The organism is Bradyrhizobium sp. SRL28 (assembly GCF_018596315.1).
GTDB lineage: Bacteria > Pseudomonadota > Alphaproteobacteria > Rhizobiales > Xanthobacteraceae > Bradyrhizobium.
The window spans coordinates 1-114,942 of sequence record NZ_JAHEAG010000002.1 but is presented as its reverse complement, the minus strand read 5'-3'; the positions used below and the strand labels follow the sequence as shown (position 1 = coordinate 114,942).

103 protein-coding genes and 4 pseudogenes (1 of these 107 only partly in view) are annotated in these 114,942 nt (G+C 62.3%); 54 read left to right on the top strand and 53 right to left on the bottom strand.

Annotated features, from left to right (window positions below; genetic code table 11):
* On the bottom strand, positions 1-586 hold the 5' end (the start) of the coding sequence (gcl, locus tag KIP88_RS04905) for a glyoxylate carboligase (RefSeq protein ID WP_214486739.1). Its footprint begins 1,214 nt before the window's first position; 586 of the gene's 1,800 nt are visible here — the first part of the coding sequence; the start codon lies at positions 584-586; its stop codon lies off the left edge, out of view.
* A 461-nt stretch (positions 587-1,047) separates the two neighbouring features.
* Here gcl and KIP88_RS04900 point away from each other — a divergent pair, with 461 nt between their 5' ends.
* A complete protein-coding gene (locus KIP88_RS04900; protein WP_214486738.1) occupies positions 1,048-1,476 on the top strand; it encodes a universal stress protein in 429 nt (142 codons plus the stop codon).
* 163 nt (positions 1,477-1,639) lie between these two features.
* On the opposite strand, the gene KIP88_RS04895 is transcribed toward KIP88_RS04900, so the two are convergent.
* Complete coding sequence (locus tag KIP88_RS04895) at positions 1,640-1,903, bottom strand: hypothetical protein (protein ID WP_214486737.1); 264 nt, start codon at positions 1,901-1,903, stop codon at positions 1,640-1,642.
* A 238-nt stretch (positions 1,904-2,141) separates the two neighbouring features.
* Between KIP88_RS04895 and KIP88_RS04890 the strand changes: the two genes are divergently transcribed.
* The gene (locus KIP88_RS04890) at positions 2,142-2,555 is read left to right on the top strand and encodes a hypothetical protein (RefSeq protein ID WP_214486736.1); all 414 of its coding nucleotides are present in this window, start codon (positions 2,142-2,144) and stop codon (positions 2,553-2,555) included.
* Positions 2,556-2,625: 70 nt separating this feature from the next.
* On the opposite strand, the gene KIP88_RS04885 is transcribed toward KIP88_RS04890, so the two are convergent.
* A complete protein-coding gene (locus KIP88_RS04885; protein ID WP_214486735.1) occupies positions 2,626-2,760 on the bottom strand; it encodes a LuxR C-terminal-related transcriptional regulator in 135 nt (44 codons plus the stop codon).
* 74 nt (positions 2,761-2,834) lie between these two features.
* On the bottom strand, positions 2,835-3,053 hold the full coding sequence (locus tag KIP88_RS04880; RefSeq protein ID WP_214486734.1) for a hypothetical protein: 219 nt from the start codon (positions 3,051-3,053) through the stop codon (positions 2,835-2,837).
* Positions 3,054-3,262: 209 nt separating this feature from the next.
* Here KIP88_RS04880 and KIP88_RS04875 point away from each other — a divergent pair, with 209 nt between their 5' ends.
* The gene (locus KIP88_RS04875; RefSeq protein WP_308163232.1) at positions 3,263-4,294 is read left to right on the top strand and encodes an N-acetylmuramoyl-L-alanine amidase; all 1,032 of its coding nucleotides are present in this window, start codon (positions 3,263-3,265) and stop codon (positions 4,292-4,294) included.
* A 47-nt stretch (positions 4,295-4,341) separates the two neighbouring features.
* Here the strand turns inward: KIP88_RS04875 and KIP88_RS04870 are convergent, their stop codons facing one another.
* The 4 genes from KIP88_RS04870 to KIP88_RS04855 form a co-directional block, all read right to left on the bottom strand.
* Complete coding sequence (locus tag KIP88_RS04870) at positions 4,342-5,454, bottom strand: hypothetical protein (RefSeq protein WP_214486733.1); 1,113 nt, start codon at positions 5,452-5,454, stop codon at positions 4,342-4,344.
* Between the two features lie 35 nt (positions 5,455-5,489).
* On the bottom strand, positions 5,490-6,551 hold the full coding sequence (locus KIP88_RS04865; RefSeq protein WP_214486732.1) for a ketopantoate reductase family protein: 1,062 nt from the start codon (positions 6,549-6,551) through the stop codon (positions 5,490-5,492).
* 177 nt (positions 6,552-6,728) lie between these two features.
* Positions 6,729-7,496, bottom strand: a complete 768-nt coding sequence (locus KIP88_RS04860) for an NYN domain-containing protein (RefSeq protein WP_214486731.1) — start codon at positions 7,494-7,496, stop codon at positions 6,729-6,731.
* A 196-nt stretch (positions 7,497-7,692) separates the two neighbouring features.
* Positions 7,693-9,885 carry an ATP-binding protein gene (locus KIP88_RS04855; RefSeq protein ID WP_214486730.1) on the bottom strand — a complete coding sequence of 731 codons (2,193 nt, stop codon included), beginning with the start codon at positions 9,883-9,885 and terminating at the stop codon, positions 7,693-7,695.
* Between the two features lie 232 nt (positions 9,886-10,117).
* Between KIP88_RS04855 and KIP88_RS04850 the strand changes: the two genes are divergently transcribed.
* The 3 genes from KIP88_RS04850 (at position 10,118) to tenA (ending at position 13,993) form a co-directional block, all read left to right on the top strand.
* Positions 10,118-11,506 carry an ABC transporter substrate-binding protein gene (locus KIP88_RS04850; protein WP_214486729.1) on the top strand — a complete coding sequence of 463 codons (1,389 nt, stop codon included), beginning with the start codon at positions 10,118-10,120 and terminating at the stop codon, positions 11,504-11,506.
* A 278-nt stretch (positions 11,507-11,784) separates the two neighbouring features.
* The gene (locus tag KIP88_RS04845) at positions 11,785-13,218 is read left to right on the top strand and encodes an APC family permease (protein WP_214486728.1); all 1,434 of its coding nucleotides are present in this window, start codon (positions 11,785-11,787) and stop codon (positions 13,216-13,218) included.
* 106 nt (positions 13,219-13,324) lie between these two features.
* Positions 13,325-13,993: a thiaminase II gene (gene tenA, locus KIP88_RS04840; protein ID WP_214486727.1), complete on the top strand. Its 669-nt coding sequence runs from the start codon at positions 13,325-13,327 to the stop codon at positions 13,991-13,993.
* A 130-nt stretch (positions 13,994-14,123) separates the two neighbouring features.
* Here the strand turns inward: tenA and KIP88_RS04835 are convergent, their stop codons facing one another.
* From KIP88_RS04835 to KIP88_RS04825, 3 genes are read right to left on the bottom strand one after another with little or no spacing between them, the layout of a single operon-like run.
* The gene (locus KIP88_RS04835) at positions 14,124-15,146 is read right to left on the bottom strand and encodes a HupE/UreJ family protein (protein WP_214486726.1); all 1,023 of its coding nucleotides are present in this window, start codon (positions 15,144-15,146) and stop codon (positions 14,124-14,126) included.
* A complete protein-coding gene (locus tag KIP88_RS04830; protein ID WP_249790533.1) occupies positions 15,143-16,009 on the bottom strand; it encodes a peptidyl-prolyl cis-trans isomerase in 867 nt (288 codons plus the stop codon). The genes KIP88_RS04835 and KIP88_RS04830 overlap by 4 nt, the downstream gene beginning before the upstream one ends.
* Positions 16,006-17,955, bottom strand: coding sequence for a DUF3604 domain-containing protein (locus KIP88_RS04825; protein ID WP_214486725.1), 1,950 nt, complete (start codon positions 17,953-17,955; stop codon positions 16,006-16,008). The genes KIP88_RS04830 and KIP88_RS04825 overlap by 4 nt, the downstream gene beginning before the upstream one ends.
* Positions 17,956-18,314: 359 nt before the next feature.
* On the opposite strand from KIP88_RS04825, the gene KIP88_RS46320 reads away from it, so the two are divergent.
* Entirely contained in the window at positions 18,315-18,572 is a 258-nt protein-coding gene (locus tag KIP88_RS46320) for a hypothetical protein (protein ID WP_249790532.1), read from the top strand.
* Positions 18,573-18,617: 45 nt separating this feature from the next.
* Here KIP88_RS46320 and KIP88_RS46315 read toward each other — a convergent pair.
* A pseudogene (locus KIP88_RS46315) lies at positions 18,618-18,758 on the bottom strand (IclR family transcriptional regulator); the annotation flags it as partial.
* A 436-nt stretch (positions 18,759-19,194) separates the two neighbouring features.
* Between KIP88_RS46315 and KIP88_RS04820 the strand changes: the two are divergent.
* From KIP88_RS04820 to KIP88_RS48450, 3 genes and pseudogenes are all read left to right on the top strand, one after another.
* Entirely contained in the window at positions 19,195-20,289 is a 1,095-nt protein-coding gene (locus KIP88_RS04820; RefSeq protein ID WP_214486724.1) for a helix-turn-helix transcriptional regulator, read from the top strand.
* Between the two features lie 612 nt (positions 20,290-20,901).
* A pseudogene (locus tag KIP88_RS48455) lies at positions 20,902-21,012 on the top strand (PEPxxWA-CTERM sorting domain-containing protein); the annotation flags it as partial.
* Positions 21,013-21,534: 522 nt separating this feature from the next.
* Positions 21,535-21,645 (top strand): annotated as a pseudogene (locus tag KIP88_RS48450) (PEPxxWA-CTERM sorting domain-containing protein); the annotation flags it as partial.
* 142 nt (positions 21,646-21,787) lie between these two features.
* Here the strand turns inward: KIP88_RS48450 and KIP88_RS04805 are convergent.
* Together KIP88_RS04805 and KIP88_RS04800 are read right to left on the bottom strand one after the other, a co-directional pair.
* The gene (locus tag KIP88_RS04805; RefSeq protein WP_214486721.1) at positions 21,788-22,636 is read right to left on the bottom strand and encodes an IclR family transcriptional regulator; all 849 of its coding nucleotides are present in this window, start codon (positions 22,634-22,636) and stop codon (positions 21,788-21,790) included.
* A 121-nt stretch (positions 22,637-22,757) separates the two neighbouring features.
* Positions 22,758-24,923: an acetate--CoA ligase family protein gene (locus KIP88_RS04800; protein ID WP_214486720.1), complete on the bottom strand. Its 2,166-nt coding sequence runs from the start codon at positions 24,921-24,923 to the stop codon at positions 22,758-22,760.
* A gap of 217 nt (positions 24,924-25,140) precedes the next feature.
* Here KIP88_RS04800 and KIP88_RS04795 point away from each other — a divergent pair, with 217 nt between their 5' ends.
* The 10 genes from KIP88_RS04795 to KIP88_RS04750 all read left to right on the top strand — a co-directional run bounded on the left by KIP88_RS04795 (position 25,141) and on the right by KIP88_RS04750 (position 36,688).
* Entirely contained in the window at positions 25,141-25,836 is a 696-nt protein-coding gene (locus KIP88_RS04795) for a GntR family transcriptional regulator (RefSeq protein WP_249790581.1), read from the top strand.
* A gap of 65 nt (positions 25,837-25,901) precedes the next feature.
* Positions 25,902-27,632, top strand: a complete 1,731-nt coding sequence (gene oxc / locus KIP88_RS04790; protein ID WP_214486718.1) for an oxalyl-CoA decarboxylase — start codon at positions 25,902-25,904, stop codon at positions 27,630-27,632.
* A gap of 159 nt (positions 27,633-27,791) precedes the next feature.
* The gene (gene frc / locus KIP88_RS04785) at positions 27,792-29,069 is read left to right on the top strand and encodes a formyl-CoA transferase (protein ID WP_214486717.1); all 1,278 of its coding nucleotides are present in this window, start codon (positions 27,792-27,794) and stop codon (positions 29,067-29,069) included.
* A 202-nt stretch (positions 29,070-29,271) separates the two neighbouring features.
* On the top strand, positions 29,272-29,409 hold the full coding sequence (locus KIP88_RS04780; protein WP_214486716.1) for a hypothetical protein: 138 nt from the start codon (positions 29,272-29,274) through the stop codon (positions 29,407-29,409).
* A 522-nt stretch (positions 29,410-29,931) separates the two neighbouring features.
* Positions 29,932-30,945, top strand: a complete 1,014-nt coding sequence (locus KIP88_RS04775; protein ID WP_214486715.1) for a tripartite tricarboxylate transporter substrate binding protein — start codon at positions 29,932-29,934, stop codon at positions 30,943-30,945.
* Positions 30,946-31,028: 83 nt separating this feature from the next.
* Positions 31,029-31,526: a tripartite tricarboxylate transporter TctB family protein gene (locus tag KIP88_RS04770; protein WP_214486714.1), complete on the top strand. Its 498-nt coding sequence runs from the start codon at positions 31,029-31,031 to the stop codon at positions 31,524-31,526.
* 26 nt (positions 31,527-31,552) lie between these two features.
* Positions 31,553-33,052: a tripartite tricarboxylate transporter permease gene (locus tag KIP88_RS04765; RefSeq protein ID WP_214486713.1), complete on the top strand. Its 1,500-nt coding sequence runs from the start codon at positions 31,553-31,555 to the stop codon at positions 33,050-33,052.
* 388 nt (positions 33,053-33,440) lie between these two features.
* Positions 33,441-34,736 (top strand): oxalate/formate MFS antiporter, encoded by a 1,296-nt coding sequence (oxlT, locus tag KIP88_RS04760; RefSeq protein ID WP_214486712.1) that lies wholly within the window; start codon positions 33,441-33,443, stop codon positions 34,734-34,736.
* Positions 34,737-35,009: 273 nt separating this feature from the next.
* The gene (locus KIP88_RS04755) at positions 35,010-35,441 is read left to right on the top strand and encodes a CBS domain-containing protein (RefSeq protein ID WP_214486711.1); all 432 of its coding nucleotides are present in this window, start codon (positions 35,010-35,012) and stop codon (positions 35,439-35,441) included.
* A gap of 158 nt (positions 35,442-35,599) precedes the next feature.
* Positions 35,600-36,688, top strand: a complete 1,089-nt coding sequence (locus KIP88_RS04750; RefSeq protein WP_214486710.1) for a ketopantoate reductase family protein — start codon at positions 35,600-35,602, stop codon at positions 36,686-36,688.
* A 437-nt stretch (positions 36,689-37,125) separates the two neighbouring features.
* Here KIP88_RS04750 and KIP88_RS04745 read toward each other — a convergent pair whose 3' ends face one another.
* Entirely contained in the window at positions 37,126-37,581 is a 456-nt protein-coding gene (locus tag KIP88_RS04745; RefSeq protein ID WP_214486709.1) for a VOC family protein, read from the bottom strand.
* Between the two features lie 356 nt (positions 37,582-37,937).
* On the opposite strand from KIP88_RS04745, the gene KIP88_RS04740 reads away from it, so the two are divergent.
* From KIP88_RS04740 to KIP88_RS04725, 4 genes are all read left to right on the top strand, one after another.
* Positions 37,938-38,156, top strand: coding sequence for a 4-fold beta flower protein (locus KIP88_RS04740; protein ID WP_214486708.1), 219 nt, complete (start codon positions 37,938-37,940; stop codon positions 38,154-38,156).
* 156 nt (positions 38,157-38,312) lie between these two features.
* Positions 38,313-38,498: a hypothetical protein gene (locus tag KIP88_RS04735; RefSeq protein ID WP_214487328.1), complete on the top strand. Its 186-nt coding sequence runs from the start codon at positions 38,313-38,315 to the stop codon at positions 38,496-38,498.
* 418 nt (positions 38,499-38,916) lie between these two features.
* Positions 38,917-40,062 carry a fructose-1,6-bisphosphatase gene (locus tag KIP88_RS04730; protein WP_214486707.1) on the top strand — a complete coding sequence of 382 codons (1,146 nt, stop codon included), beginning with the start codon at positions 38,917-38,919 and terminating at the stop codon, positions 40,060-40,062.
* Positions 40,063-40,083: 21 nt separating this feature from the next.
* Entirely contained in the window at positions 40,084-41,271 is a 1,188-nt protein-coding gene (locus tag KIP88_RS04725) for a 6-phosphofructokinase (RefSeq protein WP_214486706.1), read from the top strand.
* Here the strand turns inward: KIP88_RS04725 and KIP88_RS04720 are convergent.
* Together KIP88_RS04720 and KIP88_RS04715 are read right to left on the bottom strand one after the other, a co-directional pair.
* Positions 41,223-42,863, bottom strand: coding sequence for an SGNH family hydrolase (locus KIP88_RS04720; RefSeq protein ID WP_214486705.1), 1,641 nt, complete (start codon positions 42,861-42,863; stop codon positions 41,223-41,225). The genes KIP88_RS04725 and KIP88_RS04720 overlap by 49 nt on opposite strands.
* A gap of 262 nt (positions 42,864-43,125) precedes the next feature.
* On the bottom strand, positions 43,126-43,806 hold the full coding sequence (locus tag KIP88_RS04715; protein ID WP_214486704.1) for an MBL fold metallo-hydrolase: 681 nt from the start codon (positions 43,804-43,806) through the stop codon (positions 43,126-43,128).
* Here KIP88_RS04715 and KIP88_RS04710 point away from each other — a divergent pair.
* The 4 genes from KIP88_RS04710 (at position 43,783) to KIP88_RS04695 (ending at position 47,377) form a co-directional block, all read left to right on the top strand.
* On the top strand, positions 43,783-44,121 hold the full coding sequence (locus KIP88_RS04710) for a hypothetical protein (RefSeq protein ID WP_214486703.1): 339 nt from the start codon (positions 43,783-43,785) through the stop codon (positions 44,119-44,121). The genes KIP88_RS04715 and KIP88_RS04710 overlap by 24 nt on opposite strands.
* A gap of 375 nt (positions 44,122-44,496) precedes the next feature.
* Positions 44,497-45,489, top strand: a complete 993-nt coding sequence (locus tag KIP88_RS04705; RefSeq protein WP_214486702.1) for a nitronate monooxygenase family protein — start codon at positions 44,497-44,499, stop codon at positions 45,487-45,489.
* A 73-nt stretch (positions 45,490-45,562) separates the two neighbouring features.
* Positions 45,563-46,531: a zinc-binding dehydrogenase gene (locus KIP88_RS04700; RefSeq protein ID WP_214486701.1), complete on the top strand. Its 969-nt coding sequence runs from the start codon at positions 45,563-45,565 to the stop codon at positions 46,529-46,531.
* A gap of 3 nt (positions 46,532-46,534) precedes the next feature.
* On the top strand, positions 46,535-47,377 hold the full coding sequence (locus KIP88_RS04695; protein WP_214486700.1) for an SMP-30/gluconolactonase/LRE family protein: 843 nt from the start codon (positions 46,535-46,537) through the stop codon (positions 47,375-47,377).
* A gap of 114 nt (positions 47,378-47,491) precedes the next feature.
* On the opposite strand, the gene KIP88_RS04690 is transcribed toward KIP88_RS04695, so the two are convergent.
* From KIP88_RS04690 to KIP88_RS04670, 5 genes are all read right to left on the bottom strand, one after another.
* Entirely contained in the window at positions 47,492-47,761 is a 270-nt protein-coding gene (locus tag KIP88_RS04690) for a hypothetical protein (protein ID WP_214486699.1), read from the bottom strand.
* Positions 47,758-49,341 (bottom strand): PepSY domain-containing protein, encoded by a 1,584-nt coding sequence (locus tag KIP88_RS04685; protein WP_214486698.1) that lies wholly within the window; start codon positions 49,339-49,341, stop codon positions 47,758-47,760. Before KIP88_RS04685 ends, KIP88_RS04690 begins: the two co-directional genes overlap by 4 nt.
* A gap of 27 nt (positions 49,342-49,368) precedes the next feature.
* Complete coding sequence (locus KIP88_RS04680) at positions 49,369-49,671, bottom strand: hypothetical protein (protein ID WP_214486697.1); 303 nt, start codon at positions 49,669-49,671, stop codon at positions 49,369-49,371.
* 1,039 nt (positions 49,672-50,710) lie between these two features.
* Complete coding sequence (locus KIP88_RS04675; RefSeq protein WP_214486696.1) at positions 50,711-51,709, bottom strand: aldo/keto reductase; 999 nt, start codon at positions 51,707-51,709, stop codon at positions 50,711-50,713.
* A 177-nt stretch (positions 51,710-51,886) separates the two neighbouring features.
* On the bottom strand, positions 51,887-52,123 hold the full coding sequence (locus tag KIP88_RS04670; RefSeq protein ID WP_214486695.1) for a hypothetical protein: 237 nt from the start codon (positions 52,121-52,123) through the stop codon (positions 51,887-51,889).
* 609 nt (positions 52,124-52,732) lie between these two features.
* On the opposite strand from KIP88_RS04670, the gene KIP88_RS04665 reads away from it, so the two are divergent.
* The 3 genes from KIP88_RS04665 to KIP88_RS04655 all read left to right on the top strand — a co-directional run bounded on the left by KIP88_RS04665 (position 52,733) and on the right by KIP88_RS04655 (position 55,689).
* Entirely contained in the window at positions 52,733-53,602 is an 870-nt protein-coding gene (locus KIP88_RS04665) for a DUF4118 domain-containing protein (RefSeq protein ID WP_214486694.1), read from the top strand.
* Between the two features lie 141 nt (positions 53,603-53,743).
* On the top strand, positions 53,744-54,709 hold the full coding sequence (gene corA / locus KIP88_RS04660; RefSeq protein WP_214486693.1) for a magnesium/cobalt transporter CorA: 966 nt from the start codon (positions 53,744-53,746) through the stop codon (positions 54,707-54,709).
* Between the two features lie 218 nt (positions 54,710-54,927).
* The gene (locus tag KIP88_RS04655) at positions 54,928-55,689 is read left to right on the top strand and encodes a pentapeptide repeat-containing protein (RefSeq protein ID WP_214486692.1); all 762 of its coding nucleotides are present in this window, start codon (positions 54,928-54,930) and stop codon (positions 55,687-55,689) included.
* 151 nt (positions 55,690-55,840) lie between these two features.
* Here the strand turns inward: KIP88_RS04655 and KIP88_RS04650 are convergent, their stop codons facing one another.
* Positions 55,841-57,307 carry a hypothetical protein gene (locus tag KIP88_RS04650; protein ID WP_214486691.1) on the bottom strand — a complete coding sequence of 489 codons (1,467 nt, stop codon included), beginning with the start codon at positions 57,305-57,307 and terminating at the stop codon, positions 55,841-55,843.
* 763 nt (positions 57,308-58,070) lie between these two features.
* On the bottom strand, positions 58,071-58,235 hold the full coding sequence (locus KIP88_RS04645; RefSeq protein ID WP_214487327.1) for a hypothetical protein: 165 nt from the start codon (positions 58,233-58,235) through the stop codon (positions 58,071-58,073).
* Positions 58,236-58,395: 160 nt separating this feature from the next.
* Between KIP88_RS04645 and KIP88_RS04640 the strand changes: the two genes are divergently transcribed.
* A complete protein-coding gene (locus tag KIP88_RS04640; RefSeq protein ID WP_214486690.1) occupies positions 58,396-59,772 on the top strand; it encodes a cation-efflux pump in 1,377 nt (458 codons plus the stop codon).
* 191 nt (positions 59,773-59,963) lie between these two features.
* A complete protein-coding gene (locus tag KIP88_RS04635; protein WP_214486689.1) occupies positions 59,964-62,267 on the top strand; it encodes a PAS domain-containing sensor histidine kinase in 2,304 nt (767 codons plus the stop codon).
* Positions 62,268-62,276: 9 nt separating this feature from the next.
* Here KIP88_RS04635 and KIP88_RS04630 read toward each other — a convergent pair whose 3' ends face one another.
* The 6 genes from KIP88_RS04630 to KIP88_RS04605 all read right to left on the bottom strand — a co-directional run bounded on the left by KIP88_RS04630 (position 62,277) and on the right by KIP88_RS04605 (position 68,231).
* Complete coding sequence (locus KIP88_RS04630; RefSeq protein WP_214486688.1) at positions 62,277-63,062, bottom strand: ABC transporter permease; 786 nt, start codon at positions 63,060-63,062, stop codon at positions 62,277-62,279.
* Entirely contained in the window at positions 63,059-63,871 is an 813-nt protein-coding gene (locus tag KIP88_RS04625; protein WP_214487276.1) for an ABC transporter permease, read from the bottom strand. Before KIP88_RS04625 ends, KIP88_RS04630 begins: the two co-directional genes overlap by 4 nt.
* A 78-nt stretch (positions 63,872-63,949) precedes the next feature.
* Positions 63,950-65,008: an ABC transporter substrate-binding protein gene (locus KIP88_RS04620; protein WP_214487275.1), complete on the bottom strand. Its 1,059-nt coding sequence runs from the start codon at positions 65,006-65,008 to the stop codon at positions 63,950-63,952.
* A 39-nt stretch (positions 65,009-65,047) separates the two neighbouring features.
* Positions 65,048-66,355, bottom strand: a complete 1,308-nt coding sequence (locus tag KIP88_RS04615) for an FAD-binding oxidoreductase (RefSeq protein WP_214486687.1) — start codon at positions 66,353-66,355, stop codon at positions 65,048-65,050.
* An 18-nt stretch (positions 66,356-66,373) separates the two neighbouring features.
* Complete coding sequence (locus KIP88_RS04610; RefSeq protein WP_214486686.1) at positions 66,374-67,072, bottom strand: HAD family hydrolase; 699 nt, start codon at positions 67,070-67,072, stop codon at positions 66,374-66,376.
* Between the two features lie 52 nt (positions 67,073-67,124).
* Positions 67,125-68,231, bottom strand: a complete 1,107-nt coding sequence (locus tag KIP88_RS04605; protein ID WP_214486685.1) for an ABC transporter ATP-binding protein — start codon at positions 68,229-68,231, stop codon at positions 67,125-67,127.
* Between the two features lie 251 nt (positions 68,232-68,482).
* Here KIP88_RS04605 and KIP88_RS04600 point away from each other — a divergent pair, with 251 nt between their 5' ends.
* Entirely contained in the window at positions 68,483-69,430 is a 948-nt protein-coding gene (locus KIP88_RS04600; RefSeq protein WP_214486684.1) for a LysR family transcriptional regulator, read from the top strand.
* Between the two features lie 106 nt (positions 69,431-69,536).
* Here KIP88_RS04600 and KIP88_RS04595 read toward each other — a convergent pair whose 3' ends face one another.
* The 3 genes from KIP88_RS04595 to KIP88_RS04585 form a co-directional block, all read right to left on the bottom strand.
* The gene (locus KIP88_RS04595; protein WP_214486683.1) at positions 69,537-70,427 is read right to left on the bottom strand and encodes a LysR family transcriptional regulator; all 891 of its coding nucleotides are present in this window, start codon (positions 70,425-70,427) and stop codon (positions 69,537-69,539) included.
* A 409-nt stretch (positions 70,428-70,836) separates the two neighbouring features.
* Positions 70,837-72,654 carry an adenylate/guanylate cyclase domain-containing protein gene (locus tag KIP88_RS04590; RefSeq protein ID WP_308163225.1) on the bottom strand — a complete coding sequence of 606 codons (1,818 nt, stop codon included), beginning with the start codon at positions 72,652-72,654 and terminating at the stop codon, positions 70,837-70,839.
* 52 nt (positions 72,655-72,706) lie between these two features.
* A complete protein-coding gene (locus KIP88_RS04585; RefSeq protein WP_214487273.1) occupies positions 72,707-73,678 on the bottom strand; it encodes an ABC transporter substrate-binding protein in 972 nt (323 codons plus the stop codon).
* A 278-nt stretch (positions 73,679-73,956) separates the two neighbouring features.
* Between KIP88_RS04585 and KIP88_RS04580 the strand changes: the two genes are divergently transcribed.
* The gene (locus KIP88_RS04580) at positions 73,957-74,805 is read left to right on the top strand and encodes a metal-dependent phosphohydrolase (protein WP_214486682.1); all 849 of its coding nucleotides are present in this window, start codon (positions 73,957-73,959) and stop codon (positions 74,803-74,805) included.
* A gap of 20 nt (positions 74,806-74,825) precedes the next feature.
* Here the strand turns inward: KIP88_RS04580 and KIP88_RS04575 are convergent, their stop codons facing one another.
* Together KIP88_RS04575 and KIP88_RS48445 are read right to left on the bottom strand one after the other, a co-directional pair.
* Entirely contained in the window at positions 74,826-76,004 is a 1,179-nt protein-coding gene (locus KIP88_RS04575; RefSeq protein ID WP_249790530.1) for a hypothetical protein, read from the bottom strand.
* 237 nt (positions 76,005-76,241) lie between these two features.
* Positions 76,242-76,358, bottom strand: a pseudogene (locus KIP88_RS48445) (transcriptional regulator); the annotation flags it as partial.
* 288 nt (positions 76,359-76,646) lie between these two features.
* Between KIP88_RS48445 and KIP88_RS04570 the strand changes: the two are divergent.
* The 7 genes from KIP88_RS04570 to KIP88_RS04540 all read left to right on the top strand — a co-directional run bounded on the left by KIP88_RS04570 (position 76,647) and on the right by KIP88_RS04540 (position 84,007).
* Entirely contained in the window at positions 76,647-76,970 is a 324-nt protein-coding gene (locus KIP88_RS04570; RefSeq protein ID WP_214486680.1) for a hypothetical protein, read from the top strand.
* Positions 76,971-77,030: 60 nt separating this feature from the next.
* Positions 77,031-77,813, top strand: coding sequence for a methanethiol S-methyltransferase (gene mddA / locus KIP88_RS04565; protein WP_249790528.1), 783 nt, complete (start codon positions 77,031-77,033; stop codon positions 77,811-77,813).
* A gap of 239 nt (positions 77,814-78,052) precedes the next feature.
* Entirely contained in the window at positions 78,053-78,529 is a 477-nt protein-coding gene (locus tag KIP88_RS04560; RefSeq protein WP_214486679.1) for a formate dehydrogenase subunit gamma, read from the top strand.
* The gene (locus KIP88_RS04555; RefSeq protein WP_214486678.1) at positions 78,526-80,082 is read left to right on the top strand and encodes an NADH-quinone oxidoreductase subunit NuoF; all 1,557 of its coding nucleotides are present in this window, start codon (positions 78,526-78,528) and stop codon (positions 80,080-80,082) included. Before KIP88_RS04560 ends, KIP88_RS04555 begins: the two co-directional genes overlap by 4 nt.
* A 10-nt stretch (positions 80,083-80,092) precedes the next feature.
* Complete coding sequence (gene fdhF, locus KIP88_RS04550) at positions 80,093-82,966, top strand: formate dehydrogenase subunit alpha (protein WP_214486677.1); 2,874 nt, start codon at positions 80,093-80,095, stop codon at positions 82,964-82,966.
* Positions 82,967-82,968: 2 nt separating this feature from the next.
* Positions 82,969-83,805: a formate dehydrogenase accessory sulfurtransferase FdhD gene (gene fdhD, locus KIP88_RS04545; RefSeq protein ID WP_214487271.1), complete on the top strand. Its 837-nt coding sequence runs from the start codon at positions 82,969-82,971 to the stop codon at positions 83,803-83,805.
* Positions 83,795-84,007: a formate dehydrogenase subunit delta gene (locus KIP88_RS04540; protein ID WP_214486676.1), complete on the top strand. Its 213-nt coding sequence runs from the start codon at positions 83,795-83,797 to the stop codon at positions 84,005-84,007. Before fdhD ends, KIP88_RS04540 begins: the two co-directional genes overlap by 11 nt.
* A 42-nt stretch (positions 84,008-84,049) precedes the next feature.
* Here KIP88_RS04540 and KIP88_RS46305 read toward each other — a convergent pair whose 3' ends face one another.
* Entirely contained in the window at positions 84,050-84,175 is a 126-nt protein-coding gene (locus KIP88_RS46305; RefSeq protein WP_374226426.1) for a hypothetical protein, read from the bottom strand.
* 289 nt (positions 84,176-84,464) lie between these two features.
* On the opposite strand from KIP88_RS46305, the gene KIP88_RS04535 reads away from it, so the two are divergent.
* On the top strand, positions 84,465-84,830 hold the full coding sequence (locus KIP88_RS04535) for a hypothetical protein (RefSeq protein ID WP_214486675.1): 366 nt from the start codon (positions 84,465-84,467) through the stop codon (positions 84,828-84,830).
* 237 nt (positions 84,831-85,067) lie between these two features.
* Here KIP88_RS04535 and KIP88_RS04530 read toward each other — a convergent pair whose 3' ends face one another.
* Positions 85,068-85,844 carry a DUF4394 domain-containing protein gene (locus KIP88_RS04530; RefSeq protein ID WP_214486674.1) on the bottom strand — a complete coding sequence of 259 codons (777 nt, stop codon included), beginning with the start codon at positions 85,842-85,844 and terminating at the stop codon, positions 85,068-85,070.
* A gap of 153 nt (positions 85,845-85,997) precedes the next feature.
* Here KIP88_RS04530 and KIP88_RS04525 point away from each other — a divergent pair, with 153 nt between their 5' ends.
* On the top strand, positions 85,998-86,576 hold the full coding sequence (locus tag KIP88_RS04525) for a sigma-70 family RNA polymerase sigma factor (protein WP_214486673.1): 579 nt from the start codon (positions 85,998-86,000) through the stop codon (positions 86,574-86,576).
* Positions 86,573-87,325, top strand: a complete 753-nt coding sequence (locus tag KIP88_RS04520) for an anti-sigma factor domain-containing protein (RefSeq protein WP_214486672.1) — start codon at positions 86,573-86,575, stop codon at positions 87,323-87,325. Before KIP88_RS04525 ends, KIP88_RS04520 begins: the two co-directional genes overlap by 4 nt.
* A 153-nt stretch (positions 87,326-87,478) precedes the next feature.
* Here the strand turns inward: KIP88_RS04520 and KIP88_RS04515 are convergent, their stop codons facing one another.
* The 5 genes from KIP88_RS04515 to KIP88_RS04495 form a co-directional block, all read right to left on the bottom strand.
* On the bottom strand, positions 87,479-90,415 hold the full coding sequence (locus KIP88_RS04515) for a bifunctional [glutamine synthetase] adenylyltransferase/[glutamine synthetase]-adenylyl-L-tyrosine phosphorylase (RefSeq protein WP_214486671.1): 2,937 nt from the start codon (positions 90,413-90,415) through the stop codon (positions 87,479-87,481).
* Positions 90,412-91,878: a HAMP domain-containing sensor histidine kinase gene (locus tag KIP88_RS04510; protein ID WP_214486670.1), complete on the bottom strand. Its 1,467-nt coding sequence runs from the start codon at positions 91,876-91,878 to the stop codon at positions 90,412-90,414. Before KIP88_RS04510 ends, KIP88_RS04515 begins: the two co-directional genes overlap by 4 nt.
* Positions 91,862-92,542, bottom strand: a complete 681-nt coding sequence (locus KIP88_RS04505) for a response regulator transcription factor (RefSeq protein WP_214487270.1) — start codon at positions 92,540-92,542, stop codon at positions 91,862-91,864. The genes KIP88_RS04510 and KIP88_RS04505 overlap by 17 nt, the downstream gene beginning before the upstream one ends.
* Before the next feature lie 374 nt (positions 92,543-92,916).
* The gene (locus tag KIP88_RS04500) at positions 92,917-94,515 is read right to left on the bottom strand and encodes a Do family serine endopeptidase (protein ID WP_214486669.1); all 1,599 of its coding nucleotides are present in this window, start codon (positions 94,513-94,515) and stop codon (positions 92,917-92,919) included.
* Between the two features lie 163 nt (positions 94,516-94,678).
* The gene (locus KIP88_RS04495; RefSeq protein ID WP_214486668.1) at positions 94,679-95,557 is read right to left on the bottom strand and encodes a LysR substrate-binding domain-containing protein; all 879 of its coding nucleotides are present in this window, start codon (positions 95,555-95,557) and stop codon (positions 94,679-94,681) included.
* Between the two features lie 112 nt (positions 95,558-95,669).
* Between KIP88_RS04495 and KIP88_RS04490 the strand changes: the two genes are divergently transcribed.
* The 3 genes from KIP88_RS04490 to KIP88_RS04480 all read left to right on the top strand — a co-directional run bounded on the left by KIP88_RS04490 (position 95,670) and on the right by KIP88_RS04480 (position 97,471).
* Positions 95,670-96,407: a TSUP family transporter gene (locus KIP88_RS04490; protein WP_214486667.1), complete on the top strand. Its 738-nt coding sequence runs from the start codon at positions 95,670-95,672 to the stop codon at positions 96,405-96,407.
* A gap of 95 nt (positions 96,408-96,502) precedes the next feature.
* Complete coding sequence (locus tag KIP88_RS04485; RefSeq protein ID WP_214486666.1) at positions 96,503-96,943, top strand: hypothetical protein; 441 nt, start codon at positions 96,503-96,505, stop codon at positions 96,941-96,943.
* A gap of 12 nt (positions 96,944-96,955) precedes the next feature.
* Entirely contained in the window at positions 96,956-97,471 is a 516-nt protein-coding gene (locus tag KIP88_RS04480) for an MAPEG family protein (RefSeq protein ID WP_214486665.1), read from the top strand.
* Between the two features lie 43 nt (positions 97,472-97,514).
* Here KIP88_RS04480 and KIP88_RS04475 read toward each other — a convergent pair whose 3' ends face one another.
* From KIP88_RS04475 to ccmI, 5 genes are all read right to left on the bottom strand, one after another.
* Entirely contained in the window at positions 97,515-98,036 is a 522-nt protein-coding gene (locus KIP88_RS04475; protein WP_214486664.1) for a DUF1993 family protein, read from the bottom strand.
* Between the two features lie 80 nt (positions 98,037-98,116).
* Positions 98,117-98,614: a cytochrome c-type biogenesis protein gene (locus KIP88_RS04470; RefSeq protein WP_214486663.1), complete on the bottom strand. Its 498-nt coding sequence runs from the start codon at positions 98,612-98,614 to the stop codon at positions 98,117-98,119.
* Positions 98,615-98,618: 4 nt separating this feature from the next.
* On the bottom strand, positions 98,619-100,613 hold the full coding sequence (locus KIP88_RS04465) for a heme lyase CcmF/NrfE family subunit (protein WP_214486662.1): 1,995 nt from the start codon (positions 100,611-100,613) through the stop codon (positions 98,619-98,621).
* The gene (gene ccmE / locus KIP88_RS04460) at positions 100,610-101,101 is read right to left on the bottom strand and encodes a cytochrome c maturation protein CcmE (RefSeq protein WP_214486661.1); all 492 of its coding nucleotides are present in this window, start codon (positions 101,099-101,101) and stop codon (positions 100,610-100,612) included. The genes KIP88_RS04465 and ccmE overlap by 4 nt, the downstream gene beginning before the upstream one ends.
* A 41-nt stretch (positions 101,102-101,142) precedes the next feature.
* Positions 101,143-102,246 (bottom strand): c-type cytochrome biogenesis protein CcmI, encoded by a 1,104-nt coding sequence (gene ccmI / locus KIP88_RS04455; protein WP_214486660.1) that lies wholly within the window; start codon positions 102,244-102,246, stop codon positions 101,143-101,145.
* 293 nt (positions 102,247-102,539) lie between these two features.
* Between ccmI and exbB the strand changes: the two genes are divergently transcribed.
* From exbB to KIP88_RS04440, 3 genes are read left to right on the top strand one after another with little or no spacing between them, the layout of a single operon-like run.
* A complete protein-coding gene (exbB, locus tag KIP88_RS04450; RefSeq protein ID WP_249790527.1) occupies positions 102,540-103,364 on the top strand; it encodes a tonB-system energizer ExbB in 825 nt (274 codons plus the stop codon).
* 5 nt (positions 103,365-103,369) lie between these two features.
* The gene (gene exbD, locus KIP88_RS04445) at positions 103,370-103,795 is read left to right on the top strand and encodes a TonB system transport protein ExbD (RefSeq protein ID WP_214486658.1); all 426 of its coding nucleotides are present in this window, start codon (positions 103,370-103,372) and stop codon (positions 103,793-103,795) included.
* On the top strand, positions 103,792-104,547 hold the full coding sequence (locus tag KIP88_RS04440) for an energy transducer TonB (protein WP_214486657.1): 756 nt from the start codon (positions 103,792-103,794) through the stop codon (positions 104,545-104,547). The genes exbD and KIP88_RS04440 overlap by 4 nt, the downstream gene beginning before the upstream one ends.
* A 57-nt stretch (positions 104,548-104,604) precedes the next feature.
* Here KIP88_RS04440 and KIP88_RS04435 read toward each other — a convergent pair whose 3' ends face one another.
* A complete protein-coding gene (locus tag KIP88_RS04435; RefSeq protein ID WP_214486656.1) occupies positions 104,605-107,514 on the bottom strand; it encodes a TonB-dependent receptor domain-containing protein in 2,910 nt (969 codons plus the stop codon).
* A gap of 485 nt (positions 107,515-107,999) precedes the next feature.
* Between KIP88_RS04435 and mntR the strand changes: the two genes are divergently transcribed.
* Positions 108,000-108,473, top strand: coding sequence for a manganese-binding transcriptional regulator MntR (mntR, locus tag KIP88_RS04430; protein WP_283848492.1), 474 nt, complete (start codon positions 108,000-108,002; stop codon positions 108,471-108,473).
* A gap of 20 nt (positions 108,474-108,493) precedes the next feature.
* On the opposite strand, the gene KIP88_RS04425 is transcribed toward mntR, so the two are convergent.
* From KIP88_RS04425 to KIP88_RS04410, 4 genes are all read right to left on the bottom strand, one after another.
* Complete coding sequence (locus KIP88_RS04425) at positions 108,494-109,900, bottom strand: hypothetical protein (protein WP_214486655.1); 1,407 nt, start codon at positions 109,898-109,900, stop codon at positions 108,494-108,496.
* Positions 109,901-110,046: 146 nt separating this feature from the next.
* Positions 110,047-111,420 carry a sensor histidine kinase gene (locus KIP88_RS04420; RefSeq protein ID WP_214486654.1) on the bottom strand — a complete coding sequence of 458 codons (1,374 nt, stop codon included), beginning with the start codon at positions 111,418-111,420 and terminating at the stop codon, positions 110,047-110,049.
* 98 nt (positions 111,421-111,518) lie between these two features.
* Entirely contained in the window at positions 111,519-112,190 is a 672-nt protein-coding gene (locus KIP88_RS04415) for a response regulator transcription factor (protein ID WP_214486653.1), read from the bottom strand.
* Positions 112,191-112,450: 260 nt separating this feature from the next.
* Positions 112,451-112,603 (bottom strand): hypothetical protein, encoded by a 153-nt coding sequence (locus tag KIP88_RS04410; protein ID WP_214486652.1) that lies wholly within the window; start codon positions 112,601-112,603, stop codon positions 112,451-112,453.
* Between the two features lie 263 nt (positions 112,604-112,866).
* Between KIP88_RS04410 and KIP88_RS04405 the strand changes: the two genes are divergently transcribed.
* Positions 112,867-113,829 (top strand): Ku protein, encoded by a 963-nt coding sequence (locus KIP88_RS04405; protein ID WP_214486651.1) that lies wholly within the window; start codon positions 112,867-112,869, stop codon positions 113,827-113,829.
* A gap of 33 nt (positions 113,830-113,862) precedes the next feature.
* Positions 113,863-114,099: a hypothetical protein gene (locus KIP88_RS04400; protein ID WP_214486650.1), complete on the top strand. Its 237-nt coding sequence runs from the start codon at positions 113,863-113,865 to the stop codon at positions 114,097-114,099.
* A 227-nt stretch (positions 114,100-114,326) separates the two neighbouring features.
* On the opposite strand, the gene KIP88_RS04395 is transcribed toward KIP88_RS04400, so the two are convergent.
* Positions 114,327-114,491, bottom strand: a complete 165-nt coding sequence (locus KIP88_RS04395) for a Flp family type IVb pilin (protein WP_214486649.1) — start codon at positions 114,489-114,491, stop codon at positions 114,327-114,329.
* Positions 114,492-114,942 lie beyond the last annotated feature (451 nt).

Sequence of the window (114,942 nt, the reverse complement as noted above, 5' to 3'; positions counted from 1 at the left end):
CCTTCTCGATCTGCTTGCGGGTAGCCGCAGGCTTGTAGACCGGCAGCGGCTCATAGGTCTCGTCGTCGAATTCGATTTCCGCAAGCTGCACGTCGAGCGGCAGGTCGATCAGCACAGGTCCGGGCCGCCCGGAGCGCATGATGTGGAACGCCTGGCTGAACACGCGCGGCACCAGCGCCGGCTCGCGCACCGTGACCGCCCATTTCGTCACGGGTTTTGCGATCGACTCGATATCGATGGCCTGAAAGTCTTCCTTGTAGAGGCGCGCGCGCGGCGCCTGCCCGGTGATGCACAGGATCGGGATCGAATCCGCGATCGCCGAATAGAGCCCCGTGATCATGTCGGTGCCGGCCGGCCCCGATGTGCCGATGCAGACGCCGATATTGCCGGCCTTGGCGCGAGTGTAACCCTCAGCCATGTGGGAGGCGCCCTCGACATGCCGCGCCAGGATGTGGCCGATCGAGCCGCGCTTCTTCAGCGCGGAGTAAAGCGGGTTGATCGCCGCTCCGGGAACACCGAAGGCGATGGTGACGCCTTCCTTTTCCAGGATCCGTACGGCCGCATCGATCGCTCGCATCTTCGCCATGTCGCGCCTCGCTATGTTTGCTCGACACGATGATCACGGGAACGACAGACGATCTCAACGAAGCTTAATTTGTTTCCCGCGATGTGGAACGGTCGGTGAAAAACGAAGGCGAATCAGATGGTTGGAGCGGCTGCACATTGAAATGCCTGCTGCAAGTGAAGGTCTTTCGCGAAAGCGGGTATAGGCCCTGTCGACCGCTGCCGGGCGGTGACGAGATCCGACAACGACTGACGCGAGTTGGAACGTTGGGACGATCATAACTGCGTTGGCGATGTCCGCTTTAACGCGCCTTGCGGTTTCAAATTCGACATCGCACGGGGGCCGAGAAGGCGCCAATTGCGGACATCTGGATTGCGGCACGATGGGCCGATAGATTGATTTATCTCAAGACTATATCCGAAACGCGCGCCCAGCTTACATTCGGAAGGCAGCGATATGTCCAGACAATCGGGAGGTGAAGCATGTACCGGCATATTCTCATTCCGACAGATGGGTCGGAGCTGGCGGAGCATGGGGTGGCGCATGGGTTGGCGCTGGCGAAATCCCTTGGCGCCAAGACATCTGTAATCTTCGTTGTGGAACCGTTTTCAGAAATGACGGGGCGGTTTCTTGAAACCGTCGCAACATATGCTGAGCTGCGCAAGGAACAGGCCGCGAGCGTGCTGGCTCGCGCGGCAAATGCGGCCAAGGAGGCTGGTGTTTCCTGCGAGACGGTTCAAGTGGAGAACGCGCAACCCCATCAAGCCATCATCGCAGCAGCCGAGGACAAAGGCTGCGATCTAATTGTTATGTCATCGCATGGGCGCAGCGGACTTTCCATGCTTCTGATCGGCAGTGTGACAAACAAGGTGCTGACGCTCGCGAAAACCCCCGTACTGGTTTGTCACTGAATGTGCAGACCGCTCGATGGATCAAGTAAGCGCGCCGGGAGATGGAGATAATGTCCGGTTGAGAGCATTCGCGTCATTTTGACCGGCTGCCCGTGACATCCGGCTTCCCCAGGAAGTGGACATCATCACGGCCGGTCGGCAGGCCTTGACGAAGATGCAGGCTTCATTTCGGAAGGCATTCCACATTATAGGCAATGATAATCTGCGCCGGGTCAGCTTTGCCGATGGTCTTCAGGTCTTCTAGGCCACTTCTCAGCTTATCGCCGGCATCCCTTAAACTTCCTTCAAGCGCCGACTTGGCCACCCTGCATCGTTCTTCGCTCGAGAACTCCTGAAACACCACGGTCGGAAGGAGCCTCCATTCGGCCCTGTCGTTGGTGGCGGCCGGGCTGACTGAGTAGGAGAAGACGTACATGAGGACCCACATTGGCCTGCTCCACTGTGATGCGACGACTTGCGCGGAGCGTCGCAGACTTCCGAGCAACCCGGCCGTTCTTGATCGTGGGGATCGAGACCGGGCCTCCGAGGGGCGGTGCGCGGGGGCGAGGTGACGCGCCGCGATTTCAGTTGGTGTCCAGACTGCCGCGAGTAACGTTGATCTACGTCAACGTTGCCTGCCTGGGAGGCAGCACTCTCGCTCGCTCACGAACCCCGGGAGAGGTATGATGCTCAAATACATTCTCGCTGGTCTATCAGCATTTGTTCTGCTCACTGCAACTCTCATCCCCGATGATGCGTATGCGCGCCGTGGCGGAGGTGGCGGCTTCCGTGGCGGTGGAGGTGGCTTTCACGGCGGTGGCATGCGTGCCGGTGGCTTCCACGGCGGTGGGATGTACGCCGGACGCATTGCGCGGCCCTCACATCCGATAGCAGGTCGCCCCATAGCCGGGCGTCCGGGCCGTCCGATAGCGGGTCGCCCCGGTTATGGTGGCGGCTATTATCGACCGGGTTGGGGCTATGGTGCTGCCGCAGTGGGCGCTGCCGCTGCGTATGGGGCCTATGGCTACTACGGCAACAACTATAACTGCTATTACGACAGCTACGGCCAGTATATCTGTCCGCAGCAGTACCAGTATTGATGCGGCCGAGGATCAGGGCGGCGGTTTGTGGCCGCCGTCCTCCCTATGCTTCGGCCAAGGAGCGAACTCGTCAGCGGCCTTCGCCAATTTCAGTGCCGCCGATTTCCCGCCCGATTTTGTTGTCCGATTTACCCTGAGCGAACCGACGCAGCAGTTGCTTTTCGCGGGGGCTGAGCCAGAACGCTTGTGTGGCTACGCTCTTCATTCCTGATACCGTGCCAACGACAGCCCGCCCTTGGGCCGGCTCCGAGAGTGGTTTCGGGCTGCCATGAGGCTGCCTTATCGTAGGCCAATTCGGGCCACGGCCATCTTCGCGATTTCTCGCGGCTCGCTAATGCCTGTCGCGCCGACCTCGATAACCTTGCGAGCGACCATATCGCAAAACGGGTCGTTACGATCAACCACCCCAAGCAAGCTTAGAGCGTGGTTGAAAGCGTTGTTCAAAAGTTCGATTTCTTCCGGCGTGCGCTTGTCTTTCAATAACCGATTGATTGGCATTGTCCCGCCCTCAGCCGACGCAAACAAAACCAGACCCTTCTTATAGCATTGGACCTCTGTTCACGGTCGGAGAACTACGGAAGGAAACCTGACCTTTCGCGGCCTCCTGTCGCAGCCAGCACCTTGACCGTGCGTCATGGCCCTTGCGCCGCCCCCTTCCGGTATCGCGGTCTGAGCTGCTACAATGGGCCTTCGGGAGGGGGGCGAGCATGAAGCGCCGCGGGTTCATTTGTGTTCTCGGTCGTGTCGCTTCGGGATTTTGGCCCCGCCGCCGCACCATCGTCGTCGCGATGGCTGCAATAGTGCTTCTGCCGGTCGAGGCCAGCGATGCCGGCTGGCTGTCCGATGTCTTCAAAAGCTCTTCAAAGCAAGCCAAATCGCCAAAACAAGCCAAAAAACACGGCAAGCCATCAAAGCACGTCGCTTCGCCCAAGCCGGCCACTTTGGCGAAGCGTGCCGCCTCGCCAAAGCGGCACACCGTAAAGCTTGCCGCCCTGGGGCCGGTCGACTTGAGCCCTGCCGCTTTGAAACCGGTCGCGCCCCGTTGCAATCCCGCGAAGTTCCGGATCGTTCTGGACGTGGGACATACCGCCGTATCGGAAGGCGCGATCAGCGCCCGCAAAGTCTCCGAGTTCGTCTTCAATCTGCGCCTTGCGAAGCGGATCGAAGAGAAGTTGAAGGCCGAAGGCTTTGCTGAGACCAAATTGCTCCTGACCGAGGGCAAGGCCAGGCGCAGCCTCTTCAAACGCGTCGCTGCCGCCAACAATCTGCCCGCGGATCTCCTCCTGTCGATCCACCATGACTCCGTGCCCAACAAATTCCTCGAGGACTGGGAATTCGAGGGAAAGAAAAGCCATTTCAGCGACCGCTTCAGCGGATATTCCGTCTTCGTCTCCCGCAGCAATCCGGACTTCAGGACGAGCCTTTCATTCGCCGAATTGATCGCCAAGGAAATGAAGGCCCAGGGCCTCGATTATGCCAGGCAATATTCGCAAGCAATCATGGGCCGGCACCAGCGTCCGCTGCTGAACAAGGAGACCGGCGTCTATCGCTACGATGAGCTCATCGTGCTGAGAAAGACGCAGATGGCTGCCGTCCTGCTAGAGGCGGGCTCGATCATCAACCGCGACGAAGAACTCAAGATGAGTTCGCCTGAGCACCGGGACATCATCAGCAGCGGCGTCACGGCGGCGGTGAAGGAATTCTGTGAGCCTCGATGGGGCATCCTCGGTCCGCTCTGATAGCGGAATGGCCGCCCCACCCCGTATCCGCTTCCGGCCTGCCGGCTTCAGCCCTTTGACTGCTTCTTGATCTCGTCGAACTTGGAAAGCGCTCGTTCAAACTTGTCGTTGAAGAGCCACATCGCATCGAGAATTTCGCGGAAGGTTGCAGATGTTTTGGCCCGGTCGGCTTGTCCGAAGGTGAAAACGCTGTTGTTTCGCAGGTATCCCATGATCGTCGGGTCGGAAATTCTGTAGTTGAGCAGGTTGCTTGACTTGAGTGCAGACTTCGTCGGACTCGGAATAATCTGGATCAGTTCAAACAGCTTCATCTGATCGATCGGATCTGGCAGCGTTTTCACGATCGACGGTACTTGCGGGAAAATGTCCGCATGTGCGTTCATCAGACCATCCCGCACGGCGGTCCAGTGGTTGTACCGGTGATCCAGATTGCCGGCCCGCGCCTCTTCCTTGTCGTCGCGAATGTTCAGTGCAGGATCAAAGGCTGCTATCGACTTTTTTATCGCTGCCCATTTCCTTCGTCCATTTTGATCTTCGGGGACGCCCGTTTGCAAACTGCCCTTATACTTGTTCGAGCGCGCATTCCCGATGTTTTGATTGCCATTCGTCTCCGCAAAGAACAGCCCCAGGCTGATGCGGCCTGCTGCTTCGGCATTGGTCGCATCAAGGCCCCTGGCTCGCGCAATGGCAGTACCCAGATCGACAACGTCCTTGAATGGCGCATCTGATTTTTGCGCGTTGGCGGGCGGCGCTTGCATCAGGTCGAAAAGTCTCCTGTACTCATCGAGCAGCGGCTCATTGCGCGCCTCAAAATACGCCGGAGGGATCCCGTATTTGTTGGGCCCGCCTATTCTGGACGGAAGCGCGTCTGTCAGATCCTTGTAGGCGCTCATCATGTTGTTGCGTGCAAGGTAGAGTGCCTGCCCCGGCAGGTTCGGTAGCGGTTGGTTCGAATTGATCTGCGCGCGCCGCTGGCTCAGGATCGACTCAAAATTTCCTCGCGAATTATTGTATGTATTGAGCGCATCCGATTGTTTTTTCGTGAGTCCCGCCGGCTCGCCCATTGCAGGCGACATGAAGCTGAGACTGCCGATGACGGCAGCGACGAGTCCAAGAGCAAGCGCTGCCTTGGGCGCACCAGTATAGTTTCTTATCCCCATGGCGATTTCCTATGCCCGCATGGACGCGAAGCCGCTCAGTTCAGCCGCAGTTCCGTAATGTGCCGCGGATCCGGACTCAGCTCGCCGCGCTCCACGCGCTTGACGATATCCGTCAGCGCGGCATTTGCGGCGCAGGGAATGCCGAGCTTCTCGCCCTCGCGCACCACAAAGCCGTTGAGGAATTCGATCTCCGTGCGCCGGCCCTTCTGCATGTCCTGCCCCATCGAGGGGCGCTGCTGCGAGGAGGTACGCTTGCCGTCCTTGAAACGCTGCTCGTCGCAGACCCGCATCGCCACCTCGTCGCCTTCGCCAGCGCGCGCGATCGTGTCAGGCGGCAGATGCAGGATCTCTTCCAGTTGATAGCCCTGCGCCTGCCCGACGCGGATCGCCTCGCTGCCGAGCCTTGTGGAGAAACGGCGAAGCGGCTCGCTTTGCAGGATTTCCGCGCCCGGCAGACCGGTGCAGGCGGAGAGCCCGTTGCCCATGACGTTGGCGACCAGTTTCGACCAGCGCTCGCCCCAGAGATTGTCCGTCACCTTGGCGCTGTCGGAGTAGCCGACCAGGCGACAAACCTCTTCCGCCCGCGGCGTGATGCGGCCGTGCACTTCGCCGGCGCGAAATACCGTGTGCGCCGCCCCGCCCTTGCCGGCGCCGCGGTGGATGTGGCCGGGCTCCGGCAGATTCACCGTGATGCTGCTGGCAATGCAGCCCAGCGTCTTGCCCCAGCCGACAATGCCGGCAATCGTCTCCTCGTTCATGCAGTTCTGCAGTGACACGACATAGCCGTCCGCCGCCAGATATTGCTGGATCAGCATGGTGGCCCACGCCGTATCGTAGGATTTCATGCAGACGAAGGCGATTTCGACCGGCTTCTCCTTGGCGAGCCGCTGCGCATCCGTGACGTGGAGCGCCCGCACGGGAACCGAGAATTCTGCGACGTCCATGGCGTGGGTGACGCGCAGCCCGTGCTTGCGCATATGCTCGACATGCTCGGGCCAGGGATCGATGAAGGTGACATCCTCGCCCGCCTGCACCATGTGGGCGCCGGCGTACCCGCCGACGGCGCCCGCTCCGACGATCGCGATCTTCCGGCCCATGCTTCCCCCTACATTTTCTCGCGGTGGAGACACAACTGCGTCCGCTCATCCGTTGGCAATCACTCTAGCGGATCGGGGCTTCCCGCCAACCGGTCGCTTTGTACCAAAAGCGGGCCTGTGCCATGCCGTTAATCATGGGCTGCTCGTGTTTGCGCCCTTCTCGCAGCCTTCGGTCACTCACACCGCGGGTTTTCGAGCGGTTCGCGCCTTCGGAGGCGATCCGGCAGCGGACTTCAACCGAATTCGCATGGACCCGCCCTTGGGCTGATCGATCTCGAAAGCGTTTGTCTTTCGTACGAGGTCGCTCAGCTTGCGGGAGCCGAAGGTCCTCGAATCGAAATCGGGGGCGAGGTTCGTAAGCCCTTTTCCAACTTCCCCAAGAGCTACCCAGCCGTCTTCGCTTTCCATCTGGGCGATGACCTTCTTGATGATGGGCGTGGCTGCATCAAGCGGCTGGAGCGGCTGTGACCTCGAGGCGGCATCCTGAACGTTCGCCGTGCCGCCAAGCAGGTTCTCGGTATAGACGAATCTTCGGCAGGCCTGCCGGAAGCTTTCCGGCGTCTTCTGTTCGCCGAATCCGAACACATCAACGCCGTGCTCCCGGATGCGGGCGGCAAGACGCGTAAAATCGCTGTCTGACGACACCAGGCAGAATCCGTCGAAACGGCCGCTGTGAAGCAGATCCATTGCGTCGATGACCAGGGTGATGTCGGACGCATTCTTTCCAGTCGTATAGGCGAACTGCTGCTGGGGTATGATGGCGTGTTTCGACAGAATATCGGCCCAGCCCCTGGACCGGGCATTGGAGAAGTCGCCGTAGATGCGGCGAACGCTCGCCTCACCGATCTTGGCAATCTCCTCGAACAGGCCATCCGCAATCTTTGCGGACGCATTGTCAGCATCAATCAAAACAGCGAGACGGGGCGAGCGGGTTTCAGACGGCATGACTTTTCCCAAACAGTAAACGATCCCGGAAGACAGCGATGGCCCCCGGGCGGTTCTCAAGTAGACTTATATTCATTCAGAGGGCAACGACCGAGCGCAAACCCGGTTCAGCCCGGCTTCACCCCGCCGAGCGCGGCCGTCAGCTCCGCCGCTACTTCCCGCACGGTCTGACCAGGCACAGGCAGGCGTTCATCCGTCATGCGGCTGGATTGGGCTGCTGCCGGGCCGGCATGCTCTCGTCTCGTTCCAGCGGCAGGGTAAACTGAAAGACGGCGCCCCCAGATTCATTCGCGCTCGCCCACATCCGTCCCCCGTGAGCCTCGACCATCGACCGGCAGATCGCGAGGCCCATGCCCATGCCCTTGGGCTTGGTCGTGTAGAAGGCCGTGAAAACGCGCTCCACATCTGCCGGCTCCAGGCCCGGGCCGGAATCGCGAACCGTGACAAGCACGCTGCCGGCGGCCTCCGTCTCGGTGCTGATCCGTAGCTCGCGCGTCCCCTCGTCGAGGTCGCCCATGGCTTCGATGGCATTGAGGACCAGGTTCAGGATTACCTGCTGGAGTTGGGTGCGATCGCCATCCACCCCAGGCAATCCGGGCGCGAGCTCGGTCCGCAGCAGGATGCCATGCTTGAACACTTCGCTTCGGGTCAGTGCGATCATTTCGAGGATGGCTTCGTTGAGGTCAAACCGATCCTTCCGCGGCGGCACCTTGTTGATGAGCGCGCGGATGCCGCTAATGACGTTGCCGGCCCGCTTGCCGTCCTCGACGATACGGCTGAGGGAGGCGCGAACCTCGTCGAGATCGGGCGGTTCGGCGCGCAACCAGCGCAGGGCGGCCTGCGCGTTGGTAACCGTCGCGGCAATCGGCTGGTTGACCTCATGGGCGATCGAGGCCGACAGCTCCCCCATCGTGGTGACGCGATTGGCGTGCGCAAGTTCCGCCTGCATAGCGCGCAAGGCTTCCTCGGCCCGCCTGCGTTCGGTGATGTGCCGCCCGACGCCGCGGTAGCCGACGAAGCGCCCCGTCTCGTCAAACACCGGTAGCCCGGAGACGGACACGTAACGCTTGCTACCGTCGGGGGCAGTCCGTGCGAGTTCAAAATCACGGAACGGCAGGTGGGCATCGAGCATCTCGCGGTGCTTGCGCCAGGCCTCTGCGTCGGGCTCCAGGTAAGGCACTTCCCAGCGCGTCTTCCCAAGCTCGGAGCCCGGCTCCGGCGCGTCGGTAAGGCTCTCCGCGAACTCCTGGTGAATAAAGCGATGCTGCGCGTCGGTCTCCCAGTACACGTCGAAAGAGAAGTGCACGAGGGTGCGAAAGCGCTCCTCGCTCTGCCGCAGCGCCTCCACCGCCCGCTTGCGCTCGGTCAAATCGAGGACAAAGCCAACACCTTGACTTGTACCTTCCTCGAACATCGCCCCGCCGATCAGCACCGGCACGCGGCTTCCGTCTTTGCGCAAGTACTCCTTCTCGAACGGCTGGGCGGTCCCGATCCGCTTGAGGTCTGCCACTGTACGCGCGTCGCGGTCGCGCCATTCCGGCGGCGTCAGCGTTGTCCGGTGCAGACGACCCGCGGTGAGATCGTCCCGGTCGTATCCCACCATGCGGAGAAACTCGTCATTGGCCTCAAGAATGCGCCCCTCGACTTCCCAGATGATGATGCCGACGATGTTGGCGTCGACCAGGCGCCGGATCTTCTTGTCGCGCGCCAGGAGATCGCCGTGGAGCGCGACGTTCTCCGCGATCGCCTTACGCCGCCGGATCGCTTCGCGCCGTGCGAGTGCCAACGCCACCACTGCCAGGACTGCGACAATGACGACTGCCGTCGCGATCAGCCACGCCTTGCGATGTTCGAGTGCCGCGGCGCGCCTCTCCTGATCCACCAGCAGGAAGCGCTCGTGGTCCACCATCTGGTCGATCTGCGATCTTATCTCGTCCAGGCTGCGGATCAGCGCCAGCGCTGCCGGCCCGGAGCTGGTTTGGGCAGTTTTGACGATGTCATCGATCTCGCGCAGCTTTGCTGCGACGGTCAGCGCCAGATGTCCCGCACGATGGTTCTGCAATGGATCGCTCGCTACCAGCGCCTGGAGCGCCTGCGCGTCCCGCCGCACGCTTTCGTCGGAGACGCCGTAGGCCTTGAGATATGAGGGGTCGAGAGTCAGCAGATAGCCGCGCCTTTGGGCCTCCACGTCGGCGATGATCGTTTTCAGCCGATCCAGCGTCTCGAGCACCTGGCGGCTGCGCTCGTGCGCAAGATTTTCCGCTTGCCGCTCCTGCCAATATCGGAAGCCGAGAAACCCGGTCGCGACAACCACAGTTAGAAGCATTGCGACCACCAGCGCCAGCGGACGCACAAACCACCGAGAGGACTGGCTCAAAGTGACTGACATGGGCCCAAGTCTTGTCTTCCCAGGTCTTCGATGCTCGCGTGAGCGATTGTTTTCTGATGCCGACGCAGAGCATTGCTAGTATAATGAAAATATGGCCACGGTCTCGCGTGGGTGAGACGGGAACCGGCACGCTCTACCGCGCAGATTACACGCAAGGGGCAAGAACGTCACGGGTAAGGCCCCGCCCGCGCGTTGTGAAGGCCAAGGCCGGTCCGCCGGCAGGAGCAACCACATGGCTCCAGATCAAAAGTTGCAGAATGAAAATTCGCCGAGCAGTCCAGGGTCGGCCGACCGGCGCAGCTTCGTCAAGGGATTGGGCGCGGCGGGGGTGGCCTTGCCGGCCCTTGCCATGCTGCCGCGGTGGGGTTTCGCAGAGGATGTCGCCGCTTATGCCAAGGCTGCGATAGACTGGAAACAATTTGCGGGGCAGACGATCACGCTCGCGGGCGCGATCCATCCCTGGTCGAACGCGATCACTCCGCTTTTGTGGGATTTCACCAAGCTCACGGGCATCAGCGTCGTTACCGACTTCCGATTGGAGACCACCTTCCTGGGCGCGCTGCCGATCCAGCTCAACCGTGGCGGCGGTACACCCGACGTCTTCATGTACACGACCTATGGCCAAGGCATCTCGAACGGATGGCTCGAGCCGCTGAACGCCCATTATTCCGACAAGTCACTGACCGATCTCGGCTGGTATGACGAGGGCGACCTGCTCAGGACTGCCCGAGCCTTCCCGGTGTGGCAGGGCGGCGAACGCTACGCCATGCCGATCACTTCCGAGGCGGTGACCTTGTTCATCAACGGCGATGCGCTAGCAGCCAAGAATCTGCCCGTTCCCCAGACTTTCGACGAGTTGCTTGTTACCGCAAACGCGGTCAAGACCAATGAGATGTCCGGTATCGCCATGCGGGCTCAGGCCGGCGGCAATTCGTCCGTGCCGGCCATGAGCTTCCTGTTCTCCTATGGCGGGGACATGGTCAAGGACAACAAGGCCGCTTTCGCGAGCCCGGAGGCCATCGCGGCCATCGAGATGTTCGGTCGACTGCTCAGCCAAGCCGGATCTCGCGGTGTGAGCGGCTACGAATGGTACCATGTGCTGGACGACTTCCTTCAGCGCAAGACGGCGATGGCGATCGACAGCAGCAATTTCGCTACCGACATCTCCAATCCGGCAAAAAGCCACGTTGCCGGGCAGTCCGTGTTTGCCGCCTTTCCACATGTCCCCGGTCGCACGTCCGTGCCCTTCATGTCGCACTGGCAGGCGTGCATCAATTCCAGGTCGCGACACAAGCGGGCGGCTTTCCTGTTTCTGCTGTGGGCAACGAGCAAGCCGACCTCGATGCGGACCGCCGCGGCGGGGCTGGCGACGACACGCGTGTCGGCCTGGGAGAGCGAGGGCTTCAAGAAGGCGTTCGGCGCCCAAGCCGCTGAGGCGGCGCTGACCAACCTGCAGAATGCCGACGTCGACCGCGCCAAGGCGATCCTTTTCCATCCGCTCTCGAGACCCATCCTGGACGCCTTCATGATCGGCGTGAATGAAGTCGTCTCCGGAGCGAATCCCGCGAAGATTGCGATGACCAACGCCGCCGCGAAGGCCAATGCGGCGATCCGCGGATAGCGAGCGTTGCTGCAGCGCAGTGCGGCGCGACGTTTGGCTGCATGATCGAACTTGAACGTTGTCGAAGTCCGAACGGGCTTCCCGGCTCCACTCAGGAAGATTTCCCGCAGACATCACGTCGCCCGGCGCGGCCGTCAGTTCGGCCGCCACATCGCGCACGGTATGGCCCGGTGCGGGCAAGCGACCGACGGTGAGGCAGCTGGTATGGATGGCTATTGCAGCAAACCTGTGATTGCCGATACACTGCACGCGTTACCGAGAGCGAATAAGGACGTGCAATGACCGATGTCCCTGTCAACGCCGGTACTCAAGCAAGCGGTGCTCAAGCAAGCGGCGCCGAACCAAGTCTTCACAGGGTCATGGGCCCGTGGTTGCTCCTGCTGTTCATCGTCGGCGACATTCTCGGCACCGGGATCTATGCGCTCACTGGCCAGGTTGCGAAGCAGGTGGGAGGCGTCGTATGGCTGCCGTTCGTGGTCGCTTTTGTGGTCGCACTTGTGACCGCGTTCAGCTATCTCGAGCTGGTCACGAAATATCCGAAAGCTGCGGGCGCTGCCCTTTATACGCATAAAGCTTTCGGCATCCATTTCATCACGTTCATCGTTGCGTTTGCAGTGATGTGCTCAGGCATTACCTCGGCATCGACGGCTTCCCGGGCATTCGCTGCCAACATGTCGAATGCGATGGGGCTCAACCTATCGGGCTTTGCAATCACCGTTACCGGTCTCGCTTTCATGGCAATCGTTGCTGCGGTCAATTTCCGCGGCGTCGGCGAAAGCGTGAAGGCCAACGTCGTCCTCACCTGCGTCGAACTGACAGGACTGCTGATTATTATCGTGATCGGCCTCTGGGCGATCGGGTTGGGCCAGGGCGATGTCTCGCGAGTCATTCAGTTTCGTACCAGCCCGGACGGCGGCATGTTCTGGCCGGTGATTGCCGCAACCACGCTCGCGTTCTTTGCCATGGTAGGCTTCGAGGATTCGGTCAACATGGCCGAGGAATGCAAGGATCCAACCCGTCACTTTCCAAAGGTGTTGCTTACCGGCCTTGTGATTACCGGTCTCATCTATGTTCTTGTCTCGATTTCGGCGATCACGCTGGTGGCGCCGGAGCAACTGGGCGAAGGCGAGACACCCCTTCTGAAAGTGGTCCAGCAAGGCGCGCCCAATTTTCCACTTTGGATCTTCGGCTTCATCACCATGTTTGCCGTGGCCAACAGCGCCCTCATCAATATGCTCATGGCCAGCCGCCTTGTGTACGGCATGAGCCGCGAGCACGTGCTTCCGCCGGCCCTCGGCAAAGTACACCAGACGCGGCGGACGCCTTATGTCGCCATCGGCTTCACGACCTTGCTGGCGTTTGCCCTGATCACGTTTGTTGGCGAGGTGCCGGCGCTCGGAGGCACCACCGCGCTTCTTTTGCTATGCGTTTTCACGGTGGTGAATATTGCGGTCCTGGTGCTTCGGCGCGATCCTGTGGATCACCAGCACTTCCGCACGCCGACTATTCTGCCGATCCTGGGCGCCGTGTTCTGTGCCTTCCTCACGGGTCCCTGGACCGGCCGAGCCGTTGTTCAGTATCACGTCGCCGGTGTCCTGCTCGGGATTGGCATCGTTCTTTGGCTCGTGACGATCATGGTCAACCGGCGGACCGGGGTGAAGCGAGCCGAGCCAGACATTGAACATTTAGGTCGTGGCGGACCCGTCAACTAGGCGACGCAAGAGGCCCATTCGCGGGAGTTCGGCAGAAAGCGCTTCAACCTGACTGGGTGGCGTGCCAAAGATGCTCCCTGAGAAAGCCACCCTTGCGAAAGAGTTCATGAATTTCTTCGAGCGACTGAAGACAGCGGCATCCGCCGAATGGCGCCTCTACACCGAGCACCCCTTCACGGAAGGGTTAGCAGACGGTTCGCTCGCAGAAGCAGCGTTTCGTCACTACCTCGTTCAGGACTACCTGTTCCTCATCGAGTTTGCCCGCGCCTACGCCCTCTCCGTCTACAAGTCGCCCACGCTCGCCGACATGCGCGAGGCGGCTGGCGGCCTCTCGGCCATTCTCGACGTCGAGATGAACCTGCATGTCAAGCTCTGCGCCGGCTGGGGCCTGTCGGCCTCCGATCTTGAACAAGCCGCCCCGGCGGTCGAGATGCTGGCCTATACGCGCTACGTGCTCGACGCCGGCATGCGCGGTGATCTCCTGGCGCTCAAGGTGGCGCTCGCGCCTTGCGTGATCGGCTACGCGGAGATCGCGACGCGGCTCGCCGCGCGGCCCGATGCGCTCGCCGCAACCAACCCGTATCGCGTCTGGATCGCCGAGTATTCCGGAGGCCCTTATCAGGAGGTCGCGGCGAAAGCGCGGGAGCACCTGGAAGCCCTTGCCGATCGCTACGCCACGCCAGCGCGCGAGGCAGAGCTGGTCGCGATCTTCAAGGAAGCCACCCGGCTCGAAGCCGACTTCTGGGAAATGGGCTGGCGCGCGGGCAAGCGTTGAACGGTCACTGGCCGCGTACCGGGTCGGAAAGCTCGCCGTCGCCAGCATCGCCCGATGAAATAACCGTTTCGCTCCCGAGCCGCATGGAGAAGCCAGGACGGCAAGCAGGCGGTCCCCGCAGCGCGATTTGTTATACGAAAAAGGCGGTCGTTCGCTCAACCAGCCAGTAAGCCGCCACGATGCCTATGGCGTAGCCCACCGTCACATCGAGCCGGTCAAGTGCTCGCTGTAAGGGCGCAGGCTCCAACAGTCGGGACCCGGCGTAGCGAAGTAACGATATCGCCGACAACACTGCGGCGACAAAGACGAGCTGCCCGACCTCCACCCCAATATTGAAAAACAGCAGCGCAACGGGGATCGCATGTTGAGGTAATCCCACCTCCGTCAGCGCTCCGGCGAAGCCGAAACCGTGTAAGAGCCCAAAGCTGAAGGCGACCAGCCATGGCATACGCGCCGTCAGGCTTGGCTTTCCGCGCCGTGCGTTCAAAATCTCGACCGAAACAAGCACAATGCTAAGCGCGATGGTTGCTTCAAGAGGCGGACCCGGCACGTTCACGAAACCGAGCGTCGCCGCGGCAAGGGTAATGCTGTGCGCGATAGTAAATGCCGTCACAGTAAGGGCGACGCGGGCCCAGCCTCGAACGAGGATCACCAGCGCCAGCACAAAGAGCAGGTGATCGAAGCCGAAAAGGATGTGTTCGACGCCAAGGCGTAGATAAGTTGCAGCGACCTCGCCCGCGCCCGGCGTGGCCTGAACAATGAACGTCGTCTTCGTCGGAGACAGCCGCTCGGTCTGTACTGCCCCGGCAAGGCTTTCGATCCGAACCAGTACATCAGTCAATGTGGCCGACAGGCCCTCAATCGATACCGCCTGCCCGGCGAGCCCTCCATCCCGCCGAATGCTGCGGCGTTCGACATAGGCACCCTCGCCAAATGACGCCCACGGCGGCGTCACATCCTGGGCGCCTTCGGGCAGTTTGACGTAGATCGCGAGCCGCAAGTCCTCCCCACGCGCGGGAATCTTGAAAAGCAGATTATAGGCGTCGGGGCTGGTCTGGCGTATTTCAAGATAGCCCGGCCGAAGTTCATCCGAGAACGCGGGTTGCGCCAGCAGCAGTGCGACAACAGCAAAGAATGAGCGGAAACGATTCATCGGCTGCTTTCGGCCGACGCCGCCTTGGCCGCAGGCGCCTCCACAACGATTTCGTAGCGCTCCCGCAGCGACGCATAAAGCTTCTGTTCCGCCTCAAGGCGCCGCGCGTTCGCCCACTCCCGGCGGACGGCTGGCCTGATATCATCAAGCGGCGGCAGGCCGCCCGGCACCCGTTCGCTGATAAAAACGAAATGCTGCCCAAAGCCCGAAGCAACCGGTCCCTGCCAGCGGCCCTCCTCCATCGCGAGTATCCGTTTGGCGAACCTTTCACCAAACTGGTTCATTACCTTTGTGGCCGAGACGCCACGAAACTCCTCGCCAAGCAGGAAGGGATCGCCGAGTGCCGTCGCATCCACAGTCACGTCGGCGCGAGCCAGGATACTCGCAACCTGTTTGCTATCGCTGTCGATGGTATTTTGGCGCCGCGTCGCACTCAGGAAGACGTGACGGAATGTGAGTTGGTCCTCGGCCCTGAAGCGCTCGGGATTGGCTGCGAGATAGGCCGCAAGCTGCTCATCATTCGGCTCCGGTGCGGACATGTCCTCGGCGAGAAATTCCATCTTCTGCCGGACGCGGCGTCGAATGACGGCGTCGTCGCGGTCCAGTCCGGCCGCCCTGCCCTCGCGGTAGAAGACCTCGTCGCGGATGTAATCCTCAATCAGGTCCCGCAGTTCCTGCTCGCTCGGCGGCCGTCGCCACGTCCGCACAAATCCGTCGCCGAGGTTGGCGATCCGCGAGGCGGAAACAACGATCTTCTCGGGCGCCTCCGCGCTTTGCTTGCCGACCAAGCCGTAAAGCCCGAACAGCATGGCGCCTAGGGCGAGAAACTGAAGTAATGGCTCTCTCAGCAGCCGAGAAATCAAGGCGTGTACCATATCGGCGAGGTGTAAGCGCGTTCGGTGGTCGTCATCATAACTTCAGCCGGCATCTTGATGCCAAAGTATTTTGCGTCATAGGCCGTCCAGCGCGGCGTCGGAATTTCGATCACGCGCACATAGTAGAAGGCGCGCAACGCCGGATCGAAGTCGGGATCTTTCCACACCGTGATCATCTCACCCGCGCCGATCGTGTTGGTCCATGTCGCGTTGGCGACATCGACCGTGCTCCCGACCGCCGCTCTACTGCGGCCGTCGGCATCGATCTTGCGGCCTCCGGATACCGCGACGTCATAAATTCGCTCCTGCATCTGGCCATCTTTGCCGACCCAGCCCTTGATGACCTGGATGCGGTCCAGATTTGCGCCAATCGGATCCTTCAAGGCGGCGACAAGGAATGAAGGCGACTTTCCGGTTGGCGCGCTGTTCAAGTCTCCGCCCATCGGCACGCCCTTGGTGTAGCCAACTCGCGCCGGCATGCGGCTGTTGGCGTCGGCCGCCTCGAAATCCCAGCCGCCGAAGAAGCGAACCGCCATGCGCGGTCCGGTAGTGGCGTAGGTCTCGCGCCGCTTCATGGCGTCGAAGATCGCTTCGCGGGTATTTTCCGTGGCCCATACCGCAGCATAGCCGGACGCCGTCGTCTCCCAGCCCATGATGACGGCCTTGTCGGTCTTGACGAAGGGATGCATCGCGCGATCGGCGCTTGGTTCGGACGAAGATGTCTTGCCGAAGAAATTGTCCTCCTCGACCGCCGCCAGCCCGGTATGCGCATCGGTGCTACCGACCAGGCCGAACTTGTAGGGATTTACGCCGAGTTCGGCTTCCATCTTGAGACCGTTCTTGAATGCCGAACGGACGTACTCGAATTCAAGCATCTCAGGTTTCTTCACCTCTGTCAGATCGAGGTTGCCCTTGTCCCAGCGTTCGAAATTGGCGAACTCGTCATTGGGCGAAAGAAATGGATGGGTCTCGCCATCGCCTTTGATTTGTGTGGCTTCATAGAGCGGCTCCCAACGCGTGCGGTTCTCTGCGTATTCGCGGTCGATCCGCTTGCCATTGAACGACTCGATGATGGGAAACATCCGGCCGTTGCTCAGATTGCCATTGTGTGCCAGCGCAAGAATCTCCGCGCCGGTTTTTTCCTCAACTATCGCCATCCATTTCCACAGATCTCGGGGATTTGGGCTGCCCAACGGCGGCAGCGTGGTGAAAGGTTCGACGAGACCAGCCTTGGCTCCGTTGTCGCGCCAAATGACATTGCGATGAAGGTTGTTGCCGCCGGCATTCGAGGTCCACTCATAGCCGATGAAGGCAGTGAAGCGGCCAGGTTCATTGGCTTCTTCGGCGGCCTTGATCGTTTCGCGCCAGGCGCTGCGATAGGCCGGCGTCCCCGGCGTCGGGAAGCCCTTGGGCATTTGCCCCTTGCCGAAGCTGGTAATGATATCGATAGCTGCCTCTGCACCCTTGCCGGAATTGATCTCGTCGTACCATTTCCGGCCCTGCGGCGTCGCAAGCAAGCCAGCATCGCCCCCGATCAGTTGCGGGAAAAAGCCCATGCCGTCCGAATGATCCGTTACCACCATGAAATCGAGCGGTCGCGACAATTTCGCGCGCTGTCCGCTGGACGCGATCACCTCCTCGCCCTTGGCAAAGCGATAAGCGTCCTTTGGGCCGAGCCGAGCGCCGAACGCGCCGGCGTCCATCGAGTAAGAGGTGTGCGTGTGCGTGTCGCCGAAGTACGGCCGTGTCGGAAAGTTGCGCCCCGCATATGGCGAGTAAGGCGGCTTGGTGGGGAACGCCTTGTCGGCCGTCTCCTTATCGAGCGTGCCTATGTCCGTGGTTAAATCTTCCGCGGCGACACTCGTGGCAAACAAGGCCGCGGCGCAAACGCCAGCCAGCGCGGTCCCTGAGATGGCGGACAAACGCAACATCATCAGCGCCCCCACGATCTCGATGAATTATCTCGTCAGGGACATCCGATCGGCGCATCATCTGGTCAAAGCTGTCGGAGTCAGTGATGTCCTCAACAATTTTCACCTAACGCGATGGTAGGCTTTCTCCAAACCGCTTGGAAGCCCGCGATGCCAAATCAGATAGGGCAGCCACGCTGCCGCTTATTCGCTGCGGCGATTCCTCCAGGTTAGTTTCTCATAACCCTTCGCGCGTATAGCGCGTATAGACTGTAGTTTCGGCGAAGGTGCGAAGTTGCGCCCTGTCGGGATTTGCGGATGCAGGCCGCAAAAAATGGAGGCCATCCATGAAACGGACGACGAGATATCTCGGAGGACGCCAAATGAAGCTTTCGATCACGTTGTCGGCGCTGCTGACAGCTGGGTTCGTGGCCGCAAGCACTGAACAGGCCAGTGCCGTCGTTTACTGCCAATACGTTTCGTATCCTGCCGGGTGCGTCGTAAGGCCCGGCGTGGTGCTGCGGCCGCGGCCCGTCGCGCGAGCCGTGGTAACCCCCGGCGTCGGCGCCGTAGGTGTTGGAGTGCGGCGTGGAGTACCGATGAATCGTGGCGGTCCCGTCAATCGAGTCGGCAGGCGCTGACAGCGCTCACCATTCGAGTACAGCGAAGATCTGAGCCGACGCTCTTCATGTGAGCGGTTTCGCCTCGGGCATCACGCCACCGAGCGCGACCGTCAGCTCGGCCGCGACGTCGCGCACGGTCTGGCCGAGCACGGCCAGCCGCTCGTCGGTCAGGCCGCTGGTCAGGCCGGAAGCGGAGATTTCAGCAGCCGACCTTGACCGTGCGGCAGCCGGAATGGCGGATTACGACTTCGGCTTCAATCCGCCCACGGTCCTGCTAAGAATTCAACGCGGGCCACCAATATGATGATTTTATAGGCGCAAAGCATTGATTTGTACTGATCCAGGCATTGCCTCGTCAGGCGACTGCGTCGAAGATGCGTACAATATCGACCTCAACTCCGGAACGCGCATCGTCACAGGACAAATCACAACCGATGGTCACGGCGGCATTTTGGGAAGCTGCAATTTTTTGGTGACCGACGGCGGCGACTTTCAGACATTTATTTAAGGGAGCACCCGGTGGCTCCAACTCAAATTTCGAGTCAACGGCAGCGACCTCACTCCTATTTCAACGGCTTCACCCGATCCAAGCGAAGAGTTTCACATCACCATTTCGGCGAGCGAACTTCCATGAGGGACAATGGCAGACGACCACGAGCTAATAGACCTGATCTACGAAGCTGCCATCATTCCCGAAAACTGGCCAAGCATTCTCGAGAGAATATCGGCAATAGCGGGGTGCTATGGCGGCACCCTGTTTTCGATGGATGCGCAGCAAGAAGTCAGACACATCGTGACCGAACAATACAGAGATGTGATGCACATCTTCGTAAGGGACGGTTGGACCAAGCAAAACATCCGGGCGGAACGGCTCGCAAAAATCAAGTATCCGGGCTTTGTCACGGATTGCGACGTGATCTCCGTCGAAGAAATGGACGCCCACCCTTTCTATACAGAGCTTCTGCGACCAAATGGCGGAGGCTGGGCGATCGGCACCATCATTCCGGTGCCTAGCGGTGACCTCCTGGTGTTCAATCTGGAACGTCGCTACGCGAAAGGACCGATAGAGAAAGAACTCTGCGGCCGGCTCGATCCTCTTCGCCCCCATCTAGCTCGCGCCGGCCTGATGTCCTCTCGATTGCGCATGGAGCGCGCCCGCTCAATGGTCGAGACGCTCAAACAGATCGGCCTGCCCGCAGCCGCGCTTCGGAAAAATGGCCAAGTGCTCGCAATGAACGATTTGCTCCAATTGCTCGGAGAGCAAATCACGACCGGAGCATTCGACGAAATATCCATCAAGAATTCCGCTTCCGACGTTTTGATGAAACAGTCACTCGTCCGGCTTGCAGAGACGCGAGACAATTCCGAAGTAAAATCTATCCCCATTCCGGCAATACTTGATCAACCGGCGCTGATTGCACATTTGATCCCCATCAAAGGTGCCGCCCATGACATCTTTTCACGAGCATTCACGATCCTCGTTATTACCCCGTTGCATGCGCCGACGGCGCCAACCGAGGACGTCTTGAATGGGCTATTCGACCTCAGTCCGGCCGAAGTGAAAGTGGCTCAGGGAATTATATCGGGAAAGACCATCGATGATGTGGCTGCTGAACTGAAGCTCTCGCGGGAGACGATACGCAATCAACTCAAGTCCGTTTTTGCCAAGACAGGCACTGGCCGCCAGGCTCAATTGGTGGGGCTTCTGGCGGCTACAAGATTTCCGGGAAAATAGCCGTCGCCGACTGACTAAATCGAGGCCGATAGCCCGTTTGGGTCAAGACCTGTCGCCTGGCCTGCGGCATCATCGTCAAACGGTTCAGTGTTTAATTGCAACTGTTTGGGGTACGAAATGAATTTCAAATCTGTTGGATTTCTTGCGTTGGCGTTGGTTTCATTTGCCGCCTGTAGCGATGACGCCTCGGCTAACATCACTTACGATCTTAGCCTTGGTCCCACGGCTGTCGGCACAATAACCACCGACGGGCAAATTGGCGTTCTACAAACCAGCAACATCATCGACTTCAACATCACGGTTACTAGCCCCACCTCTGTATCAGATACCATTCTGGGTCCCCTGAGCGGGGCCAATTACGTTCAATTCGGAACGGATGGGGCGGCGCTTTCAACAGCTTTCACCGCGACTTTGACGAGCCTGTTCTTTGACTTCAGTGCGACCACCAACACTCCCTACCTCATATTTCAGGGCAACAGCTTTCTGTGCTTTAACGGCGCGCCAGGTAATTGCTCCGGGAACCCATCGGCTCTTACGATCTCGGTGCTCGGAGGTGGCGGTTCGACCTCACTGATAATGAACGGAAACGTTGAGATAGCGACTGTAGCCGTGGCGGGCGCAGTCCCCGAGCCGTCCACCTGGGCCATGATGATCCTCGGCTTTGCTGGCGTTGGTTTCATGGCCTATCGCCGGAAGTCGAAGCCCGCGTTGATGGCCGCCTGATTTACCTTGATCGGGTTTGGATTGAGAAGCCGCGTTCAAATCATTGATAATAGCGTTTTCGTCGAGTCGGCCAAATTGGGTGGGGATCATATGAAGCACAAATCGGTTGCTGCGATACTTACTTTGGCACTTTCATTTATTTTATCTAACTTCACCACGGCGAGAGCGTCGAATTTGGACGTCAGCTACACTATCTCCGGTTCGTCTGGTAATTGGGTTTATGATTTTACAGTCACAAACAACATTCCCAATACGAACCCAGGATATGATTTTGTATATTATTTTGGCGTTGGAGTGTCGCCCAGTGGCTTTTTTGATTCAGCTCCAGTGGGCTGGTCTCCATGTTGTTTTATCGGAAACAACGCGGTCCTTAGTAACTTGTCTACTCCAACCAACCTCGCGCCGGGACAGACCCTAAGTGGTTTCGATTTCCTTGATACATCCGTGACAGCACAAACTAGCTTGGGTTGGGTTGCCGGTGTGGGTACGTCGGCGTTCTCTAGTTATCAACTCAGCGGGATCGCTTCGGCCGTTCCCGAACCCGCCACATGGGCCATGATGATCCTCGGCTTTGCTGGTGTTGGGTTCATGGCCTATCGCCGGAAGTCGAAGCCAGCCTTGATGGCCGCCTGAGCCAAGCGTGCCGAATTAGAGAGCCGCCTTTGGGCGGCTTTCTTTGCAGTTGGCGCCCACCATAGCTGGCCCAGCTAAACGCGAAGCATGAGTCCGCGCCCTCGGCCAGCATGCGGCCCGCAATGACAACCGAATACTCCGCTCAGGAAGATTTCGCCGCAGGCATCACGCCGCCGAGCGCGACCGTCAGCTCGGCCGCGACGTCGCGCACGATTTTTCCGATCTCGGGCACACGGTCCTCGGTGACGCGCGAGGTCATGCCAGAGACGGAAATTGCCGCCAGCGGCTCGCTGCAGTCGCTGTAGACGACGGCGGCAACGCAGCGCAGCCCCATGCGCGCCTCCTCATCGTCGACCGCATAGCCCTGGCGTCGGATCACCTCGAGCTCCCGGAACAGCTCGCCCGGCCGCACGATCGACTTCTCCGTCAGACGCGGCATGCCCTGGCGGCGGATGATGGCGTTGACGTCAGCATCGGAGTAGGTGGCGAGCACGGCCTTGCCGACGCCGGAAGCTACCATGGCGACGCGGCCACCGACCTTGGTCAGCGAGCGCATGATCTCGCGGCTTTCCATGCGGGTCAGGACGATGATGGATTCGTCATCGACCACGGCGAGATTGGCAGTTTCACGGGTCAGATCCCGCAGCTTGCGCAAATACGGCATCGCCTGCGCCGTAAAATTGCGGCGGCGGGTGAAGGTGGCGCCGACCGCAAAGCTCTGCGCGCCGACATGCCATTTCGATTCGGTGCGGTCGAACTGGACGAAGCGGCGTTTCTCCAGCGTCGCCAGCAGGCGGTGCACGGTCGAGGTCGAGAGCCCGGTGCGGACGGCGAGATCGGTCAGCCGATAGCCTTCGTCGTCTTCGGCCAGCACTTCGATGATGGAGAGCGCGCGGTCGACCGACTGGACGCCGCCATCCCTGGCATCGGAATCATTGTCGGCGCCGGATTTCGGCTCGACCGGTTTACGCCGGATCACGTTTCGCTTCATCGCGACCTGCCTCTATCGGGTATCAGACCGTGAGCCGCTGAATTCCTGGCAATTTCGCTTCTTGTCGAGCGTCAAAAGAAAATGCCGCCTCGGCGAACCGAAGCGGCATGGGTCGTTCAGCTCAGAGCAGGCCCGCGCCGCGCGCCCACTTGTACTTGGCGCCCAGCACCTCGACCGGCAGTTCGGTCGAATAGGCATAGGCCGGGATGCCGTTCTGGTAGAGATATTCGGCGGCTTCCTCGACCTCGACGTCGCCGGCGAGCGAGGCGACGATCGGCTTCACGAAGCCCTTCGCCTCCATCTCCTTCTTCACCTCGACCATGTTGCGGGCGAACACCATCGGCGGCGTCACGATCGTGTGCCAGTAGCCGAGGATCAGCGAATGAATCCGCTCGTCCGACAGGCCAAGCTTGACCGTGTTGACATAGGTGATCGGCGGCTCGCCGCCGGTGATATCAACCGGATTTCCGGCCGCGCCGAACGGCGGAATGAACTTGCGGAACGCGGCGTCGAGGTCCGGCGGCATCGTCATCAGCGACAGGCCGTTATCCACAACCGAGTCCGAGAGCAACACGCCGGAGCCGCCCGCGCCTGTGATGATCAGGATGTTCTCACCCTTCGGCGTCGGCAGCACCGGCACGCCGCGCGCGAATTCGAGCAATTGCCGCAAGCTGCGGGCGCGGATCACGCCGGACTGGGCGAACACGTCCTCGTAGATCTTGTCGTTGCCGGCAAGCGCGCCGGTATGCGACGAGGCAGCCTTGGCGCCCGCGGAAGTGCGGCCCGCCTTCAGCACCACCACCGGCTTCTTCTTGGAGACGCGCTTGGCGGCCTCCGCGAAGGCACGGCCGTCTTTCAGGTCTTCGCAGTGCTGCGCGATGATCGCGGTGTTCGGGTCCTGCTCGAAGAAGGCGAGCAGATCGTCTTCGTCGATGTCGGACTTGTTGCCGAGGCCGACGATCGCGGAGACGCCCATCTTGGCGGAGCGCGAGAAGCCGATGATCGCCATGCCGATGCCGCCGGACTGCGACGACAGCGCCGCCGAACCCTTGACGTCATAGGCGGTGCAGAACGTGGCGCAGAGATTGGCCGGCGTATAATAGAAGCCGTAGATGTTCGGCCCCATCAGGCGGATGTTGTACTTCTTGCCGACCTCGACGATTTCTGCCTGCAATTCGGGGGCGCCCGCTTCGGCAAAGCCCGACGGAATCAGAACGGCGCCTGGAATTTTCTTCTCGCCGCATTCGGCCAGTGCGCCTGCGACGAACTTCGCGGGGATCGCAAACACCGCCGTGTCGATCACGCCGGGCACGTCCTTGACGCTCTTGTAGGCCTTGTAGCCCAGGATCTCGGCGGCCTTCGGGTGGATCGGATAGATCTCGCCTTTATAGCCGCCATTTATCAGGTTCTTCATCACGGAGTTGCCGATCTTGCCGTCCTCGGCGGAGGCGCCGATCACGGCCACACCCACCGGCTGCATGATGCGGTTCATCGCGGCAACGATTTCTTCGGTCGGGCGCGGCGCCGGGCGCGGCTTGTAATCGAAGTCGACGACGATGCGCACGTCGGCGGCGATCGCGTCCTTCTTGGTGGCGAATACGGGATTGAGGTCGAGTTCGACGATTTCGGGGAAGTCGCTGACGAGCTGCGACACTTTGACAATGATGTCGGCGAGCGCCTCGCGAGAGACCGGATCGCCGCCGCGCACGCCCTTCAGCATGTCATGGGCCTGGATGCCGTCGAGCATCGACAGCGCGTCGTCCTTGGTCGCGGGCGCCAGGCGGAAAGTGATGTCCTTGAGAATCTCGACCAGCACGCCGCCGAGGCCGAACGCCACCAGCTTGCCGAACGAGCCGTCGGTGATGGAGCCGACGATGACCTCGGTGCCGCCGGCCAGCATCTGCTGGACCTGGATGCCCTCGATCTTGGCGTCAGCCTTATACTTCTTGGCGTTGGCGAGGATGGTCTCGTAGGTCTTTTCCGCATCAGCCGCGGTCTTGACGCCGACCACGACGCCGCCGGCTTCGGTCTTGTGGAGAATGTCCGGCGAGACGATCTTCATCACAACTGGGAAGCCCATGCCCGTTGCGAGCTTGGCCGCCTCGGCGGCGGACTTCGCCACACCTTCTTGGGGAACCGGGATGCCGTAGGCGTCGCAAACCACCTTGCCTTCCGGCGCGGTGAGGCTGGTGCGCTTTTCAGCCTTCACCGTATTGAGCACCTGGCGGACAGCCTCTTTGGCGCTGGGCTCGACGATCTTGCGGGCCGCATCTGCAGAATTTGACATTGGCTTCCTCCTGGGGCTAATTTTATGGCATTTGGTATGCCAGAGATCAGATTGTCAAGTCAAAGTATCGCGCAGAAACATCGAAAACATAGGCATCTTGACATTCTGGTATTTGGTATGCCAAAAATATTCGAGCATTTCTTCTGCTAAGAAGACGTCTCCAACAGGGAGGAGACGAGTCGTGCCCGAACGAAAACAAACCAAGGCGCCGCCTGTCATGGCTGAGGCAGATATTGCAATCGTCCGGATTGCACCCGAGACGAGCTTCAAGAACAAGGCCTACGAGGCCTTGAAGGAAGCTATTCTCAAGATGGACATCTATGCGACGCCCGAGCAGGTGATGCTCGACGAGCGCGCGCTGTCCGAACGCCTCGGCGTCAGCCGCACCCCTATTCGCGAAGCCATCGCGATGCTGGAACAGGACGGCTTCGTCAAAACCGTGCCGCGCCGCGGCATCGTGGTGGTCCGCCGCACCAAGCTCGAGATCGTCGACATGATCCGCGCCTGGGCCGCGCTCGAAAGCATGGCCGCACGCCTGATCACGACCACCGCGCGCAAGAAGGACATCACGGCGCTGCGTGATTTCTTCAAGGATTTTGGCAAGGATCGCCTGCCGCAGGATCATGTCGAGGAATACTCCAAGGCCAATATCGCGTTCCATCAGGCGCTGATCTCGCTGTCCGAGTCGCCCGTGCTGGTGGATATGACCAACGACATCCTGCTGCATGTGCGCGGCTACCGGCAATTGACCATCGGACGGAAGGACCGCACCGCGACCTCCCTGCCCGAGCATCTGGCGATCATCGAGGCGCTGGAAGCACGCGACACCGAACTCGCCGAGAAACGTGCGCGCGACCACACGCTGGGCCTTGCCGCCTACGTCGAAGCGCACGGACAGGAACTGTTTAACTAGACGTACCTTCGCACCAGAAGACGACGAAAAATCGTCCGAACCAGAACGATCAGGGAGATGAGCCCATGCTGAATACCGCGACCAAGTCCGAAGCACCGGGCACCGAGCAAGAGCTGACGGATGGCTTCCATCTCGTCATCGACGCACTCAAGCTCAACGGCATCAACACCATCTATGGTGTGCCGGGCATCCCGATCACGGATCTTGGACGCATGATGCAGGCCGAGGGCATTCGCGTGCTCTCGTTCCGCCACGAGCAGAATGCCGGCTACGCCGCTTCCATTGCCGGCTACCTGACCAAGAAACCGGGCGTCTGCCTCACCGTTTCGGCGCCCGGCTTTCTCAACGGCCTCACGGCGCTGGCCCACGCCACCACCAACTGCTTCCCGATGATCCTGATTTCGGGCTCCTCCGAGCGCGAGATCGTCGACCTGCAGCAGGGCGACTATGAGGAGATGGACCAGCTTGCGATCGCCAAGCCGCTCTGCAAGGCGGCCTTCCGCGTCCTGCACGCCGCCGACATCGGCATCGGCCTGGCGCGCGCGATCCGTGCCGCCGTCTCGGGCCGCCCGGGCGGCGTTTATCTCGACCTGCCGGCAAAACTTTTCGGCCAGGTGATGGACGCGGCTGCCGGCGCGAAGTCGCTGGTGAAGGTGATCGACGCAGCGCCCGCCCAGATCCCTGCCCCGTCAGCCGTCAAACGCGCGCTCGACGTGCTCAAGGGTGCGAAACGCCCCCTCATCATTCTCGGCAAGGGTGCGGCCTATGCGCAGGCCGACGACGAGATCCGCGCCTTCGTGGAAAAGACCGGCGCACCGTTCCTGCAGATGAGCATGGCCAAGGGCCTGCTGCCCGACACGCATGCGCAATCGGCGGGAGCTGCGCGCTCCACCGTGCTGAAGGACGCCGACGTCGTCATGCTGATCGGCGCCCGCCTCAACTGGCTGCTGTCGCACGGCAAGGGCAAGACCTGGGGCGACGCCCCGAAGAAATTCATCCAGATCGACATCGAGCCGAAGGAAATGGATTCCAACGTCGAGATCGTGGCTCCCGTGGTCGGCGATATCGGCTCCTGCGTCTCCGCGCTGCTCGAGGGCATGGGCGGCAGCTGGTCCGCCGCGCCGGCCGACTGGGTCAATACCGTCAACAAGAAGCGTGACGACAACGTCGCCAAGATGGCGCCGAAGCTGATGAGCAACGCCTCGCCGATGGATTATCACGGCGCGCTCGGCGCACTGCGCACCATCATCAAGGAGCGCCCCGACGCCATCCTCGTCAACGAAGGCGCCAACACGCTCGACCTCGCCCGCGGCGTCATCGACATGTACAAGCCGCGCAAGCGCCTCGACGTCGGCACCTGGGGCGTGATGGGCATCGGCATGGGCTATTCGATCGCGGCCGCCGTCGAAACCGGCAAGCCGGTGCTCGCGATCGAGGGTGACTCGGCCTTCGGTTTCTCCGGCATGGAGATCGAGACCATCTGCCGCTACCAGCTTCCGATCTGCATCGTCATCTTCAACAATGACGGCATCTATCGCGGCACCGACGTCAATGCGGGCGGTTCGGACCCGGCGACGACGGTATTCGTCAAGGGCTCGCGCTACGACAAGATGATGGAAGCCTTCGGCGGCGTCGGCATCAACGCCACCTCGCCCGACGAGCTGAAGCGCGCCGTCAACGCCGCGATGGATTCCGGCAAGCCGACGCTCATCAATGCCGTGATCGATCCGGCGGCCGGCTCCGAGAGCGGCCGCATCGGCAACCTCAATCCGCAAAGCGTTTTGAAGAAGAAGTGAACATATCAACCCATCGGCGTCATTCCCCGCGCAGGCGGGGAATCCAGTAACCGCCGAACTATCGTGTGACGAAGGCTGTGCCCGACTGAACCGACGGTGATTACTGGATGCCCGCCTTCGCGGGCATGACGGCAACAGATAGTAAGAGGAGAGAACCATATGTCTAAGGCGCTCAAGGGCGTTCGCATTCTCGATTTCACCCACGTTCAGTCGGGCCCGACCTGCACGCAATTGCTGGCCTGGTTCGGCGCCGACGTGATCAAGGTCGAGCGCCCCGGCGTCGGCGACATCACGCGTGGCCAGCTGCAGGACATTCCCAATGTGGACAGCCTGTATTTCACCATGCTCAACCACAACAAGCGCTCGATCACGCTCGACACCAAGAACCCCAAGGGCAAGGAAGTCCTGACCGCGCTGATCAAGACCTGCGACGTGCTGGTCGAAAACTTCGGCCCCGGCGTGCTCGACCGCATGGGCTTCCCCTGGGAGAAGATCCACGCCATCAACCCGAAGATGATCGTGGCCTCGATCAAGGGTTTTGGCCCGGGGCCTTACGAAGACTGCAAGGTCTATGAGAACGTCGCCCAGTGCACCGGCGGCGCGGCCTCCACCACCGGCTTCCGCGACGGCCTGCCGCTCGTCACCGGCGCACAGATCGGCGACAGCGGCACCGGGTTGCATCTCGCGCTCGGCATCGTCACCGCGCTCTTCCAGCGCACCATGACCGGCCAGGGCCAGAAGGTCACCGCCGCGATGCAGGACGGAGTTCTGAACCTCGCGCGCGTCAAACTGCGCGACCAGCAGCGCCTCGCCCATGGTCCGCTCAGGGAATACAGCCAGTTCGGCGAAGGCATTCCGTTCGGCGATGCCGTGCCGCGTGCCGGCAACGATTCCGGCGGCGGTCAGCCCGGCCGCATCCTCAAGTGCAAGGGCTGGGAGACCGATCCCAACGCCTACATCTACTTCATCACCCAGGCGCCGGTGTGGGAGAAGATCTGCGACGTCATCGGCGAGCCCACCTGGAAGACCGATTCGAACTACGCCAAGCCGGCGGCCCGCCTGCCGCGGCTCAACGAGATCTTCGCCCGCATCGAACAGTGGACGATGACCAAGACAAAATTCGAGGCGATGGAAATCCTCAACAAGGACGACATCCCCTGCGGCCCGATCCTGTCGATGAAGGAGATCGCCGAAGACCAGTCGCTGCGCGCGACCGGCACGGTGGTCGAGGTCGATCATCCGACCCGCGGCAAGTACGTTTCGGTCGGCAATCCGATCAAGCTGTCGGACTCACCGAGCGAGGTGACGCGTTCGCCGCTGCTCGGCGAGCACACCGACGAGATCCTGCGCCAGGTGCTCGGCTTCAGCGATCACCAGGTGGCCGAAATCCACGATTCCGGCGCGCTCGATCCGCCGCGCAAGCAGGCGGCCGAATAAGCCGGTTTGTACTCAGGATACAAAGGCCGCCGGGTTCCGGCGGCCTTTTGCTGTCTGGAATGCCACTTTCGTCAACTTTGCTGCAATGCAAACCGCCAATTGCTGCTATGCAAACAACTCTGTTGTAGCTGGCATCTGGCATACCTAGATTGTTCCCAGACCACGCAGCGGAATGGTTCCGCGCCAAGAAAAGGGGACAAACATGTCCAAGACTGCGCCCATCAGCCTCCTGCCCTCCAGCACCCTGTTCGGCCGTCTGATGGCTTCCATCGACCGCCTGCTGACCGCCAGCAGCCGCATCGCCGTCCGCAATGGCGATCTCCCCTATTTCGGTCTTTGAGCCTGAAAATACAGGGTTTCTGCGCACAGGCGCGATCCGGCTAACGACCCGACCTTTGATGATTTCGACTAATGGCCCCGGCTTCCGGGGCCATTTTTTGTGCGCAACCAGCCGCCGGCCTTTACCACCATCTGCGACAAATCAGCCGGGGGGACATTCGGATGCAATATCCAGTTGCTTCCTGGCATATCGCATACAAAGATGCGTTCCGCAGCGCTCGGAACAAACAGCGCGCTTTGGGAGGTAGGCCGTGCAGTCCAAAGGGACAGTCAGGGCGATGGGGCGGAAGGCGCGGACGTTGTCGCGCGTCGCTTCCCGTATTCCAAAACTTCACAATTGGCCGAAAGGAGCGGATGCCGCACCTGAAGGTCCCTCCTACAATTCGAGCTTGCAATCGTCGCGCCAATGGAACCGTTGCAGTGTGACGGTCTTGAGTGCGAGAACGCCCGCATGGGACGCTCGGAATGAATGACCAAGCCGGCAACAGACCGGCGTAACGACAATTGGATGGGAGTGAAACAAATGAAACATGCTGCACATACTGCGTTGGGGGCACTTGCCGCGTTATGCACGGTCGGGATTTCGGTCCCTGCAATCGCCGCTTGGGAGCCGGTACGCCCCGTCGAATTCATCGTTCCTGCCGGCACCGGCGGCGGCGCCGACCAGATGGCTCGGACGATCCAGGGCATCGTCACCAAGCACAGTCTGATGAAGCAGCCGCTCGTCGTCATCAACAAGTCGGGCGGCGCCGGCGGTGAAGGCTTCCTCGACCTCAAGGGATCGGGCGGAAATCCGCACAAGATCATCATCACGCTTTCCAACCTCTTCACCACCCCTCTTGCCACCGGCATCCCGTTCAACTGGAAAGATCTCACTCCGGTAACGATGCTGGCGCTCGATGAGTTCGTGCTGTGGGTGAACGCCGAAAAACCGTACAAGACGGCGAAAGAGTATATCGATGCCGTGAAGGCCGCGCCTGCCGGCTCCATGAAGATGGGCGGTACCGGCTCGAAGCAGGAAGACCAGATCATTACGGTCGCGGTCGAGAAAGCCACCGGCAGCAAGTTCACCTACATTCCCTACAAGGGCGGCGGCGAAGTCGCCGTTCAGCTCGTCGGCAACCATGTCGATTCCACCGTCAACAATCCGATTGAGGCCGTCGCCCAATGGCGCGGTGGCAAGCTGCGTCCGCTTTGCGTGTTCGACGCGCAGCCGATGAGTTATGACGAGCAGGTCGCTGACGGCAAGAGCTGGAAGGACATTCCCACCTGCAAGTCGCAGGGCCTCGACATGGAATATTTGATGCTGCGCGGCATCTTCATGTCGCCCAGGGCGACGAAGGACCAGATCGAGTACTACGTCGAGCTGTTCAAGAAGGTTCGCGCCACGCCCGAGTGGCAGGACTTCATGAAGAGCGGCGCGTTCAACACGACCTCTCTGACCGGGGCCGAGTATGCCAAGTGGGTCGAGGTCGAGGAGAAGCGTCACGAGGCGCTGATGAAGGACGCCGGCTTCCTTGCGGCCGCAGGAAACTGAGCGAAAAGAACGATTGACCTAGTACGACCGCAACCCCGATGCCGGGCCCCAGGGCCACAGGCCCGGTTTCGCATGGAGTTTTGATGACCACAGGCAGCTCAAGCAACACCGGCCCCACCCACAAGCTGGTGGAGGCAGGGGTCACGCTCTTGATCGCCCTCTTCGGCGTGATCGTGATCGTCGGCAGCATGAAGGCCGGCATCAACTGGGGAGCGGAAGGCCCCCGCGCCGGCTTCTTTCCGTTCTACATCGGAATCTTTATCGTCGCGTCCAGCGCGATAAACCTTTGGAACGGATTGCGCGAAGACAATGACGATCTGTTCGCGGAATGGGGACAGCTTCGCCAGGTCTTGAGCGTCGTCGTTCCGACCGCGATCTATGTCGGCGTCATGCCGTTCATCGGGCTGTACCTCGCCTCGATGGTCTTCATCGCATGGTTCATGCGATGGCTCGGCAAGTATCCCTGGCTAACCGTGCTGGCGATCTCGCTCGGCATGCCCATCGTCACCTACTTCATTTTCGAGCGCTGGTTCATGGTCCCGCTTCCCAAGGGACCGATTGAAGAGTGGCTCGGTCTGTAAATTACTCGCAAAGCAGGATCTCGGGGATGGAAGAACTCGTCAATCTTTTTCACGGCTTTGCGGTAGCGCTGCAGCCTTTCAACATCATGGTGATGGTGCTCGGCATTGTGCTCGGCGTCCTGATCGGTGTGCTTCCGGGGCTGGGCGGCGCCAATGGCGTGGCGATCCTGCTGCCGCTCACGTTCAGCATGCCGCCGACATCGGCCATCATCATGCTGTCCTGTATCTATTGGGGCGCGTTGTTTGGCGGAGCCATCACCTCGATTCTATTCAACATACCCGGCGAACCATGGTCGGTGGCGACGACGTTCGACGGCTATCCGATGGCGCAGCAGGGCAAGGCCGGTGAAGCTTTGACGGCGGCCTTCACCTCGTCGTTCGTGGGCGCCCTGTTCGCCGTGATCATGATCACGCTGGTCGCGCCGTTGGTCGCAAGCTTTGCGCTGCAATTCGGGCCAGCCGAGAAATTCGCGGTTTACTTTCTGGCATTCTGCAGTTTTGTCGGCTTGAGCAAGGAGCCGCCCTTCAAAACCATTGCGGCGATGATGATCGGCTTTGCGCTTGCCGCCGTCGGTCTCGACTCCATCACCGGACAGCTCCGGCTGACATTCGGCGTTACCCACCTGCTCAACGGGTTCGACTTCCTCATCGCCGTCATCGGACTGTTCGGCATCGGCGAGATCCTGCTGACGATGGAGGAAGGGCTCGCCTTCCGCGGCGGCAGCGCCAAGATCAATTTGCGGGTGGTGCTGCAGACCTGGAAGGAGTTGCCAAAATACTGGGTGACCTCGATACGCTCCTGCGTGATCGGTTGCTGGATGGGCATCACGCCGGCCGGCGCAACGCCGGCCTCCTTCATGAGCTACGGCATCGCCAAGCGGGTGTCGAAGAACGGCAGCAATTTCGGCAAGGGAGAAGTCGAAGGCGTGGTTGCTCCGGAGACCGCGGCGCACGCTGCCGGCACCGCGGCGCTGCTGCCGATGCTTTCGCTCGGCGTGCCGGGCTCTCCGACGGCGGCGGTGTTGCTCGGCGGCCTCCTGATCTGGGGCCTGCAGCCCGGGCCGATGCTGTTTGTCGAACAGAAGGAATTCGTCTGGGGTCTGATCGCCTCGATGTATCTCGGCAATCTCGTCGGCCTGATCGTCGTGTTGACCTGCGTGCCGGTCTTCGCGGCCATCCTGCGCGTCCCCTTCAGCATCATCGCGCCACTCATCCTGGTGCTGTGCGCGATCGGCGCCTATTCGGTCCACAGCTCTACGTTCGACGTGGTGTTGATGCTGGTGTTCGGCGTGATCGGTTACCTGCTCAAGAAGTGCAACTATCCCCTCGCCCCGCTGGTGCTGGCCATCGTGCTCGGCGACAAGGCGGAAGAGGCATTCCGGCAGTCGCTGCTGGGATCCCAGGGCTCGCTCGGCATCTTCTTTTCCAACACGCTGGTCAGCTCGATCATGATCCTGGGATTGATTGCGCTGTTCTGGTCGGTGATCCAGCAGGGCTATACCCGGCTGCGCGCCGCCACTGCCTGAGGGAGCAAAGCGCCATCGCAGGAGCGACCAAGGTCCGTAAGCCTGAATAGAAATGCGAGGCGCATTTCAGGCGCTTTCCAACTACCTAAGAGTCGTGATGGCCGGGGCAAAACTGTCCCGGCCATCAACTTTTTTTGACACTGGCATATCAGGCTCGAAAAAAGCGCAAGCTCATGATGGAACACGGCGATCAGCGCCTAGCGAATAATTTCTTTTTTATTTCAGCTCCTTAAAGCGCGGCTTGATACCGCCGCTCTGATGATCGCCTTTGCAGCAGCAACAGGAAATGCGACAATCTGGCAAGATTCCTCTTGTCTACTGGCATAACATATACCAAGCTGCCCTCTTGAGCTGTCGGGTATTGGATAGAACAGCCTATGGAGGGAAAATGACGGACACAGTGCACGGAGCAGCCCCCGTCGCGGCGGCCCGAGTAAGCGACGCTTATCGCTGGACCCAATTGGCCATCGGCGTCGCCGCAATGGTGATGATCGCCAATTATCAATATGGTTGGACTTTCTTCGTCCCGGACATCCAGCAGAAATTCGGATGGGATCGCGCGTCGATCCAGTGGGCATTTACGCTCTTCGTGCTGTTCGAGACCTGGCTGGTGCCGGTCGAGGGATGGTTCGTCGATAAATACGGCCCGCGCATCGTCGTCCTCGTCGGCGGCATCCTCTGCGCCGTCGGATGGGCAATCAACGCCCAGGCGACCACCCTCAACGGCTTCTATCTCGGCATGATCATCGCAGGCATCGGCGCCGGTGGCGTGTACGGCACCTGTGTCGGCAACGCGCTGAAATGGTTTCCCGACAAGCGCGGCCTCGCTGCCGGTATCACCGCCGCCGGATTCGGCGCGGGCTCGGCGCTGACGGTCGCGCCGATCCAGGCGATGATCAAGGACTCCGGCTTCCAGACCACCTTCCTCTATTTCGGTCTCGGCCAGGGCATCATCATCGTGATCCTCGCCTTCTTCATGTTCTCGCCGAAATCCGGACAGGTGCCTGCGGTGACGCAGAACGCCAACATCATCCAGACCCGGCGCAATTATCAGCCGACCGAAGTGATCCGTCAGCCGATCTTCTGGCTGATGTATTTCATGTTCGTGATCGTCGGCGCCGGCGGATTGATGGTCACCGCCAACCTCAAGCCGATCGCGGTGGACTGGAAGGTCGACAGCGTGCCCGTGACGCTGATGGCGGTGACGATGACGGCAGTGACGTTCGCCGCCACCATCGATCGCGTCCTCAACGGCCTGACCCGCCCCTTCTTCGGCTGGATCTCCGACATGATCGGCCGCGAGAACACCATGTTCATCGCGTTCGGCATGGAAGGCATTGGCATCTGGGGCCTCTACATGCTGGGCCACGATCCCGTGTGGTTCGTGCTGCTGTCGGGATTTGTGTTCTTTGCCTGGGGCGAGATCTACTCCCTCTTCCCGTCGACCTGCACCGACACCTTCGGCGCCAAGTTCGCGACCACCAATGCCGGCCTGCTCTACACCGCAAAGGGCACCGCGGCGCTGCTGGTACCGGTGGCGAACTACATGCAGCAGTCTTCGGGCACGTGGGACACCGTGTTCATCGTCGCGGCGGGTGCGAATATCCTGGCCTCGGTGCTGGCGATCGCGGTGCTGAAGCCCTGGCGCAAGGTAGTGGTCGCCAAGTCGCAGATTGCGGCCTGATCCGAACCGGATCGGTTGTTCGAAAGAAGCGCGCTCATCCCATGGGATGGGCGCGTTTTCTTTTGCTAGGACGGCTTCTGGTATACCTGAGCGCTTTTTGGATCGCTTCAGACGACGACAACCCACTCCTCCGGCCAGAACGCTGCGTTCAAGAACGTCAGTAATACTGCCTATTTATCTTCTTTCCGGCGAAAGATTTCGCCTATCAATCGTGTTGACAATTGGCATTATGTATACCAGACTTGAGGTAACAATTCACCCAAGGAGGTCGCCATGCAAGTCGGAGATATTCTGCGCAAGAAAACCGCCCGTGTCGCAACGGTTCGCATGAACGAGACCGTCGCCATTGCCGCCCAACTGATGCGCTCCAGCAATATCAGCGCGCTGGTGGTGAAAGATGTGGTGCGCACCGAAGGCAACACGGCAGTCGGCATGTTCACCGAACGCGACGTGGTGCGCGCCATCGCCGAGCACGGCACGGCCGGGGTGAACATGCGCGTTTCGCAATTCATTTCGGTACAGCAGCTCGTCTCCTGCACGTCGACGGATACGCTCGAGCATGTCCGCCACCTCATGAGCAAGCATCACATCCGCCACGTGCCGGTGATCGATAATTACAGCCTGATCGGCGTCATCAGCATTCGCGATATCTTCAACGCATTCGACGACGAAGCAACGCCCTTCAATCTGGCCGCGTCGGCCTGACCGGTCGCTTCGAACTTCGCCGGCATTCCTTGGGGTTGCACCCCCAGGGAAGACGGTATCGCACCGCAAATCCGGCTTAACTCCTGTCGCAAAAGCAGGCGCTGGCAAATCTGCGCCGGAGTAGTGGCGCGCCGGAAACATCATCTGTGGGAGGGCGCATGGCGCGCAACATTGTGATCCTTGGAGCCTCGTACGGCTCATTGCTGGCGACGAAGCTCTTGATGGCGGGTCACAACGTGACTCTGGTTTGCCGGAAGCAGACGGCAGAACTCATCAATCGCGACGGCACCGAAGTTCGCATCAAGCTGCGCGACGAGGCGGCCCACCGCCCGATCTTCTCGCGTGACCTGCCTGGGATCCTGGACGCGGTCGAGCCCGCCGGCGTCGATCTTTCCCGCTACGATCTGGTTGGTCTCGCGATGCAGGAACCGCAATACGCGGACCATGCGATCCAGGCTCTGATGATCAAAATCGCCGAGGCGAAATTGCCTTGCCTTTCGATCATGAACATGCCGCCCTTGCCCTATCTCAAGCGGATCCCGGCGCTGGCGAACATGGAACTGGAGGAGGCCTATACCAACGCCGCGGTATGGGAACGGTTCGAGCCGGGCCTGATGTCGCTCTGCTCCCCTGATCCGCAGGCCTTCCGTCCGCCGGAAGAGGCGGCGAATGTTCTTCATGTCGGCCTGCCGACAAATTTCAAGGCCGCATCATTTGCGGATGAAAGACATAACTTGCTGCTGCGGGAGCTGGAAGCCGACATCGATGCGGTGAGGCTGGATGGCCAGGACGTTCCAGTGAAGCTCAAAGTGTTCGATTCGATGTTCGTCCCTTTGGCCAAATGGTCGATGCTGTTGACGGGGAACTACCGATGTATCACGCAGCAGGAGCCGCAATCGATCCACGACGCCGTGCACGGCGATATCAATCTCTCGCAGTCGATCTATGACCATGTCGACGCCATTGCCCAGCGTCTGGGCGCCGATCCCAGGGATCAGGTACCTTTCGAGAAATACGCCAAAGCGGCGGAAAGCCTTCTCAAGCCCTCGTCAGCGGCCCGAGCAGTCGCTGGTGGCGCGCTCTTCATCGAGCGCGTCGACCTGCTGGTGAAGCTGATTTCGCATCAGCTTGGCGTACCCAATGCCGAAATCGACCGAACGGTCCAGATCGTCAATCAGAAACTGAATGAGAGCATCGCGACGGGCGAATCCGCCGCGCCGCGAGGCGCTCCAGTCGCCGTGACGTAGAGTCCTTCGGTTCTGATTGAATCAAAGGGACACTAGTTTCTTAGTTTGACCGGTTTTCTTGCGCAAACCGCTGCGCGCTTCGCTCGAAAAAGCGATCGACCATTGGCTCGCTACGAGCTTCAAAAAACGAGGTTAATCTTCCTCAAGTTCGGGAACATCCCACAACAAGAACGCCATAACGATGAGCGCTGGAGTCCAAGCCAGCATGGCCCCAAATGCAATGGCCTGCACTGTTGTCATGATCACTCCGGGGTTGTCCCTACCCTACCCTGAGTCAGGTAACTTAACGCGCTGGCGCCAGATAGCAGCGTCGTGAAACTGTCCACAAAAAATGTCTTCTAGATGAAATCCCTTGCCCTAGGTCCGCCGTATTTGGATAGCTCAGCGGCCCCGGTCGGCTTTCGGCGACCGCCCAGGGAACACATCTTGCGTGCATGTTAATCCAGCTGGACTTTCGTCCACTCCGAGCGCTTGAGCCCTTGCGCGACAGGGACACCGGGCTTGACCCAAACTACCTCGTGGTCGCCTCCGTCGGGGTCAGTGAAGCTAAGAAGGAGGAGCGAGCCCATGTCTGTAACGGCTCCATCGCTTACGCCCTCGGCAACGAGGCGCCGCCGTACTTCCCGGAACGCCTCCTCGCTTGCAGCATTGAGCGCAAAATGGTCGAGGCGCCCGCGCTTGAACATGGGCTGGTGGCCAGGAGGTGCAATTCCAGGGACCTGAAATGGGTGCAGGACAGTGTGCGGACCCACTTCGATGAAGGCGTGGCGCAGCCCCTCCTCCTCGAGATCGACCGTGACGCGCGCTCCGAAGATACGTTCGTAGAAACAGATCAATCGATTCATGTCGGCGGTGACAAACGTCAGGTGGTGTATGTCGTTGAGCAACTGCATGTCTACCTCCGACTTCGCTAACAATGAGCGACGACGCGCGCCTGTATCGCCGAGCGCAAGTGCCAAGTCCGAAGCGTGCCAGTCACGGAAGTGACGTGACGGTACGAACCTGGTTCGCCTCTCTCCAGTAGCGATGGTTTCATAGATCGGCAGCTTGCGATCTACCAGACCCCCTTGAATTGCCGGAGGTCACAAAGCTTCTCACGGGCGAATTAAGCCGTCCGGGCTAAATTGCCTCCGGCTTTGGCGATGGTCGTCTGGATATACCCGAAGTATCCGGCAGGGCGTCCGAATTGTCTCGCTATCTGGGTCCAACAAGCGCAGCTTGGTTCCGGAGCCTCGCTTGGAGGTCAGTCATGAGCGGCAATATTTTCAATAGCAATGGCACCCACGTTGGGGTGGTGGACGGCGCGGCCATCTTCGACCTCAAGGGCCAAAAACTTTATCATCTAAAAGGCATCAACATCTATCGACTTTCCGGCGAGCTGGTCGGCCATCTGAACGGAGCGCAAGGCTCCGATAAGCGGCTCGATCGTTCCGCTGACAGGCTATTCCCCGCCAGAGGCAGTTCTTAAGACCTGCCGAGCCCGAAAGGCGAACGACCAGCCACGACATTCCTGCCTTCCGTGCCTTTGCGAGCTGGCTGATGAGGTCGCGTGGCAGGCCGGAATTGATGCCGACTTGCTGACAGACTGCCATCCGTCCGGCGGGCATAGTCTTTGGAGGTCATCATGAATGACGCATTCTCGTTCTCGATCTCGATAGGAATCATTGCCTTTGGAATTTGGATTGCTGCCGGCACGATCGGCGCTGACCCGCATTTGGCTTGGATGCTGATCGGACTGCTTCCCGTCATTGTGGGTACGATCAGTCTTTATCTGGCGGTACGCGAAGTCAAAGTTGCGCCGCGGAATTGAGATTCTGAAATGTCGTCAGTGAAGGAGCCGGCCAACACGGTGACCGTCGCGATCGATGGCATCGGCGAACTCACCAACGAGTTCAGGCAGTAGACCGCGTCACCTGAAACCTATGGTGTGACCCCATCATTAATTCGGACTGATCGGCCGATGTGCGCTTTCGAAAAACCGCCCCGCTTCCGAAAAGTGCCAAATAGCGGGCTCGTACACCGCAGCAAATGGCGGCGCATGAACGGGTTCTCCTATCGCTTCTGGCATGCCCTTACGGTGACCGATGATCCCGGCTGCCGGATGAGCCTTTTCGAGAAGGGCTCTCGTGGAACCTAACGGAACCACAGACGTTCTTTTTCGCGAATGAGCAGCGCCCCGGCGCAGCAAGCGCCGAGGCGCCTAGCTGTGCTGGTCGGAGGGAATGCTCATGAGACTCACTCTTTCGGTCATCAAGGCTGACATAGGCTCCGTCGGTGGCCACACGAAACCGTCTACACGCATGATGGCGGCTGTCGAGGGCGAGGTCGCGAAGGCGATCTGCGATGGCCTCTTGATCGACGGTTTCGTCTGCCACACCGGCGACGACATTGCGATCATCATGACGCACACACGGGGCGAAGGGAGCTCCGAGGTGCATCAACTTGCCTGGAAGGCGTTCCTCGCGGCCACCTCGGTTGCGAAAACCTCCGGGCTTTATGGCGCCGGCCAGGATCTTCTGGTCGACGCACCGTCCGGAAACGTCCGCGGCGCCGGCCCGGGCGTCGCCGAGCTCAGCTTCGACCACAGCCTCTCGGGTTCGAGGCCTGCGGAGTCCTTCATGGTGTTCGCCGCCGACAAATGCGGTCCCGGCGCCTACAACCTGCCGCTTTACCTCGCCTTTGCCGATCCCATGTATTGCGCCGGGCTGATGCTACCCCCGATGATCAAGGGATTCCGCTTCCATGTCATCGACATGGACAACACGACCGGCGACAGCGTGATCGAACTCGACGCGCCCGCGGATGGCTACCACATTGCAGCCCTGCTCCGCGACAACGAGCGCTTTGGCATTGATCGCATCATTTCCCGGACCCATGACGAGGTCGCCGTCGCCGTTTCGGCGCAGCGTCTTCACGCGATCGCAGGCAAGTACACCGGCAAGGACGATCCGGTCGCGATCGTCAGGAACCAGGGGATTTTCCCGGCTCCGGAAGAGATCATCTCGCCGTTCGCCAAGGCGCACTTCGTGGGCGGCGACGCGCGCGGCTCGCACGTGATGCCGCTGATGCCCGTGCCGCTCAACACACCGGTGACCGGAATGTACTGCCTGCCGATCGTTTCCTGCACCGGCTTTTCGATCGACAAGAACGGCCGTTTCTCGGAGTCCTTTACCGATTTCTTCGACAACCCGGCGTGGGACGAGGTCCGCCGGCGCGCCCAGCGCAAAGCCATCGAGATGCGCAGCCAGGGCTGGTCTGGTGCCGCGATGCTGCCCTATTCCGAGCTGGAGTATGGTGGCTTCCGCGACACCGTGTCCTCACTGCTGAAGCGCTTTCAGGTGCGCGAGGAGCGCAAGGGCGAAGCGGCCGAGTAAGGGACCGCCTGCGAGGTGGGTATGGCAAAAAGGCGCATCGGCATTCTCACGGGCGGCGGCGACGTTCCCGGTCTCAACGCCGTCATCAAGAGCGTGACATATCGCGGCAGCGAGAACGACATCGAGGTCGTCGGCCTCCGCCGTGGCTGGGAGGCCCTCACGCATGTGAACCTCGAGGACCCGGCCTCCAGGTCCCACTACATCATCCCGCTGAACCGTGACAACACGCGCACCATCGACCGGAGCGGCGGCACCGTGCTGCACTCGAGCCGCACCAATCCGTCCAAGATGAAGAAGCTGCCAGATCATCTCGCAGGCCAAGACTTTCCGGCATCGCTCAGCACCAAGGGCGGCATCACAACCAGGACGTGGGACGTCAGTGGCCAGGTGCTGGCGAACCTCTCGGGGCTCGGCATCGAGCATCTGATCGCCATCGGCGGCGACGACACGCTCAGTTACGCAGCCAGGCTCAACGAACTCGGCGTCAAGATCATCGCCATCCCGAAGACGATGGACAACGACGTCCGCAACACCGAGTACTGCATCGGCTTCTCGACCGCGATCACCCGCGCCAGCGACGCCATCCAGCGGCAGCGCACCACTGTCGGATCGCATGAGCGAATCGGCATTTTCCGGGTCTTTGGCCGCGATGCCGGATTTACGGCGCTCTACACCGCGTATGCCACCTCGATACGGTGCGTCATACCGGAGTACAAGGTCGATCTCGACAAGCTGATCCAGCTGCTCCTTGACGAGAAGCGCGCCAACCCAAGCAACTACGCGCTGGTCGTGCTCAGCGAGGGCGCCGCGTGGCAGGGCTACGAGGTGCAGGAATACGGTGAGCCCGATGCCTACGGCCATCGCAAGAAGGCAAGCGTGGCGGAATCGTTCGCCGACGAGATCAAGCGGCGCGTCGGCGAGGAGACGATCACCTCTGACCTCACCTACGACCTGAGATCTGGCAATCCGGACTTCATGGACAAGCTCGTGGCCCTGACTTTCGGTAACATGGCCTACGATGCCATCCTGGAAGGCAAGACCGGCCTCATGTCGGCGCTGGTGGAGGGACGCTACGACCTCGTGCCCATCCCTGACGCCAAGCTCGGGCCGCGCAAATTGGACGTCGCCAGCACGTACAACACGGAGCGCTACCGCCCCATCTACGGCAATAAGCGAGGGCTGCCGATCTTTCTCAACCGCGCGTCATAGGGTTGGAACACCGCTTGTTCGGGAGCGCTGAAAGCGATTGGCCTCCAGCGGCGATGCTTTTTCGGCTTTGGCGAAGCAACCGGCGCCCGTGCGTTGGCATCGAGCGAAGTTGACGCCACTGGCGTCTCACCCTTGGTCCCTTCGCGTTCTATTTCGCGTCGCGGCCAGGCAAAATCGTCGGCGCGACCGGCGGGTGCCGGCAAAGGCTCGCCTTTGATCAAGAACCGCGCTGCCTGCGCATCCATCGCGACCTGTCGCGACCCGGGAGCACCGAGCAATTGATCCGTGCCGACAGAAGAGGCCACCAGGGGAACGATCGGCCCGGCCAGCGGACGCGGCGCCGGCTGATCCGGCCGCGCACTGGCGTCGGGGGTTGCCGGTTCGGTGGGCAGCACGATCGGCGCGGAACGCGCAGCCAACAGCCGGTTGATTTCGCGCTCGGCATAATGCGCGAGCTTGAGCGCGCCGGCCTTGGTGAAGTAGACGCCATCGGCGGAGCGCAGCCGGCGGATCTGGCCTTCGAAATCGGGGCCTTGCTGTAAAAAGCGCCCGGCTTCATCGACAAATCCGTCCCAGACATCGACATAGGTGATGCCGGCCTTGCCGGCCGCATCGCGATAGAGCGAATCCAGAAACGCCGTGTCGGCGGTCGCCTTGGGGCCACGTACCACCGGCAGACCGACCCACAGCACTGGCACACCCTTGGACTTGAGTACGCCGATCATCTCGTCGATCTTTTCTCTGTAGAGTTCGACCCAGCGTTTCTCGCGAAACTCATGGAGGCCGTTCGGCGAGCGCGCGCTCTTCTCCTGTTCTGTGGTCGGCCGCGCATCACTGTTGTCGGCATCATCGTCCGGTGGCAATTCGGGATCCGCCGCCTTGGATGCGCCATCCGGCTTCGCCGCGGGTTTTTCGCCCGAAGGCTTGCCGTCAGGTTTGGCCTTGGCGTCTTTCTTGTCCCCCGATTTATCGTGGGATTTTTCGGCTGCCGGCTCGCGGATTGCGACGCGGTCATCAAGCCCGAGCATGACGACAATGGCGTCCGCTTTTTCGGTGGCGAGAATGCCTTTGGCGGCGGCGGCCCAATCGACTGGATCGCCCTTCGGCTGATACTTGATCAGGCCCGAGGCCGACTTGTGTTTGCGGATCACACCCATCTCAGGCTGGTCGGCATAGACGTTCTCAAGCCCATAGGCGAGCCAGTCCGCCATGGAGTCACCGAGCACGAGAATGTGGCGCTCGGGAACAGTGTTGCGCTTCTCGGGAGGCGGCGCCTTCGAAAAATCCTCGCGCACCGCCGGCGCTTGCCGCCCATGCCGAGGCGGCGGCGCGTACTGCTGCTGGTTCGGCGCATACGTGTCGTTACCAAACCAGCCGCCACCGCGTTGCTCGTTACCGAACCAGCCGCCGCCGCGTTGTTCGTTGCCAAACCAGCCGCCCCGTTGGGGCTGCGGCCGCTGCTGATATCCGCCGAAATTAAAAAATTGTGCAGAGGTGGGTCCCATGCCCAGCACCAATCCCACTGCGACAGCCAGCGCAACCAGCCGACCACGCCCGGTAAAGATGCCTAGCTTTTTTGGATCCTTCGGCATGCGCCTGGACCCCACATACGCAGAACTTGTCTTGGCAGACTAGCACAACCGCCGTGTGGCGGGTCTCAGTTTACCGTGAAGTGCAGAGACCGTCAGCGTGCGTAGCCCGGATGAGCAAAGCGAAATCCGGGACTTTGGGTCGCCTGTCCTCCCCGCATATCGCGGAGCCTGTCATCGGGCGCGCGTTTCGCGCGACCCGTTGGCTCATGCGGGCTACTTGCTGGTGCGCCTTCGTAGAAACGAAGGCGCCACTCTCGCACGATTACGCCTCGGCCGTGAATACGTAGCTGTTGCCATCCTTGGCCAGCGTGCCGGCGTTCGGCATCAACCAGTGAGTACCCGAAATGGTGAGCTTGTCGGCGACCGCGCGATCGAAGATCTTCCTTCGCGTTTCGACAGCCATTTGCGGATCCTGGTCGATGGCAAGCTGCCACTCGGGATTTGTGGAAATGTGGGGCGCAAGATTGACCACGTCAGCGGTGATCAGAAACTGTTTGCCGCCGGAGCTGACCAGATGCGCGACCATTCCGGGGCTATGGCCGGGCACCTGAACGGCGTGCACACCGGGCAGAAGCTCGGGTTCTCCCTCAAAGGGCCTGACGTTTTTCCAGGTCGCGACCGTCGCCTGAATGCGCTGGGCGAGGCCTTTGCGCGTCGGTCCAAGATCGAGCGACTCGACTCCCGGGCGTGTCCACCATTTCAATTCCGCGGCGGGCACCACGATGTCGGCATCCGGGAAGACCTGCGCATTGCTCTCGATGTTCATGAGGCCGTAAATGTGGTCGCCATGGAGATGGGAGATGAGGATCGTCTTGACGGCCTTGGGGTCAAGGCCTGCCGCCGCCATGCTCTCGAATAGCCGGCCGTTCCCCTCACCATAAATCGGATGACCGCCCGTGCCCGAATCGATCAGGACCACTTGATCGCGCAGCTTGAGCGCCATGACGATAAACCGCAGCGGCGCCTGATTTTCGGGAAAACCGGCAGCGCGAAACGCAGCCTTGACCTGTTCGACACCGACATTCCTGACCATGCCCTCCCGCAGCGGGATCTCCCGCATGCCATCGATCAGAGAGAAGACTTCAATGTCGCCGACCTTGTATTTGCGGAAAGGTTGCGTGACGGACTGTTGAGCGTAAGCCGCGTCGACAAACGTGATCGGTTTGTTGAGTCCAAACGCAGCGTAAGCAGCGGCTGCGCCAAATGTCAGGTCCCGGCGCGAGATATCGAACATCGTTCGGCACTCCCCGCTGACTGAAAGAACGAGCGTATCAAGGGGGTGCGCACTGCACAAGATCAACCTTGGGTCGAAAGCTTCGATTTCGGCATGTCTACAGCATGCCCGTTAGCGGGTGATCTAAGAAATGCCGGAGTCCATGCAGGAATTGTTCGCACTGCGGAACAAGCCCCGCTTTTGCATGATGGCCTTGCCCTGACCACCACCCGCTCCCGGTAGACTTTTGCAGGGGGTGACGGCATCCTGCCGCTCGAAATCTCACAAAATGACGTGCACGGGCCGCCCGTGGGCGCGTATTCCGCAAAAGTGCAAACCGGTTTTGCGATCAGAATACGCGCAAGATGATAGGGAAGCGCATTTTCCATTGGAAAATGCGCATGGAAACAGAGGGCAGACATGAAGACGCGATTCACCGAACTTGTTGGCGTTGAACATCCGATCGTCCAGGGCGGGATGCAATGGGTCGGACGCGCCGAGCTGGTCGCCGCCGTCGCCAATGCCGGCGCGCTCGGTCTGATCACCGCGCTGACGCAGCCGACCCCGGAAGACCTCACCAAGGAAATCGCGCGCTGCCGCGACCTGACCGACAAGCCGTTCGGCGTCAACCTCACCATCCTTCCCGCCATCAAGCCGCCGCCCTACGCCGAATATCGCCAGGCCATCATCGAGGCCGGCATCAAGATCGTGGAAACCGCGGGCAACAAGCCGCAGGAACACGTCACCGAATTCAAGAAGCACGGCATCAAGATCATCCACAAATGCACCAGCGTCCGTCACGGCCTGTCGGCAGAGCGGATGGGCGTCGACGCGCTCTCGATCGACGGTTTTGAATGCGCCGGCCATCCCGGCGAGGACGACACGCCCGGCCTGATCCTGATCCCGGCCGCCGCCGACAAGATCAAGATCCCGATGATCGCCTCCGGCGGGTTCGGCGACGGTCGCGGCCTGGTCGCAGCGCTCGCGCTCGGCGCCGAGGGCATCAACATGGGCACGCGCTTCATGTGCACCAAGGAAAGCCCGATCCATCAGCTGGTGAAGGAGCGCATCGTCGCCAATGACGAGCGCGAGACCGAATTGATTTTCCGCACCATGCGCAATACCTCGCGCGTCGCCAAGAACGCGATCTCGACCAAGGTGGTCGCGATGGAGAAAGAAGGCGCGAAGTTCGAGGATGTGCGTGAACTCGTCGCCGGCGCCCGCGGCAAGATGGTCTATGCGACCGGCGATGCCGACGAGGGCATCTGGTCGGCCGGCCAGGTCCAAGGCCTGATCCACGATATTCCGACCTGCGCCGAACTGGTATCGCGCATCATGCGTGACGCGGAAGCCATCATCCAGAGCCGGCTCGAAGGCATGATGTCGGGCGCCCGGCGGCAGGCCGCGGAATAGACGGCTTGACGCCAGTAAGAAGACAGGCCGCCGAATAGACGGCCTGCGCTGCCAGCAAAGAAAGAGAAGAGCCATGAAAGCCTATGTCTACGGCGCCAACGGCGCCGAGATCGCCGACGTTGCAAAGCCGTCACCGAAGGGCACGCAAGTGCTGGTCAAGGTCCATGCCTGCGGCCTCAACCGCGCCGACCTCGGCATGACCAAGGGCCATGTGCATGGCGCAGCCGGTGGCGTCGGCACCGTACTCGGCATGGAATGGGCCGGTGAAGTCGCCGAACTTGGCCCCGATGCCAAGGGCGTCAAGGTTGGCGACAAGATCATGGGCTCGGGCGGCGCGGCATTCGCTGAATACACGCTGGCCGACCATGGCCGCCTGTTCCGCGCGCCCTCGAACATGAATTTTGAGGAAGCCGCCACCCTCCCCGTCGCGCTCGCCACCATGCACAACGCCGTCGTCACGTCAGGCGCGCTGCAGGCGGGCCAAAGCGTGTTGATCCAGGGCGCCAGCTCCGGCGTCGGCCTGATGGCGATGCAGATCGCAAAATTCAAGGGCGCGAAACTCGTGATCGGATCGTCGACGGACGCGATGCGCCGCGGCCGCCTGAAGGAGTTCGGCGCCGATCTCGCGATCGATTCCAGCGACCCCGGCTGGGTCGATCAGGTGCTGAAAGCAACCAATGGCGAAGGCGTCGACCTGATCGTCGATCAGGTTTCCGGCAAGGTCGCCAACCAGAACCTCGCTGCAACGAAGGTCAAGGGCCGCATCGTCAATGTCGGCCGGCTCGGCGGCACCCACGCCGATTTCAATTTCGACCTGCACGCCGCCCGCCGCATCAACTATATCGGCGTCACCTTCCGCACCCGCACCATCGAGGAAGTCCGCGAGATTTTCGACGAGGTCCGGAAAGACATCTGGAGCGCGGTGGAATCGCGAAAACTTCAACTGCCGATCGACAAGGTCTACCCGTTCGCCGAGATCGGAAAAGCGTTCGAGCACATGGAAGCCAACAAGCACCTCGGCAAGATCGTGGTGACGCTGTAGCCGATGAAGCTGCGATGCGTACTTGATGGCGGACGTTATTTCGAGGGGCCGCGGTGGCATGCGGGCCGGCTCTGGTTCGTCGACTGCATGGAACGGACACTCCTCAGCCTCTCCCCGTCCGGCGAGCGCGAGCAGCATGCAAAGTTCGAGGACGACACGCCCTGCGGCACAGGCCTCCTGCCGGACGGACGGCTTGTCGTCCTGACGATGTATCGCAAACGCCTGATGACCTATGCGGAGGGCGCGCTTTCGCTCTATGCCGACCTGTCAGGGATCGCGAGCGGCACGATCGACGACATGATCATCGACGGGCTCGGCCGCGCCTATGTCGGCGATCTCGGCTTCGATATGCCACCGCCGCCCGATCGAGGCGCTCCCGGCCGCATCATTCTGGTGATGCCGGACGGCGCGGCCCGCGTGGTCGCCGAAGGATTGCGGTTTCCCAACGGCATTGCCGTCTCGGCCGACCATCGCCGGCTCGTCGTGGCTGAAATGGATGGCGCGTGCCTCGCCGATTATGAAATCGAGCCAGACGGCAGCCTGAAATTTCGTGGCCGCTTCGGGAGCATGAAGTCTCCGGATGGCATCTGCCTCGACCAGCAAGGCGCCGTGTGGGTCGCAGCCTTCGAAGAAGACGCCTTCATCCGCCTCGACGCCGGCGGGCGCGAGCTGCAGCGAATAGAAGTCCCCGGCCGCCGCGCCCTCGCCTGCGTCCTCGGCGGGCCCGAGCGGCGAACGCTGTTCTGCCTGAGCGCGGCGACGTCCTACGAAGAACTCCGGCAACGCAAATCGTCCTCGCGGATCGACGCGGTCGATGTGGAAATTGCCGGCGCCGGTTATCCCTGACGTCTAACCTTCCCCGAACTGGAGCGACGCGTAGGGCGGATTAGCGCAGCGTAATCCGCCGTCTTGTTTTGAGATGCAGCGGCGGATTACGCTGCGCTAATCCGCCCTACGGCCCTACGAACGAGGCTTTCGGCGCATGCTGGCCAGCGCCGCGATCGCCCATCCGAAGATGGCGGCCGCGCCGACCCAGATCAGGAAATCGCTCCAGCGGCCGGCGACGCCGAGGGCGAGGCCGGGCAAGAATGTCGCTGACAAGAGCAATCGGCGCAAGCCGGGCCGCGTGGGACCCGCGCCCCGGCGCTTCGGATCGACCGCAGCAAGGAGCGCGATGCAGGCGGCACTGACGAGCGCGCCGGATAGGCCGAGCCAGCCGAGCAGCATCATTCTGCGGACTGCACATAGGAGCCGGCGTTGAACGTCGCCTGCTCGCGGGGTCGCAATGCCATGGCGGCAGACACGACGCACGCGATGCCGCCGAGCGCGACCAGGAAATCCATGATCGGCACCGCACCCTGTCCGGTCGCGAGCGCAGCGCGCCAAGTTGGGCCGCCGGCCGCGGCACGCAGCAGCGGAAGCGCCATCAGCAAGACGCCGGTCGCGCCAAACAGCAGCGGCGGGACCCGCTCGATCGACCGCATCCGCAGTGCCGGAACAAGCGCGAGTGCGGCAGCGGCCAGAAAGGCCGCCGGGGTCCAGAACACAGTAGCGAGCGATGGCAGGCTGACGAAATAGGCCGCGGCTGCCGCCGCCATCGCAAACGGGAGGCCACCTCCCACCCACGCCGTCACGCGCCCGAGCGCGCGCCAGCCCCGTTGGTCGGCGCGTCGCCGCACCCAGAGATTCAATCCGCTCCAGGCCACGTAGGCGCTCGCAGCGCCTAGTGCAAACCATACGGCACGCGACCACCATCCGGCGAAATTGCCGAAGTGAACCGGGCTGATGAGACCGAGCAAGGATGCGCCGAGCGAAGGCTTCATGCCGATGATCGGCCGCTCCCGGATCAGTTCGCCGGTTGCCCCGTTGTAGATCAGGCGCATCGCCGTCAGATCCCCGCTCCTGGGCGCCGGAAATATCGTGATGCGCGAATCGGCCCGGCCGCGGTTTTCCCACCCGGCAATCAGCAGCGGCGCGCCGGCGCGCTTGCGCGCATCGGACAGCATGTCGTCGAGATCGGCGATCGCTGCCGGACGCGCGTCGACAGCACGCAGTCCATTGAGCGTCGTGACCATCTCTCGCACATCGCCCTTGAACGCGATCTTCGCCAGCATCGGCAGCGCAACCGCGATGGTGAAGCTGAGATAGGCGCCGGTGAACGCGAGCACGAACGCGTGTGGCAGCGTCCAGGTGCCTGCGACGGAATGCAGATCGCGTAAGCCCACCAGCCGATCGCGTCCGCGCAGGATAAAGATATCCCTGAACAGGTGCCGGTGCATCAGAATGCCCGAGACCGCCGCCACCAGCATGGCAAGACCGAGGATGCCCGTGAGGATCAGCCCCCACGGATTGGGCACGTGCAGCCGCACGTGCAGATCGACGTAAAAGCGTCCGAGCGCCGTATAGGGATCGTTGGCCGCGAGTTCGTTGCCGTAGCCTTCGGCGCGCGAGATGACCCGGCCATCCGGCCCGATCGTATAAAGGATCCCGCGCTCGCGACGCACGCCATTGATGGTCTCGTCGGTATGGAAGAATGCCAACACATTTCCTGCAGGTGTCGCCCTCAAGGCGAGATCCCCGCGGAACTGCTCGGGCGTTTCCGCCTCAAGGCGGGCGAGCACGGCATTGAGCGGCTGGCTCAGCGGCTCGTTCATGCCGATCAGCCCGCCCGACCAGGCCTTGATTTCGTTCGCGAACACCGCAGCCGTGCCGGTGACGATGACGGCGTACAGCAGCAGGCCCAGCACGGCGCCGGCCCAGCCGTGGACCGCCACCAGCGTCCTGGTTTCGCGCGCTTTCAGGTTGATCACGGCTTCTCCGCGGGTCGAAGGATCGTCTCAGCCGAACAAAACAGCTCTTAACGCGATCAGGTGAATGACGGCGATGACCGCCATGACGATCGCGATGCGGCCGAGCCTCCGGTCGAGTAGTGCATAGAAGAATATGACGGCCCAGATCGCCGGCATGAAGAACAACGGAAACGCGATGTGGTCAACTCCGCCGATTCCCTTTGGCACCCAGAACGGCATCACAGCCATGATGAGAGCGGTGAGCCCCAGCGCGCACGGCCCGGCCAGCAACGCCCGCAGCCACGGATGCAGGCGCCCCGGTTCAGCAGTGCTGGAGTTCGCCGCCGCCAAATTGCGTTCCCTCCGCGCGCGAGGCTGATGTCTGCGATCTCCACGCCGCGGGCCGCGCGCGTTGCTGCCCTGAAGCGTCCACAGTGACGGGCGGCAAATTCGACTGCGCGAATGCTTTCTGACCGCTCGCAAAATCCAGAGAGAATGCAAGATAGCTCACCGCTCCCAACGAAATAACGCGCAAAACATTATTAGTCGAAATCGCAAACGTCATACTTTCACCCCAACTCCCACGAAGGCGTTCTAACTTCCCGAGTGGAACGGGCGAGTAGAAGTCATCTAAGGTGATGGTGTGCGCCTACGACAGATTGCACCTGTGACAACTGGGCAACGTCGCAAGTCGATCCTTCAAATCGAGCGCGGGAAATCGACTGCGGTAATTTCTAATTGTTCTAATTCTAAACTGCGGCGTGCGCTGAGCACGTTAATCCATGGCGCGTGATAATTTGACGCGGTCATGCTTTATTGCGAGCAACCTTAGAGTGATTCAGATTCACCAGACCCACCGTGTTCAGGATCAAGTTGCTTCATATGGCAAGAGCAAAGAAGGTTGCCGTCACTTCCGGCGCGGATTTGCCGGACAGGATCATTCAACTGATGACGAATGCGCCGTACGCATCGTTCGTCGTGCGATGCGCTTCCGATCGCACCGTATTCCTTCCCGAGATCATATCCTTGCACACGAGGCGTGAGCTTTCGGAGATCAGCGGGCTGGGCCGGGCTTCGATCGTCAGGATACAGGCCTGGCTGGCGCGGCAGGACGACGGTTGCGAATGCCCGGTGAAAGCATCGATACCGTCATTTGCCATTTTGGTGTTCGACGAAAGGAGCTGCATCCGTATAGGCGCTCGACCTTGCCGGCGATGACACCGCAGCCCGACGCCACGTTGGCACCTGCGCTGCAGAACTCGGACAGCAAGATCGACGCCGCTTTGTAGCTCGTAGGGCGGATTAGCGAAGCGTAATCCGCCGTCTTGCTGAGATACGGCGGATTACGCCTTCGGCTAATCCGCCCTACGGCCCTAGCCAACTTGGGCGATCATCGCGGCTCGCCGGAAAATGCCTGCCGCAGCGCTGACAGCCGGTCGAGGGCCGCTTGCGGCAGCGGGCCTTTTTCGGCCGCGGCGAGCGCGTCCTCGAATTGTTGCGGCGTCGCCATGCCGACCAGGATCGTGCCCATCGCGGGGTGAGACAGCGCAAACCGCGTGGCGGCTTCGGTCAGGCTGGCGGCGAAGCCCTCCTCGACCAGCGGCATGAGACGTCGCGCGCGATCGATATCGGCGTCGTAACTCATCGCCGACCCAATCGGCTCGGGCGCCGGCCCCGCAATCGGATGACGCTCGGCCGAGCCTGACAATGCGCCGCCGGCCAGCACGCGAATGCCCACGACGCCAACGCCGGCGGCCTCGGTGCGTTCGAACAATCGTCCATAATCCTGTGCCGGATAGTTCGCCGGCAATTCGCGGGCCGCCGACGGATTGAGCATGTTGTAGACCACCTGCGCGCTGTCGAAGACGCGGGCATCGATCACCTGATGCAGCGCGGCCGTGTCGCCGAGTGCCGTCAACCCGAGGAAACGAATCCTCCCCTGCTGACGCAGGCGCTCGAACGCCGGCACCACCTCGTCGAGCACCTGCCGCACGCTCAGCGCCGATCCGCCACCGCTCCCGGTAATCGGATTGTGCAGATGAAGGATGTCGACCCGGTCAAGACGCAGCCGCGCCAGGCTGCCTTCGAGCGATGTCCTGACGGTATCATCGATGCGGCCATCCTCGCCGGACGGCAACCGGACCTTGGTGCCGACGACGACGTCAGCCGGTTTCAGCTTTTGCAAAACGCGGCCAAGATTCTTTTCCGATTCGCCATCGCCGTACAGCACCGCGGTGTCGAAGTAGTTGACGCCGCCCGCAATCGCCCGCGCAATGGTATGCTCCTGGTCCGCAGCATCGCCGCGCACCATCAATCCGCCCACCGCGCCGCAGCCGAAGCCCAGCACCGAGAGCTGCATTCCCGTGCGCCCAAAGTCCCGCAATTGCATCGCCGTTCCTCCGACTGGGTGGGGATTATGCAAGGTCGAACGGCGGTTGCTCAACCCTGATATTCAAGCGGATGGCGGCAACCCGTAGGGCGGATTAGCGAAGCGTAATCCGCCATCGTATTTGAAACGCCGCGGCGGATTACGCTGCGCTAATCCGCCCTACGCACTGGGCTGATGTCATTCCGGCTTTTTCTCGGGACGCTCAACAAGTTCGTAGATGGGAACGTGGGTGGTTTCGCGCCACGATTCGAGAGCAGCTCCGCAGATCTTGCAGACCGCGTCACCCGTATGCGGCACCAAGAACTTCTCTTCAGTGCGACTGTACTCGGCGCCGCAATTGCATTGCACAATTGTCGCCATCCCGGGAATATGCGCTTCGGACCGAATATTTTCCAGCCGGAACTCTGCGACCATTGAACTGCCGCGACCTACACGGCAGCGGCTCCAGACGAATTCGGCGCGTGATCTCCAATGGCGACATCGCATGGTTTGGTCCGATATGAATGAGTCCGCCAACTGAGGTACTCCCAACTAGTTCGGAACGATCAACCGAGTTGCGGTAATTTTGCTGACCGTCGGCCGCTCGTTTCCGCGTTGCCGGCGGTTGAATGGGCGGCCCCAGCTCAGCCCCTAGCCCCCCGCTGCTGGGGCCGCTTCTCGCCGGCCCGCGAAATGAAAAGCCCACCAACTGGGGCGGCCTTACTGCACCCCAACCTCCTTGATCGCCAGAGCGGCGCGGATATGTGGCAACGGCCCGCTTGTGCCAATCAGAGACAAGCCCACTGCCGCTATCAGCGGTCATGAGGCCTTTATGAAGTTCCTATACCGCCGGCCGGTTCGTCCTCTCGATTTTATATGGCGGCAGACCGATCTCTTCGCGTGCACTGCCGGAGAGCATGGAACTCATGTTTCATGCGGCTCGCACGCCGGTGAAGTTGGGATATACTCGGCTCGTCTATCAGTGCCGCGATCCCGCTTTGGCTGGTTTGCTCTTCGGCCAAACGCGTTGTCGCCAGGCAGGAGATGAAAGCAGTGACCGACGTTGAATCGAAGCTGCGGCAGGACATCACCCCTGCGTCCGATGCAGTTCCCCTGTTTGGCCCGGTAGCATCGGAGTTGATGCGCTACCTTGCTTCAATTGCAATGACCGCCGCCGCGACGGTCGTGGCTGTCGGTGTCGACACCAAGGTGGCCATCCCGAACCTGTCCCTGGTGTTTGTCGTTCCAGTGATCATCGCGGGCGTTAGCCTCGGCTTGGGTCCGTCACTCTGTTCGGCGATACTTGGCGCTCTGGCCTTCAATTTTTTCCTGACCGAGCCTCGCTACTCACTGGCCGTTGACGACGCGGCGAACATCTGGGCGATTGGGCTGCTGTTTGTCGTCGGTGTTATCGTGAGTGGCGTTGCCTTCACCTCCCGCCAGAGAGCGACCGAGGCGGCTCTGCTGAAAAGGCAGACGACCGTGCTGCAGGTCTACAGCCGTGACGTCGTCGCGGCCGGCAATACGAAGGCGATCCTCTCACTCACCACCAAAACTCTTGCAGCGCTCTTCCAGGTTCCTGCCGTCGTGATGCTCGTTTCGGGGGACAGAGTGGTTTCCCTCGAGCAAGCCGGCGACGTAGAACCCCGGGAGGCCGAGTTGGAAGCGGCGCGATCGTCCCTGGCGACTGGAACTGTCATGCGCGGCGACGTCTACCCGAACCTGGCCGCGCGCTTTGACTTTTGGCCGGTGCAGACGGCCGAAGGCCCGAAGGCCGTCGTTGGATTGGCATTCGACCCGGACGAACGCCCCGCGGCGCCGGATACGCTGGTCAACATCGTTGTGCGTGTCTTGGCCCTGGTGCTTGAGCGTCAGCATGCACGGGTTGGACGCAACGCCCGGCCCGCAAGTTGAATCCGAGGGCGCGAACAGCAGCGCTGCAAAGCCCTATCGCAATCGCGGCCACCGTCATCCTCCGGCTATGAATCCTGAGCCCCACGCAATTTGCGTGATAGGATGGTGCACCCCGCTCAATAAATTCGGAGGAAGCGCGTTGTGAGCGTCGTGGCAGCCCAACTGTATCGTAAGGGCAAGAAAGCAAAAGCCGTTTCCCTGGACGAGCCGATCGATTGCAAGGGAAAATCCGAGTTTGTCTGGATCGGATTATTCGAGCCTTCAAAAGGAGAGCTCGAGCAACTCGAGAAAAACTACGGGCTTCATCCTCTTGCGATCGAGGATGCGCTCAAAGCCAATCAAATGCCGAAGGTTGATATCTATGGCGAACAACTGTTTGTCATGACGCGCACCGCTCATCTTGAGCACGATCACATCGCCTACGGCGAGACCGCGATTTTTGTCGGGAAGAATTTCATCATTTCGGTTCGGCATGGCTCGGCGCGGGCGCATAGCGACCTCCGCGCGCAACTCGAAGCCGCGCCCAGCCTGCTGGGCCAGGGCCCGGACTATGTTCTCCACGCCATCCTCGACTTTATCGTTGATGGCTATCTTCCAGTCGTCGAAACGATTGAGGAGCGCGTGCTGGTGATGGAACAAAGCGCGCTCGACAGCTTCCTCAGCCGCGCTGATGTCAAGCGAATCTTCGGGCTGCGCCAGGAGCTGATTCGTTTTAAGCGGATCATCGGCCCCATGACGGAGGTCTGTGGCCGGCTCGTACATCTTGACACCCCGTGTCTCGACGCCAACGTCCGTCCCTATTTCCAGGACGTCCTGGACCATGTGCGACGCGTCGATGCGATGGTGAACTCCTTGCGAGAGGTTCTGACTTCGGTCTTCGAGGTGAGCAATCTACTTGAGCAGCAGCGTCAGGGCGTGATCACGCGGCAGTTGGCCGCCTGGGCCGCGATACTGGCCGTCCCCACCGCGATCGCCGGGATTTACGGCATGAACTTTGAAAACATGCCCGAGTTGAAGACCCAATACGGCTACTTCGTCGTCATTGGCATTATTGCCCTGCTTTGCACGGTGCTCTACCTACGTTTCAAACGCGCTCGATGGCTCTGATGGAGGGCGTAGGGTGGATACGCGAAGCGTAATCCGCCATCTTGTTTGAAGCGGAGTGGCGGATTACGCCTTCGGCTAATCCGCCCTACGCTGCAAGGGGGCAAACTCGGAATCAATCGCACTTTTTAGGATGGCGGCCCCATCGCGACCCGAGGTATCGTTGCGGTGGTGCCGGGTGGCCGCGCGCCGAACTCGACGCCTGAGCCAAACGGGATCGCATGGACATCGACGAACTCGCCCACCGGATCGCCACAGCGAAGCCGATCACCTCCCTGAATGTCAGGGATGACCGCTGGCCAGAGGTCGATTGCGACGGGGCGGTCTTCACCGACTGTGTCTTCGAGGCAGTACAGTTTTCCTACCCTTCCTTCGTGGACGCCCGGTTCTCCAATTGCCGGTTCGTCTCATGCCGCGTCTCGCATGCGGCGCTTAAAGACGCGGTGTTCGAGACCTGCCAGTTCACCGGTGACGGCGGCAAGGGATGCACTTTCGCCTTCAGCGATCTGCAACGGGTCCGGTTTTCCGGATGTGACCTTGCGCTCGCGACCTTCGAAAGAACTGAAATGTTCGCCGTCGAGATGCACGAGTGCAATCTCACCGGGGCGCGCTTCAACAAGGTCGATTTCAGCCAGGCGCTGAGCCGCAAGCAAATCGAGACACGCGCGAGCTTCCACAATTGCAAGATGGATTTAGCCGACTTGGCCGAGACAAAATTACCAACCTGCAGCCTCGCCGGCAGCCGACTTCGTGAAGCCGACCTGTCCAGTGCCGACCTGACCGACGCCGACCTCACCAACTGCGATCTCTTCCAGACCAACCTCTACGGCGCGACCCTGACAGGTGCGGACCTCACCGGCGCCGAGGTCAGCGGACTGAACCTGCTGACGCTCGCCGATTTCAAGGGCGTGCGCGTTACCGACGAGCAGGTGTTCCAGCTGCTCGACGCTATGGGCGTCGACGTGCGAACGCGGCAACGCTGATGCCGCTGCGGGGCAAGAATGTGAGCGATTCTCAACCAGCCAGTGCGATCGCCGCCATGTTACGAAGTGCACGTTAGCGAAAGCAAGCAACCCATTGGCGTCTCCTCCCTATGCATCTTGCGAATGACAACACCAAAGCTGTGGAGGCTGCTTAAGCCTTGGATCCTGACGGTTTGTTGTCGTTCCGGGCGTCGATGAGGACGACATCCTTGTGCCCGGTCAGTTTGAGCTTTCTCAGAATTCCTTCTACGCGAAACCCCTCGGTCTCCGAGAAATAGATAATGACCTTGATGCCGTGCTTGGCGTCGCTGGCAGCTTGATATATCGGGAGCTGCTTTTCGAGGTTTCGCTCAAGCCCTGTATTCTTGGCGAGCTTAATTTCGATGAGCGTTTTATCTTTAGCGCCGCGGGCGATTTTGTAGTCTACGGGCCCGCGACCGTCGTTTGCTTCTGTCCCAACGTCGGATGGCGAACCGAACCACACAAAGCGAAACATGATTTGCAGATCACTCTCACGTTGGACCGCCTTGCCATCGTGATAAAAAATCTTATGCCCGCCTTTGTTTTCGATGACATCCTTCAGGTACGCCAGGCGTTGATGCGCTTCATCGTAAGTAGTTTTGCCGATTTTATAGAAAGAGGTGTGCTCTGCGAGGTTCCATTGCAGCTCTTTGACCTGCGTTTCGAAGACTTGGATTGTTTCTATGACCTTCTCGGAACTGATGTCCCTCGCTTCGTTTCCCGAGGCCTCTTTCATTTTAATGTAGTAGTCGACCAACTGAGGGAACATCATGATCGTTCTGATCGCCGCCTCGTCCTTATCCTTTTGCGTTGGCGGTCGACGCGGTTTTCCGAGCATATTTTGAAAATAGTTGAACACCTGTCCGCGCAATTCAGCGTCAGGAATCGCAACAGGAATGCTTTCGAAGTCCCGGATCATGTCAGTTCGATTGATCCAGTTTTCGTCGCGGGTCAGCATGTCCTTAGGGGTGAGCAAAACGAAATCATCCCCATCCCAAGGCAGATCATAAGTTCGCCGTTCCCAGCTTTCGGTCTCGTAATTGAAAATGGCCTTATTGACTGGGATCTTCCGTCGAAGGCTGGGGTCAATGTGTGCAATAGCGAAACTTTCGGTGTATCGGCAGATGAAGTCTTTCAGGAGATTGGTGGTGAAGTCGCTAATCATGTCCCGGCCAACGCCACTGCGAACGAGGCAAACCTTCTCGATATGGCTTCCGGTCGTAATTGTCTCCTTGCCGAAATCAGCAAAGAGGCTCTGGAGATTGACCCGGAGAGCTTCGGCAAAGTCCTTCCCTAGCCCGCTGCCACCGTTCCCGCGCAAGGAAAATCCTAGCCAGTTCTGCTTAACCTCCGGAAACATGAACCAAGATTTGACGAGGTCGTCGTTAACACTGCCGGCGATGATCTTGTCCCGCAGGAACATCATGTATTTCAGAATATCGGCATGAAGCTGCTGGTAATCCGCCTTTGGGCTGTTGAAGAGCAGGAACGGATCAATGAACAGAGGCAGGTCGTTTATGAGGGAGACGTTGAACGCCCCGTAGTCGTCGACCTGATTGGTCGTCACATCAAAATATTCATTGAAAAACGTGGCCATCGCGGGCGCCCAAAAAGGAAATCGGCGACCATCTTACGGACTTCGATTCGCCCTGTCCGTGCCTGCCTACCTTTATGCACCCTAAGGAATGGCACCCTTCCTGGTCCCGCCGATCGACCGTGGTGAGCCCACGAGCATCCGTTCCGGTCAAATCTGCTGCATCGCCCTGCGCGCTCCGCTTAAATTATCTAACCAGATCAACGTGATTTGCCCGGTCCAGTCTCTTTCGCAAAAATATACTTCTTCGCGCGAGACCCAAATCACCCTTACAACTCGCGCCATCCCGTCCCGGTAGAGGGGCGTTGGCCATCGTCACGAACGTTGGGGCGGGTTGCGGTGGACGCGGCAGCGTCGGGCGCGTGGTTGTGTTCGCAGGGCGGGCTTCGGCCTGTGAGCGAACACAGCGCGCAGACGACTGGCGAGGCTGCGTACGGCAAAGCCGTGTGGTTCTGGCACCCGTTGCTGGTGTCAAGCTGACGGAGGAAACGTCGACCCAACCGGGTTTCGACAATCCTTCAATCCGTCAGCGACGGAGGCAAGAGGAATTCGTCTCCGGGGAGAGCGCGGTATAAGCCGTCAAACCACTGCGCAGGGAATGCCGGAGTGCTCCAGCTGTACCTGTATGCTCGTGTGCGTTTCTTTGCGCACTTTTGCACACGAGACCGCGGGTGCAGCAAGCACCCGGCATTCCCTGCGCCCTCTTTCTTTGAGGGACAAGATCCAAACCTCGGGCGCATCGTGCCGCGAGAACGCAGACACACATTCAGTTGTCATCGCCCGGCTTGACCGGCTGACCCAGTATCCAGAGGCAGCAGTGATTGAACCGATAAGCCGCGGCGTACTGGATCCCCGCCTTCGCGAGGATGACGATCCGTTGTGTGGCGCTCCGGTATTTCACCGTCATTGCGAGCGCAGCGAAGCAATCCATTGGCACCTCGCATATGGAAAGATGGATTGCTTCGCTGCGCTCGCAATGACGGCCTCTTGACTGGGAATAATTCGCAACACACCCCTCCTGCAAGTGATTGGCGATTGCGCCTCCGACGGCCGGCTTTAATGTTGGACAACGCCCTGCTAAACCGCCGCTCATGAGTCACACCCCCACCATCAAGACCAATGTCGCGGCGATCTCGATCTTCGCCAGCGCCGGCATGGCCGCGGCGAAATTCGCCGTCGGCATTGCGATCGGCTCGCTCGCGCTGATTTCGGAGGCCCTGCACTCCTCGGTCGACGTGGTCGCCACCGTCATCACCTGGCTGGTGGTGCGGGTGTCCGACCAGCCGGCCGATAAGGAACATCATTATGGCCACGGCAAGTTCGAGAGCCTGTCGGCGCTGTTTGTCATCGCGCTGCTCTACGTGCTGGCCGGCGGCATCCTCGTCGAATCCTGGAGCCGTCTGAGCGAAGGCGCACCGCCGCCGACGCTCTCAGCCATCCCCTTCGTGGTGCTGGTGATCGATATCGCCGTGAATTTCTGGCGCGCGCGGGCGCTGCATCGCACGGCGCGCGCGACCCGAAGCCAGGCGCTGGCGGCCGACGCGCTGCATTTTGCTTCGGACGTGCTCGGCTCCATCGCCGTCATCATCGGGCTCGTGCTGATCGGCCTCGGCTATGCCTGGGGTGATTCGGCCGCGGCCATCGCGGTTGCCGTGATGATATCGATCCTGGGCCTGCGGCTCGGCCGCTCCACCATCGAAACCCTGCTCGATCGTGCGCCGGAGGGCGCTTCGGAAAAGGCCATCGCCGCCATCCGCTCGGTGCCCGGCGTGGTCGGCGTCGAGCGCCTGCGGGTTCGCATGGTCGGGCCGACGCATTTCATCGACGCCATCGCAAAGGTGCCGCGCACCTACCCGATCGATCGCGTCGAAGCCATCAAGAAGACCGCGCAGGCCGCGGTCACCGAGGCGCTCGGCGACGCCGACCTCACCTTCACGGCCGTGCCGGTCGCGCGCGACAATGAGAGCGTGCGCGAGCGCATCATGGTGATCGCCCGCAATTCCGGCCTCGCCGTCCACCATGTCACCGTGCACGACCTCGGCGGCAAGCTGACGGTCAGCATCGATCTCGAAGTCGACGGCGATATGGAACTCAACGCCGCGCACGACATCGCCCATGGGCTGGAGCGCAGCATCCGCGAGGACTTTGGCGAGGATGTCGAGGTCGATACCCACATCGAACCGCTCGAGCCGGAACTGCCGCACGGCACCGACGCCGCGCCCGAACGCGTCGAGACCATCAAGGCCGCGCTGTCGCGCTTTGCCGCCAATAGCGCGATCCACGACATTCATAATGTGCGGGTGCGCGACACTGATGCGGGCGAAATCGTTAATTTCCATTGCCGCGCCGCGCCGTCGATGAGCGTCATCAAGGTGCACGAGAACGTCGACGAGATCGAGCGCGCGCTGCGCCGCGCGTTTCCTTCGATCAAGCGCGTGATCAGTCATGCCGAACCGCCGCGTGCGTAATTTTGCGGACCCGTTCCCGTTTCGGACTCACTTGGCGATGCCTTAATTCGCGTTGGACAACATTTATTTCCAATTAACGAATCGTTGACACTCGACAGCCCCGGAAAACTGGATTCAAATCACTGTGATTCGGAAGCAACGGGGTGGCTTCCGGACAGTGTGCAAAAGAGCCTTCGGCGGGGGTCTAAAGCATGGCGCGCGCGCATGCAGCGAACGCGTTTGTCCAATCCGATTCGATCAAGGGATTGGCGCAATCGATCGCGAAACCTGCCTATCACCGGCTGCTCGTTGCCGAGCCGGCGCTTCGTCGCGCCGTGCCGACGCTCATCATTGCGTTCCTGATCACCATCTGCCTCGGCGCCTTCGTGCAGGTGATCGACCAGAGCCGGCAGAAGCGCGCCGCCATGAAGCGCGATCTCTCCGCGCTCACCGACCTGCTGGCCGAACGCCTCGACCGCCTTGGCGCCATCCGGCAGGACCGCGCCGCCAATATCGAGCGGCTGCAGAGCCTGCTGCCCGACCTGATTCCGGCCTGGGGCGTTGCTAGCGGCCGCCATGTCATCATCACCGGCGCCGATCACCGGATTCTGGCCCGCGTCCCCAGCGAGGGCAGCCTTGGCGACAACGACCGCATCCTCGACGTCATCAGCACGGCGCAACTGCTCGCCGCCCCCGCCCAGCAGGGCGTCGTCACCAACATGACGCTTCCGAACGGCAATGGCGCCATGGCGATCTCGCGGCTGGTCAAGTCGCTGCCGGGCCAGGTCATCGTCATCCAGGAAAAGAACGAGCCGCTGTGGGGTTCGGATGCCGCATTGTCCGTGACGCTGTCGGCCACCACCGGCTTCGTCGTGCTGATCCTCGGCTTCGCCTTCCACTGGCAGTCGACCCGCGCCCGCGAGGGCGATCTCATCAACGACGCGGTGCGCGGCCGGATCGACACCGCGCTCAACCGCGGCCGCTGCGGATTGTGGGACTGGGACCTCTCGCGCGGCAGGATATTCTGGTCGGCATCGATGTTCACGATGCTCGGGCTCGACTCCCGCAACGACCTCCTCACCTTCGGCGAAGTCAACGCGCTGGTGAAGTCCGACGACATCGACCTGTTCGCGATCGCCGACCAGATGATCGCAGGCCAACTCGACCACATCGACCAGAGCTTCCGCATGCAGCACACCGGCGGCCACTGGATCTGGCTGCGGGTGCGCTGCGAGCTCAGCCACACCCAGGCCGACGGCGGGTTGCATTTGATCGGCATCGCTGTCGACATCACCGAACAGAAGAGCCTCGCCGAGAAGACCGTGGAGGCCGACCTGCGGCTGCGCGACGCGATCGAGACCATTCCGGAAGCCTTCGTGCTGTGGGACGCCGAAGACCGCCTCGTGCTCTGCAATTCGCACTTCCAGCGCCTGCACAAACTACCGGATACGGCGGTGACCCCCGGCACGTCGTATGAAACCGTGATCGAGGTCGGCAGCATGCCGGAAGTGCGCACGAGATTGCAGGAGACCGGCGCGCAAGCGCCGGGAGCCCGCACCTTCGAAGCGCAGCTCGACGACGGAAGCTGGCTGCACATCAGCGAACGCCGCACCAAGGACGGCGGCTACGTCTCGGTCGGCACCGACATCACCCGCATCAAGGAGCACGAGCAGAAGCTGATCGAAAACGACGCCCGCCTGCGCGCCAACGTGATCGACCTGAAGCGCTCGCAGGCTGAACTTGCCGACCTCGCCGAAAAATACTCGCAGGAAAAGAATCGCGCCGAGGAAGCCAACCAGGCGAAATCCAAATTCCTCGCCAATATGAGCCACGAACTGCGCACGCCGCTCAACGCCATCATCGGTTTCTCCGAGATCATGGGCAGCGGCATGTTCGGCGTGCTCGGCTCCGACAAGTATCAGGAGTACTGCCACGACATCCTGACATCAGGGAAATACCTGCTCGAAGTCATCAACGACATCCTCGACATGTCGAAGATCGAAGCCGGCCGCATGAAGCTCGACATGGAAGAGCTCGACCTGTCGAAGATACTGGCGGAATCGCTGCGCGTGGTGTCCGGACGCGCCGAGGACAAGCAATTGACGCTGGACGCCGATATCGAAAGCACCATTTCCGTGATGGCCGACCGCCGCGCGGTCAAGCAGATCTTCGTCAACCTGTTGTCCAATGCCGTGAAGTTCACCCCCGACGACGGCAAGGTCACGGTGCGGAGCCACGTGCTGCCCAACTCGATCGTGCTCATGATCGCCGATACCGGCATCGGCATCGCGCCTGCCTCGCTGCGGCGGCTTGGCAACCCGTTCGAGCAGGTCGAGAGCCAGCTCACCAAGACCTACCAGGGTTCGGGCCTCGGCCTGGCAATCGCGCGGTCGCTGACCAGCCTGCACGGCGGAACGATGCGGCTGCGCTCGAAGCTCGGCACCGGCACCGTGGTGCGCATCACGCTGCCGCGCGAGCCGCATTCAGCCGAGGCAAAGAGTCAGGTCGCAGCCTGAGTCCCCCGCTCACGCGCCCTTCTTTGACCGGCTGGTCGCAACCAGCACCAGCATGAACGAAACCGCGGTCATCAGCGTGCTGATGGCGGCGATCGTCGGGTCGATCTCGTCGCGGAGCGCGGTGAACATCCGCTTGGTCAGCGGCTGATACTGGCCGCCGGAAATGAACAGCGCGACGATGGTCTCGTCCATCGCGGAGATGAAGGCGAAGATGCCGCCTGCGATCACGCTGGGCTTGATCTGCGGCAGCGTCACCACGAAGAAGCTGCGCAGCCGGTTCATGCCGAGGCTGCGCGCCACCATCTCCTGCGTGGCATCAAAACTCTGCAGCCCCGCCGCGACCGAGATGATGACATAGGGCAAGCCAAGCATGACATTGGCGAGCACGAGGCCGGTCATGGTCGCGGCCAGGCCGACCTTGGCGAAGACGAAGAAGATGCCGACCGCGGTGATGATGATCGGCACCACCAGCGGCAGCAGCAAGGTCATGTGGATCAGCCGCATGATCCGCCATTTCGACTGGCTGATCGCGTAGGCCGCAGCCACGCCGAGCGGGGTCGCGATGACCACGGTGAGCACGGCAACCGTCAGCGTTACGCGGGTCGCCTGCATCCAGGCCGGATTGCCGAAATATTCCTGGTACCAGCGCAGCGACAGCGACGGCGGCGGAAAGCTCAGGTAGCGCGCGGCCGAGAACGACATCGGCGCGATGATCAGGATCGGCAGGATGAGATAGAGCAGCACCAGCGCGCAGGTCACGACCAGGGCAATGCGGAATGGACGGGACATCGTCATTTTTGCCCCAACACGCGATCAAGCGGAATGAAGCGGCTGACGGCGAAGAAGATTAGGCCGACCGCGACCAGCAGCACCACGCCGACGGCGCTGGCGGCACCCCACTGGTCGTAGAGTTCGACATTGCGGCTGACCAGCATCGATATCATGATGGTGCGGCCGCCCCCGAGTAATTCAGGCGTGATGTAGAAACCGAGGGTGAGCACGAAGACCAGTGTACACCCCGCGAGCACCCCGGGCAGCGACAGCGGCAGGAATATCCGCCAGAAGGTGAGCATCGGACCAGCACCGAGACTGGCGCCGGCCTGCATCAGGTCGCGCGGGATCTGCTGCATGGTGGCGTAGAGCGGCAGCACCATGAACGGCAGCAGGATGTGCAGGGTCGCAACGACGGTGCCGAAGGTATTATGGACCAGCGCCAGCGGCTCGTCGATCACGCCGACCTGGCGCAGCACCTGGTTGATGACCCCGGTCCGTTGCAACAGCGCGAGCCAGGCATAGGCGCGGACCAGCACGCTGGTCCAGAACGGCAGCACCACCAGCGCCAGGATGATGATGCCCCACCGTTTTGGCGCGATGCTCGCCGCATAGGCGATGGGATAACCGAGCAGCAGCGAGAGCAATGTCACCAGCAGGCTGATTTGGAACGTCAGGGCGAAGCTGCGCCAGTAGATGTCCTCACTCCAGATCCGGCGATAATTCTCGAGCGTAAAGCCGTTGTGATAGACCGACTGCCAGGCGAGCCAGCCGACCGGCAGCACGACCAGCAGCAGGATCACGAGCAGCGCCGGCAGCGCCAGCGCCAGCATCAGGCGCTGTTCGCGGCGTTGGTGGAGTACCGAGAGGTCCTGCACGGGGCTGCTCACTGTGATCCTGCGATGGCCAAGCTATCTCTGCATGAAGCCGACCCAGCGCTTCTCCGCGGCCTCGCCTGCCGGCGACGACCACCAGGCGTAGGACATCAGCGCCTGCTTGGCCGCGTTCTCGGGTGCGCTCGGCAGTTGCGCGACACGCTCCGGCTTGATGACGCCGGTATCGAAGGCCTTCGGGTTGGCCGGGCCGTAATCGATATGCAGCGGCAGGTTGGCCTGGTGGACGGGATCGACCGCCTCGTTGAGGAAGCGGACCGCGGTCGCGAGATTGGGCGCATCCTTGAGAATGCAGAGCGACGTGCTCTGCAGGATGCCCTGATTGTAGGTATAAGCGACCTTGGCGCCTTCCTTGGTCAGCGCACTGACGCGGCCGTTCCAGGCCATCACCATGTCGACCTCTCCATCATTGAGGAGCTGCGCCGATTGCGCGCCCGAGGTCCACCACACGGTGATGTTGGGCTTGATCTCCTCGAGCTTCTTGAAGGCACGGTCGACGTCGAGCGGATAGAGCTTGTCAGGCGCGACACCGTCGGCCATCAGCGCCGCCTCCAGCGTGGCGATCGGGTGGTTGCGCAGCGCGCGGCGGCCCGGGAACTTCTTCACGTCCCAGAAATCGGCCCAGCTATTGGGCGCTGCGCCTGCCGAAAATTTCTTCTCGCTGTAGGCGAGCACGCTCGAATAAAATTCGTAGGCCACTGAATATGGGGAACGATAGGCCTCGGGCATCGCGGCCGCGTTTGGCAATTTGGAGAAATCGAGTTTTTCGAGCAGACCCTGCTCGCCGCCGCGCAGGCAATAGCCGGTTGGCACGTCGACCACGTCCCAGGTCGGCTTGCCGCTGGCGACCTGCGATTTGATGGCGGGCCAGGCGTCGGGGATGCTGTCCTGGTTGATGGTGATGCCAAGCTTCTTGGCTGATGGATCCAGGATCGCGACGGTTTGCGCCTTCTGGTAGGCGCCGCCCTGGGAAACGAAGGTGATCTGTTGCGCATTGGCCGGAAGCGCCGCGAGGGCGCCAAAGCAAACACCAAGGGAAACACCGAGCAGTGCGCGTCGGCAGCAAGATGCAATCATCATGTTCAACCCCTCTTGTTATGGCCGGGCCGGCAACGCCTACCGCCCGACCGCATCCAGAAACTGATACCAACCGGCCACCATGCGGACGGCCGGTTCGCGGAACGGATAGAATGGAATAGCCTTGAGACGGCCAGCATCGAGTAGGCCGAGATCGACCTTCTCCCCGTGCACGAGGGCTGCGAGGTAGCGGCCCATCAGGCTCGACATCGCGACGCCGGCGCCGTTGTAGCCGACCGAATAAAGGGTGCGATCATCGAGACGGCCGACATGCGGCACGGAATCGAGCGTCATCGCGACGAGACCCGACCATTTGAACGCGAGCGGAACATCCGCAAGCTCCGGGAAGATGCCGACCATTGCCTTGCGCAGCGCATCGAAGGCGCTTTCGGAATCCTGCTTGCCGAAAGCGCCACGTCCGCCGAAGATGACGCGGTCGTCAACCTTGCGGAACCAGCGCATCATGCGCTTGGTCTCGGTGTAAGTGCGCCCCGTCGGCATCAGGCTGCCGGCGAGATTCGGCGACAATTTTTCGGTGGCGATGAGAGCGCTGCGGAACGGCACCAGCGTCCGCTGCACGCGCGCGGTAGCCGACGTCAAATCGGAATAGCTGTTGGTGGCGATGATCGCCTGGCGCGCCCGCACTATACCGTCAGGCGTTTCCGCCACGACACCATCGCCGTCACGACGCAGCGCGAGCACCGGGCTTTCCTGAAAGACCGGCACGCCGCGTTGCGCCACGCCGCTGGCGAGGCCCCTCAGATAGTTCAGCGGATGGATGCCGCCGGAGCCGGGATTGAGAATCCCGCCGACAAAGACCTGCGAGCCCGTCTCGTCGCGCACCTGGTGCGGGTCGAGGATCCTGACCTCGGTGTCGCGCATCTCGCGCGTCATCCAGGCGGCTTCGTCGATCGCGGCCCGCAGCGTCGCATCGTTATGTGCGGCCTTGATCTGCCCTGTGCGTGTCAGCCGCGCGCTGGGGATGCCGAATTCGGACACCAGTTCCTCGACCATGTCGACGGACTCATGTGCGATCTCGTACATCCGCCGGGCCATGGCGCGGCCATGGGCGGCGTCGATATCACGAAACGAGAGGCGGAATTTGGCGGTGATGACGCCGCCATTGCGGCCGCTCGCGCCCCAGCCGGGATGATTGGCTTCGAGTACGACCGGCGAAAGGCCGCTCCTCGCGATGTGATGCGCCGCAGACAGCCCCGTGTAACCCGCGCCGATGATGACGACATCGGCCTTTACCTCGCCGGCAAGCTTCGGAAAGGCCGACAACGGCTCCGCCGTATCCGCCCAGAGCGAGGCGGCCGATGCCATTGGGGTCCAGACCTCTGCCATGTCAGCCGCCCGCCCGTCTCAGCTTCCAAGCGCCGCGTCGGCGAACGCCTTCATGGTGGCGAAATGGAAATCGGGTTTTGTGAGCTGCGGCACCTCGGGCGTGCCGCCAAAACCTTTCATGCCCTGGCGCCGCTCGATCCAGCAGACCTTGTAGCCAAGCTGTCGGGCGATACCGATGTCGTGATGCTGGCTCTGCGCCACGTGCAGGATTTCGGACTGCTTGTAGCCGAACGCCGACTGGCGGCCCTTGTTGTAGGCGAAGAATTCCGGATTGGGTTTCGCAACCCCGGTGTCATCGGCGCAGATGGTGTCGTGGAAGGGATTGTCGAGCGCGTGCGCATAGCATGACAGCGCGACGCGATCCGCATTGGTCATGGCGACCAATCGGAACCTGGTGCGCAGGCGCTTCAGTGCATCGACCGAATCCGAAAATGGTTGCCAGCGCAGCACGGCGAGCTGGAAGGAATCGCAGGCGGCATCGTCGGCCGGCAGTCCGAGCTCTTTGGCGAGGTACCGGTAGACATGGAACATCACTTCGCTCGACCGCTCCGGATGAGCGTCGCGGCCACGCTTGTACGACGCGAAGATCTGATCGTCGCTGAGTTCGGCTGCCTTTCGGCCGGAGATCTTGCGCACCGCATCGAGCACGCCGGCTTCGAAATCGATCAAGGTACCGACTACGTCGAAGGTGAGAACCTTGAAGCTATCATAGGACATTTTCATCTCTTGTTTTGTTGGTCTGGTGTTGCACTCGGGTTTGACAGGGCATTCATTCCCGCGCCCTCTCCTGCGCCTCTTCTTGCGCCTTGGGCACGACAATGGTGTCTTCGGGATGCAGTGTAACGGTGAGTTCGCCGCCGATCGGAGGTAACAGGCGCGAGGCCTGGTAATGGCTCGGCTGACGCAGGCTCAGGCTGGTGCCGTCGGCTAGTTGCAGGAACACGCGCAGGCTTTCGCCTTGATAGACGATGTCGGTGACCTTGCCGGCAAGGCGGTTAAGCGCGGCATCCGCCACGCCGTCCGCAATCAGCAGCTTCTCGCTGTGCACCGCGAGCATCAGCGCCTCGCCGTCCGGAATCGCGCGCGCGCTTTTCAGGACAGCCGGCCCGAGCGCCACGCTGCAGGCGTCGACGCGCCGGACCGGCAACAGGCTCGCCTCGCCGATGAAACTCGCCACAAAGGAGTCGGCGGGATAGTCATGCAGCCGCTCCGGGCGATCGATCTGGACCAACCGCCCGTCCTTGAGGATCGCCACGCGGTCGCTCATCGTCAGCGCCTCGCGCTGGTCGTGGGTGACGTAGATGATGGTGGCGCCGATCCGCTTGTGCAGTTCGCGCAATTCGATCTGCATCGCTTCCCGCAACTGCTTGTCGAGCGCCGACAGCGGCTCGTCCATCAGGATCAGGCGCGGCTCGAAGATCATGGCGCGTGCCAGCGCCACGCGCTGGCGCTGGCCGCCGGAGAGCTGGGCGATGCCACGGGTCTCGTAGCCCGACAGCCCGACCATCGCGAGTGCGGCGCGTACTCTCGCAGCCCAGTCCGCCTTTGGAATCCGTCGCGCGCGCAGCGGAAAGGCAACGTTCTCGCCCACGCTCATGTGCGGGAATAGCGCGTAGTTCTGAAACACCACGCCGATGTCGCGCTTGTGCGGCGGCACGAACGTCACGTCGCGGTCGCCGAAATGGATCGAGCCCGACGAGGGTTGAATGAAGCCGCCGAGGATGCCGAGCAGCGTGGTCTTGCCGGATCCGGACGGCCCGAGCAGGGAGACGAACTCGCGCGGCGCGACGTTCAGGGTGACGTTATCAAGCGCCCGGACGGCGTCATAGTTCTTGCTCGCGGCCCTGATGTCGACGCTCTCTCCGCCCTGGTCCAATGATCGACCCCGTTGCGTTACCGAGGCGCGCACCGATGCGCGCCATCGACGTCCCCTGCGATGGCGCAAGCACGGTTGAAACCGGCATGATCTCGTCTTATAGAGCAGGCACGTCAGGACAGCTCCCGAGGCCGTCCCCCACCGCGCCAGTTTTTCAATCTTGCCCGTACTGGCAGGCTATCGCGCAAGCCAATCAGAGTTGGCCGGCACGGGCAATTGCCAAATTCTCACCGGCAGCATAACATCAGGTTATGCCTGACCTCCGGCGGAAGCTGCCCTCCAGTCACGCGCTGTTCGTCTTTGACGCGGCGGCGCGCAATGGCAGCTTCACGGCGGCGGCCGCCGAACTGAACGTCACCCAGCCCGCAGTAAGCCGGATGCTCGGACAGTTCGAGGACTATCTCGGCGTTCGGCTGTTCGACCGTACCAATGGCCGCGCGGCCCTGACGGAAGATGGCGAGATCCTCTATCGCCACGTATCGGATGGATTTCGCAGCATCGAAGGCGGCCTGATCGAGATCGACCGCCGCCGCAAGGGCACCGAGACGGTCACGCTCTCGGTCTCCTCGGCGTTCACCACCCATTGGCTGATGCCCCGCATCGACAAACTGCAGCGCCAGTTTCCAACCGTCGATCTCCGCTTCCAGCTTATTTCCGGTCCGCTGCGCGGGCCCGTCGACAATGTCGATCTCGGCATGCGGTTTCGCGATCGATACGATCCCGCGCGCAACGGCGCGCTGGTGATGAAGGAAGTCATGCTGCCGATCTGCAGCCCGGCCTATCGCGACGCGGACAGCCCGGATGGACCGATCGAAGCCAACACCATCATTCGCCTCGCGGATACCCCCGGTGATTGGGCGGCGGAATATCCGGCCTTTCTCACCAGACGATCCGGACCCGCCAAGTCGCTGAGTTTTTCCGACTATGCGGTGGTGGTGCAGGCGGCGTTGCTCGGCCAGGGCATTGCGCTCGGCTGGCTCACGGTCGCAGCCCATTGGCTGCTGACCGGCGCCTTGGTCCCGGCCTCGGAAACGCTCACCACGACACGGCGGCTTTGCGAACTGGTGCACCCGCACGACCGACCGATCCGGCCGGTCGTCGGCGAGATCCGCGACTGGATCATCGAGCAGATGCACACCGACATGGCCGCGATCGACCGGCTCTACCCGCGTCTGCGGCTGATGCCGGCGAGCTATTAGAGCGTTTTCAAGCGAAGTGGGGACCGGTTCGCGTCAAGAAAACGCGTCAAACCAAGAATCCGGAGCCCCGTTTCGATTCAATCGAAACGGAAAAGGCTCCGGCGATCTATTCCAGCGTCGGCGCGACTTCGCGGGCGACCTGCACCAGCGCTGCGATCAGAGGTGTCATCGGATCGCGCTGCGGGATCACCAACCCGACACTGTAGTCGACGACGGGATCGACGATCGGAATGCTGCGGATGGTATCGGCCAAGCCCAGCGTCTCCGCGAGTTTTGCCGGCATCACGCTCGCCCAGCGTCCGGTCTTTACGTGCGTATAGAGGACCACGAGCGAGTTCGACGTCAGCGTCGGCGTGGCCTCCGCACCAACCGACGCCAGTGCGCGATCGATGATGCGGCGGTTCTGCATGTCCGGCGTCAGCAGGCACAGCGGAACCTGGCCTACTTCCTTCCAGGTGACCTGCTTGCGATCGCCGAACATGGCATCGGGCGAGGTCAGCAGGCGATAGCTCTCTTTATAGAGCGGAATGGTGCGCACCTTGCCGATCGGTTCGTTCTCGATATAGGTCAGCCCGGCATCGACCTCGAGATTTTCCAGCAGGCCCAGCACGTCGGCCGAGGTGCAGGACTGAATACGAAAGCGCACGTCGGGGTAGCGCGCGCGGAACGGCGTCGTCAGCGACGCCACCATGCCGAGGACGGTGGGGATCGCGGCGATCCTGATCTCGCCGGAGAGCTTGTCTTTGAGGCTGTTGATCTCCTGCCGCATCGCGCGGGTGTCACCGACGATGCGCCGCGCCCAGTCGAGGGTGCGTTCGCCCTCCGGCGTAAAGCCCTGGAACCGTGACCCGCGCTGGACCAGCATGACGCCGAGAATTTCCTCGAGCTGCTTGAGGCTGGTCGACATGGTCGGCTGGGTGACGCCGCAGGCCTCCGCAGCCCGTCCGAAATGCCGCTCCTTTGCGAGCGCCAACAGCAGTTCAAGCTTGTCGATCAAAGCGATAGTCCCAGGAAGTGTGGTGGCAAAGGCGGTCGCCCGGTGGCCAGAAATAGCACGGACCGGCGGCCATCAATACGTCAAAAGCGGCGGCCGGAGGGCTCGATTTCAGCGGTAATTCGGGTCTCATATCGCCTCATTTTCGAACCTTATCAACGTCATCGCGACGAGCAAAGCCGGCAACGCAATCCACGCCGGGCGCAGGCGATGGCGGCGAGAACAACGTGAGCTCGTCATACCCCGCGAAAGCGGGGGTATCCAGTACGCTGCGGCCTACCGATTCGATCACTGCTGTCTCTGGAATACTGGATCGCCCGCCCCAGTGCGCAATTGCGCACAAGGCGGGCGATGACAGTTGAACATGAGGCAGGGCGGCGACCTCACGGCCCTGATCGCCCGAGGACTGCATTCAGCCAGCATCTGCCGGAGAAAGCTTCGACGCCATTCTACCAAATCCTGCTTCAACCGGTCGAACGTCAGCAGGCTGGAGCGGACAGTCGAGATGCGGCAGCGGCCCGGCGCTGCGAACCACCGCAAAAACCTCCAGAGCACGATCGTAGCCCTTGATGGCCCGCTCTCCGATGGACGCAAGGGCAATGCTATCCTTGACATGCCCGGTGACAACCGGATCCACCAATATCTGCGCATCATCAGCCAAATCGCAAAGCCGCGATGCCAGATTGACGACGTTTCCGATGGCTGTGTAGTCGAGGCGTTCGTGCCAGCCGAGCGTTCCGACGGTCGCAGGTCCCATCGCGATGCCCACGCCGAACCCCATGGCGCAGCCACGGGCGTTCCAGGCCCCGGCCAGGGATTGCACGGCAGCTTGCATGTCGATCGCAAGCCGAACGCCGCGCTGCGCCGGGTTCGCGCAAGCAACCGGCGCGTTGACGAGGACCATCACACCGTCACCGGCGAAGCGGATCAAGGTCGCCTCATGGCGGGCCGTGACGGCGCCAATGGCTTCATAGTACTGCCTCAGCACGGCCAGAATAGCATCGGGCTCGGCACGCGCGGTAAACGCGGTGAAGCCGCGCAGATCGCCGAAAATCGCGACCACCTCCCGCCGCTGTGCGTCCAACAACCGCTGATCGGAGTGCTCAACCAATTCAGCCACCTGCGGGGCAAGGAATTGCTTCAGGCGATTGATGCGCTCGGACTTCTGCTGTGAAGCCCCAAGCTCCTCCGCCATCTGGTTGAAGCGGATCGCCAATTGCTGCAGCTCGTCGCCGCTTTCGATCGTGACGCGATGGTCGAACTGCCCCATCCCGATCCGTTCGACGCCGGCCTCCAGTTGCCGGATCGGTCCCCACATCCGGCAAGCCCGCCAATAGGCGAGGACAAATGCGAAGGCGATGCCGATGGCGATGAGCACCAGAGAACGCCACAGCGCGGCGCGGATCGATTCGAACGCCTCCCGGACCGGCTGCTCCGCGATGACAGTCCAACCCACGTTGGGGGCACGCACCGAGAGCGCAACGACGGGCTTGCCGTCCTCGCCGGTCGTGGCAACCGCCGATCCGTTCGCGGCGTTGACGACGGACTTGAGGCGGTCGAAATCCCCTGCCCCGGCACCGCTGCGCAGCACAAGGCTGATGTCCGGATGGGCGATCAGACGCCCGGAGTCGTCGACGACAAGGGCATGTCCGGTGTCGCCGATCTTGATCGCCGCGATGATATTCCAGATCAGTTTCAGGTTGATATCGGCAACGACGATCCCGGCGGCTGCGCGGTTTCCCGCAACCGCGATCCGCATGTAAGGCTCGGAATCGCGCTGATAGTGCACCGGACCATACCAGACGCGGTTGGCGCGCGCGCCGACAACCGCGGGATCCGCCGACATATCAGCGCCGCGGCCGGTTCTGTTCATGCTCACGCGGGATACGAAGACGCGTTCGGTGCCGGTCGGGTCGACCATCGAGAGCGAGACGATCGCCGGCACCTGCTGCAATAAACGCAACCCGTCGATCCTGCGCCGGTCGTCCTCGCCCGCCGTCCAGGGAAACTGCACGACCCAGCCGAGCTGATCGCGTATCCCGTCGGTGAACGCCTGTATCCGGTCGGCCGCCGAGCGGGCCTCGACCTGAAGGAGTTCATTGAGATCGAAGCGATTGTCGCGAAACGCGAACCAGGCTTCGGTCGCGGAACCAAGCACGAGCGGCGTCACCACTGCGACAAACAGCGTGACGAAGTACTTCATGAACAGGGAGCGGCGCGGACGGGTCACCAGCGAAAAATCCGATGAAAAGAGTTTTAAACCAATATGAGATGCGCCGGGGTCATTCGATCACCCGATTGGCGCGGAAAAGAACTGAAGATTTATCCAGGTCGATACCGAGCCGTTCAGCCGTCCTGAGATTCACGACCAGTTCGAATTTGGTCGGCTGAAAAACCGGGAGATTGGCGGGCTTTTCGCCGCGCAAGATCCGGTCAGCATAAGTCGCTAGCCAGAAATAGGTCGCCCGCTGGTTCGCGCCGTAGCTCAGAAGTCCGCCGGCATCGCAATACTCGCTCCAGCCGAACATCGACGGCAGCCGGTGCGCGATGGCGAAGTCCGCAATTTTGGCCCGGTGGACCAGCGTGAGGACGTCCGGGAAGACGAGCAACGCGTCGGCATGCGCGTCTCCCACCGCTGCCAGTCCCTTGTCCAGCTCGCTTTTGCCGGCAAAGGGAACGTAGACGGTCTCGATGCCCAGCGCCTTGGCGGCCTCCCTGGTCGCGCGCCACTCCGATTGTTCTCCCGGATGAAGACTGTTTGAAAACACCGCAAGCCTGCGCACAGTCGGCACGGCTTCCTTCAGCAGTTCGACCCGTTTCCCCGCCAACTCAAGAGAAAGGAAGGTCGAACCCGTGAAATTGCCGCCCGGCTCCCCGAGGCTCTTGACGAGGCCCAACTCCACGGGGTCGCCGCTCAACGCAAACAGGACCGGAACGTCCGTTACCGCCGTCATCGCGCGCGTCGCCGGGCCGCTCGACACGGCCAGGTCGATGTTCCCTCGCTTCAGTTCGGATACGACCTCGCGGAGTGCCTGCGGATTGCCAGGCGCATAGTGCAGCTCAAAGGTAACGTTCTTTCCCTCGACGTAGCCCCGCGCCCGCAATCCCTCCCGAAAACCGGCCAGGAACGGGTCGGGCTGGGAATCGGTGGATACCCAAAAGATGCGATAAACTCTTGTCGAATCCTGAGCGAATGCGGCGGCTGGCCACGCCATCGCCGCTCCCAGAAACGCAATGAAATCTCGTCGGTCCATGCCGGCCAATATGGCTCGAACAGACTTGCCGCGCTTAGAGCCGATGTTCAGATAATCTGAAGATAATCTTGATTTTGGCTTCTTAGGCCGTGCGCGGCCGCGGCCGACGCCGTTCTACCAGGAATACGTCACGGCAGCTGACCCACCGTCAAATCTGCTTTGCGCTGTCGCTTTGGCGGCTCGACCCGGTCGATATCCGGCCTGCCCGCGCGCGGCGTGCTATCGTGCGGCGCCGATGCATCCATCGCCGCTGTCCCACAACTGAGTTGGGGGTTCTCATGATCACAATCCCGGAACTGGTCGCGCAAGCTTTGGGTTCATTCCTGGCTTCAGATACCAGAAGCAGGTTTGGCTCCTCCCAAGCCCGACTGGCTGAATATCTCCCCTATGCAGCCAGGCTCACATTGGAGTGCATCGGCAACAGCGACGCCCTGTATCACAACATCGAACACACCATGCTCGTGACCCTTGCCGGCCACGACATCCTCATGGGCCGGACGATGCTGCGGACAACGACACCGGACGATTACACCAATTTCATCGTAGCGTGCCTCACCCACGACATCGGATATGTTCGCGGAGTGGTCCAGGGAGATGACGGGGATTCCTATGTCGCAGATCTCGGCGGCCGTACCATTCGCCTGCCACGCGGTTCATCCGATGCCGCGCTGGGGCCCTACCATGTGGACCGCTCGAAGCTGTTCGTCTTCGAGCGGCTCGACGCTACCGAAGAAGTTGATGCGAGCCGGATCGCCAGGGCAATCGAGTATACGCGATTTCCCTATGTTGCTTCATCGTCAAACGACGAACTGAACGAAGAAGAGGGCCTGCTGCTGCGCGCGGCCGACCTCATCGGGCAACTCGGCGACCCCAACTACCTGAAAAAAGCGAATGCCCTGTTCTACGAATTTGAAGAAGTCGGAATGAACAAAACGCTCAACTACGAGACGCCGGCAGACGTTGTCTACAGATATCCGCAGTTCTATTGGAACAACGTCGCTCCGCAGATCCAGACGGCAATACGCTATCTCAATGTCACGTCGAGCGGACGGCAGTGGATAGCAAACCTGCACAGCAATGTTTTCCGGGCCGAGCGTGAAATGAACTTGTCCGGCCCGCAGCCGTGATCACGAGACGGTGGTTTGAGCTAGGCCTTTGCAACACCGGCTACACGCAATCCTTCGACGAACCGATTGATGAAGCCTATATCATTGCAGAAGAAGAACTCCTGTCGCGCCGTTTCAATGTTGTAGTTTGGCTTGCGTTGCAGCAGTTCCGCAGCCACCGTTTCGGCCTGCGCCCGATCCCCGAGAAGACCGAGCGACGCTGCAAGTGTCGCAAACGCCTGATAGGTCGCATTGGGCTGCCGTGTCGCCCGCCTCGCGAATTCGACTGCTATGTCATACTCGCCCAGGGAGAAGTGCGCCCAGGAGCGGACATGGTGGAAAGCAGAAATATGGCTGTCGCGCGGACTGAGCATGATTGCCCGATCGAGCAGGGTTTCCGCCTCGATCTCCCGTCCGTGCCACAGCATGTTGAACCCTTGGGCGAAATAGGCCTGCGCAAAGCTCGGATTGAGCTCCAGCGATACGTCGAGCGCCGCCAGCGCCTCGTCATTCTGATGGGTCAGGCACAAAGCGCGTCCGAGCGCGCAGTGGCAGAAGCAATCGAGCTCGTCGAGCGCCACCGCATGGCGCCCCTGGCGCAACGCGGTTTCCAGCCGCGCCGCGCGATCTTTCGGTTCGTCAATGAACGCGCGTTGAATATTGACGTAGCTGAGAGCGCCATGGCCGCGCGCAAAATTCGGATCGGCGGCAATCGCACGTTGAAAATAGGTTTCGGCCGAGTCGAATCCCGGGGTGGTGAAGCGCCACAGATTCCATAAACCGCGCTGGTAGCAATCCCAGGCATCCAGGCTTTCCGGCGCCTTGCGGGCAGCGAGCTGCTGCTCGACCTTCGACAGCTCGGGCTCGATCGTTGCGGCGATCTGCCGTGCCATCTCCTCCTGGATATCGAAAATATACTCCAGCTGCAGGTCGTATTTATCGGCCCATAATTGCTTTCCATCCGCCGCGCGGACGAGTTCCGCCGTTATCCGCACAGCATCGCGGTTCTTGCGAACGCTGCCGACCAACACATACCGGACGCCCAGCAACTCACCGATTTCGCGTGCATCCACCACCCGTCCCTGGAACGCAATGGTCGAGTGTCGCGAGATGACCGAAAGCCACCGGTTACGGGCGAGAAGACGAATAATGTCCTCCGTCAACCCATAGCTGAAGTAGTCGTTCTCGGGGTCATCAGACATGTTCCCAAACGGCATCACGGCGATGGACGATCGCGTGACGGCCTCCGCCTTTACGGATTCCGAGACGACATCATCGAGGCGGGACACTTCGGCAGAAACCGAGACGCGGCTTGGAACGGTGCCCGGCCCGTCGGAAACAAGCCGAGCCGCCTCCACATCCGTTTTCGGCGCGTCGATGGCCTGAACATCGCCGACGAAGCGGAAGCCACGCTTGTGCAACGTCCGAATAAGGGCCTGGTCGTTTCCGTTGTCGCCAAGCGCACGCCGGGCGCCATTGATGCGGCTGGAGAGCGCCGCCTCGGAGATGATCCGGCCGTTCCAGATCGTCTCGATCAGCTCATCCTTGCTGACAATGCGGTCGTGGTTGCGCACCAGATGAACGATGAGATCGAATACCTGGGGCTCAATATGTACCGCTTCCCCAAGCCGGCGCAGCTCCTGCTGGCTGAGGTCGATCTCGAACTCGGAGAATCGGTACTGTAATACCACTTCTGTTAATCCGGCACGAGGCTCCGCCCATGTCAGGCGGTTCGCGTTACAAAACTAAGCAAAAACAGTCGCTTCCGGAGGAAAAACAAAGGTCCTCTCAAGGAATCCGCCAAGCAGGAACAGGCAGCTCAATCTACAGACGGGCCAATCATCGTTCAATCGGAGATGACCATGATCGGCTTGTTGCTCAATCCCACCAAGACGGATTTTTCACCAGAAGGCTTGTTGCCGCACGAGCGCGCCATGCACCCCCGCGCGCGGATCCACGCAAGCAGCGTCGCCAGCCCGCTCGTGCCGACCGCGCGCCTGAGGCGCCTTCTCGACGGCTGGATTGCCGCCGCCCGCGCCTACCGCGAACGGCAAGCCGCCTGGCTCGCACTGCACCGGGCCGGAGATCGCAACTTGAACAACAAGCGCATCTACCGCGGTCCGATCGATGACGCCCTCGAAAGAGCCGCGCGCCTCCGCAAGCGGAGACGCCTCAAGCAGTCCTGAACAAGGCAATTGCCCCAAGACAATTTCCCGACGTCAACATTCCAACCAAGGAGATTTGAGATGTCGATTACGATGCACACCGGACCGAACACGGCCCCTCCAGCCATCAGTTCTCTTGCAACGCGGCTGCTTACCCTCTGCTACGGCGGCCTCGCCTATCTGATTTTCTTCGGCACGTTCCTCTACGCGGTCGGCTTCGTCTCGGGATATGTCGTACCCAAGACCGTCGATACCGGTTCGACGTCCTCGCTGACGACGGCCCTGCTGGTCAATTTGGTGCTGATGTCGATCTTCGCCGTGCAACACAGCGGCATGGCGCGGCAGGGCTTCAAGAAGCTGTTCACGCGCTTCGCGTCGCCTGCAATCGAACGCTCGACCTATGTGCTGCTGGCGAGTCTCTCGCTGATACTGCTGTTCTGGCAATGGCAGCCGATGCCCTCGGTGGTCTGGAACATCGAAGACCCTGTTCTCGCCGGCGTCGTGACCGCGGGCGGCTTCCTGGGCTGGCTCATCGTGCTCTACAGCACCTTCCTGATCAGCCATTTCGAACTGTTCGGATTGACGCAAGTCGTCTCCCATTTCGCTGGCCGCGTGGTCGAGCCGATGAAGTTCAAGACGCCCGGCCTGTATAGCCTGATCCGGCATCCGATCTATCTCGGCTTCATCATTGCCTTCTGGTCGACCCCGACGATGACGCTCGGCCATTTGCTATTCGCTGCGGTGACGACGACCTATATTTTCGTCGGCATCTATCTCGAAGAGCGCGATCTGGTGGCGATGTTCGGCAGTGAGTATCGGCGCTATCGCGAAAAAGTGGCGATGCTGGTGCCGGGCATTTTCTGAGAATAACGATTAAACGTGCAAGACGCGCTCGCCAGGACAGACTTGGCGGGCGCGTTCCGCTGCGGAACATGACGATAATCAGGCGTTAACCAACCAATCCGCGCGGCATCGGCTCATAGGCTTTGCCTATGTCCTTGTCTTGATTGCGTTTTGAAATCGCAACATGGGACAGCTTTATTGATATTCCTCGCGTCTTCCTTACTCATCGGAATCCACAACCTCTGATGAGAAACGCGGAAATGACATCGGCATACGAACCATGGAATGAAGCGCGCGGCGCCGAGATCATCGCCGAACACGACAAGCTCGAGGGCCCGACGCTGGTGATCCTGCACGCGATGCAGGAGGCGTTCGGTTACGTGCCGGAGCCCGCCATTCCGATGATCGCTTCCGCGCTCAGCCTGTCGCGGGCCGAGGTCCATGGCGTGTTCACCTTCTATCATGATTTCCGCCACGAACCCGCCGGCCGCCATGTGCTGAAAATCTGTCGTGCCGAGGCGTGCCAGGCCGCAGGCGGCGACGCGCTCGCCGCGCGCGCGGAAGCCAGGCTCGGCATATCGATCGGAAACACCACCGCCGATTCGCGCGTCACGCTGGAGCCGATCTATTGCCTCGGGCTATGCGCCACCGCGCCGTCAGCGATGCTGGATGGCCGCATCGTCGGACGGCTGGATGAAGCGCGCCTCGATGCGCTGGTGGCGGAGACGCAGCGATGACGATTCGCATCTTCGTTTCCCGCGACGCCGGCGCCATCGCCGTCGGCGCCGATGAAGTGGCTACCGCGCTGGAGCAGGCTGCGGTCAGATCGGGCATCGCCATCGAGATCGTCAGAACGGGATCGCGCGGGCTCTACTGGCTCGAACCGATGATCGAGGTCGCGACCTCTCAAGGCCGTGTCGCGTTCGGACCGGTGACGGCGGCGGATGCGCCATCGGTGTTCGATGCGATGGCGAGCAATGGACCGCACGCCCTGCGGCTCGGCCTCGCGGACGAAATTCCCTGGCTGAAGCGGCAGACCCGTTTGACGTTTGCGCGTTGCGGCGTGATCGATCCCCGCTCCGTCAGGGATTACCGCGCCCATGACGGCTACAAGGGGCTGGAGCGGGCGCTGACGCTGACCTCGGACGAGATCCTCGCAGATGTCACCGCGTCCGGACTGCGCGGGCGTGGCGGCGCCGGTTTCCCGACCGGCATCAAGTGGAAGACGGTGGCGCAGGCCAGCGCCGACCGCAAATACATCGTCTGCAATGCCGACGAAGGCGACAGCGGCACGTTTGCCGACCGCATGATCATGGAGGGCGATCCCTTCGTCGTGATCGAAGGCATGACGATCGCAGGCGTCGCCGTCGGCGCCACCAAGGGCTACATCTACATCCGCTCGGAATATCCGCACGCGGTTGCGGCGATGAACGCCGCGATCACGGCCGCCCGGCGCACCGGCTATCTCGGCGAGCGCATCGTCGGCTCCAACCACAATTTCGACCTCGAAGTCCGGGTCGGTGCCGGCGCCTATGTCTGCGGTGAGGAGACCTCGCTGCTGGAAAGCCTCGAGGGCCGCCGCGGCATCGTCCGCGCCAAGCCGCCGCTGCCGGCGCACAAGGGCCTGTTCGGCCGGCCGACCGTGATCAACAACGTGCTGTCGTTCGCGGCAATCCCCTTCATCCTCGATAACGGCGCGAAGGCCTATGCGGATTGCGGTATGGGCCGCTCGCGCGGCACCATGCCGATCCAGCTTGCGGGCAACATCAAGCACGGCGGACTGTTCGAGGTCGCTTTCGGCATCACGCTCGGAGAACTGATCGACGACGTCGGCGGCGGCACCGCGAGTGGCCGCCCAGTGCGCGCCGTGCAGGTCGGTGGACCGCTCGGCGCGTATTTCCCCCGCTCTCTGTTCGATACGCCGTTCGACTATGAAGCGTTCGCCGCGCGCGACGGGCTGATCGGCCATGGCGGCATCGTGGTGTTCGACGACAGCGTCGACATGGCGAAACAAGCGCGGTTCGCGATGGAATTCTGCGCCGTCGAATCCTGCGGCAAGTGCACGCCGTGCCGGATCGGCTCGACGCGTGGCGTCGAGACCATCGACAAGATCATTCGCGGCGAGCGCACATCCGAAAACCTCGCCGTGGTCGAAGACCTCTGCAACACCATGAAATTCGGCTCGCTGTGCGCGCTCGGCGGCTTCACGCCCTACCCGGTGCTCAGCGCATTGAAACATTTCCGGGAAGATTTTGGCCCGGCGCCGGCCACCCTGCAGGCGGCGGAATAGGAGACTGACAATGTCCTTGATCGAGGAAATCGACTTCGGCACGCCCCGCTCGAAATCCGAAACGATGGTGACGCTCACCATCGACGGCAACAGCGTCACCGTGCCCGAGGGCACCTCCATCATGCGCGCGGCCATGGAAGCCGGCACGCAAATCCCGAAATTGTGCGCGACCGACATGGTCGACGCGTTCGGCTCCTGCCGCCTCTGCCTGATCGAGATCGAGGGCCGCGCCGGAACGCCGGCCTCCTGCACCACGCCCGCCATGAACGGCCTTGTCGTGCACACCCAGACCGAGCGGCTGAAGAAGCTGCGCAAGGGCGTGATGGAGCTGCACATCTCCGACCACCCGCTGGACTGCCTGACCTGCGCCGCCAACGGCGATTGCGAATTGCAGGACATGGCCGGCGCGGTCGGCTTGCGCGACGTGCGCTATGGCTACGAGGGCGAGAACCATGTGTTCGCCAAGTCAGAGGGCTGCACCAACGACAACTGGATGCCGAAGGACGAGTCCAACCCGTACTTCACCTACGATCCCTCGAAATGCATCGTCTGCTCGCGCTGCGTCCGCGCCTGCGAGGAAGTGCAAGGCACGTTCGCGCTGACGATCTCGGGCCGCGGCTTCGACAGCCGCGTCTCGCCCGGCATGAGCGAAAGTTTTCTCGGCTCCGAATGCGTGTCCTGCGGCGCCTGCGTGCAGGCCTGCCCGACCGCGACGCTGACGGAAAAATCCGTCATCGAGATCGGCCAGCCCGAGCATTCCCTCGTCACGACCTGCGCCTATTGCGGCGTCGGCTGCACCTTCAAGGCGGAAATGCGCGGCGAGGAAGTCGTGCGCATGGTGCCCTACAAGGATGGCAAGGCCAATCGCGGCCATTCCTGCGTCAAGGGCCGCTTCGCCTGGGGCTACACCACCCACAAGGAACGCATCCTCAAGCCGATGATCCGCGAGGACATCGCCGATCCCTGGCGCGAAGTGTCATGGGATGAAGCGTTCAATTTTGCCGCGGCGAAGTTCAAGGGCATTCAGCAAAAGTATGGCCGCGACGCCGTCGGCGGCATCACCTCTTCCCGCTGCACCAATGAAGAAACCTATCTGGTGCAGAAGCTGATCCGCGGCGGGTTTGGCAACAACAATGTCGACACCTGCGCCCGCGTCTGCCATTCGCCGACCGGCTACGGCCTGTCGACCACCTTCGGCACTTCGGCCGGCACGCAGGATTTCGACTCGGTCGAGCATACAGACGTGGTCATGGTGATCGGCGCCAATCCGGCCTCCGCCCATCCCGTATTCGCCTCGCGGCTGAAGAAGCGGTTGCGCCAGGGCGCCAAGCTGATCGTGCTAGATCCGCGGCGCACCGAAATGGTGGAAGGGCCGCATATGAAAGCACTGCATCTGCCGTTGATGCCCGGCACCAACGTCGCCGTGCTCACGGCGCTGGCGCATGTCATCGTCACCGAGGGCCTCGTCGACGAAGCCTTCGTGCGCGAGCGCTGCGACTGGAGCGAGTTCGAGGAATGGGCCACCTTCGTGGCGCTGCCGAAGAACAGCCCGGAAGCAACCGCGATCATGACCGGCGTCGATCCGAAAGTGCTGCGCGAAGCCGCACGCCAGTTCGCCACCGGCGGCAACGGCGCGATCTATTACGGCCTCGGCGTCACCGAGCACAGCCAGGGCTCGACCACGGTGATCGCGATCGCCAACCTCGCGATGGCGACCGGCAATATCGGCCGGCCCGGCGTTGGCGTGAACCCGCTGCGCGGCCAAAATAACGTTCAAGGCTCCTGCGACATGGGCTCGTTCCCGCATGAGCTGCCCGGCTACCGCCACATCTCGGGCGACGCCGTGCGCGACCAGTTCGAGGCGATGTGGAACGTCAAGCTCAATCCCGAGCCGGGCCTGCGCATTCCCAACATGTTCGACGCCGCGATCGAAGGCACCTTCATGGGCATCTATGTGCAGGGCGAGGACATCCTGCAGTCCGATCCCAACACCAAGCATGTGGTGGCGGCGCTGTCGTCGATGGAATGCGTCATCGTACACGACCTGTTCCTCAACGAAACCGCGAACTATGCGCATGTGTTCCTGCCAGGATCGACCTTCCTGGAGAAGGACGGCACCTTCACCAACGCCGAACGGCGCATCCAACGCGTCCGCAAGGCGATGACGCCGCGTAACGGCCTCGCCGACTGGGAGGTCACCATCGGCCTTGCCAAGGCGATGGGCTTTGACATGCGCTACAACCACCCTTCCGAGATCATGGACGAGATCGCGGCGCTGACGCCGACCTTTGCCGGCGTCTCCTACGCCAAGCTCGACGAGCTCGGCTCGGTGCAGTGGCCCTGCAACGAGAAGGCGCCGGAAGGCACGCCGGTGATGCATATCGACGGTTTTGTACGCGGCAAGGGTAAGTTCGTGGTCACCGAGTATATCCCGACCGACGAACGCACCGGACCACGATTCCCGCTGCTGCTGACGACGGGGCGCATCCTCAGCCAGTACAATGTCGGCGCACAGACCCGCCGCACCGAGAACGTCGTCTGGCATGCCGAAGACCGGCTCGAAATCCACCCCCACGACGCCGAGCAGCGCGGCGTGCGCGACGGCGACTGGGTGCGGTTGGCGAGCCGCGCCGGTGAAACCACGCTGCGCGCGGAGATCACCGATCGCGTGGCGCCGGGCGTGGTCTACACCACGTTCCACCATCCGGACACGCAGGCCAACGTCATCACGACGGAGTATTCGGACTGGGCCACCAATTGCCCGGAATACAAGGTCACGGCGGTGCAGATTTCGCCGTCCAATGGTCCAAGTGACTGGCAGAAGTCTTATGACGAGCAGGCTCGTCATTCGCGCCGGATTGCGCCGGCGGAAGCTGCGGAGTGAGCATGCACGACCCGGTCTTTGCTGCCGATCGGCGGGTCTGGCGCGATGGCCGCGCCAGCTCCGGCACGCGCCAGATTCCGGAAGAGACCGCATTGGCACTGACCTATAATGGCGGCACCTATGCGGTGATGATGGGCACGCCCTGCGATCTCACCGATTTCGCCATCGGCTTCAGCCTGAGCGAAGGCATCGTGCATTCGTCCGGCGAGATCGAAACTCTCGATATTGTCCCGCTCGACGACGGCATCGAGCTTCGGATGTGGCTAAAACCCTCCAGCGCCGAACTCGTCAATGAGCGGCGGCGGCATATCGCAGGTCCTACCGGCTGCGGGATTTGCGGCGTCGAGTCGATCGCGGAAGCCGTCCGCCCCGCCGTGATCGTGCCGAAGGGGCGCACCTTCGCGCCATCAGAGATCATGGCGGCGATGGCAAGCATCAACGCCCTGCAAGCCATCAACATCGTGACACGCGCGGTGCATGCCGCCGCGTTCTGGACGCCGGCACGCGGCATCGTCGCTCTGCGCGAGGACGTCGGCCGTCATAACGCGCTCGACAAGCTGGCCGGCGCGCTGGCGCAGGAGCAAGTTGAGGCCGCCGACGGCATGGTGCTGCTGACCAGCCGCGTCTCGGTCGAGATGGTGCAGAAGACCGCGGCGATCGGCGCGCCGCTGATGGTGGCGGTGTCGGCGCCAACGGCGCTGGCGGTGCGGACCGCGGACGCTTCCGGCATCACGCTCGCCGCCATTGCCCGGTCAGACGGATTTGAAATCTTCACGCATCCGGAGCGGATTGCGCTCACACAAGATGCTGGCGTTGCGGAGGCTACCCATGTCGCCTGATCGGCTGATCTACATGGCCAATCAAATTGGAAAATTCTTTCAGAGCCAGGGCCATGACAAGGCGGTGCCCGGGATCGCCGATCACATCAAGAAGTTCTGGGACCCACGGATGCGCAAGGCCATCTTTGCCCATCTGGACAGCGGCGGCACCGGGCTCGATCCCAATGTCCGCGACGCCCTCGAGACGCTGAAGAAGGCGTAGGCAGCGATCCCATAGTTCTCCAGCAGATCGTGCCACGGTGCATCAGAACCAGAAGCCAAAGGTGCCATTGAGCACGCGACGCGCTTTCACCCACCGAACGCCGCGCAGCTTATTCAGCGGCGTTGATTTGATCGCGGTCCATTCATAGTCACTGAGTTCGTAGCCCATGATTCGAGATTCCAGCTTGGAGCTTTAATCACGCCCACGGCGACACCATCAACCCGCAACGGTCCGTGGCAGTGCTGATAATGCTCTGAATTTACTTCTGCTTTCCGGGCATAGCGGACGTGGCCGGGCTTGCTGCTCGCTCGCCCCTATCGCGATAGACCCCTAGCAGACCTAGCCTCCTTTGCTGTATCCATCCCCGGTGCCTATGTGAAGCCGTTTTTGCATGTTTCATTCTTGCGGAGAGCAAGCATCGCTCGCTGTTTAATCGAGCTGTGCGACAGGAGCGTTCGTGGGCAGTGACCAGATAGCTGAGATCGCGCCCGGCGTGAGAGAGGTACTCGCCGGCGGCCCCTCTTGGTGCGCGACATTCGAGATTTCTTCCGATCCAAATAGGTGGGTTCAATTCACCGCAGGCACAATAAACGCGGCCTATCCCCACAATGAGGCCCCTGAGTCCCGTCTCGGTGAATTGGGATCATTCGCGTTGGAGGAATGGGAGCCGAACAAATACATCAATGGAATGCTGGCACTTGAAGACGCCAGGTCGGTCGCCTGTTGGATCGATCATTATTTTGTTGCGATTCTTGGTTGTGACTGGGACTACTCTGTTGATGTGCTGTTGGAACGTCTGTGGGACGCGCAAGGTCGATCGTGACTGGTGCGACCGCTATTGGCACATCGCGTCATTTCGCTGCGTTTCGGAATTTGGTCGCTATTGGGGTATTGCGGACATCGACCAAACCGCAACGACCAATCTCGATTTTTGAGTACGCACCCTGGCACCGGCTTCGCGGGAAGCGCCCCTCACCCCAACCCTCTCCCCGCTAGAGCGGGGCGAGGGAGAAGTGAGCGGCTTCGCGCCAAACTACGTTCTTCGTGCTTCAGGAATTTCCTACATTCCCATGATGGCGATGTCCTTGACCGTGCCGCTGACGCCGGCGATCTTTGCGGCCTCGGTCGCCTTTCCGGTGGCAAGGTCGATGCTGTAGAGCGTCCCGTCCGCCATCAGCCAGGCTTCGTTCTTGCCGGCGCCATCGGACCAGATGTCGAATGCGATGCTATTCGCCTTGATTCCGAGTTTGCCGATCGCGCCGAGCACGCCGTCATTCGGCGGGGCCTGCTTGATCAATCCACCGATGGTCGCATCGATGTTGAACAAGGCCGTCTCCTTGGCGCCCTTCACCGAATTGGTGTAGGCGCCGGCGACGATGTTCGGCTTCTCGCCCTTGTGCATGTCGCTGTCGGCATATTTATGGTCGCCGTCCTTGGTCACCTTGCCGTCATCGACATTGGCACGCAGGTTCATCCCGTCCGCGCCCATCACGCGCAGGCGGTCCGCCACCGGGTTGAAATCGACCGTCGCGGCCACGCCCTTGGCAAGCATGGTGTCGAGCTTCGACTTCACCGTGGCCTTGCCGTCCGTCGCGATGGTCACAATGCTGCCATCGTCGACCAATCCATAGAGCACGCCGTCGGCCGGACGGACGTCGATGCCGACCAGCGCGCCGGAAATGCCGGTGACCTTGACGGAGCCGGTCGCCTTCTTCTGTGCGGTATCGACCATCGCGATGGTGTCGCCGCCGATCAGGGCCGCGACCTGCGCGGCATTTGCGGCTGCGGATGACAGCAATAGTGCGGCCGAAGCGGCGAAAATTGAGCGAAAATTCATCGTAAAGCTCCCTCTGTTCGAATGATCCTCTCGGGACCAACACAGCGGGTACCGGCGGCGCGGCGAAACGGATGCAGCACACCAAAAATAATTTTCGGCACATGCATCCAAATGCCGCATCTCAAGGTAGAACAGCTATGCAAAGGCATAGACATGACCGGAAATGGCACCATCACCGCGAGCCTGCAGGCTCCCGACCTGCGCGATCAGGAGCGCGAGGCGCAGCTTGCCGCGGCTCTGGCGCGCTGCGCGGCCGGCGACCGCACCGCATTGCGCGTGATCTACGACAGCGAGGCGCCGCGCATGGTCGGCATCGCGCGCCGCATCCTGTTCCGGCAGGACCTTGCGGAAGAGGCGGTGCACGACGCCTTTATCCGGATCTGGCGCGGCGCGGCCGGCTTCGATCCGCGCCGCGGCAGCGCGCGCGGCTGGCTCTATGCGGTGGTGCGCAACCGCGCGCTAAGCATTCATCGCGATGAGCACCGCTATGAAGCATCAGACGAAAGCGTCCAGGATGTCGACTGCGAGGCCACCCTGTCGCGGATGCCGGAGACCAGCGCGCTGCGCCGGTGTCTCGAGCAGATCGACCGCCCCCGCCGCGACGTGGTGGTGCTGGCCTATGTTCACGGCATGAGCCACGGCGAATTGGCAGGACGGCTCAAGGTTCCGCTCGGCACGGTCAAGAGCTGGGTACGGCGCAGCCTCTTTGCGTTGCAGGAGTGCATGGGATGAGCCCGCACGACGCCGATAACGCCATGGCCGCCGATTACGTGATGGGCCTCCTGGATGGTGCGGAGCAGGCCGCCGCCGAACAGCGCATCGCGACCGACCAATCGTTTGCTCAGGCCGTCAGCGCGTGGCGGGATCGGCTTGCGGACCTCGATCTCACGGCCGAGGAAGCCCCACCGAGCCCGGAGCTTTGGCAGCGCGTTGCGGATGCAACCAGAATCGCGCCGATCGACGCCCTGCCCTCCGCACGCGCCGCACTGCGTGGCGCCACATTGTGGGACAACATCCGGTTCTGGCGCGGTCTCGGTATCGGCGGCACTCTCGCCGCGATGCTGTTTGCGGTGATCATGATCGGCGCGTTGACAACGTCGCGTCACCTTCGCAACGACCTGATTGCGCTGGCGCAGAGCAAACCCGTCTACGTCGCCGTGCTGGTGAACGACACGACCAAAGAGGCCGGAGCCATCGTCAACGCATTTTCGAATGGCCGCGTCGAGCTCATTCCGTTACGCCCGATCGAGGTTCCTGCCGGCCGTACGCTGCAGGTCTGGACGCTGTGGGATCGCGCCGTTGGCCCGAAATCGATCGGCCTCACCGGTCAGTCGCGCACGCTGCAGCTGAATTTGGAGTCGTTGCCGGAAACCGTGCAAAACCAGCTGTTCGAGATCACGCTGGAGCCTGAGGGCGGCTCTCCCATCGGACGACCGACCGGCCCGATCCTGTTCAAGGGCAACGCGGCACGGGCCTTGTAGTCGCTTTCGAAGCATCCTGTAGCCCGGGTGGAGCGAAGCGAAACCCGGGGATCTTGCAAGCGGCCAGACTGCCCCCGGATTGCGCTTCGCTCCATCCGGGCTACGGGAGTTGATGGGTATCGCTTCGCTCCACCCATCCTACGAACTCAAGCCCTACCCGCCCCCCACCAACGCCAGGAACACCCGTCGCACCTCGCCTTGCGTCTCGCGCACCCTCGCTTCCAGCGCCGAGAAGTCAGGCGTATCGCCGGCGCGCGCCATCACGTGCAGGAGATTATCGCCCGAGGTTTCCGGGTTGAACTTGCCGGTGACGCAGAGCCTGATGATCTGCGTCAGGTCGTGATAGAGCCGCGCCGCCGAGCGCAAGATCTCGGCGTCGGACTGCGGCAGCACGCCGAGGCGCGCGGCGTTGTCGAGCACCTGCAGCGTGGAGACGCTGAGGATCTCGGGTTTCTCCGAGGCGTGCACGAGCTGCAGATACTGGGCGATGAAATCGATATCGACGAGCCCGCCGGCGGCGAGCTTGAGGTTCCAGATGTCGTCCTCGCCCTTCTCCTGCGCAATGGCCCGCCGCATGTCGGCGACGTCGCCCGCGGTGGAGGCCGCGTCGCGCGGCCGCGTCAGCACGCTGCGAATGATGGCTTCGATCTTCTCGCGGAACGCCGGTGAAGCTGAGATCACCCGGGCCCTCGTCAGCGCCATGTGCTCCCAGGTCCAGGCTTCGCGTTCCTGGTAGTCGGCAAAGGAATCGATCCGCGACGCCAGCGGCCCCGCGCGGCCCGACGGGCGCAGCCGCATATCGACGTCATAGAGCACGCCATAATTGGTCCGCGTGGTGAACGCCGAGATCAGCCGCTGGGTCAGCCGCGCGAAATACTGCGCGCCGTGCAGCGATCGTTCGCCGTCGGAATCGGGATTATCCGCGTCGAAATCATACAGCAGGATCAGATCAAGGTCGGAGGATGCCGTCATCTCGCGGCTGCCGAGCCGGCCCATCGCGAGGATCGCGGTCTCCTGCCCCTTGATGCGACCGTATTGCGTGGCGAACTGATCCCTGACCAGACCGTGCACGGTGTGCACGATGCCCTCGGCGACGTCGGCAAAGGCGACGCTGGCCTGCTGCGCGGACACCGTGCCGGACAGGATACGCGTGCCGATCAGGAACAGGCTTTCCTGGCCGAACAGCCGCAGCCGGTCGAGGAAATCTTCGTAGGAGTCGGCGTCCTTCAGCGTCGTCGCCAGCCGCGCCGACAATTCCTTCCGGTCGGGCATCGCGCCGAAGAAACGGGGATCGATCAGGCCGTCCATGATCTGCGGCTGGCGCGCCAGCGTGTCGCCGAGCCGCGGCGCCGCGCCGAGGATCAAGGCCACCAGCGCAACCAGGTCGCGGTTCTCTCTCAAGAGAGAGATGAGCCGGCCGCCGCGCTGCAAGGCGCCGAGAAAGCGATCGAACGCGGTCACGGCGTCATCGGGATCTTCGGCATGCGCCAGCCCGTCGATCAGGCCGGGCACGAATTCGATGAAGGCGGCCTTGGTCGCTTCGTTGCGAAGCGCGCGGTAATTGCCCTGCATCCAGAGCTGCAGCGTTCCGGCCACCGCGACCGGCTTCTTGAAGCCGAGCGTCGCCAGATGATCGAGCAGGCGCGCATCCTCTGGCCCGGCGGCATAGTTGACCTGCGGCAGCTGCACCGTGCCGGTCGGATCGCCCTCGAACAGCTTGCCGTAATGTCCCTGCACGATGTTGAGATGGCCGAGCAGATCCTTCGCGAAGGTTGCCCGGCTCTCATAGCCGAAGAAGTTCGCAAAGCGCTCCACGGCCTCGGCATCTTCGGGCACCGCATGGGTCTGCTCGTCCGCGATCATCTGCAGCCGGTGCTCGACGCGGCGCAGGAACTCATAGGCCGCCGTCAATTCGTCAAAAGCCTGAAAGGTGATCCAGTTGCTGGTGGCCAGCACCTGCAACGCATGCAGCGTGGGGCGCACCCGCAATTGCGGGTGGCGGCCGCCGGCAATGAGCTGTTGCGTCTGCGCGAAAAACTCGATCTCGCGGATGCCGCCGCGGCCGACCTTGACGTTATGGCCTTCGACCGAAATCTCGCTCTGGCCGCGATAGGTCTGCATCTGCCGCTTCATGTCATGGACGTCGGCGAGTGCTGCAAAATCCAGATGCTTGCGCCAGACGAACGGCGCAAGTTCCGCGATCAGCGCCTCGCCGGCCCTGGCGTCGCCGGCGCAGACGCGCGCCTTGATCATCGCGGCGCGCTCCCAGGTCCGCCCCTCCCGCTCGTAATAATGCAGCGCCGCCTCGGTCGAAATCGCGACCTGCGTCGACGCCGGATCGGGCCGCAGGCGCAGATCGACGCGGAACACATAGCCGTCGCCGGAGCGTTGCTGCAGCAGGCGGGCCAGCGCCTGCGTCACCCGAACGAAAAACGGCGCCGGCTCGATGTCCTGCGACAGCGAGGTGGCGGCAGGATCGAAAAACACAATCAGGTCGATGTCGCTGGAATAGTTCAGCTCGCCCGCGCCCATCTTGCCCATCGCGAGCACGATCAGGCCGGAGCCCTCCTCCGGCCGGTCATGATTGAAGGCGGTCATGCGGCCGCGCGCGACCTCCTGGCGCAGCAGGAAGCGCAAGGCGGTCTGCACGGAGGTTACCGCCAGGTCGGTCAGCTCCGCCGTCACCCGCATCACCGGCCAGACCCCGCCGATGTCGCACAGTGCGATCAACAACGCGGCCTCGGACTTCATGCGGCGAAGCAGATGCATGACGTCTGCCTCGCCCGCGGCGGCGAGCACGTCGCGCGAGGTTTTCTCGGTCAGCGCGGTGAGATGCTGTTCCGGGTCGCATGCCAGGAGGCGGATCAGCCGCGCGGCATCGGCGCGGATCAGGTCGAACAGGTACGGCGAGAACTCGGCAATACCGAGCAGGATGGCCCTGGCGGGCGGACGATCCAGCCATGCGCCGATCTCAGCCGCCTGCTCCGGCTCCAGTTCGGCGAGCCAGTCTCCCAGGTGTTGTTCGGCATTGCTGCTGGCGGTAACATACGGCCCGCTCACGAACCGCGCGGCCAAGGCGGAGGAATTCATGCCACCTTCTGTGGCACATCCGGCGTTTGGGCCGCAAGCCTGTCACCCGCGGCGGATAGCGCCGGGATGACCAGCGTCGCGGTCAGGCCAGGATGCGAATCGCTGAGCCTGAGCTCACCACCGTGCAAGGTCGCCACCGCGGATGCCAGGCTGAGGCCGAGGCCGGAACCCGGCAGCGTCCGGCTCGCTTCCAGCCGCACGAACCGCTCGACCGCGTGCTTGCGATCCCCTTCGGGAATGCCGGGCCCATGATCGGTGACGCTGAGCAGCACATGGTCGTTCTCGCGCCGCGCCTCGATCAAGATCTCCCGGGTGCGCGCGGCAGCGACGGGATCCAGCGGCTGTACCACCGGCGACGGCTTGCCGTATTTGATGGCGTTCTCGACCAGATTGGCTAGCGCCTGGCTGATCAGTTCGCGGTTGCCATGCAGTCGCGCGGTCGCGGCCCTGACGCGCAGGGTCATGCCGTCGTCTTCGGCCAGCGGTTCATACAATTCCTGGATGCCCTTGGCGACGTCGGCCGCGTCGAAATCATCCATGTTGCCGCGCGCCTGCCCGGACTCGGCGCGCGCGATCATCAACAGCGCGTTGAAGGTGCGGATCAGGCCGTCGGATTCCTCGATGGTCCGCTCCAGCGCAGCGCGGTATTCGGCCTCGCTGCCGGAACTCGCCAGCGCCTCCTCGGCGCGGTTGCGCATGCGCGTCAGCGGTGTCTTCAAATCATGGGCGATGTTGTCGGAGACTTCCTTCAGCCCCGTCATCAGCGCCTCGATGCGCTCCAGCATGGCGTTGAGGTTTTCCGCGAGGCGATCGAGCTCGTCGCCGCTGCGCCCGACCGGCAGGCGCCCGGAAAGGTCGCCGGCCATGATGCGCCTGGTGGTGCCGGTCATGGCGTCGATCCGCTGCAGCACCCGCCGCGCCACGAAGATGCCGCCGCCGATGCCGAGCACGATGACGACCAGCAGCGACCATTGCGCGGCGTTGGCGACGATGCCGAACAGCCGGCGGCGCTCTTCGAGGTCTCGGCCGACCAGCAGGCGAAAACCGTTGGTGAGTTCGGTGACGCGCACCAGCGCGCGATGATCCGCCGTGTCCTGCTCGTCGAGCCGGCGATAGCCGGTTTCCGACCAGCCGATCGAGGCCATCACGCCCGGCGCCAGCGCGCCGACATTGCCGCCGATCGCTTTCCCCTCAGGCGTGGTGACGAGATAGAGATTGGCGCCCGGCCGCAGCGCCCGATATTCGATCGCACGCACGAGGCCGACCAGGCCGCGGCGCGTGTAGATGTCGACGATCTCGGTGGTTTCGGCGTTCACCGTGGCGGTGATCTGCTCGTTGATCAGCCGTCGCGTATTCCAGGCGAAATAGCCAAGCAGCGACGCCGCAAACAGCGCGAACAAAAACAGATAGACCAGCGTCAGCCGGAACGCCGTGGTGCGGATCAGTTTACCGAAGGCCGTCACGGATCATGTATCCGGCGCCACGGATCGTGTGCAGCAAGGGCCGCTCAAAACCCTTGTCGATCTTGGAGCGCAGCCGCGAAATATGCACATCGATGACGTTGGTCTGCGGATCGAAATGATAATCCCAGACGTTTTCCAGAAGCATGGTGCGCGTCACCACCTGGCCCGCATGCTTCATCAAATATTCGAGCAGGCGAAACTCGCGCGGCTGCAACGTCAGCTCGTCCTTGCCGCGGGCGACCCGGTGAGAAAGGCGGTCGAGTTCGAGATCGCCGACGCGGTAGGTGGTCTCTTCGGCAGGCCCGACATTGCGGCGCGACAGCACCTCGACGCGCGCCTGCAATTCGGCAAACGAATAGGGCTTTGGCAGATAATCGTCGCCGCCGGCGCGCAGACCCTTGATGCGGTCGTCGACCTGGCCGAGCGCGGAGAGGATCAGGACCGGCGTGTGATTGCCCTTCTCGCGCAGCGCGCCGATCACCGACAGGCCGTCGCGCTTGGGCAGCATGCGATCCACCACGAGCACGTCGTAATCGCCGCCGTCGGCCATCGACAGGCCCTCCTCGCCATCGCTGGCGAGATCGGCGACATGGCCGACTTCACGGAACGCCTTGACCAGATAGTCGGCGGACTCGCGGTCGTCTTCGATGATCAGCAGGCGCATTTGCGGGGCAGTTGCGGTCACGGGGTGCATGCTTTCTCTCACCATGGCGCGGCCGCCCTGCACATGCAAGGCGACCGGCCAACTTCAAAAGAATGGGATGACTTTCCTTCGAAAAATCATCCCATTCTATCTTCTTGTCCGAGCATGATCTTTTCGGAAAACCGGTTTCCACTTTTCCGGATCATGCTCCCAAGTGAAAAAAGCGGGCGGTGAAGCTGGGGGACCTCACCGCCCCTAGGACCTTCCGACGGAGGGGGGCGTATTCCGCAGGAAGGTTGCCTGAGGGAGCGAGTTTTGGACCCGCTCCCCGGAAGGAGACGTCGGCGGGGGCGACGAATGCCGGCGAAACCCTCCATCTGATATCTAGTCCTCGTTTATCCCTTCGCCAGCGGCACCGCGACGAAGCGCGACGAACCGCCGCTCTTCACGCGCATGAGAACGCTGTTCTTGTTCTCGGTGCGGGCGGCGTCGATCGCCTCACGCACCTCGCCGGCGCTGGCGACGCTCTTGCCGGCAACCTCAAGAATGACGTCGCCTTCCTTGAAGCCGCGTTCGGCCGCCGCGCTCTTTGGGTCGACCTCGGTGACCACGACGCCTTCCCTGCCGGCGCCGGCCACGCTGTTGGCGGGGGCAACCGTGAGGCCGAGTTTCGGCACGCCGGTTCCCTTGCTCAAACCACCCTTGTCTTCCTTGTCGGTGTCGGCCTTGGCCTCGATCGTGTTCGGCAACTGGCCGAGTGTGAGGTTGATGACCTTGTCCTGGCCCTTTTGCAGAACGTTGAGCTTGACCGCGTTGCCCGGCGCGAGACCGCCGATGGTGCGGGCGAGCTCCTTGGCATCCTTGACCGGCTCGCCATTGACCGCGGTGATGACGTCACCCGACTGGATGCCGGCCTTCGCTGCCGGGCCATTGGCCTGCGGTTCCGCGACCAGCGCGCCTTCCGCTTTCTTCATGCCGAGGCTGTCGGCGATGTCTGACGTCACCGGCTGGATCTGGACGCCGATCCAGCCACGGCTGACCGAGCCCTTGTCCTTGAGCTGGGCGATCACGCTCTTGACCGTCGAAGCGGGAATCGAGAACGCGATGCCGACGCTGCCGCCGGACGGCGAATAGATCGCGGTGTTGACGCCCATCACTTCGCCATTGGTGTCGAACGCCGGACCGCCGGAGTTGCCCTTGTTCACGGGCGCGTCGATCTGGATGAAGTCGTCATACGGGCCGTTGCCGATGTCGCGGCCGGAGGCCGAGACGATGCCGGCGGTCACGGTGCCGCCGAGGCCGAACGGGTTGCCGACCGCGAGCACCCAGTCGCCGATTCGCGGCTTGCTATCGGACAGCTTGGCGAACGGGAAATCCTTGCGGCCCTCGACCTTGATCAGCGCGAGATCGGTGCGCGGATCGGTGCCGATTACCTTCGCGGTGTAGGTCTTGCCGTCGTCCATCGTGATCTCGACCTTGTCGGCGCCGTCGACCACGTGGTTGTTGGTCACGGCAAAACCGTCAGCCGAGATGAAGAAGCCCGACCCCTGACCCGTCACCGGGCCACGGCCGCTACGCGGTCCGCCGCGCAGGCCCGGCGGCAAGCCATCCGGACCGCCGAAGCGGCGGAAGAAACGCTCCATCGGCGAACCCGGCTGGAACGGCGAGTCGTCGTCCTTGTTGGCGCTGTCGTCACCCTTCGCGGTCTTCTCGGCGATATTGATCTTGACCGAGATCACCGACGGCTTCACGCGCTCGACGATGTCGGCGAAACCGATCGGCCGCTCGACCTTGCGGACTTCGGTGTTGACCTGCGCATGGGCCGCGCTGGTGAAGACATCGACCGGGCCCTGCTGCGGCGAGAATCCATAGACGGCGGCGCCGAGGCCGGCGACGACGGAAGCCATCAGCGCGAATTTGCGCGCGGAGAACAGCGAACGGCGTGGCGCGCCGTGAGACGGAAGCTGGGAAAGATCGACGGGGCGTTCGGTCATGTTTCTAAAATCTCCAGAGAACCTGATTTCGACGGTGCGGGGCTGGGCACCTGACAAGACGGAAGATGGGGTTTGCCGCCTTACCGTGCGCTGGCTAGGGAATTAAACTTTTGTAATGCGGGAGCCTAGGGATGCGTCAGAATAGCGCAGGCAAATCAGCCGGTTAAGACGACGCCTGGAAGTTTCTCCGCAACCAGTCGCGAAAGGTAATCAGGCCCGGATCGGTTTCACGAAACGGACGGTAAACGAGATACCAAGCCCGCCCCTTGGGAACTGAAATGAGAAATGGCGCAACCAGGCGCCGCATCGCGAGGTCGTCTTCCACATAGGGACGCAACCCGATCGCAACCCCGACGCCATCCAGCGCGGCCTGCAGGGCCATTCCGTAATTGGCAAAGCTTGGGCCGAGCCCCTTGCGGCGCAGTTTCACACCGGCTGCAGCGAACCATAACGGCCAGTCCTCCGGCGAATGCACGACCTGCAGCAAGCTCTCGTTGGCCAGATCCGACGGCTTGCCAAGCCGCTGCGCAATCGCGGCGGTGCATACGGGAAACAGGTCGGCCGAAAACAACGGCTCGGCTGCTAGTCCGGGCCAATCGCCATTGCCGAGCAGGATGCCGCAGGTCCAGTCGTCCTTGAAGGGATTGATCGCGCCGCCGGTCGCGAGCCGCACCTCGATCTCGGGATGCGCGTCGTAAAAGCTCGCAAGGCGCGGGATCATCCAGCGCATCGCGAAGGAAGGCCCGACGCCGATCGTTAAAACCGGCGTGGTCCGCATCGCCACGACCTGCTCGACGCTGGAAGCGATCGAATCGAACGCCGCCGTAAGACTCGGCTGCAGCGCCTTGGCTTGCGCGGTGAGCGCAAGCCCGTTCGGGAGCCGCTCGAACAGCTCAAGGCCGAGCCGCGCCTCGAGCAGCCGCACCATGCGGCTGATCGCGGCCTGGGTGACGTTCAGCTCCTGGCTCGCACCGACGAAGCTGCCATGGCGCGCCGCGGCCTCGAAGGCGCGCAGACCATTCAGCGAAGGCAGGCGGCGCATGGGATAGCCCTGTCAGACTAACTTTTCCTTGGTCTATGGCCGAACTAAACGCGTTTGCGAAACGGCTGTCAAACGCGCATGGAGCGGCATCGGATTCAACCGGACCACGCCCATGCTCAGCCTCCCGATCGCAGCCGGTTTTGCCGCCGCCATTGTGTCGACCTCCTTCATCTCGGGCATCTTCGGGATGGCCGGAGGCATGATCCTGATAGGAATTCTGCTAGCTTTCATGCCTCTGGCGCCGGCCATGGTTCTGCACGGCCTCGTGCAGATAGCCTCGAACGGCTGGCGCGCCTGGCAGTGGCGCTCACATATCGATTGGCGGATCGTGGCCCATTACGCCGGCGGCGCAGTGGTCGCAGCGGCTGCGGTCGGCGTCATGGCGCTCGTGGCGAGCAAGGCAATAGCCCTAATTATCGTTGGCGTGAGCCCTCTGTTGGGGCTCCTGCTTCCTGGCCGGCTCACACCCGACATTGAAAGGCCCAGCCACGCTCATGGCTGCGGCGTCCTGTGCACCCTGCTGCAGCTTCTGGCCGGCGTCTCCGGCCCTATCCTGGACGTGTTCTTCGTGCGCTCGCAGCTCAACAGCCGGCAACTGGTCGCCACCAAGGCCGCCGTGCAAGTGATCGGGCACTTTCTGAAGGCCGCCTATTTCGGTCACCTGCTCGCCGGCGGCGAGGCCCTGTCGCTGATCGCCATCGTCGTGGCGATCCCGCTTGCGGTCGTGGGGACGCACCTCTCGCGGTTCGTGCTGGAGGTCATCAGCGAAACGCAATTCCGCGCCTGGTCGCGGTACGTGATCGGCGCGGTGTCCACCATCTATCTGATTCAAGGCGTGGTGCTGCTGTGACTCGCGCTGCACACATTGACGGAAAGTCGGTGTTCCCTCTGCCGGTTCACCTCCGGTCTTCATCTTCATATGCACCGTCACCATGGAGGTCTCCAATGACCATCGCCATCCGACACGTCCTCCTGCGCGCCAATGCAACGTTTCTCCTGGCAGCGTCCGCGGGCGGCTTTGCAAGCGACGTGCGCGGAATCTTCTTCGGCCTTGGGCCGGTCGCGCGTTTGGTGGCCGACGCGCCCTATGCCGGACTTGGCTTCATCGAGGCGCACGGGCTGGCCTTCATCCTGGGCATCCTGATGTGGCGCGCTCAACCAGCGCGCGGCTGGCACCTCGCCGCTGCGGCCATTCATGTCCTGCTGGGGACCGCCAACCTGGTATTCTGGCAGCTCTTCATTGTGTCCGACATGCTGCTGGTCGGTTACGTCACGACGGCATTGCATGGCCTGTTCGTCGTGCTGCAGATGGCTGCCGCGATCTCGGCCCGGATGCCGAACGGCGCTGCGGCTCACGCCGGTCCGGTTTCGTCCGGCCATCGATAGTGGAGACGCCCCATGACCCATGAACAGAAAACCGTTGCGATCGGCGCCGCCAGCGGCGCGCTGACCATGGTGGCCGCAATCGCCGGCATCTCGCTGATCTGGGCGGATACCTCGACCCTGACCGATGTCGCCGGCCGGCTTGCCTATACCCTGAAGGCCAACGCCCTCGCCGCGATCCCGCTGATGATTGGCACCATCACCGTCGCCAACAACCGCTTCCTCAGCGAAGCGATCGATCCGACGCTGCACAAGGAGGATCAGGCGACGCTGATCAACGGACGCGTGCTCGACAACACGCTGCAGCAATATGTGCTGTTCGTGATCGGCACATTGGCTCTGAGCGTCAGTCTACCGCCCAGCCAGATGAGGGTCATCGCTGCAGCGACCATCGTGTTCATCACCGCCCGATTTGCATTCTGGATCGGCTACCGGATTCACCCGCTCTATCGGGCGTTCGGCATGGCGGCCACGATGTACCTCAATATCGGCATTCTCGCCTGGGCGGGCTGGAACATCCTGCGGGGGTGAATTGCGTCAAACCGAATTTCTCCGCAGACAGCGAACGCCACGCTCACTTCTTCATCTTCAGCCGGCCCATGAAATCGCGCTTGCCGAGCGGCACGCCGTTGGTGCGCAGGATGTCGTAGGCGGTGGTGGCGTGGAAATAGAAGTTGGGCAGCGAGAACGACATCAGGAAGCCCTCGGCCGTGAAGGGCAGCTTGTGATCGCCGAGATGAAAGACGACGTCGCGGCCGCCGAGCGCATTGACGGCGTCCGGCGTCCAGCCCTCCAGAGCCTCGCGGGTCTGCGCGACCAGCGCCTGCAACCCGGCATAATCGTACGGCGTCTTGAACGAGGGCGGACGAAATTCTCCGCTCTGCACGGCTTCGATGGCGCCGCGGGAATGTTGCGCGACAGAGATGATCTGGAAACGTAACGGCAGCATGTCCGGCGCCAGCCGCGCCTCGACGATCGTTTCCGGGTCGATGTTTTGTTCGCGGAAATAAACCAGACCGCGCTCGAGGAAGCCGCTGACGGCACCGAGGGTTTGAAGGTAATTCGCCACGCTGGCGTCGTAGAGTGAAAAGGCCATGTCCGGTTACCCCTGGTTATGTTTATTTTTGAACAAGGCGAGTCATAGCGGAAACCCGCCCGCTTGCAATGGCGCGGGGCTTAAGCCTGCTTGTCCGGCGCATCGGCCGCGAGAAGGCGCTCCAGCTTCGCCTCTTCCTCTTCCGTCAAATGCAGCAGTGAGGGATCGGTCGCGGTGCCGGCATTCGAGCGGCGGCGGCTGTAGAACCAGAGCGCCAGTCCGCCGCCGGCCAATGCGAGCGGCGGCAGCAGCCACAGCAGCAGCGTGTGCGGCGTGAAGCGCGGCTTCAGCAGCACGAACTCGCCATAGCGTGCGACGAGAAAGTCGATCACCTGGTTGTCGCTGTCGCCGGTCGCAATCCGCTCGCGCACCAGGAGTCGCAAATCGCGCGCCAGCGGCGCATCGGAATCGTCGATCGACTGGTTCTGGCACACCATGCAGCGCAGCTCGCGCGACAGATCGCGCGCCCGCGCTTCCTTCGCAGGATCCGACATGATCTCGTCGGGCTGCACCGCGTAGGCGGCCGGGCATCCGAGCATCATGGCGACGACGAATACGCTGGCGAGAAGCTTCCTCAACGGCTTACTCCGCCGGCTGCAAAGCGCGAGCGGGCTTGGCAGACTTCTTGGCAGGCTTCGGCGCGCCAACGCGCAGGCGGCGATCCGAGAGCGACAGCAGGCCGCCGAATGCCATCAAGACGGGGCCCCACCAGATCAAGAGCACCAGCGGCTTGTGATAGATGCGCACGGCGATGGCGCCGTCGGCATTGGTGTCGCCGAGCGAAATATAGAGCTGGCTGGCGCCGCGGGTCAGCAATGCGGCCTCGGTGGTCGAGGAGCTGCGTGTGGTGAAGTTGCGCTTCGACGGCGTCATCACCTGGAGCGTTTCGCCGTCGTGGCTTACTGTGAACTGCGCGATCATCTCGCGAAAATTTGGCCCCTGCCGCTGCGTGACGCCGTCGAGCTTCAACTGATAGCCCGCGACCTTGGCGACATCGTTCGGCTTCATCGAGCCGATATACTCGCTGTTCCAGGTGGTCTCGCAGACAATCCCGATCAGGGCGATGCCGACGCCGGCATGCGCGAACGCGGTGCCCCAGGTCGCCCGAGGCAATCCACGCGCGCGGGCCATGGCGGTCGCCAGCGGCGCACGGAACAGCGCCGTGCGCTCGGCAAGGTCGCTCAGCGCGCCCGCGACGACAAAGACGGCGAGCCCGATCGCGAGCGGAGCGAACGTGGCACCGCCCGAGGTCCACGCCCACAACACCGCGATGGCGATCAGCGCCGCAATGCCGGCGGCCATCAGTCGCTGCGCCGCGCCGGCCAGATCGCCGCGCTTCCACGCCAGCAGTGGCGCGAACGGCATGGCCACCATCAGCGGCACGAACAGGGGTCCGAAGGTCAGGTTGAAGAACGGCGCCCCGACCGAAATCTTCTCGCCGGTCACAACCTCCAGCGCCAGCGGATACAGCGTTCCGATGAAGACGGTGGCGCAGGCCGTGGTGAGAAAGAGGTTGTTGAGCACCAGCGCGCCCTCGCGCGAGATCGGCGCGAACAGCCCGCCCTGCTTCAGCGCCGACGCCCGCCAGGCGTACAGCAAAAGACTGCCGCCGATGAAAAGACAGAGGATCAGCAGAATGAACACGCCGCGCGACGGATCGGTCGCGAACGCATGCACCGACGTCAGCACGCCCGAGCGCACCAGGAAGGTGCCGAGCAGCGACAGCGAGAAGGTCAGGATCGACAGCAGGATGGTCCAGACCTTCAGCGCGTTGCGCTTTTCCATCACGACCGCGGAATGCAGCAGCGCGGTGCCGGCGAGCCAGGGCATCAGCGAAGCATTCTCGACCGGGTCCCAGAACCACCAGCCGCCCCAGCCGAGTTCGTAATAGGCCCAGTACGACCCCATCGCGATGCCGAGCGTGAGGAAGATCCACGCCACCAGCGTCCACGGCCGTACCCAGCGCGCCCAGGCCGCATCGATGCGGCCTTCGATCAGGGCGGCTACTGCAAAGGAAAACGAGATCGAGAACCCGACATAGCCGAGATAGAGCATCGGCGGATGCACGGCGAGGCCGATGTCCTGCAGCACCGGATTGAGGTCGCGGCCCTCGATCGGGGGGCTTGCGATGCGCAAAAATGGATTCGAGGTGACCAGGATGAACAGATAGAACGCGGCGGCGATCCAGCCCTGCACCGCCAGCACATGGGCGCGCAGCGACAGCGGCAAATTGTTGCCGAAAGCGGCGACCAGGCCGCCGAACAGCGCCAGGATCGCGACCCACAGCAGCATCGATCCTTCGTGATTGCCCCACACGCCGGTGATCTTGTAGAGCAGCGGCTTCATCGAGTGCGAGTTCTCGAACACGTTGACGACGGAGAAATCCGAGACGACGTGCAGCATCGTCAGCGCCGCAAACGACGCCCCCACGAACAGCAATTGCGCGAGCGCGGTGGAGCGCGCGACATTCATCAGGGCATGATCGCCCCAGCGCGCGCCGAGCAACGGCACGGTGGACTGGATCAGCGCCAGCGCGAGCGCCAGCACCAGCGCGTAATGCCCGGCTTCCGCGATCACCGCGTGGCCCCCGTGGCGGGCGCTGCCGCGGCCGCAGCGCCGGGCTTGGCGCCATAATCGTCCTTCCAGTGCCCCTGCTTCTTCAGGGCGTCGGCGACATCCTTGGGCATATAGGTCTCGTCATGCTTCGCCAGCACGGTATCGGCCTTGAACACGCCGGAGGCATCCAGCGTGCCTTCGGCGATGACGCCCTGTCCTTCACGGAACAGGTCCGGCAAAATTCCCTTGTAGGAGACCGGCAGCGTGGCGCTGCCGTCGGCGACGCTAAAATTGACAGCGAGATTGTCGCCGCGCACCAGCGAGCCCGGCTGCACCAGGCCGCCGAGACGGAACCGCTTGCCGGGTGGGATCTGCTTCTCGGCCGCCATCGTCGGCGTGGAAAAGAACACGATGGAGTCGCGCATGGCGTTCAGCACCAGCGCCGCGGCAATGGCCAGCACCGTGAGCGAACCGCCGATCATGGTCAAACGCCGTTGCTTGCGCGTCATTTCTATCCTCTGTCCTCGTCTTTTGGTTCCGGCATCATGCCTCACCCACCAAGCCCGAGATTCTTCACGCCCTCATTGAGCTGGCGCAAGCGTTCCGCATCGCTGGCGACCGCCTGACGCGCCTCGGTCAGCGCGCTCGCCGCCTTGTCGCGTTCCCCCATCACCATATAGGCCCGCATCAGCCGCAACCATCCCTCGACATCGTCGCCGTTCTGCTTCAGCCGCGTTGCGAGGCGGTCGACCATGCCGCGGATCATCGTTCCACGGTCATCTTCATTCATGTCCTTGGCGGCGGCCATCGCGTCGCTGGAGAGCGGCGGCGCAGCGGGCCCACCTACCCTCGCCAGCGCCGCCTCGATCAGCGGACGCCATGGCGCATCGGCCGGCGCCTTGGCGAGCATGCCGCGCCAGATCGCAGCGGCATTGGCCTGGCGGCCATCCTGTTCGGCGGCGAGCCCGAGGAAATAATTGGCCCTTGGCTCATCGGCGTTCTGCGCCACCGCGCGTTCGAATTCGGCCTTGGCCTCCGCCGTGACGACGCCGCCCGCCGCGCCCGCAAGCGCCTCGCCGAGATCGGAGCGGCGCTCCGCGCCGTCGCCGGCGTAGTTGATGGCGTTGCGGTAGGCCCGGACCGCATCATCGTAACGGCCGAGACGCGCCAGCACCGGCGCCAGCACGGTCCAGCCGCGGCCGTCGGTCGGATTCTTTTCCAGATGCGCCTCGACCTGCGCCACCATGTTGTCGATCGGCTGATTGGCGTCGGCGGTGCGGGTGCGCGCGGCCAGCGGAAAATCACCAAGAAGCGGCGATCCAAGCGAAAGGTAGAGCGTCACCGCTGCGATCGGCAGTCCCACCAGCGCCCCGATCGCGGAAGCGCGGCGCAGACCAAGGTTCGACCGTGCCGGCAGGTCGCGCTCGCCCTCCGCCGCGGCGAGCAGGCGGCGGCCGATCTCGACACGCGCGGCCTCGGCCTCGGACACGCCGATCAGACCCGCAGCGACATCGCGATCGATCTCGGCGAGCTGATCCCTGTAGACCACCGCCTCACTGCCACCGGCCTGCGCAGAAGAGCCGCGGCTTAACGGCCAGAGCACGGCAAAAATCGCCGCGACCGTCATCAGCGCGAACACAAACCACAGCGTCATCAAGCAGTTCCCGGGCGGAACGGCGCTTTTAGAATGAGAATAAGCGCCGCCGATGCGCTGCTTTACACCACCGGCGGCAAGCCCGGCAATTGACAATTACGGCAGAAAAATCGGCGAAAACAGAGATCGCCGGTCTGGCCCGCTTGGCCGCCCCCATGGGTAACGCCGGATCGCTCAAATTGTATCGAATCCAGCATACACGGAAGGGCGGCACGCCCGTTAGTATTTACACCAAGACGTAGGTGATGCTACAAAATGAGGCCAAGACATTAATTCCCCTCAGAGGTAAATCGATGCGAGCCTGGAAAGCATTTCGACGCGAACTTCGCCGCGCCGCGCCGCTTCTTTCATTTCCGGTGTTGCTGCTGTGCTTTCCCGCCTCGGCCCAGGACGCAACGGACCGGACCGCGGTCGCAGCCGCGATGCTCCCCCGGGATCTCAGTCCCTGGGGCATGTTCATGCAGGCCGATATCGTCGTCAAAGCGGTGATGATCGGTCTGCTGTTTGCGACCGCCGTGACATGGACGGTGTGGCTGGCGAAGACGATCGAACTGATCAAGGCGCGGCGGAATACCCGAAGCGCACTGCGCGAACTCGCCAGCGCCCGCAGCGTCGACGATGCCGTGCGGCAAGTCCCCGACGGCACGGTTGCCCAGTTGATCGAGGGCGCCATGACCGAACTCAGATTGAGCACCGATCGCATGGACAAGGAAGGGATCAAGGTGCGGATCGCCTCCCGGCTGCAGCAGATCGAGGCGGCGGCAAGCAGGCGGATCGCCCTTGGCACCGGCGTGCTTGCGACCATCGGATCGACCGGCCCCTTTGTCGGACTGTTCGGTACGGTCTGGGGGATCATGAACAGCTTTATCGGCATCTCGAAGTCGCAAACCACCAATCTCGCCGTGGTTGCGCCCGGCATAGCCGAGGCGTTGCTGGCGACGGCGCTGGGACTGGTGGCTGCGATCCCCGCGGTCGTGATCTACAACCTGTTCGCGCGCCAGATCGCCTCCTACCGGGCGCTGCTCGGAGACAGCTCCGCGGAAATCACGCGGCTGGTCGGGCGCGATCTCGACAGCGGCACCATGCTCGTGCGGCGCCATCTGGCAGCAGCGGAGTAGCAGCCATGGCCGCCAGTCTGAACCAGGGCAATGGCGATCTCGCCGAGGTCCATGAGATCAACGTGACGCCGTTCATCGACGTCATTCTCGTTCTGCTCATCATCTTCATGGTCGCAGCCCCCCTTGCGACCGTCGATATCGCCGTCGATCTTCCGGCGTCGAACGCGCAGCCGCAGCCGCGACCCGACAAGCCGGTCTATCTGACCGTCAAGCCGGACCTGTCGCTTTCGGTCGGCAACGAGACCGTGGGCCGGGGCGCACTGCCCGGCGTGCTCGATGCGAGCACCAACGGCCAAAAGGATACCCGTATTTTCCTGCGCGCCGACAAGCTCGTCCCGTATGGCGAGGTGATGCAGGTCATGAACATGCTGCGCACCGCCGGCTACCTGAAGGTCGCCCTGGTCGGAATGGAGCAAGCCTCACCGCTATGATCGAGCTTGCGGCCGAAGATCGTTCCGACCTGCGACGCTGGATGTTCAGCAGTCTCGCGGTGCTGAGCGTCTATGCCGGATTGACCGCCACGCTCGCCACCTGGCGCCATGCCGACGACATCACGGCTGCCGAACCTTCAGGCGCAATCGTAGTCGATCTGGCGCCGATGCCGGCAGCCCCGTCGACCACGCCGACCGACATCGCACCCGGTCCGGAACAGGTAATGTCGGAAGCGCAGCCGGTGGCGAAGCCGGACGAGACGCCGCCCGATGAAACGCCCGAGCTGCCGCCCGCTTCCAATCCGGACGCAGCCGTGGCGCTGCAGACCAAGCCGCAGCCTGACGTAACCCCACAGCAGCAGGCCGCGGCTGCCACGACCTCAGCACCGCCTGCAATCAGCGAGCGGATCGCACCGGTAGCCGTGGCACCGACCCAGGGTGTGCCGAATGACAAAAATTCGGAGGCCGTGGTGACATGGCGAACCCAGGTCCTCGCCCTGGTTGAAAGGAACAAGCGATATCCGGAGGCCGCGCGGTCGCGGCGCGAGCAAGGGACGGCGCAGGTGTCGTTTACGCTTGATCGCAAGGGTATGGTGGTCAACGCCCGCGTGACTCAAAGTTCGGGCTCCAACGCGCTTGACGAGGAATCCATTGCGCTCCTCAAGCGCGCGCAGCCCTTCCCCGCGCCGCCCGCAACCTTTCCCGGCGAATTCGTTGTCGTGCGGCAGCCGATCCGCTTCACCGTCAAATAGAGCAGACGACAGGCGCTATCCCACCGGAGGTCTGGTCGCGGAGTATCGCTTCGACGGTTAGTCGACGATGATGGCGCCGCCGAACTTGTAGTTCACTCCGATCCTGACCCCGTCGCTGGTCACCCGCGTGTTGGCATCGAATGCAACTGCCGTATTGGCAGCCGTAAGCGGCGTCGAACGCACCGAACCGAAATCCATGTGAAGGTATTCGAGCTTTCCGGTCCAGTTGCCCGTCAGCCGCGTCTCGAAACCGGCGCCCACCGCCCAGCCGAAGCGATACACCTGCCGATCCAAAGACGTCGTCGTCGCGACACCTGCGTTGTCGAAACCCGCGACGGAAGTTGACGTCGTGATCTTGCCGAACGGAACGCCCGCGGTGGCGTAGGCAAGCAGGTCCGGCGTGACCAGCGTTCCGACGCGGCCGCGAACTGAGGCCACCCAGCCCAGACGATAATCCAGGCTTGCGGTTACGGTAGCGTCAAGCGGGGCCAGCGCGGCGTTGCAGACATTGCCGGGACATGCGGTGGCGCCGTGTCCGCGCTGGTTGCGATACTCAAAATCGCCCTCGATGCCCGCCAGAATCCGGCCCGATATCCAGTTATAGCCCGACTGAACGCCAAAGCTCGCGGTGTCGTGCGTGGACGGCAGGCGGGCTCCGGAAAGCGGTGCAGCGGTTGCAGCGTCGTTGAATGCGGCGTTGGTAACCCCCTCGCCCCTCAGATATCCGACATTGCCGCCCGCATAGAGGCCCGCCCAATTCCAGGCCGCCTCGGCCACGGGGCTCTTGAAGCCGTCGGCAGCCGGCCGCTTCGCGCCGATCCAGGTGCCGGGCGGTCCGCTCGGCCGGTCGACGCCGTATTTGACGTTGAGAAACAGCTTGAAGCCGCGTCCGGGCTGCAGGATCTCGTCCTTGTGGAATTGAACGGAGTTGCGAATGTTGGCGTTGAGCAGATTGTCGCCAACCAGCCCGGTCGCGACCTCGACCGCCCCCCACGGCGAATCCTTCCAGAACTTCCGGTGCTCGACCTGCACCTTGACTAGATCGTATCCCGGCGTCGTGGTGTCGAACTGCGGAATGTCATTCTGCGCAAATGCATGCAGCCAGCCTGCGCGCACGAACCAGTTGTCGTTGCGCCAGTAGACGCCGCCGCCGAGACGCATCGGAGGAATCCGCGGCACGTTGCTGCCGTCGGTGAACGTCGCCCGCACCACATCATACTGGCCGTCGATGCCGAACATGCCGTCGGCGAGCCGCGCGGCGTCCCATTGCCAGGCCAGCTCGCCGCCGCGGAAGGTTGCATCGCGCTGATCGTAATTGACCTGGATGTAATCGGTGCCGGTTCCGCACGAAGCAAACGTTTCCTGGCAAATGATGCCGGTGGCGCGCGAGAAAATGAACTTGTCGTACGCCGTGTAGTAGGCGTTCGCGGCGAACCTGAAATCGCCATCGGTGCGTTTCAGGCCGATTTCCGCCGTCTGCGCCGTTTCAATTCCGAGGTTCGCGTTGCCGATCTTGAACGTCTTCTCCGAACCGTCGGGCCCCTGCGCGAACAGTTCGAGGGCGCGCGGCGCACGCTCGATACGCTGCAGCGTCAGGCTTCCGACCAGCGAGGATGGAAGATCCTTGATGATGCCGAAACTGATGCTCTTCGGCAGGAAGTCGAGCTTGGCCGCGGCGCTGCTCGGATCATTCGGGGGCGGGAGAAAATTTGGCGGGAAAGTGAATGCGGTTCCCGCAACATTGACTCCCTCGATGCGTCCAGCCAATTGCGTGCGCAGCGTATCAGTGTGCCTGACTTCATTGAGGAAGTACGCCGCCGCCGTCCTTGTCTGGGCCGGAAGCAGGATCGCCTGGCCCGCCGTATCCAGTTGCTGGTAGGCGCCCTGCGCGCCGACGATGCTGGTCAGCGGACCAAACGGCGTGGCGAACGGCGCCAACTCGAACTCGAGCTTGCCCTCGGTCTGCTTGTTCTTGAAGGTGGCAGTGATTTCCTGGAATCCGGCCGTGCCGAGCACCGTCTCGTCGTGGCGGTACTCTGAATATCCGGTCCAGTACCTGACGGCCGTCAGCGCGCTCGCGTCCGGACGATACTCGCCTTTGGAGCTGATCTTGGTTTGCTCGAGGTCGTTGTGCTGACGGGCAGCCGCGGTCGCAATACCGGGGACGTAGTAGTCGCTGGTGAAGCGCGAGACGGCGATGCCGGCATAACCGCCGTCGAAAAGCCAGGAGCCGCCGAGCGCCGCGCCCGCACTCTGCGAGGCCGAATTCGGCTGCTTGCCGTTGAAGGCCGGCGCAGGGACTGGCGGAACGAGATAGGGGTAGCTCGGGACGCTGTAATCGCCGGAGGATCGCCCGTAGATGTCGGCGTGAACGGCGGCGTTGCGGCCGCCTGCATCCAGCAAGAGCCCGCTTTCCCATCCCCTGTTGACGCTGGTCACGCCCGACCTCAGTTCCGCGGCCACGCCCCCGAGCGGCGCGGCGGTCGGAATCCGGTTGTTGTTGACGTCGACGACGCCGCCGACGGCTTGCGAACCGAAGCGAAGCGCACCCGGTCCGCGCATGATGTCGACCTTCTGGATGGCGAGAGGGTCGATCGGCACCGCGTGGTCCTGCGCGATGTCAGACACGTCGACCGCGCCGACGCCGTTCTCCTGGATGCGGACCTTTGCATCCGTCAAACCGCGCAGAACGGGCCGTGACGATTCGGTGGCCAGGCCCGCGGACGTCGCGCCGGGCGTGTTGGTGAACAGGCTGCCGAATCCGCCGTTGCTGCTGCCGGTCTGGATCTGGTTGCCGCCGATCGTCGACAGCGGCGCGAATGGCGGATTGAAGGGCGACGCCGGCGCGCTTGTCGGCGCAGGATTTGGCAGCGGCGCCGCGACGGTCGTTGAAGGCCGGCCGGGCTCGCTGTGTGCGGCCCGCCGCGCCGGTTTAGGCTGGCGTCCCTCCACGGTCACTTGCGGCATGTCGACTTCCGCCGGCGCGTTCGATGCGGGTGGTGGTCCGGCCGCTGTGGCCGGCGCAGGCGCCGCCTGCGAGGGAGCTGGCTCCGCCGGGGCTTGCCCGGCTGCCGGGGGCGGTGCGGAAGCCGGCGGTTCGGCAGCGGGCGCAGCCTGCGGTGCCGGAGCTGCCGTTTGCGGGAACGCCGCTGTGTGGCTCAGGCAAACAATAGCCAGTGCCGAGGTGCCCAAAAGGGCCATTCTGGTCGCGCGCATCTTCTTCCCCAACCGGTCGCGCGACAGCAACACCCGAACTAGTAAGCCGCGGCATCAAAACGTAGGTAAGGCTACGTGTTATTGTTTCACCGTTAACTGTCAAGATGTCGTGACCGGCCTTCGCAAGCGCCGACGCCGACCTGTTGCAGATCAGCGACAAGCCGCTACCTTGCAATGTGCTCGGCCGCGCGCCATGGTCGCGCCTCGTCTGGTGGATTCGCCTGAAAGGTGCAGAGTTGCGCAAGCCCTCGACAGATCGGGCCAAACCGATGCAGCCGCTGCCGACCGAACAAACGCAGGCGCGCCGCTTTGGAAAGGCGCGATCGGCGCGATCGACGGCAGTTCTGGAAGACTATGTCGAACTGATCTCCGACTTGCTCGGAACGACCGGCGAGGCGCGCCCTACCGACATCGCACGCAGGCTGGGCGTATCGCATCCGACGGCGATCGACACCATTGCACGGTTGAAGCGTGAAGACCTGGTGACGGCCCGCCCCTATCGCGGGGTGTTCCTGACCGAAAAGGGCGAGACCCTCGCCAAGCGCGTCCGCGCCCGTCACCGCCTGGTGGTGGATGTCCTGCTGGCGCTGGGCGTCCCGCAGGAAGCCGCGGAGGCTGACGCCGAAGGCATCGAGCATCACGTTTCCGATGTAACCCTCAAGGCCTTCGCCGAATTCCTTCGCGAGGCCAAGGATCGGCGCAAGGCATGACGCGATAGACTGACTGGTCGCTAGCTCGCCCTGGTCGTCTTGCGCTCGCCGGTCACGGCATTTTCGGCCGCCCGGCTCATCAGCGACGCATAGTCATGGCCGAACAGGATTTCGCAGAAGCGGATCGCCGCCTGGGCCTGCATTTGGCGGTAGGCGCGCGCCTTGGTGTCGCCGCCGCGCAGCGCCTGCACCAGGCTCTCGGTGGATCGCTCGACGTAATGCTGCAGATCGGAATAGGTCCGCAAGGTCACCTCGTTGATGGCGAGTTCGCTGGCATAGGTGCGGCACACCGCCACGAAGTCGATCAGGGCGGCGATCTCTTCGACCTCCGTGGCGTCGATCTTCGGCGCGGCGGCGATATCCTTGTCGGCGCGCTGACGCAGGATGCGGCGGACCCGGCCGGGCACGCTCTCGATCTCCGACTGCAGCGAATTGGAGATATCGGCGCGGATCGACGTGAGCTGGCGGCCCCACGCGGAATCGTTGCGCAGATCGAGCTCGGTGCGCAGCCCACGCACGCCGTCGTGCAGGATTTTCAGTTGCTCGCCGACATTGTCGAAATGGCCGCGCCTGATGTCCGTGCGCAGGCAGGCCGTAAGGAACGAGAGATCGTGCAGCGCGATCGTGACGGCGATGCCGTAGGGCGTGGCGGCCACGCGAACCTCGTCATCGGATGCCGCCATCTTGATCGCGAGACGGATGATCTGCCACGGCTGCGCCAGCCGCTGCATGATCAGCGACAGCGCGAACGGCAGCAATTGCGGCGTCTGCAACGAGGGAACGTTGAGCGCCGACCCTACCGCCGCAATCTGGGCTTCGGAAAATACCCGCATCTGGCTCGGCATCCGGCTGCCGAGCGTATCCAGCGTCTCGCGCGCCCGCAGCACGCCTGCGATCGACAACAAGTCCGCGACGACATTGGGCGGGCCGATACGGGCGAGCACCCGCTGCCTGTCGTCGCCGGGGACCGGTGTGGCGATCTTGATGATCGCGTCGGCTGCGGCGAGTTGGAACCTGCGGGTCGCGCCCTCGAGGCCGGCATTGTTGCCGCTCTGCCTGATCTCGGCGAGCGTGGTTTCGAATGCGCGCGCAGCATCGGGCGCCCCGTCGCGGTCCAGCCATTGCCAGATCGGCTGCAGCGATGCACGCCGGACCTGCCCGGCTCTGACCGGAAAATTGCTGTCGACGAGGAAAGGCTCGAGCGGACCGTAGAACAGGCGCGCCGGATCGTCGGTCCGCGGACGCGCCTCGTCGTCTTGCTCGGTTCCGCGCACGACCTGGCGAAGTTGCTCGAGCACGAAATTGGCGACGGCCATGTCCTCCCCGCGCTCAATGGCGCGCTCGAACTCCCGCATCAGCAGCGCCTGCGATTGGGGCGGGAGCTGCGCGAGATATTCCCTCAGCCGCTCGGTCGATGTCTGGCTCATTCGCCTGGTGTGAATATGCGTGTGTCATGCGGACGCAAAAGGCGCCCGCCCAATCTTAGAAGTGTGCGCGTTAAGAAGTCGTTAGGAATAGCGAAATTGCCGGGCCCCGCCCCCTCAACCCCAGGTAATCGCCCGGACGAGGGCATTCAGACCCCCGGCAGCACCAGTTCCGCCCGCAATCCGCCGATCGGGGCGTCGCCCAGGACAAGGCTGCCGCCATAAAGGGCGGCGAGATCGACCACGATCGAAAGCCCGAGCCCGGACCCCGGCTTGGACTCGTCCAGCCGCTGGCCGCGGCGGGACACCTGCGCGCGCTCGGCGGCGGACAATCCGCGGCCATCGTCATCGACAATGATCCGGAGCCGCGGCCCGGCACGGGGCTCTGACGGCGGCTCCACCCTCACCTCGATGAAGACCTGTGAGGCCGCCCATTTGCAGGCATTGTCGACCAGATTGCCGGCCATCTCCTCGAGGTCCTGGCGCTCGCCGCGGAACTTGGCCAAGGGATCAGCCTTCGCCGCGATCGTGATGCCGCGATCCCAATGGATCTTTTCCATGGTCCGCCGCAGCGCCTCAATGGCGGGCGCGACCTCGGTGACGGTACCGACGATGGTGACGCGCGCGGCGATGCGCGCCCGTTCCAGATGATGCGCCACTTGATCCCGCATCACATCGGCCTGCTCCAAGACCTTGCTGGCAAAGGGATCTACCGCGTGGGCGGAAGCCTCGTTGACGATGACGGAGAGCGGCGTCTTGATGGCGTGGGCGAGATTGCCGACATGGGTACGCGCGCGCTCGACGATCTCGCGGTTGGCGTCGATCAGCGCGTTGGTCTCGCGCGCCAGAGGCGCGATCTCGACGGGAAATTCGCCTTCCAGCCGTTCGGCGCGGCCGGAGCGGATGTCGGCGATCGATTCCGAAATGCGCTTGAGCGGCGCCAGCCCGAAGCGGACCTGGAAGATCGTGGTCAGAAGCAGCACGATACCGAGCGCTGCGAAGGTGCCGCCGAGGTAATAGTCGAAGGCGCGGATTTCGTCGAAAATCTCGGATGCGTCGCCGGCCACGCTGACCAGGAATTTGCCGTCGGCGCCGAGGTCGACCGGCCGCTCGACGACCCGCAGGCTCTGGCCCTCGGGCCCGTCGACGTAACCGAGACGGATGCCGGCAGGGGTCAGTTCCGCGCCGATCTCCTCGAGCTTCGGCAGTTTCTTGTCCCACAGCGAACGCGACGCCCGCGTCTCGGCCTTCTCGTCGGTGCGGACGATCTGCCAGTACCAGCCGGACAAGGGCAGTTCGAACAGCGGTTCGCCGAGCGACTGGAACTGGTGGTCGGGCGGCTCATCCGGCGTCGCGACTTCGGCGATCAGGGTGCGGAGGTAGAGGTTGAGGCGGCGGTCGAAGGCGCGCTCGGTCGCGTTGCGATAGACCGACGACAGGATCACGCCTGTTATGACCAGGATCACGACCACCCACGCGGTCGCCGACAGGAACAACCGCGTGGCGAGCGAACTTCCGCGCATCAGAGCAAGATCCCGAAAAGCGTATCCCCAGGCTCCGATCCTGCGGATGGAGGCTGGCCTTCGGATAAGATCATGCTCGAATAAAAGAGCAAGGCTCATCAGTTGCCGGGCGACGGCGGCGTCAGCAGATAGCCGAGCCCGCGCACGGTCTGGATGATGTCGACGTCGAGCTTCTTGCGGATACGGCCGACGAACACTTCGATGGTGTTGGAGTCGCGGTCGAAGTCCTGGTCGTAGAGGTGCTCGACCAGTTCGGTGCGCGATACCACGCGGCCGGTGTGATGCATCAGGTAAGCCAGCAGCCGGTATTCGTGCGAGGTCATCTTGATCGGATTGCCGGAGACACTGACGCGGCCGGTGCGCGTATCCAGCGACACCGGACCGCAAGTCAGCTCGGACTGGGCGTGGCCGGCGGAGCGACGCAATAACGCGCGAATTCGCGCCAGCACTTCTTCCAGATGGAACGGCTTGGCGACATAGTCGTCGGCGCCGGCGTCAAAACCCTGCACCTTGTCGCTCCAGCGGTCGCGCGCCGTGAGGATCAGGACCGGCATCGCGCGGCCGCCGCGGCGCCACGCCTCCAGGACCGAGATGCCGTCCATCTTGGGCAGCCCGATGTCGAGCACGACGGCGTCATAAGGTTCGCTGTCACCGAGGAAATGCCCCTCCTCACCGTCGAACGCGCGATCGACCACATAACCGGCATCCGTCAAAGCCGTCGTAAGCTGACGGTTGAGATCCGGATCGTCCTCAACAACGAGCAGGCGCAAGCTGGCCTCCAAAAATGAGCCCTACGATATCAGATCTCAAGATGAGGCTAACCGGCGTGAACGGGCCATGAACGGGAGGCACGGGACAATGTTACTTTTTCGTCATCAGCTTTGCGCGACCGGACATGGCCGCAAGCGAACGCCTAGCATGGCCAATTGACTGCCCCAAGGGGGGCCCGGCAGGTCGCTTGCGTCGATACTGCCGGAAAACCGGGACGCTTCCCGTCTGCAGCGGGCGGGCAAGTCCGATGACGTCGCCCTCACGTGCGGAAGAATACGAACCAGACGATGCCCAGGATCAGAATTGCGAGCCCGGTCGAAACCGTCAGGAGCGCGAGCACCGACGGGCCGGGTTCGGCCTGGCGTGCCTCGGTCGGGGTTTCGATAATCTGGCCATGTCGTTCCGTTGCCATGGGGACCTCTTCGAGTAAGTACCTGTAATGCCAGCGAATGCTTCGACACCGCCGGTTAAAGCAACGCATGATCGGAAGTGATGTTCCGACCCTCCGGGCCATGCCGGCCGGCAGCAGCGTCCAAAAGGTCGCAGGCCGGCCGCAGAACGGGGCCGTTCGGCGGTTAACGCCGTTGCACGATTCCTGGCTCCGCCGTGTTTGAGAGGCGGCAATCCGATGGTATCCTTGCCGGTCGTCTGTTGCGTTTTTTTTCGGAGTAGCCCATGGCCCCCCGCGCCAATTGGAAGGGTTTTCTGCGTCTTTCGCTTGTGACCTGTCCGGTCGCCCTCTATCCGGCGACGTCGGACACCGAGAAGGTCTCGTTCAACCAGATCAACCGCAAGACCGGCCATCGCATCAAATATGCGAAGGTCGACGCCGACACCGGCGAGGAAGTCGCCAACGAAGACATCATGAAAGGCTACAAGATCGACACCGATACCTATATCGAAGTGTCGAAGGACGAGCTTGACGACATCGCATTGGAATCGACCCGCACCATCGAGATCGACGAATTCGTTCCGAGATCCGATATCGACAGCCGCTATGTTATCCGCCCCTACTATCTCGTGCCGGATGGCAAGGTCGGCCACGATGCATTTGCGGTGATCCGCGAAACCATCCGCAGCATGGACAAGGTCGCGATCGGCCGCGTGGTTCTGACAAACCGCGAGCACATCGTCGCGCTGGAGCCGCTCGACAAAGGGCTGATGGGGACGCTGCTGCGCTACCCCTATGAAGTTCGCAGCGAGAAGGAATATTTCGAAGATATCCAGGACGTGAAGATTACCAAGGATATGCTTGATCTCGCTAAGCATATCGTCGAGCAGAAATCCGGATCGTTCGAGCCCGACCAATTCGAGGACCGCTACGAGCAGGCGCTGATCGACCTGATCAATCAGAAGCGCAACGGGCTCGGCACCACGCCCAAGGCCGCGCCTAAGACGGCCGGCAACGTCATCAACCTGATGGACGCGCTCAAGCGCAGCCTGGCCAGCGAAAAGCAGCCCGCCCCTGCCGCCGCCAAAAAGGGCAAGAAGCCGAAGAAGGCGGCTACCGGCCAACGCGAAATGCTGTTGCCGATCAGCGGCGGCGGCAAGCGCGCCGCCAAGGAGACGGCTAAGGAAGCGCCGAAAAAAGCGGAGAAGCCGGTGCGATCAGCCGCCCGCACCAAGAAGGCCGGATGATTGGGCAGGGAGCGCGATAGCATATAGCGCGCGATGCCGTGGTCGACCCCGTTCGATGACCCGATACCGCTTCACGGCGGAGGCATGCTTGCGACGCTGCAGCAGGCCGCCGACTATGTCATGGCATTGCCGGAAAAAGTGCAGCACGAGGCGCACTGGCAGGTCGCGGTCGAAAATCTGATCAATGCGGCGGAGACCGGCGGCGGCTGGCTGATGTTCGCGCGGATCGCTGTCATGCGGGCGCTCAATGCGGACGGGAAAGACAAATAGCGCCGGTTTCAATCCCCGCCGCCGTCTCCGTCCCCGCGGCCAAAGCCCGCCATCGCTACTGCCAGACGATCGGTCGTTGACCATCCAATTGATCAGCAGGACTGCGACCAATATCACGGAGAACACGCGCCACGGATTTTGCTGCACGAGGCCAGGATTGGCGGCCCCCAGGTCATCAACGTCGAGCCAAATAGCAGCTCCAGCATGATGCCTGCGCGGCCTTGCCGCTATTTGATCGAGGTGCTGACGTCGGAGAATTTCCCGCTGAGCACGGTGCCGATGCCGCTGACGGCGGTGACGATCACGATGCTGAGCCCGGCGGCAATGATGCAATATTCGATGGCGGTAGCACCGCGTTCATCGTCGACAAATCGTGCCAATAATCGACGCATAGACAAACTCCTGTCGACGCTCCCCGGAATTCTCCCGCGCCATATCCGTTAAACTCTAGGCGGGAACGGTTGAAGAGGCCTTGACGAACAGAATGAACGATCGATTAAGGCGGACGAAGAATCCGCCCGCCCCGGAAGCATACGGTACGGAAAATTTACCATCGATTGCGCATCGCCCGTCCACCGTCGCCCGACCGGCGTCTTGCGGAGTGAGGCACATGACAGCGCAGAAGCGCGAAGCGGGAAGGAATTACATCGGGCTCCTGCACGAGGAGACCGGAGCAGCGTGTCGCCGACATATCGGCGGCTGCAAAGCACCGCATCATCGGCCTGATGGCCGCGATGATCAGCCGCCGCAGCGAAGCGAAATAGTACCCGCGCCGCCGCGACGTTGAACGAGGGACCGGGCACAAGGGCCCGGTCCGGAAGTCGTTATCAGAAGTTGCGTTGG

Coding starts and splice junctions, on each gene's coding strand:
- KIP88_RS04435 (WP_214486656.1), bottom strand. CDS start 107,514: ATGCCGCAAGTGACCGTGGAGGGACGCCAGCCTAAACCGGCGCGGCGG.
- KIP88_RS04890 (WP_214486736.1), top strand. CDS start 2,142: ATGCTCAAATACATTCTCGCTGGTCTATCAGCATTTGTTCTGCTCACT.
- KIP88_RS04800 (WP_214486720.1), bottom strand. CDS start 24,923: ATGTCAAATTCTGCAGATGCGGCCCGCAAGATCGTCGAGCCCAGCGCC.
- oxlT (WP_214486712.1), top strand. CDS start 33,441: ATGACGGACACAGTGCACGGAGCAGCCCCCGTCGCGGCGGCCCGAGTA.
- KIP88_RS04440 (WP_214486657.1), top strand. CDS start 103,792: ATGATCGAGCTTGCGGCCGAAGATCGTTCCGACCTGCGACGCTGGATG.
- KIP88_RS04530 (WP_214486674.1), bottom strand. CDS start 85,844: ATGAATTTTCGCTCAATTTTCGCCGCTTCGGCCGCACTATTGCTGTCA.
- exbB (WP_249790527.1), top strand. CDS start 102,540: ATGCGAGCCTGGAAAGCATTTCGACGCGAACTTCGCCGCGCCGCGCCG.
- KIP88_RS04630 (WP_214486688.1), bottom strand. CDS start 63,062: ATGACGATGTCCCGTCCATTCCGCATTGCCCTGGTCGTGACCTGCGCG.
- KIP88_RS04740 (WP_214486708.1), top strand. CDS start 37,938: ATGAGCGGCAATATTTTCAATAGCAATGGCACCCACGTTGGGGTGGTG.
- KIP88_RS04675 (WP_214486696.1), bottom strand. CDS start 51,709: ATGCAATTGCGGGACTTTGGGCGCACGGGAATGCAGCTCTCGGTGCTG.
- KIP88_RS04665 (WP_214486694.1), top strand. CDS start 52,733: ATGAAAGCAGTGACCGACGTTGAATCGAAGCTGCGGCAGGACATCACC.
- KIP88_RS04505 (WP_214487270.1), bottom strand. CDS start 92,542: ATGCGCCTGCTGATCATCGAAGACGACCGCGAGTCCGCCGACTATCTG.
- KIP88_RS04560 (WP_214486679.1), top strand. CDS start 78,053: ATGACATCGGCATACGAACCATGGAATGAAGCGCGCGGCGCCGAGATC.
- KIP88_RS04635 (WP_214486689.1), top strand. CDS start 59,964: ATGGCGCGCGCGCATGCAGCGAACGCGTTTGTCCAATCCGATTCGATC.
- KIP88_RS04725 (WP_214486706.1), top strand. CDS start 40,084: ATGGCAAAAAGGCGCATCGGCATTCTCACGGGCGGCGGCGACGTTCCC.
- KIP88_RS04515 (WP_214486671.1), bottom strand. CDS start 90,415: ATGAATTCCTCCGCCTTGGCCGCGCGGTTCGTGAGCGGGCCGTATGTT.
- KIP88_RS04485 (WP_214486666.1), top strand. CDS start 96,503: ATGACCATCGCCATCCGACACGTCCTCCTGCGCGCCAATGCAACGTTT.
- KIP88_RS04670 (WP_214486695.1), bottom strand. CDS start 52,123: ATGGTCGCAGAGTTCCGGCTGGAAAATATTCGGTCCGAAGCGCATATT.
- KIP88_RS04625 (WP_214487276.1), bottom strand. CDS start 63,871: ATGCTGGCGCTGGCGCTGCCGGCGCTGCTCGTGATCCTGCTGCTGGTC.
- KIP88_RS04850 (WP_214486729.1), top strand. CDS start 10,118: ATGGCTCCAGATCAAAAGTTGCAGAATGAAAATTCGCCGAGCAGTCCA.
- KIP88_RS04730 (WP_214486707.1), top strand. CDS start 38,917: ATGAGACTCACTCTTTCGGTCATCAAGGCTGACATAGGCTCCGTCGGT.
- KIP88_RS04750 (WP_214486710.1), top strand. CDS start 35,600: ATGGCGCGCAACATTGTGATCCTTGGAGCCTCGTACGGCTCATTGCTG.
- KIP88_RS04690 (WP_214486699.1), bottom strand. CDS start 47,761: ATGATGCTGCTCGGCTGGCTCGGCCTATCCGGCGCGCTCGTCAGTGCC.
- KIP88_RS04705 (WP_214486702.1), top strand. CDS start 44,497: ATGAAGACGCGATTCACCGAACTTGTTGGCGTTGAACATCCGATCGTC.
- KIP88_RS04495 (WP_214486668.1), bottom strand. CDS start 95,557: ATGCGCCGCCTGCCTTCGCTGAATGGTCTGCGCGCCTTCGAGGCCGCG.
- KIP88_RS46305 (WP_374226426.1), bottom strand. CDS start 84,175: ATGGGCTACGAACTCAGTGACTATGAATGGACCGCGATCAAATCAACG.
- KIP88_RS04795 (WP_249790581.1), top strand. CDS start 25,141: ATGGCTGAGGCAGATATTGCAATCGTCCGGATTGCACCCGAGACGAGC.
- KIP88_RS04650 (WP_214486691.1), bottom strand. CDS start 57,307: ATGGCCACGTTTTTCAATGAATATTTTGATGTGACGACCAATCAGGTC.
- KIP88_RS04395 (WP_214486649.1), bottom strand. CDS start 114,491: ATGCGTCGATTATTGGCACGATTTGTCGACGATGAACGCGGTGCTACC.
- KIP88_RS04555 (WP_214486678.1), top strand. CDS start 78,526: ATGACGATTCGCATCTTCGTTTCCCGCGACGCCGGCGCCATCGCCGTC.
- ccmE (WP_214486661.1), bottom strand. CDS start 101,101: ATGACGCGCAAGCAACGGCGTTTGACCATGATCGGCGGTTCGCTCACG.
- KIP88_RS04805 (WP_214486721.1), bottom strand. CDS start 22,636: ATGAAGCGAAACGTGATCCGGCGTAAACCGGTCGAGCCGAAATCCGGC.
- exbD (WP_214486658.1), top strand. CDS start 103,370: ATGGCCGCCAGTCTGAACCAGGGCAATGGCGATCTCGCCGAGGTCCAT.
- KIP88_RS04770 (WP_214486714.1), top strand. CDS start 31,029: ATGACCACAGGCAGCTCAAGCAACACCGGCCCCACCCACAAGCTGGTG.
- KIP88_RS04610 (WP_214486686.1), bottom strand. CDS start 67,072: ATGTCCTATGATAGCTTCAAGGTTCTCACCTTCGACGTAGTCGGTACC.
- KIP88_RS04600 (WP_214486684.1), top strand. CDS start 68,483: ATGCCTGACCTCCGGCGGAAGCTGCCCTCCAGTCACGCGCTGTTCGTC.
- oxc (WP_214486718.1), top strand. CDS start 25,902: ATGCTGAATACCGCGACCAAGTCCGAAGCACCGGGCACCGAGCAAGAG.
- KIP88_RS04875 (WP_308163232.1), top strand. CDS start 3,263: ATGAAGCGCCGCGGGTTCATTTGTGTTCTCGGTCGTGTCGCTTCGGGA.
- KIP88_RS04755 (WP_214486711.1), top strand. CDS start 35,010: ATGCAAGTCGGAGATATTCTGCGCAAGAAAACCGCCCGTGTCGCAACG.
- KIP88_RS04820 (WP_214486724.1), top strand. CDS start 19,195: ATGGCAGACGACCACGAGCTAATAGACCTGATCTACGAAGCTGCCATC.
- frc (WP_214486717.1), top strand. CDS start 27,792: ATGTCTAAGGCGCTCAAGGGCGTTCGCATTCTCGATTTCACCCACGTT.
- KIP88_RS04715 (WP_214486704.1), bottom strand. CDS start 43,806: ATGGCGCTCAAGCTGCGCGATCAAGTGGTCCTGATCGATTCGGGCACG.
- KIP88_RS04520 (WP_214486672.1), top strand. CDS start 86,573: ATGAGCCCGCACGACGCCGATAACGCCATGGCCGCCGATTACGTGATG.
- KIP88_RS04655 (WP_214486692.1), top strand. CDS start 54,928: ATGGACATCGACGAACTCGCCCACCGGATCGCCACAGCGAAGCCGATC.
- KIP88_RS04475 (WP_214486664.1), bottom strand. CDS start 98,036: ATGGCCTTTTCACTCTACGACGCCAGCGTGGCGAATTACCTTCAAACC.
- KIP88_RS04860 (WP_214486731.1), bottom strand. CDS start 7,496: ATGCCGTCTGAAACCCGCTCGCCCCGTCTCGCTGTTTTGATTGATGCT.
- KIP88_RS04700 (WP_214486701.1), top strand. CDS start 45,563: ATGAAAGCCTATGTCTACGGCGCCAACGGCGCCGAGATCGCCGACGTT.
- KIP88_RS04645 (WP_214487327.1), bottom strand. CDS start 58,235: ATGGATTGCTTCGCTGCGCTCGCAATGACGGTGAAATACCGGAGCGCC.
- KIP88_RS04865 (WP_214486732.1), bottom strand. CDS start 6,551: ATGGGCCGGAAGATCGCGATCGTCGGAGCGGGCGCCGTCGGCGGGTAC.
- KIP88_RS04640 (WP_214486690.1), top strand. CDS start 58,396: ATGAGTCACACCCCCACCATCAAGACCAATGTCGCGGCGATCTCGATC.
- KIP88_RS04410 (WP_214486652.1), bottom strand. CDS start 112,603: ATGGCAACGGAACGACATGGCCAGATTATCGAAACCCCGACCGAGGCA.
- KIP88_RS04745 (WP_214486709.1), bottom strand. CDS start 37,581: ATGCAGTTGCTCAACGACATACACCACCTGACGTTTGTCACCGCCGAC.
- KIP88_RS04490 (WP_214486667.1), top strand. CDS start 95,670: ATGCTCAGCCTCCCGATCGCAGCCGGTTTTGCCGCCGCCATTGTGTCG.
- KIP88_RS46320 (WP_249790532.1), top strand. CDS start 18,315: ATGAAGCTTTCGATCACGTTGTCGGCGCTGCTGACAGCTGGGTTCGTG.
- KIP88_RS04480 (WP_214486665.1), top strand. CDS start 96,956: ATGACCCATGAACAGAAAACCGTTGCGATCGGCGCCGCCAGCGGCGCG.
- KIP88_RS04825 (WP_214486725.1), bottom strand. CDS start 17,955: ATGATGTTGCGTTTGTCCGCCATCTCAGGGACCGCGCTGGCTGGCGTT.
- KIP88_RS04900 (WP_214486738.1), top strand. CDS start 1,048: ATGTACCGGCATATTCTCATTCCGACAGATGGGTCGGAGCTGGCGGAG.
- fdhD (WP_214487271.1), top strand. CDS start 82,969: ATGCACGACCCGGTCTTTGCTGCCGATCGGCGGGTCTGGCGCGATGGC.
- KIP88_RS04775 (WP_214486715.1), top strand. CDS start 29,932: ATGAAACATGCTGCACATACTGCGTTGGGGGCACTTGCCGCGTTATGC.
- KIP88_RS04855 (WP_214486730.1), bottom strand. CDS start 9,885: ATGTCAGTCACTTTGAGCCAGTCCTCTCGGTGGTTTGTGCGTCCGCTG.
- KIP88_RS04735 (WP_214487328.1), top strand. CDS start 38,313: ATGAATGACGCATTCTCGTTCTCGATCTCGATAGGAATCATTGCCTTT.
- KIP88_RS04540 (WP_214486676.1), top strand. CDS start 83,795: ATGTCGCCTGATCGGCTGATCTACATGGCCAATCAAATTGGAAAATTC.
- KIP88_RS04400 (WP_214486650.1), top strand. CDS start 113,863: ATGCCGTGGTCGACCCCGTTCGATGACCCGATACCGCTTCACGGCGGA.
- KIP88_RS04720 (WP_214486705.1), bottom strand. CDS start 42,863: ATGCCGAAGGATCCAAAAAAGCTAGGCATCTTTACCGGGCGTGGTCGG.
- KIP88_RS04695 (WP_214486700.1), top strand. CDS start 46,535: ATGAAGCTGCGATGCGTACTTGATGGCGGACGTTATTTCGAGGGGCCG.
- KIP88_RS04895 (WP_214486737.1), bottom strand. CDS start 1,903: ATGTGGGTCCTCATGTACGTCTTCTCCTACTCAGTCAGCCCGGCCGCC.
- KIP88_RS04765 (WP_214486713.1), top strand. CDS start 31,553: ATGGAAGAACTCGTCAATCTTTTTCACGGCTTTGCGGTAGCGCTGCAG.
- KIP88_RS04885 (WP_214486735.1), bottom strand. CDS start 2,760: ATGAAGAGCGTAGCCACACAAGCGTTCTGGCTCAGCCCCCGCGAAAAG.
- fdhF (WP_214486677.1), top strand. CDS start 80,093: ATGTCCTTGATCGAGGAAATCGACTTCGGCACGCCCCGCTCGAAATCC.
- KIP88_RS04780 (WP_214486716.1), top strand. CDS start 29,272: ATGTCCAAGACTGCGCCCATCAGCCTCCTGCCCTCCAGCACCCTGTTC.
- KIP88_RS04425 (WP_214486655.1), bottom strand. CDS start 109,900: ATGAGCCAGACATCGACCGAGCGGCTGAGGGAATATCTCGCGCAGCTC.
- mddA (WP_249790528.1), top strand. CDS start 77,031: ATGTCGATTACGATGCACACCGGACCGAACACGGCCCCTCCAGCCATC.
- ccmI (WP_214486660.1), bottom strand. CDS start 102,246: ATGACGCTGTGGTTTGTGTTCGCGCTGATGACGGTCGCGGCGATTTTT.
- tenA (WP_214486727.1), top strand. CDS start 13,325: ATGAATTTCTTCGAGCGACTGAAGACAGCGGCATCCGCCGAATGGCGC.
- KIP88_RS04580 (WP_214486682.1), top strand. CDS start 73,957: ATGATCACAATCCCGGAACTGGTCGCGCAAGCTTTGGGTTCATTCCTG.
- KIP88_RS04570 (WP_214486680.1), top strand. CDS start 76,647: ATGATCGGCTTGTTGCTCAATCCCACCAAGACGGATTTTTCACCAGAA.
- KIP88_RS04870 (WP_214486733.1), bottom strand. CDS start 5,454: ATGGGGATAAGAAACTATACTGGTGCGCCCAAGGCAGCGCTTGCTCTT.
- KIP88_RS04525 (WP_214486673.1), top strand. CDS start 85,998: ATGACCGGAAATGGCACCATCACCGCGAGCCTGCAGGCTCCCGACCTG.
- KIP88_RS04880 (WP_214486734.1), bottom strand. CDS start 3,053: ATGCCAATCAATCGGTTATTGAAAGACAAGCGCACGCCGGAAGAAATC.
- KIP88_RS04615 (WP_214486687.1), bottom strand. CDS start 66,355: ATGGCAGAGGTCTGGACCCCAATGGCATCGGCCGCCTCGCTCTGGGCG.
- KIP88_RS04835 (WP_214486726.1), bottom strand. CDS start 15,146: ATGAATCGTTTCCGCTCATTCTTTGCTGTTGTCGCACTGCTGCTGGCG.
- KIP88_RS04405 (WP_214486651.1), top strand. CDS start 112,867: ATGGCCCCCCGCGCCAATTGGAAGGGTTTTCTGCGTCTTTCGCTTGTG.
- KIP88_RS04585 (WP_214487273.1), bottom strand. CDS start 73,678: ATGGACCGACGAGATTTCATTGCGTTTCTGGGAGCGGCGATGGCGTGG.
- KIP88_RS04620 (WP_214487275.1), bottom strand. CDS start 65,008: ATGATTGCATCTTGCTGCCGACGCGCACTGCTCGGTGTTTCCCTTGGT.
- KIP88_RS04500 (WP_214486669.1), bottom strand. CDS start 94,515: ATGACCGAACGCCCCGTCGATCTTTCCCAGCTTCCGTCTCACGGCGCG.
- KIP88_RS04420 (WP_214486654.1), bottom strand. CDS start 111,420: ATGCGCGGAAGTTCGCTCGCCACGCGGTTGTTCCTGTCGGCGACCGCG.
- KIP88_RS04845 (WP_214486728.1), top strand. CDS start 11,785: ATGACCGATGTCCCTGTCAACGCCGGTACTCAAGCAAGCGGTGCTCAA.